A 97268-nucleotide genomic window follows, 5' to 3' on the forward strand; every position below is an offset into this window, starting at 1 on the left:
TCGCGCGCGTTGCGGACCCGTGCCGCGGTGTCCCGGGCCGTGCCGCTTGCCACTCCGTGCCGGTGCCGCTTGCCGCTCTGCACCGGTGCCGCTTGCCGCTCTGCGCTCGCGTCGCGTGCCGCTCTGTGCTCGTGTCGCGTGCCGCTCTGTGCCCATAGTGCCTGCTGGACGGCGCGGCCGTAACGGCGGTGGGCCCCGACCCCCGTCGCTATAACTTGCATCTGAGATGCTAATTTAGGCTCCGAAACCGACAAGGGGGGCGCAACCCGCCCTTACCCGCCTCCCTTCTCTCCTTCCCCCCTGACATCTTCGGAGCCGAGGAGCCCACCTTGCTGACAGAGCAGTCCGCCGCGACCGTCCGCGCCACCCTTCCCGTGGTCGGAGCCGCCATCGGCGAGATCACCGAGCGCTTCTACGACCGGCTCTTCACGGCACATCCGGAGCTGCTCAAGGATCTCTTCAACCGGGGCAACCAGGCCGCGGGGACGCAGCGGCAGGCGCTCGCGGGCTCCATCGCCGCCTTCGCGACGTACCTGGTGGAGCACCCCGACGAGCGGCCCGACGTGATGCTCAACCGCATCGCGCACAAGCACGCGTCGCTCGGCGTGGCCCCCGAGCAGTACGAGACCGTGCGCCTGCACCTCTTCGCCGCCATCGCCGAGATCCTCGGCGACGCGGTCACCGCCGAGGTCGCCGCCGCCTGGGACGAGGTCTACTGGCTCATGGCCAACGCCCTCATCGCCATCGAGGCCCGACTCTACGCCGAGCACGGCGCCACCGCGGCCGGCGGCACCTGGCGGGACTGGGAGGTCGTCGAACGCGTCGAGGAGACGCCGGACGTCGCCACCTTCCGCCTCCGCCCCGCCGACGGCGGGCCCGCGCCCGCCTTCCGCGCCGGGCAGTACGTGTCCGTGCAGGTCGAACTGGGTGACGGGGCGCGGCAGATACGGCAGTACAGCCTGTCGGGGGCGGCGTCGGGCAGGGACGGGGAGGACGGCGAGGACGGGGACGTGCGGCAGTTCAGTGTGAAGCGGGTTTCGGGTGGCGGTGCGGACGTCGGTGCGGGTGCTGCCGGGGTGTCCGCAGCGCCGGACGGGGAGGTCTCCCATCATCTGCACGCGCGCGTGAGGGAGGGTTCCGTGCTGCGGGTCTCCGCGCCTTACGGGGATCTCGTCCTCGACGGTCTCGACGCCGACGCGCCGCTCCTGCTCGCCTCCGCCGGCATCGGCGTCACGCCGATGATCGCCATGCTGGAGCAGCTCGCCGCCGCCGGGCACCGCGGCCCCGTCACCGCCCTGCACGCCGACCGCTCCCCCGCCGAGCACGCCCTGCGCGACGACCACGAGGCGTACACCGCGAAGCTTGCGGCGGGTGCCTCGTACTTCTTCTACGAGCGGCCCGACGCCGGGCACCCCGCTGAACTCACCGGGTTCGCCGACCTGGCCGCGCTGCCGAAGATCCCGGCGGGCACGCGCGCGTACCTGTGCGGGCCGCTGCCCTTCATGCGGGCGGTGCGTACGCAGCTCATCGAGCGGGGCGTCGCCGCCGCCGACATCCACTACGAGGTCTTCGGGCCGGATCTGTGGCTGGCGGGGGTCTGATGGGGGTGTGATGGGGGGTGTGATGGGGGTCTCGGAGTCGGGTGCCTCGGGTGGGGTGAGCCGTCAGGGACGTGAGGGCTCGGGGCGCGTGGTCAGGTCGAGGAGCAGCGGGCCCGTCGGTGAGGCCACGATGTCGGCCACCGTCAGCGGGTCCAGGGAGGCGTAGAAGGCCTCCTGGGCGGCGCGGAGGGCGCCGCGGAGGCGGCAGGCGCCGGCCAGGGGGCAGGGCGTCGAGCCCTCGCACTCCACCACGTCGCCGTCCCCCTCGAAGGACCTCACCAACGCGCCGACCGACGCGGTACGGCCCGCCTCCGTGAGCGAGAGCCCGCCGCCCCTGCCGCGGCGGGCCTCCAGCAGGCCCATCTTCTGCAGCTCGGCGACGACCTTCGCGGCGTGCGTGTACGGGACCGCCACGTCCGCGGCCACCTCGCGCGTCGTGGGCGCCGTACCGCCCGCCACGGCCAGGCGCATGAGCGTGCGCAGCGCCAGGTCGGTGGATCGCATGAGCCGCATGGCTTGAGCGTAGATAATCGGCATCCCTGGCTCAAATTTGCGGGTGGGTGAGGGTGAGGGGCGAGGTGGGGGCCGGGGTGGAGCCGGGGTGGACCCTGGTGGGGCTGGGGTGGACCCGGGTTGGGCTGGGGTGGACCCGGGTTGGGCTGGGGTGGACCCGGGTTGGGCTGGGGTGGGGCCGGGGTGGGCCCGGGTGGGGCTGGGGTGGGGCCGGCGGGCTCCGGCGGCGGGTGTGGCCGATGTTTCGTGGAGGGCCTGTTGTCCGTTCCCTCGTCGCTCTACGATCAGCGGACTCGCACGCCCGTTCCCGACCGGTTCCCGGGCTCCCGGCTCCCCGGGCTCTCGGACTCCCGCATACCCGAAGGACGACGCCATGGGCTCCGCCGACAAGTCGCGCAACGCTTCCCGCAAGGCCCGGATAGAGGAGATGCGCCAAGCCGAGCGCGCCCGGGAACGGCGGAACCGGGCCCTGACCATCACGGTCAGCGCGATCGTCGTCGCCGCGCTCGGCGTCGGCGGCTTCGTCCTCTTCTCCCAGGCCTCCGAGGACTCGTCGGACGCGAAGGCAGGATCGAAGGACTGGCCCGCGTTCAAGGTGAACGAGGACGGCGAGAAGGTCTGGGGCAAGCTCGGCCGCACGCACGTCGCCGAGAAGGTCGACTACCCCATGAGCCCGCCGGTCGGCGGTGACCACAACCAGGTGTGGATGAACTGCAACGGCGACGTCTACGACCACGAGCTCTCCGAGGTGAACGCCGTGCACTCCCTGGAGCACGGTGCCGTCTGGGTCACGTACAACGACAAGGCCGATCCGGCCGACCTGAAGAAGCTGAAGGCCAAGGTCAAGGCGACGCCGTACTCCCTCATGAGCCCCGTCAAGGATCAGAAGGACCCCGTCATGCTGACCGCGTGGGCGCACCAGCGGGCCGTGACCGGGGCCGATGACCCGAAGGTCGGGGAGTTCTTCTCGAAGTACGTGCAGGGCAAGCAGACGCCTGAGCCCGGGGCCGCGTGTACTAACGGGCTGGCCAAGTGAGGGATGCGGGGTCGGGCGCGAGGTCGGGGTCGGACGCGGGCGCGGGGGCGGGTTCGGGCGCGGGGTCGGGTTCGGGTGCTGGTGCGTTTCGGCGGTGCCGGGTCGCCTGGGCCGTCGGTGCGGTCCTGGCGGTTGTCGCCGCCTGCGGGGTGACGGTGGCCGTGGCCTCCGCGTCCTCCTCCGGTGGCGGTGCGGGTACGCCTGCCTCCTCGTCGGCCGACGCCGGCTTCGCGCGGGACATGGCCGTGCATCATCAGCAGGCCGTGGAGATGTCGTACATCGTGCGGGACCGCACCTCCGACGAGGAGATACGGCGCCTCGCCTACGACATCGCCCAGACCCAGGCCAACCAGCGCGGCATGCTGCTGGGCTGGCTGGACCTGTGGGATCTGCCGAAGGTGCCGGAGGGGGCGCCGATGGAGTGGATGGGCATGGGGGACGCGCCGCCGGGTGCCGACGGGGCACTGATGCCGGGCATGGCGACGAACAAGGAGCTCGCGCGGCTGGGGCGGCTCAAGGGCAAGGACGCCGAGATCCTGTATCTGCGGCTGATGACGCGGCATCACCGGGGTGGGGTGCACATGGCTTCGGGGTGCGTGCGGCGGTGCGGGGTTTCCGCGGAGCGGCGGCTGGCCAAGGGGATGGTGGAGTCGCAGGAGTCGGAGATCGTGCTGATGGAGAGGTTGTTGCGGGCGCGGGGGGCCGGGGGGTAGGCAGAAGGGAGCGGACGGTCCGAGGAAGACGGTCCGAGCCGTCCGAGCCAGCTGAGCCGTCCGAACCGACCGAGCCGTCCGAACCGACCGAGCCGTCCGTCGTGGGCGCCCTGGGGCGTCCTTTGGGGCGGGGCCGCGCCGGTATGTCCGTCCTCGCTATCACGGTGCGGGCGTCTCGCTGCTTCGGTGCCCCGAGCCGTACCACTGTGCTCCGGGCGGAAATACCGACACGTCCCCTCCCGTCTCGATCGCGTCTGCGGCCCGGCCCCCACCATTCACCCCCTCCCGTCCCGATCACGTCTGCGACCCGGCCCCCACCATTCACCCCCTCCCCTCCCGATCACGTCTGCGACCCAGCCCCCACCATTCACCCCCTCCCGTCCCGACCACGTCTGCGGCCCGGCCCCTACGCCCACCGCTCGACGCGGGGCAAACGGGCGGGTGGGTGGGAAACATCCGCCGCGGAGCGGCGGGGCAGGATAGGCCGCGGGGCGAACGGGTGGGTGGGTGGGAGACACCCGCCGCGGAGCGGCGGTCCAGGGCAAGCCCCCGGGTGAGAGATAGCCGCCGCGGAGCGGCAGGGCGGGGCAGGGCAGGACAGGCCGCGGCGAGCTAAAGGTGTCCGCCCCCGAGAACCGCCTCCGCCACGTCCCCCGGACGATCCCGCATCACCAGGTGCCCGCAGGGCCGAAGCACCCGCAGGGACCCCCCGAGGCCAGAGGCCAGCCCCCGCTGGCGAGCGACCCACCCCCGCTCCGACGGCCCCGCGGCGGCCGCGAGCACCGTCACCGGCAGCCCCGCGCCCAGGGGGACGTCACGCCGGAGGCGGGACAGCTCCGCGGCGGCGTCGCCGTACGTCACGTACTCCATGAGCGAGGCCCGCCACACCCGCCGGCTCCCGTACAGCGAGGCCCACGGAGTGGGCGCCAGGCGTCGCCGCAGCGCGGGCCCGACCGCCCGCGGCACGCCCACCGCCCCCAGCAGCGCCCCGCACACCCCCGCTCCCCCGGTCCTGACCCCCCGGGGCACGATCACCCGCGCCCGCTCCTCCACACTGGAGTCGACCAGGACGAGCCCGGCCGTCCGCCGCGGATACAGCCGCGCGAACGCCTCCGCGTGGAACCCCGCGAGCGAGTGCCCGACGACGGTCGCCCGCGGCGCCCCGCCGAGCACGGCGTCGAGGATCTGCGAGATCCGTGCCGCTTCCGCCCGCAGGGTGGGCGCCACGCGCGCGTGGCCGCTGAGCCCGAGCCCCGGCCGGTCGAAGCGGACGACGGTCCTGTGCGGCGCGAGCAGCGGCACCACCGGGTCCCAGTCGAACCAGCCGAGGCCCAGCCCCGCGCTCAGCACGCACACCGGCCCGCTGCCCGTCACCCGGACGTGGTGCGGTACTCCCCCGATCCGTACGAAGGTCACGTCCGCCGCTCCTTCGAACGCCGCCCGGCCGCCAGTGACCACGCGAGGACCGCGACCCACACGGCAATGACCAGCACCTGGAGCCGCTGCCCCGCCCCGAGCCCCCACGTCCCCCGCCCGGCGGAGAACGCGGCGGCCGATGCCAGCGTCCACACGGTGGCCACCGCCTGGACGGCGAGCAGGGCGGGACCCACCGACGCAAGGACCGGCGGGCGCCCGGCGCTCCGCCGCGCGGCGAGCGTCCAGGCCACCATGGCGAGCAGCGCCCCCGCGATCGCGAGGCCGCTGCTGACCGCGTGGGCGGCGTGTGTCCAGGGCACGTCACCCGCGGCCTCCCGCGCCGCGCACCCCGCGGACGCGGTCGGCGCACAGCTCAGCGGCAGCCGCGAGTCGGCGGCGGTGGCTGCCCCGAAGAGAGCGAGCCCGGCCCAGCCCACCGAAGCCCACCCCCGCGCCGCTCGCCGGAGGAGCGCCGTCACCGCGCCCGCGAGGAGAAGCAGCCCCGCGAGGAGGTCTGCCGTGCGGAAGAACGTCCCGTACGGCTCCCCCTCGGCGGCGAGTTCACTCACGTACGAATGAAGGGGTGGGAGCCCGGTGGGCAGGACCGCCTCGGCCGTCCAGCTGCTGTAGAGGAGCGCGCCGAGCAGCAGGAGGACGGGCACGGTGCGCGCCGTGGCGGCGCGGTGCTCCTGCTGAGGGCGCATGGCCACCGTCGTGGAGGGGGAGCTCGGAAGGCCCATGCTAGGCGCCCGCTGTCCGCACCGGCCGGCCCGCGCCGACGGGCACGGTCGCCGGGGCGGCGCGTATCAGCGGGGGTGCGGCGGTGGCGTGCCGGGCCGTTCCGTCCGTGGTCGTCATGCGTTCATGATCGGCGCCACGGCGGGCGCGCGCACGTCGCGACGTACCTGGCGGGGTACGTACGCGGACGTTGCGGCCGACGCGCGGGTCGCGCCAAGCGGCCGGCGCCTGCGGGTGGGAAACCCATACTGTGGGAAACCCGTACCGGGGGCCCGAAAGCCGCGGCCATGACACGCGCGGGAGCCGCCGGGCACGCCCGGCCCGGTATCGCGTCGCATTGACGATTACACTGGGCGCGTGCCTCAACTACGCCTCGCCCTGAATCAGATCGACTCGACCGTCGGCGATCTCGCCGGGAACGCCGAGGCGATCGTCCGCTGGACCCGGCACTCCGCCGAGCAGGGAGCGCACCTCGTGGCGTTCCCCGAGATGGCGCTGACCGGGTATCCCGTCGAGGACCTCGCGCTGCGGTCGTCCTTCGTCCACGCCTCGCGCAGAGCGCTGCACGCGCTCGCCGCGCGGCTGCGGGACGAGGGCTTCGGTGAGCTGCCGGTCGTCGTCGGGTATCTCGACCGCACCGAGGAGGCCAAGCCCCGCTACGGCCAGCCCGCGGGCGCGCCGCGCAACGCCGCGGCCGTGCTGCACCGCGGCGAGGTCGTGCTGACGTTCTCCAAGCACCACCTGCCCAACTACGGCGTCTTCGACGAGTTCCGCTACTTCGTGCCGGGCGAGACCCTGCCGATCGTGCGGGTGCACGGCGTCGACGTCGCCCTCGCCATCTGCGAGGACCTCTGGCAGGACGGCGGCCGCGTCCCCGCGACCCGTACGGCGGGCGCGGGCCTGCTGCTCTCCGTCAATGCCTCGCCGTACGAGCAGAACAAGGACGACCAGCGGCTCGAACTGGTCCGCAAGCGCGCCCAGGAGGCCGGCTGCGTCACCGCGTATCTCGCGATGATCGGCGGGCAGGACGAGCTGGTCTTCGACGGCGACTCGATCGTCGTGGACCGGGACGGCGAGGTCATCGCGCGTGCCCCGCAGTTCGCCGAGGGCTGTGTCGTCCTCGACCTGGAGCTTCCGGCCGCCGCCGCGACGCCGCCGTCCGGTGTCGTGGACGACGGGCTGCGCATCGAGCACGTCACCCTCTCCGAGGAGCCCCTGCCCCGTTACGAGGCCGAGCTGACCGGTGGGTACGCCGAGCGGCTCGACGACGACGAGGAGGTGTACTCGGCGCTGGTGGTGGGCCTGCGGGCGTATGCCGCGAAGAACGGTTTCAGCAGCGTCCTGATCGGCCTCTCCGGCGGCATCGACTCGGCGCTCACGGCCGCCATCGCCTGCGACGCGCTCGGCGCGCGGAACGTGTACGGGGTCGCCATGCCGTCCCGCTACTCCTCCGAGCACTCCATCAGCGACGCGGAGGAGCTGGCGCGCCGCACCGGCTGCAATTTCCGGACCGTCTCCATCGCCCCGATGTTCGACGCCTATATGGGCGCGCTCGGGCTGACCGGTCTCGCCGAGGAGAACCTCCAGTCGCGGCTGCGCGGCACGCTGCTGATGGCGCTCTCCAACCAGGAGGGCCACATCGTGCTCGCGCCGGGCAACAAGTCCGAGCTGGCGGTGGGGTACTCGACGCTGTACGGCGACTCGGTGGGCGCGTACGGGCCCATCAAGGACGTCTACAAGACGGCGATCTTCCGCCTCGCGCGGTGGCGCAACCGCGCCGCCGAGGAGCGCGGGCAGACGCCGCCCATCCCGGAGAACTCCATCAGCAAGCCGCCGAGCGCGGAGCTCCGGCCCGACCAGGTCGACACGGACTCGCTGCCCGACTACCCGGTCCTCGACGGCATCCTTGAGCTGTACGTCGACAAGGACCAGGGCGCCGACGCGATCGTGGCCGCGGGCTACGACCGTGAGCTGGTCACGAAGACGCTGCGGATGGTGGACACCGCCGAGTACAAGCGGCGCCAGTACCCGCCGGGCACGAAGATCTCCGCGAAGGGCTTCGGCAAGGACCGGCGTCTGCCGATCACCAACCGCTGGCGCGAGAGCGCCGAGGGCTGAACCCTCCGACCCCCGCGCACGCATACGCGCATACGCGTACGGCCTGCCCCGCCGGTCACCGGCGGGGCAGGCCGTAGTTGCGTGGGGGGGGCGGTCCCGGTCAGCGGTGGAACGGTTCCGGTCAGCGGTGGGACGGTTCTCGCACGCGGGACGAGCCCGATGCGACCAGGCGTTCGGCGCCGGGCGCGGGGGCCCTGCGGTCCACGAGGTACGCCGCCGCGGCCACCGCCAGGCCGAGGACCGCGAGGATCGCGCCCGTGACCGCGGGCGAGGTCACGCCGAAGCCGGCCGCGAGGGCGAGCCCGCCGATCCAGGCGCCGCCCGCGTTGGCGAGGTTGAACGCCGCCTGGTTGGCGGACGAGGCCAGCGACGGGGCCGCCGACGCCTTCTCCATGACCATGAGCTGGAGCGGCGAGCCCGTCGTGAACGCCGCCATGCCGAGCAGCGCCACCGCGAGGGCCGCGCTCCACCCGGTGCTCATCAGGAGCGGGAAGAGGGCGAGCACGGCGGCCAGCGCGATGAGGCCACCGAAGAGCGTGCCGCGCAGGGAGTGGTCGGCGAGCCGCCCGCCGAGCAGATTGCCCGCGGTGGCGCCCACGCCGAACAGCGCGAGGAGCACGGTGACGCTGGACTCGGCGTAGCCGGCGGCGTCGGTGAGCATCGGCGTGATGTAGCTGTACGCGGCGAAGAGCGCGCCGAAGCCGGCGACGGTCGTGCCGAGGGCCAGCCACACCGGGCCGGCGGCGAGCGCCCGCAGCTCACCGCGGACGCCGACCGCGTCGCCGTGGCCGTGGTCGGCGGGGACGAGCAGGGCGAGCGCGGCGATGGCGGCGAGCCCGATGGCGCTGACCGCGAGGAACGTGGCGCGCCAGCCGAGCTGCTGCCCCATCGCGGTGGCGACGGGCACGCCGACGATGTTGGCGACGGTCAGGCCGAGGAACATCAGGGAGACCGAGCGGGCCTTGCGCTCCGGGCCGACGAGCCCGGTGGCGACGACCGCGCCGACGCCGAAGAAGGCGCCGTGCGGCAGGCCGCTGACGAAGCGGGCGGCGAGGAGCGAGGTGTTGTCGGGGGCGACCGCGGAGAGCGCGTTGCCGACGACGAAGAGCGCCATGAGGCCGATCAGGACGCGGCGGCGCGGCAGCTTCGCGGTGACGGCGGCGAGGAGCGGGGCGCCGATGACGACGCCCAGTGCGTACGCGGACACGAGGTGACCGGCGGTGGGGATGGATATGTGCAGGTCGTCGGCGACGTTGGGCAGCAGGCCCATCATCACGAACTCGGTCGTGCCGATGCCGAAGGCGCCCACGGCGAGGGCGAGCAGGGCCAGGGGCATGAAGAAGTACCTCTCACGGAAGCGGGGGCGGGCCAGGGGCCGGGCGTGACCGGCGCGGGCCGCGGAGAGCGGGGACGGAGGAGCGGACGCGGTCTATAAGTTTACGTACGGAACAAACTCGCGCGCATCCAGTATTCCGTGCCGCCGGAACCGGCCGAGGACGCCCCGGGGCCCGGCCCGGCCCTCGCCCACGGGCCTGCGTGAGGCCGCGCCCTACGACGTGAGGTCGACTCGGGCCGCGATCGGCAGGTGGTCGCTGCCGGTCTCCGGCAGCGTCCAGGAGGAGACCGGCTCCACGCCCTTGACCATGATCTGGTCGATGCGCGCCATCGGGAACGACGCGGGCCAGCTGAAGCCGAAGCCGTCGCCCGCCGCGCCCTGCGTGGAGCGCATCTGGGAGGTGACCGCGTTCAGGGCGCGGTCGTTCATCGTGCCGTTCAGGTCGCCGAGCAGGACGACCTTGCCGAGCCGCTCGTCGGCGATGGCCTCGCCGAGCGCGTCCGCGCTCTCGTCACGCTGGCTGGCGGTGAAGCCCGCGTCGAGCTTCACGCGCACCGAGGGCAGGTGGGCGACGTACACCCCGACCTCGCCCTTGGGCGTGGCGACCGTCGCGCGCATCGCGCGCACCCAGCCCAGCTTGATGTCCACGGGCCTGCTGTCGGTCAGCGGATACTTGCTCCACAGGCCGACCGTGCCCTTCACCGAGTGGTACTTGTACTGCCCCGCGAGGGCCTTCTCGTACGTGGGGACGGCGTCCGGGGTCAGCTCCTCCAGCGCGACCACGTCGGCGCCGGAGGAGGCGACGTCCCGGGCGGTGCCCGTCGGGTCGGGGTTGTCCGCGTTCACGTTGTGCGTGGCCACGGTGAGGTCGCCGCCTGCGCCCGACTTGTCGCTGATCAGGCCGCCGAACGAGTTGAACCAGATGATGGTCGGCAGCAGCAGGGCGATCAGCGCGGTCGCCGACTTGCGGACCACGGCGATCACGAGCAGCACCGGCACGAACACGCCGAGCCAGGGCAGGAACGTCTCGGTCAGGCTGCCGAGGTTCCCCACGTCGTTCGGGATCTGCGCGTGGAACAGCATCACCAGGGCGATGAGGACCGCGGCCCCCGCCGTGACCAGGCCACGCCGCCAGATGCCCGGATCGCCGCGCCAGCCGTCGAGCGCGCGCCGCAGCCGGGAACCCGGGCGCTCCGGCTCCGGGCCGCCGCTGTCCGTCTCCGTCACATACGCCTGCTGCGCCATGCCTAGTCGCCTCACTGACTGCCGTGCACACCGTCACTACCGCCCCGGGAAACCCTAGGCGATGATCGGTGCCGTTCCTGCCGTCCGCGACGGCCCTACTGGCACGAGGACGAGCGGGGCGACGCGCGAGGTTCCTGAACCGTGCGCGGGACGGTCCGCTGTGACGAAACGCGCATACTCGTCGCCGGCCCCGCACTCAGGGCTGGGGGCGCAGCCCTTCCAGGACGGTGTCCACGATGCGCTCGGCGAGATCGTCGTCGAGCGGCGCGTCGGGCCGCATGACCGTGCGCAGCAGCATGGGCCCGACGAGCAGGTCGTTCGCCATCTCCGGGTCCACGTCGGCGCGCAGCTCGCCGTTGGCCGCGCCCCGCCGCAGCACGTCCAGGGTGAGGCGGCGGCGGGGGTCGATGACGGTGGCGTGGTACGCCTCCCAGAGCTTGGGCAGGGCCTTCATCTGCGCGAAGACGTTGTGCAGCAGGGCCGAGGAGCGCATGGTCAGGCCGCGGCGGCGCAGCCCCTCCAGGAGGCGGACGAGGTCGTCCCGCATCGAGACGCCGGGCAGCTCCTGGTCGGGCTCCTCGAAGGCGCGCAGGACGTCCACGAACAGGGCCTCGCGGCCGTCCCAGCGCCGGTAGATGGTGGCCTTGCCGACCCCGGCGGTGCGGGCGATCCGCTCGATGGACAGCTCGGTGAGCGGAACGCCCTCGTCCACGAGCCGCAGGACCGCCTCGATGATCGCCTGCTGCACGGCCTCGCTCCTGGGGCGCCCGGGGCCCCCCTTGGACACCGGGGCCCCCTCCACGGGGTGTGCGTCCTTGGCGATGTGGACCACGTCGTCTCCGTCTCTCCCGGCACCTGCGGCCGGGACGATTCTCTCAGTGTCCGGCGCCCACGGGCTCCGCCTCCTTCGCCCGCGGCTCCGGCTCCTGCGGCACGCGGCCCGGCAGGAAGAGGAAGACGACCACGGCGCCGATCACGGCGACGCCCGCGCCCCACAGCGCCGTCACGTGCATGGCGTGCAGGAAGGAGTCGTTGGCCGCGGCCACCAGGGGCTCGCCCCGGGGCCCGAGCTTCGCCGCGACGCCGAGGGTGGCCTCGATGGACTCGCCCGCGGTGTGCCGGGCGCCCTCGGGCAGCAGCGTCAGCTCGTCCTCGACGCCGTTGCGGTACGCGGTGGAGAGCACCGAGCCGAGGACCGCGATGCCGAGGGCGCCGCCGACCTGCCGGAAGGTGTTGCTGAGCGCGGAGGCGGAGCCCGCCTTCTCGCGCGGCAGGGCCTGCATGATCACGACGCTGGTCGGCGTCATGATGTGCGCCATGCCCGTGCCCATCAGGAAGAAGATGACCTCAAGGACCCAGATCGGCGTATCGGCGTCCAGGATCGTGAAGGACGCGAGGGTCGCCATCACCAGCAGCAGCCCGCCGGTGCAGACCGCGCGGACGCCGAAGCGGTCGACGACGAGCCGCGCGCGGGGCGCGAAGATGAGCTGGGCGACGGCGAGCGGCAGCATCAGCAGACCGGTCTGGAGCGGCGAGTAGCCGCGCACGCTCTGGGTGTAGAAGACCGCGAAGAAGGTCACGCCCATCAGCGCGAAGAAGACGAGCGCGATGGCGCTGATGGCCGCCGAGAACACCTTGTTCTTGAAGTAGGTGACGTCGACGGACGGGTGGTCGCTGCGCTTCTCGTGGAACACGAAGGCGACGAGGACGGCGAGGCCGCCGAGGGCGGTGCCGAGGACCGCGGGGTCGGTGAAGTCGGCGAGCTGGCCGCCCTTGATGATGCCGTACACGAGCAGGACGAGGCCGATGACGGACAGCGCGACGCCCACGAGGTCGATGCGGCCCGGCTTCGGGTCGCGCGAGTCGGGCACGAGCCAGATCATCAGTGCGACGGCGACGACCACGATCGGCACGTTGATCAGGAAGACCGAGCCCCACCAGAAGTGGTCGAGGAGCACGCCGCCGGTGATCGGGCCGATGGCGATGGCGAGGCCGACGCCGCCCGCCCAGATGCCGATGGCCTTCGGCTGCTCCTCGCGTTCGAAGACGTGCATGAGGACGGCGAGCGTCGCCGGCATCACGAAGGCCGCGCCGAGGCCCATCACCGCGCGGAACGCGATGAGCTCCACGGGCGAACCGGACTGCGCGGCGAGCGCGGAGCCGATGCCGAAGACGACGAGCCCGGCGAGCAGGACCTTCTTCCTGCCCAGCCGGTCGCCGAGCAGGCCCGCCGTGAAGAGCAGCCCCGCGAAGACGAGCGTGTAGGAGTTGATCGCCCACTCCAGCTCGCTCTGGGTGGCGCCGAGGCCGGTCGGCTCGGGGGTGGAGATCGTCTTGATGGCGACGTTCAGGATCGAGTTGTCGAGCACCACGATCAGCAGGCTGAGCATGAGCACCCCGAGGATCGCCCAGCGGCGCCGGTGCACGGCTTCGGGGATGCGGGGAGGGGTGGGCAGGGCTGAGGTTGACATGTGCCGAGCGTAGACCTATTTCGATACGAGACCGTCTCGTATTGGAAAGACTTTACCCAGTGGCCTCGGCGGGGCCGCCCTACGGTTCACGGCTGGACGCCGGACGGTTCACGGCTGGGCGCGGGACGGTCGATGGCCGGACGCCGGACGGTTCATGGCTGGACGCGGGAGGGTCGACGGCTGGACGCCGGGTGGATCGCTGCTGAACTGTGCGGTGCCGGTCGCGGGACGCACTAGCCCCGGAGCGGTGCCCGGTGTCACCATGGAAGTGGTCCGGGGACGCCGACAGGGCGCCTCGAGATGACATGAAGGAGCCGTTGCGATGACGCAGCTCTCGGCTGCCCAGATGAGCGCCGACGCCCCGCGGAACCCCGACAGCAGCAAGGCGCTGTACGGCGGCAAGGGGACCCGGCGGATCACTGTGCGCGACATCACCGCCGCCAAGGAGCGCGGCGAGAAGTGGCCCATGCTCACCGCCTACGACGCGATGACCGCGTCCGTCTTCGACGAGGCGGGCATCCCCGTCATGCTCGTCGGCGACTCGGCGGGCAACTGCCACCTCGGGTACGACACGACCGTGCCCGTCACCCTCGACCAGATGACCATGCTGTCGGCGGCCGTCGTACGGGGCACGAGCCGTGCCCTGATCGTCGGCGACCTGCCGTTCGGCTCGTACCAGGAGGGCGCGGTCCAGGCGCTGCGCTCGGCGACCCGGCTCGTGAAGGAGGCGGGCGTCGGCGCGGTGAAGCTGGAGGGCGGCGAACGCTCCCTCCCCCAGACCGAGCTGCTCGTGCAGTCCGGCATCCCCGTCATGTCGCACCTCGGCCTGACCCCGCAGTCCGTGAACACCATGGGCTACCGGGTCCAGGGCCGCGGCGACGAGGCGGCGCACCGCCTGCTGCGGGACGCCAAGGCCGCGCAGGACGCGGGCGCGTTCGCCGTCGTCCTCGAACTCGTCCCCGCGGAGCTGGCCGAGGAGGTCACACGCTCCCTCCAGATCCCGACCGTCGGAATCGGCGCGGGCGCCTCGTGCGACGCGCAGGTCCTGGTCTGGACGGACATGCTGGGCCTCACCGGCGGCAAGATGCCGCGCTTCGTGAAGCAGTACGCGGACCTGCGGGGCGTCATGACGCGGGCGGCGCGGGCGTTCGCGGAGGACGTCGTGGAAGGGGCGTTCCCCGCGGCGGAACACGCGGTCCACTAGAGCTGGCCGGGGGCCTGGCCGGCTCGCCCGACGGCGACGTCAGCCGTGCCGGCGGGCCTGCGGGGTGCGTGGCCCGGCCGGCCCACCCTGGCGTGTGAGTCGGCGCGGCACAGCGCGGCACCATGGCACCCCGTCGACCTCCCCCGCCGGCGGGCTGCCCGGCGGTGGCCTGCCCGGTGGGGGGGGGCTGCCCGGTGGGGGGGCTGCCCGGTGGGGGGGCTGCCCGGCGGTGGCCTGCCGGTGGGGGGCTGCCCGGTGGGGGGCTGCCCGGTGGCGGGCTGACCAGCGGCGAGCTGACCGGCGGTGGGCCGACCGGCGATGGCCTGACCGGCGGCCGTTTCCCGCCCCGCCGCTTCGCGGCGGATTCTCCCCCACCCACCCGCCCGATACCCCCAGCGGGACGGCTCCGTAGGGGCGGCGGGCGCCAAGCCCAGTCGCGAAGCGACGGGACAGGGAACAGCCGCGGGGATTCGGGCGGGCGGGTGGGAGACATCCGGCGCGAAGCGGCGGGGCAGGGAACGGCCGCCGAGGTTCGGGCGGGTGGGCGGGAGACGCCCGGCGCGAAGCGGCGGAGCAGCGGCGAAGCGGCGGCGGCGAAGCGGCGGAGCAGCGGCGAAGCGGCGGCGGCGAAGCGGCGGAGCAGGGACAGCCGCCGGGTGCCCCCGGGGCCCCACCGAACCGCCGCCCCACGGCCAGAAGCGGAGGTCCCTGCCGAGCCAGGGCCCCGCCGAGCCAAGGGCCGCACAAGGCGGACCGCCGACCCTGTCGGTGGGATGTCGGCCGATTGTCGGTGCCGCCTGGCATCTTGTTCGGCATGACGCGAATCGACAAGAACCCCGGCAGCGCAGGGAGCGCGGTCACCGTAAGGGGACTGGTCAAGCACTACGGCGAGACCAAGGCACTCGACGGCGTGGACGTCGACGTACGCGAGGGCACCGTCCTCGGCGTGCTCGGTCCGAACGGCGCCGGCAAGACCACCCTCGTACGCTGCCTGTCCACCCTCGTCAAGCCGGACGCCGGCACGGCCGTCGTGGCCGGCTACGACGTGGTGCGGCAGCCCCGCCAGCTCCGCCGCGCGATCGGCCTCACCGGGCAGTATGCCGCGGTGGACGAGAAGCTCTCGGGCCGCGAGAACCTGTACATGATCGGGCGCCTGCTCGACCTGTCCCGCAAGGAGGCCAGGGCGCGCGCCGACGGCCTCCTGGAGCGGTTCTCCCTGACCGAGGCGGCCAAGCGCCCCGCGAGCACGTACTCCGGCGGTATGCGCCGCCGCCTCGACCTGGCCGCCTCGATGATCGGCAGCCCGGCCGTGCTCTATCTGGACGAGCCGACGACCGGCCTCGACCCCCGCACGCGCAACGAGGTGTGGGCCGAGGTCAAGCGCATGGTCGGCGACGGCGTGACCGTGCTGCTCACCACGCAGTACATGGAGGAGGCCGAGCAGCTGGCCTCCGAGCTGACGGTCATCGACCGCGGCAAGGTCATCGCCAAGGGCGGCATCGAGGAGCTCAAGGCCAAGGTCGGCGGTCGCACGCTGCGTATCCGTCCGGCCGACCCGCTGGAGCTCGGCCCGCTGGCGGACGCCCTCGACGACCTGGGTCTGACCGGTATCGCCACGTCCACGGTGGACTCCGAGACCGGCACGGTCCTGGTGCCGATCCTCAGCGACGAGCAGCTGACCGCGGTGGTCGGCGCGGTCACGGCGCGCGGCATCACGATCGGCTCGATAGGCACCGAACTGCCCAGCCTGGACGAGGTGTTCCTCTCCATCACCGGCCAGAAGGCCAGCTCCCCGCAGGACGCCCGCCCCGAACTGGAGGAGGTTGCCGTATGAGCAGCACCACTCTCACGCCGCCCCTCCACGAGGGAGAGGCCGACGCCCGCATCGGGCTGCGCGACCACGTGCGGCACACCAGCGCCCTGGTCCGCCGCAATCTGCTGTGGATTCGCCAGGACCCGGAGTCGATGTTCGACGCGGTCCTGATGCCGATCGTCTTCACGCTCCTGTTCGTGTATGTCTTCGGCGGCTCCATCGGGCAGGCGCTCGGCGGCGGCCAGGACCAGTACGTGCAGTACGTGGTCCCGGGCATGATGGCGATGATGAGCCTGAACATCGCCATGGCGGTCGGCACGGGGTTCAACCAGGACTTCCAGACCGGCATCATGGACCGCTTCCGCACCCTGCCGATCGGTCAGGGCTCGGTCCTCTTCGCCAAGATCGTGGTCGAGCTGATGCGGATGCTCATCGCGACGACGATCATGATGATCGTCGGTGTCCTGGTCGGTTTCGACATCACGAACTGGGCCGGTCTGCTGGCCGCGGTGGGCCTGTCGGCACTCTTCGGCTCCTCGATCATGTGGATCTTCCTGGTCCTCGGCGTCACCATGAAGAGCGCCCAGTCCGTGCAGGCGATGGGCTTCCTGGTCCTGATGCCGCTCCAGTTCGGCTCGTCGATCTTCGCGCCGACCCAGTCCATGCCGGGCTGGCTCCAGGCCTTCACGGACTACAACCCGCTGTCCTCGCTCGCGGACTCCGCGCGCGGCCTGATGGTCGGCGGCCCCGTGGCGCACGACGTGTGGGTGACGGTCGGCTGGTCGGTGGTGCTCACGCTGGTGATGGCGCCGATCGCGATGCACAAGTTCCGCAGCAAGAGCTGACCCCGGCACACACCCCTATGGCTGCGGCCCGGTGCACAGGGCCACCGCCCCCTCCACCGTCAGTCCGACGCCCTCCGCGTACGCGGCCTCGTACCGCGCGGTGCCCAGCGCCGTGCGGGCGAGGCGTTCGGCGGTGTCGCGGATGTCGCGCTCGGTGGCGTTGGAGGCGTGCCCTGGCGGCAGTTCCCGTGCGGCGGCCCCCAGGAGGCGCGCCGCGTCCTCGGCCCGCGCGCCGTCGTCCAGGCTCGCCATGGCGAGCGCGGCGATCCGCAGGTGGACGGCGGCGCCCTGCGGGGCGACGATCCGGGCCAGTGACTCGCGGCTGCCCGCCAGTGCCTCGCCCGCCATGGCGAGCCCCTGCGCGGGCCGTCCGTCGAGCGTGGCGATCCATGCCTCGATGCCGAGGACGAAGCTGTCGAAGACCGCGTAGCCGATCAGGCCGAACTCGTTGCGGAGCACATCGAGCTGGTCGCGCGCCTCGGCGATCCGGCGGGTCCGCCCGAGGCCGCTGACGAGGTAGAGCCTGGCGGCGGGCACGGCCTCGCCGGTGGGCACCCGGCCGTTCTCCTCCAGGACCTCCCGCAGCATCGCCTCGCCGCGCTCGAAGTCGTCCGACTCCAGGAGGGCCGAGCCGAGGCGGGCCTTGAGGACGGCGACCTGTGCCTGGGCCCCGAGCCGGGCGGAGTACTCGGCCGCGGCCTCGAAGTCCGCGGCCGCCAGGGCGAACTCGCCCCGCTGCTCATGGGACTCCCCGCGCGCCGACAGGGCCTCCGCGATGCCCCACATGTCCCCGAGGTCCTCGAAGACCCGCAGCGCCTCGTCGGCGTCGCGCCGGGCGTCGCCCGCCCAGTCGCCGCGGTTGGCGAGGAGGTTGGCGCGCATCTGGAGGGCGGCGGCCAGCTCCCACCGGTAGCCGAGGGCGCGGCAGGTGGCGACGGTCTCGTCGAGGGTGACGCGCAGCAGTTCCATGTCGCCGCCGAGGAGCACCGCGAAGAACCAGAGGTTGCCCGGTGTGCGGCAGGTCTGCGGCAGGCCGGGGCGGTAGACCGTCCTGATGCCGCGCAGCTTCTCGTCGGCCTCCGGCGTCTTCCAGTCGTCCATGTCCATGTCCATGCAGGACAGCTGGAGCAGATGGGCGCCGCGGCGCGCCTCCTGGAGGACTTCGCGGCGCATCGGGGGCGGTGCGGCCGTGCACGGCTCGTACAGGGGCGGTGCGGAGACGTGGGGGGGCGTGAAGGGGTCGGGGCCGAGGGCGGTGACGTCGCGGGACCAGTTGCGCGTCTCCAGGCGCAGGCCGCGTATCTGCCAGTACCAGGAGAGGGAGAGCACGAGGCAGAGGGCCTCCTGTTCGTCCCGTGCGGCGACGGCGTGCCGCAGGGCGGTGCGGACGTTCTCGTACTCGGTCTCCAGGCGTTCGACGGCGGTGAGCTGGCCGCGCCCGCGCAGTTCCGGGTCGGTGGTCCGCGCCACCTCGCGGTAGTGCGTGAGGTGCGCGCGTTCGGCCCCGGTGCGGTCGCCTGCCTCGTCGAGCCGCTCGCCCGCGTACTCGGCGACGGTCTCCAGGAGGCGGTAGCGCATGCCCTCGCCGGGCAGCGGCGAAGGGGCGGCGACGACGAGGGACTTGTCGACGAGGGAGCCGAGCAGGTCGGCGACGTCGTACGCGCCGTCGGCCGTGGCGCAGACCGCTTCGGCGGCCGGCAGGTCGCAGCCGCCCGCGAAGACGGAGAGGCGGCGCAGTACGGCCCGTTCGGCGTCGTCGAGCAGTTCCCACGACCAGTCGACGACCGCCCGCAGGGTCTGCTGGCGGGGCAGGACGGTGCGGGCGCCGCTGGTGAGGAGCCGGAAGCGGTCGTCGAGGCGGTCGGCGATCTGCCGCAGGGTGAGCAACCGCAGTCGGGCGGCGGCGAGTTCGATGGCGAGCGGGAGGCCGTCGAGGCGCCGGCAGATCTCGGCGGCGGCGTCCGGGTCGCCGTCGACGGTGAACCCGGGTCTGGCGGCGGCGCCGCGCTCGGCGAGGAGGCGCAGCGCGACCGGTTCGGGCAGCGGCTCGACGGGGCGCAGCGATTCGCCGGGGACGCCGAGGGGTTCGCGGCTGGTGGCGAGGATGCGCAGGTCGGGGCAGCGGGCGAGGAGTTCGTCGGCGAGGCGGGCGGCGGCTCCGACGACGTGCTCGCAGTTGTCCAGGATGATCAGCATGCGGCGCCCGGCGCAGTGTTCGACGAGGCGGACGACGGGGTCCTCGCCGTGCCGCTCGGAGAAGACCCGCATCTCCTCGGCGCCGGCGCCGCGCAGTACGGTCTCGCGGGCGCCGAGCGCGGTGAGGACGGCCTCGGGAACGTCGGCGGGGTCCTCGACGGGGGCGAGTTCGGCCAGCCACACGCCGCCGGGCAGGTTCTCCGCGACGGCTTCGGCCGCTTCCTGCGAGAGCCGTGTCTTCCCGGCGCCGCCGGGGCCGAGCAGCGTGACGAGCCGGGCCCGCGTGAGGTCGTCCCGCAGCGCGTCGATGTCGGCCTCGCGCCCGACGAAGGAGGTCAGGCGGGCGCGGAGGTTGCCGGTCCGGCGCGGTGCCCGTGCCGCGGCGGGGCGGCCGGGTGCGCGGTCGGGCGGTTCCGGGGCCCGGAGCAACTCCTGGTGCAGGGCGCGCAGTTCGGGACCCGGATCGGTGCCGAGCCGGTCGGCGAGGAGGCGCCGCACACCGTCGTACGCGGCCAGCGCCTCGGCCGCGCGTCCGGCGTCCCTGAGCGCGCGCAGCCGCAGGGCCTGCAGCGGCTCGTCGAGCGGGTGGGCGTCGCACAGCGCGGCCAGCTCGGGCAGCGCCTGCTCCGCCCGTCCCAGGGCGAGGGCGGCCGCCGCCCGGGTGCGCAGGGCGTCGAGGCGGCGTGCCTGCCGGCGGGTGGCTTCGGCCGTGCGGTCGGGCAGGTCGGCGAGGGGTTCGCCGCCCCACAGGGCGAGTGCGTCGTCCAGGAGCCCGGCCGCCTTCGCCGCGTCCCCGGCGGCCAGTGCGCCCGCGCCCTCGCCCACCAGCCGCTCGAAGCGGAAGACGTCCACGTCGTCGGGGTCCGCGCGGAGCTGGTATCCGCCGTCCACCGAGGCGATGACGCCCGGCCCCAGCGCCTTGCGGAGCCTGCCGACCAGGGCCTGCAGCGCGCCGGGCGCGTCCGCGGGAGGATCGGCGGCCCAGACCTCGTCGACCAGGGCGGGGGCGGGCACCGCGCGGCCCGCGCGCAGGGCGAGCACCGTCAGGAGGGCGCGCACGCGGGGCCCGCCTACCGCGACGGGGGTGCCGTCGGGGCGGATTGCCTGGGTCGAGCCGAGGAGCCGGTAGCGCACGGCCCCATTGTCACCTCCGCGCGCCCCGTCGCCGTCATGCGCCCGTCCGCCGCTCCCTGGCGTCCGGCCTCCCCGGAACTCCGCGCACGGCGCGAGACGTTTTCGGCGTACGACCCGGTACGGTCGGGCTCGCCCGGCCGTCAGACCTCTGGAGCACCGTCCCATGACCACCGCACCTGCCCGCAGCAGTGACCGGCGGATCAGCCCCGTCTTCCTGGGGATCGCCGCCGTCACGGCGGTCTCCGGCTGGGCCGCCTGGACCGGGTTCGCGGACAGTCCCGGGCTCGCCGTCTTCCTCTTCGTGACGGCCGCCTGGATCGTCTCGCTCTGCCTGCACGAGTACGCGCACGCCCGCACGGCCCTGCACAGCGGCGACATCTCGATCGGCGCGAAGGGCTATCTGACGCTCAACCCGCTGAAGTACACGCACGCGCTGCTCAGCATCGTGCTGCCGGTCCTGTTCGTGATCATGGGCGGGATCGGTCTGCCGGGCGGGGCGGTGTTCATCGAGCGCGGTCGCATCAGGGGCCGCTGGCGGCACAGCCTGATCTCGGCGGCGGGCCCGCTGACGAACGTGGCGTTCGCGGTCGTCTGCACGGCTCCGTTCTGGCTGGACGCGCTGGACGGCGTCCCCGACGCGTTCCGCTACGCGCTCGCGTTCCTCGCCCTGCTCCAGGTGACCGCCGCGATCCTGAACTTCCTGCCGGTCCCCGGCCTCGACGGGTACGGCGTGATCGAGCCCTGGCTCTCGCGCGGCATCCGCCGGCAGGTGGAGCCGTTCACGCCGTTCGGGCTCCTCGCGGTCTTCGCGGTCCTGTGGATTCCGTCGGTCAACGCCGTCTTCTTCGACGCGGTCGACGCCGTCCTGCGGGGCCTCGGCGTGGCGGAGTGGGACACGTACTGGGGCCGGGAGCTGTATCAGTTCTGGGAGGGTTCCCAGGAGGTGCCGCCGCGGCCGGCCTTCTAGGAGGTGGCGCCCGCGGCCCGCCGCGCGTCGCGGGTGGCCTTGGCCTTGCGCAGGTAGAACCACGCCATGTTGGACGACAGGCCCGCGAGCAGCACCCAGACGACGCCGAGCCAGCTGCCCCGCGCGAAGGAGATCACGGCCGCGACGACGGCGAGCGCACAGACCACGAGGGCGTAGAGGGCGAGGCGGGGCATGGGGGGCGGCTCCTGTCGGGTGCGGCGCGGGCGCCTGGGCGTATTGCGGACGTACCCGTCCAGTGTCCCCCATGTGCTCCCCGCGCCCGCCCGCGCCCCGCGCCGGGCGGCCCGCCCCGCTCGGCCCCGCGCCCGGCGGCCCGTCCCCCGCGGACCGCCGCGGCCCCCGCCCGCACGACCGCGGTCCGTGGCTAGACGTCCGTGACCCGCAGCCCCGCGTGCGCCTTGTAGCGGCGGTTGACGGAGATCAGGTTGGCGACCAGGGACTCGACCTGGTGGGCGTTGCGCAGCCGCCCGGCGAAGACGCCGCGCATGCCGGGGATGCGGGCGGCGAGCGCCTGCACCACGTCGGTGTCGGCGCGCTTCTCGCCGAGCACCATGACGTCGGTGTCGATCTCCTCGATGTCGGGGTTCTGGAGCAGCACCGCCGACAGGTGGTGGAAGGCGGCCGTGACGCGGGAGTCCGGCAGCAGGGCGGCGGCCTGCTCGGCGGCGCTGCCCTCCTCGGGCTTGAGCGCGTAGGCGCCCTGCTTGTCGAAGCCGAGCGGGTTCACGCAGTCGATGACGAGCTTGCCGCTCAGCTCCTCGCGCAGCGCCCGCAGGGTCTTGCCGTGGCCCTCCCACGGCACGGCGACGATCACGACGTCGCTGCGCCGCGCGCACTCCGCGTTCTCGGCGCCCTCGACGCCGAGGCCGAGTTCGTCGGCGGCCGTCCGGGCGCGGTCCTCGGCCCGGGAGCCGATGATCACCTTCTGTCCGGCGCGGGCGAGCCGGTAGGCGAGGCCGCGCCCCTGGTCGCCGGTGCCGCCGAGGACGCCGACGGTCAGCCCGGAGACGTCGGGCAGCTCCCAGGGGTCCTTGGCCGGGGTCTTCGCGGGAGCGTTCTGCGCACTGTCTGTAGAGGTCATGGGGTGACCTTACTCACCGGTCACGGCCGGTTACGGGGTTACGTGAGTTCCGTGAGCGGAATCCGCCGGAACGTGATCGTCTCGTACGCGCCGAAGTCCCCCGTCTCGTAGAGCAGCCCGACGGTGGCCTCGTCGAGGCGTACGAGGTCGGAGTAGGCGGCGGGCAGCCCGTCGACGGTGTGCGCGGTCTCCCAGGTGGTGCCGGAGTCGGTGCTGCGGCGCACGGTCATCAGGGCCCGGAAGCCGGGGTCTGCGGGTCCGGAGTAGAGGAGGAGGTCGGGGTCGCGGAGCTGCAGGACGCTGCCCTCGACGACGGGTCCGGTGAGGGATGCCTGCGGGCGGAACGGTCTGACGAGGCTCTGGCCGCCGTCCCGCGAGTGGGCGTCGGCGCGGTTGCCGGGGGCCGGGGAGTCGTTGCGGGTGTTGAGGTAGAGGCGGCCGTCGGGGAGTTCGGCGGCGGTGGTCTCGTTGACGTTGATGTAGCCGTTGGTGTTGTCGTCGACGTAGCCGATGCGCCAGGTGGCGCCCGCGTCGTCGCTGAGCAGGCAGTGGCCGCCGTTGTACTTGCCCTCGGTGCCGTTGTCCGTGCCGGCCGGCGGCAGGGAGTGGTTGGCGGGGACGACGACGCGGCCGGGGTGGCCCGAGGCCGCGGTGAGCTGGAGGGCGTGGCCCGGCGTGGTGGCGTACCAGCGCCAGCCCGGCTTCTTCACCTGGCCGGTGATCTCGCGCGGCGCGGACCAGGTGCGGCCCTCGTCGTCGCTGTGCTGCACCCAGACGCGCCGTCCGGCGGCGGCGGAGACCTTGCCGCGGCGGATGGCGTCCTCGGTGGCCGAGGCGGCGTTCCTGACCTGGACGAGCAGCACGCGGCCGGTGTCGAGGACGACGGGGGCGGGGTTGCCCGCGAGGTCGGTGCCGTTCCTGCCGACGGCCTGGAGCGGTCCCCAGGTGCGGCCTCCGTCGGTGGAGCGCCTGAGGACGACGTCGATGTCGCCGAAGTCCTCCTGGGAGCCGACGCGGCCCTCGCAGAAGGCGAGGACGGTGCCGGACGCGGTGGTGACGACGGCGGGGATGCGGAAGCTCGCATAGCCCTCGCGGCCGGCCCGGAAGGGAACAGATGTCTCAACAGTCATCCCCCGGCCTTCCCCACCCCGGGGGAATTCCGGGTGAACTCCGGGTCACGAGTGGCTCGCTCGGGCAGGATGCGACGCCATGGACGCCGTACGGGTCGCGCTGCTGCGCGAAGTGCTCGCGGGGACCGAGTGGCTGGGCGCCACCCGGCGTTTCGCGGGCTCGCTGCGCGCCTGCGTGGTGCCGCACGGCGGCGGTCTGCTCCTCGTGGGCACGGAGACGTACGAGCCGTGGCACCTCGCCGCGCACCTGGTGGACGAGGCGGCCTGGTCCGGTACGCCGGAACTGACCCCCACGCTGGTGCGCCACCGGGTCCTCGCCTCCGACCCGGCGCACCTGTCGACCGGGCTCGGCAGGATCGAGGCGGCACGCCGCGGCGAGACGCTGCTCGTCGTGGCGCCGGACGCGCCGGACGGGGAGCTGCTCACGCGCGTGCACGACGCCCGCCGGGCCGGGGCCACGGTCCTCGCGCTCGGTTCGGACGACCACGACCTGGCCGCCCTCTCCCACGAGATCCTCGCCGTCCCCGAGGGCCCCGACCTGGATCTGGACACGGTGCAGCACCTGGTGAGCGCGGCGGCGGGCGAGAACGCGCTGCCCGAGGCGCGCGGACGCCGCCGCCTGCGGGACCGTCTCTCGCGCCTCGCGGACCAGCTGACGTCACCACCGCCGACGCGGTGGTAGGCCGCCGCCCCGGGGACGGCGCGGGTGCCGTGGCGCGGTCCCGGGCGAAATTCGGTTGCCGGGGGCGCGGGGCGGCGCTGAGCATGGGCTCTCGTGCCTCTCTCCGCGATCCTGCCCGACCTCTCCCCCTGGCGCTCGACCCGTGACTTCCGGCTGCTGTGGGTGCAGGGTCTCGTCACCTACTTCGGCAGCTTCATGGCGATGGTCGCCCTGCCGCTCCAGATCAAGGAGCTGACGGACTCACCGCTCGCGGTGGGTGCCATGGGGGCGGTGGAGCTGGTGCCGCTGATCGTCTTCGGGCTCTACGGAGGTGCGCTCGCCGACGCCGCCGACCGCCGCAAGGTGATCCTCCTGAGCGAGGCGGCGCTCGGCCTGCTGGCCGTGATCCTGCTGGTCAACGCGTTGCTGCCGGAGCCGATGCTCTGGCCGCTGTACGTCGTCGCCGCCGGTGTCGCCGCGCTCTCCGGGCTGCAGCGGCCCGCCCTCGACTCGCTGATGGCGCGGATCGTGCCGCACGACCAGCTGACGGCCGCCGCCGCGCTGAACTCCCTGCGCTGGAACGTGGGCGCCATCGCGGGGCCGTCCCTCGCGGGCCTGGTCGTCGCGTACGCCGGGCACGCGTCCGCGTACGCCGTGACGGTCGTCGGCTTCGCGGTCTCGGTCCTGCTGTGCACCCGGCTCTCGCCCGCGCCCGCCGCGCGTCAGGCGGAGAAGCCGTCGCTGCGCGGCATAGCCGAGGGCGCGCGGTACGCGTGGTCGCGTCCCGTCCTGCTCGGCACGTACGCGGTCGACATGGCGGCGATGTTCTTCGCCTTCCCGAACGCGATCTTCCCGTTCCTCGCGGACGACCTCGACGCGGAGTGGTCGCTCGGGCTCATGTACGCGGCCGGGGCGGTCGGCTCGCTGGCGCTCAGCCTCACCAGCGGGTGGACGTCACGGGTGCGCAGGCACGGGCTGCTCGTCGTGTGCGGCGCGGCCGGATGGGGCCTGGCGATCACGGCGGCCGGCTGGTCCGGCGACGTGTGGGTGGTCCTCGGGTGCCTGGCGCTCGCGGGCGCCGGGGACATGCTGAGCGGCCTCGGCCGCTCCACCATCTGGAACCAGACCATCCCCGACGAGCTGCGGGGGCGCCTGGCCGGCATAGAGGTCCTCTCGTACAGCGTGGGCCCGCAGCTCGGCCAGATGCGGGCGGGCGCGGCGGCGGGCTGGACCGGCACGCGGCCCGCCATCTGGTCGGGCGGCCTGGCCTGCGTGGCCTCGGTGGCCGTGCTGGCGGCGGCCCTGCCGCGTCTCGTCTCCTACGACGCGACGACGGACCCCGACGCGCGGCTCCGCCGGGAGCGGGAGGGGACCCCCGCGGTGCCCGGGGCCCAGCCGTAGCCGGACCTCCGCCGCTCCGGGGCCGCCCCCGCCGCCCGCGGGCGGGCTACTTGCCGGGACCGGCGGAATCGTGCCACCGCGGGTCGCTCTCCCACTCCAAGTTCCGCTCCGCGGCGGTCCGCATCGCCTGTTCCGCGTCCGCCCGGGACGCGTAGGGGCCCATGCGGTCCTTGCCCGGGCAGTCGGGGCCCTCCTCGACCTTCTGGTGCTCCAGGCAGTAGAACCACTCACCGGGCTTGCCCACCGTGCGCCTCTTGAACAGTGCCATGACTCACGTCCTCCTCTTCCCCGCTGCGTCCTCTGCCGCCATGCTGCCCCACCAGGGCTGGCTAGACTCGCTGGCATGTCTGGCCAGTCACTGCTCGTACCCGGGGAGCTCTCCCCCATCCGTTCCGTACCCGGCAACATCAGGCGCCCGGAGTACGTGGGGAAACCCGCCCCCACCCCGTACACGGGGCCGGAGGTGCAGACCCCCGAGACCATTGAGCTGATGCGCACCGCGGGCCGCATCGCCGCCCGTGCCATGGAAGAGGCCGCGAAGCACATCGCGCCCGGCGTCACCACCGACGAGCTGGACCGTGTGGCGCACGAGTACATGTGCGACCACGGTGCCTACCCCTCCACGCTCGGCTACCGCGGCTTCCCGAAGTCGCTGTGCAGCTCGGTCAACGAGGTCATCTGCCACGGCATCCCCGACTCCACCGTCCTGCGCGACGGCGACATCATCAACCTCGACGTCACGGCGTACATCGGCGGCGTGCACGGCGACAACAACGCCACCTACCTCGTCGGCGACGTCGACGAGGAGTCCAGGCTGCTCGTCGAGCGGACCCGCGAGTCCCTGAACCGTGCCGTCAAGGCCGTCAAGCCGGGCCGCCAGATCAACATCATCGGCCGGGTCATCGAGTCGTACGCCAAGCGCTTCGGATACGGCGTGGTGCGCGACTTCACCGGCCACGGCATCAACTCGTCCTTCCACTCCGGCCTGATCGTGCCGCACTACGACAGCCCGCACGCCACGACCACCATCCAGCCCGGCATGACGTTCACGATCGAGCCGATGCTGACGCTCGGCACGTACGAGTACGACATGTGGGAGGACGGCTGGACCGTCGTCACGAAGGACAGGAAGCGGACGGCGCAGTTCGAGCACACGCTGGTCGTGACGGACACCGGGGCGGAGATCCTCACGCTGCCCTGACGCTCCCCGCACGGCCGGGCGTCACGTCAGGCGGACCCGTCCTCCCACCTCGATCAGCCCGTCCGGCCCCGGCGCCGTCAGGAGCTGCGAGCCGCGGCCCTGCGTGATGTTGAGGGCGCGGCCGAGCTCGTGGGTGAGGAGGAGGGCCGCCGCGCCGGTCGCCTCGTCCTCGGTGATGCCGTCGTCACGGCCGGGGAAGGCCCTCGCGCGCACGCGTCCCGCGGCCTCGTCCTGCCAGGCCCAGGCGTAGATCCACTCCCCGGGCGCGGGCACGCCGAGGGCGTCGACCTCCGCCGCGCTCGCGTACCGGCGCAGCGTCCTCGGCGGGGCCCACCGCGCGTCGGCCGAGATCCAGGTGAACTCGCCGTCCTGGCGGGACTCCACCACCCCGGCCGGGGTGACCACTTCCGGCACGTCGAGGAGCCAGGCCGTGCCGACGCAGGGGTGGCCGGCGAAGGGCAGCCGCAGGGTGGGGGTGTAGATGTCGATGACGCCACGCTCGGGGTCGTCGACGAACACCGTCTCGCTGAAGCCGAGCTTCGCCGCGAGCGCCTGGCGGTCCTTCCCTGCGGGCAGCCGGGCGCCGTCGCGCACGACGCCGAGTTCGTTGCCGTGCCGGCCGTCGGGGCCGCAGAAGACACGCAGGACGTCGAGGCCGCCGGACGCGTCGAGTGGTTCGATCATGCGGGCATTGAAGCATCCGGCCGAGCGGGTGCCCGGCGCTGCGCGGTCCGCCTCGGCGAAGCCGCCTGCGGCCGAACGGAGCGCCGTGCCGCGGGAGTCGTGGCCCGCCGCCGGTGCCCGCGCGGGCCCCGGTAGGGTTCGGGCCCGGGAAGGCGAAGGTGAAGGGACCCCATGAGTAAGGTGCGCAGGCCGCACGGCCTCGGTCGTCCGTTCGCGACGGCTGCGGCGGCGACCGCTCTGGCGATGTCGGCGACCGGTTGCGTGACGGTGCACGGCGAGCGGGAGATCGTCCCCGCGGCGACGAAGGCCGAGGCGCGCCGCGCGCTGGAGGACTTCCTCGCCGCGTACAACAAGGCCGACAAGGAGCTGGACCCGGCGCTCGACGCGGGCCGGGTCACCGGTCCGCTGGGCGCCATCAACCAGGCGGGCCTGAAGGCGCGGAGCGTGCAGAGCCCGGACGGCAACGAGAACCACGTGCCGCTCGAACTCACCGACGCGAAGTACGCGATACCGAAGAAGGCGGGCTGGCCCCGCTGGTTCGTCGCCGACACGCGCGCCAACCGTCGCGAGGACATGCGCTGGCTCCTGGTCTTCACCAAGGGCGGCCCGGACCAGCTCTGGGAGGCGTCCTATCTGAACCTCGTGGCGCCCGACGACGTGCCCGGGCTGAAGAAGGACGAGGACGGCTGGGCCGAGCCGGTGACGGCCGGCGAGGCGGCGCTCGCGGTGGCGCCGAGGGACCTCGGCGAGAAGTACACGGCGTTCCTGAAGTCGGGCGGCTCCGTCTTCGAGCCCGGCCCGCACACCACGAAGTGGAAGGCGTTCCGCGACCGCAACACCAAGCGGCTCGGCGTGGGTGTGCAGTACCTCGACTATCCGATGAACGACGGGACGTTCGCGCCGGTGGGCCTGCGCACCGAGGACGGTGGCGCGATGGTCTTCTTCGCCACGCACCACTACGAGAAGCAGACGGCCGCCAAGGGGACCGATCTGAAGCTCGACCCGGACGTGAAGGCCCTCCTGACGGGCGACGCCAAGCAGGCGGTGACCCTGGAGCGCGTCTCGAACCAGGTCGTCGTCGACCCCGCGGAGCCGGGCGGGGACAAGGTGGCCTTCATCGGCCGCATCCAGGGCCTCACCGGGGCCAAGGGCGAGTAGTCCCGGCGGACCACCGGGGCGGGGTCAGCCCCGCAGCGGCCAGGCCGCGGAGTCCTGCTGCGGCTCGCCCGCGACCCGGGCGCACTCGTCGGTGAGCGTCTCCAGGAGCGTCAGCGGGTCGGGCAGCGGGTGCTCGGGGCCGCGCACCCAGCGCATCCCCAGGCCGCCGGGGAGCGCGGCGGGCGGTACGAGGACGTAGGAGCCGCGGCAGTGCCAGCGCAGCCCCGGGTGCTCGTCCATCGTCTCGGGGTGGCAGTCCAGCTCGCAGGGCCACCACTCGTCCTCGTCCTCGGGGGTGCCGCGGGTGGCGGTGCAGAAGAGCATGCGGCCGTCGTCGGACTCGGCGACGGGGCCGACGTCGATGCCGGCGGCGAGCAGCCGCCGCAGGGCCTCGCGGCCGGCGTCGAGGGGCACGTCGAGGACGTCGTGGACCATGCCGGTCGCGGTGATGAAGTTGGCCTGCGGCTGGTGGCGGGCCCAGCGCTCGATCTGGGCGGGGTCGGTCGTGGACTGCGTCTGCCAGGCGAAGGAGACGGGGTGCCTGGCGGGTGTGGGGCAGCCGATGCGGTCGCACGAACATCGGTACCCCGAGGGATACGCGGCGGGGGCGAGGGGGAAGCCGGCCGCCGCGGCGGCGAGCAGCAGGTCCTCGCGGACCCGGTCATCCCCCGCCGTGTCCTTGGGACGCCGGCGCAACCACTGGGAAAACCTGCCCTGCCCGCCGGACCGGCTGCCGAACTCCGCGCCCATCTAGCCCCTCACCTCGCCGTTGTGCCGAAAGCATGACCCATGGTCCCACCATCCTGCGCTCCACGGGGCCGGAGTTCACAACCGGGGTGACAGGGACGACAACAACGACGGGTGTCATTTCGCCGCATTACGGACGAGAAGCGGCAATGCCGTACAGCGCGTACTCGACGATCTTGTCCACGTACTCGTGGGTGAGGGGGCCCGAGCGCATCATCCAGCGCTGGGCCAGCGGGCTCGCCCACAGCTCCAGGGCGATGCGGGGGTCGACGTCGGGCAGGACGTGCCCGGCCTCCTGGGCCCTGCGGACGCGCCTGACGAAGAGCTGGAGCTGCGGTTCGAGGAGCTTCTCCACGAACTCGGCGCCCACCTCGGGGTTGAGGAGCCCCTCGGCCGCGAGCGCGCGGTAGGGCGCGTCGTACCTGGGGTCGTTGAACTCGTCGACGGTGGCGCGCATCACCTGCTTGAGGTCCGCCTCCAGGTCGCCGGAGTCGGTGATCTCGGTCTGGACCACCTCGTGACCCGCCTTCTCGCTGGCCTCGGCACTGGCCTGGTCGGCGAGGTCGAGGAAGGCGTCGAGCAGGACGGCGCCCTTCGAGGGCCACCAGCGGTAGATGGTCTGCTTGCCGACGCCCGCGCGGGCCGCGATGGCCTCGATCGTCAGCTTGGCGTATCCGGTCTCGTGGACGAGGGCGAGGGCGGCGTCGTAGATGGCGCGGCGCGATCGTTCGCTGCGGCGCGTGGAGTCGGGAGCGGTCTTCTGGGCCATGCCATCGAATGTAGCAGCGCCGAACCGAGACGTACCGTCTTCACGGTACGCGGCGTCTCGGGACGGGTGGTCCGCAACCACCCGTTCGGTGCACAGCGCGGAGACATCTCACACCCCACTATGGGCAGCAACTGCCCCACGGCGGGCGGCTCCTGCCTCACCATGGGCAGAGCCGACCCCACCCGGGGCGGCACCTGACCCTGCGGTCGTGAGGAGCCTTCCTTGTCCCGTAGTCCTCGCTCTCCTCGGCGCGCCACACCCCGGCGCTATCTGATGTGCTCACCGGCACACTTCAAGGTCACGTACTCCATCAACCCCTGGATGGACCCCGCCAAGCCCGTCGACGTACCGCTGGCCGTCGCCCAGTGGGAGGACCTGCGCGACCGATACCGCGCGCTCGGCCACACCGTCGAGGAGCTGACCCCCCGGCGCGAGCTGCCGGACATGGTCTACGCGGCGAACGGCGCGACCGTCGTCGACGGCCGGGTCCTCGGCGCCCGCTTCGCCCACCGTGAGCGCGAGGGGGAGGCCGCGGCCCACCTGGAGTGGTTCCGCGCGCACGGCTTCGCCGAGGTGCACGAGCCCGTCCACATCAACGAGGGCGAGGGCGACTTCGCCGTCACCTCCTCCTACGTCCTGGCCGGGCGCGGCTTCCGGGCCAGCCCCCTCTCGCACGGCGAGGCGCAGGAGTTCTTCGGCCGCCCGGTCATCGGCCTCGACCTGATCGACCCCCGCTACTACCACCTGGACACCGCGCTCGCCGTCCTGGACGACGCGGCGGACGAGGTCATGTACTACCCGGCCGCCTTCTCGCCGGGCAGCCGGGCGGTCCTGCGGCGGCTCTTCCCCGACGCGCTGATCGCCGAGGAGCCGGACGCCGAGGCCCTGGGGCTCAACGCCGTCTCCGACGGCCGCCACGTGCTGCTCCCCCAGGCCGCCGTGGGGCTTCTCGAACCGCTGCGGGCCCGCGGCTTCGAGCCCATCGGGATGGACCTGAGCGAACTGCTCAAGGGCGGCGGCAGCGTGAAGTGCTGCACACAGGAGCTGCGGGTCTAGCCCCGCCCGGGGCGGGAAGTTCACAGATTCGTCCCGGCTCCCCGCCCCGCGCTCGCCCCACGCGCCACACGTGATACCAATACGGGCGCACGGCCACACGGAACCATGCGTGCGGCCGTGTCACCACAATTGGACAAGCGGGCCCGGGACGCTCCGGGCCCAGGGGGAAGAGGTATCAGCGCAGTGAACCGTATGCGCACGTCCGCAGCGATACTGGCGACCGCGGGGGCCCTGACCGCCGCACAACTCGGGGTGGCGGGGGCCGCGTCCGCGTCGGAGAAGCCGACCGCGCGGACCGGGTCGGCGGCTCCGAGCGCCGCACCGCGGAGCTCGGGCTGCCCGATCGACATCGTCTACACCTCCCGCTTCCAGATCGACAGGAACGGGTGGGTGACCAACGGGGGCCTGTACTTCGGGCTGAAGAGCAAGAGCACCAAGAGCTTCAAGAAGGTCAGCTTCACCGTCAGCAACGTCAAGAACATCCGCTTCGGCAAGGCGACGCCGACCGGCGGCAAGGTCACCCGCAGGACGTCGCAGACCGTCAAGGTCTACGACAAGAGCCTCGCGCCCAAGGCCAAGCTCGGCGTCAAGGTGCGCACGCACCTGCTGAACACCCGCAACTACCGGGTGAAGTTCACCGTGCGCGGCGACGGCTGGAGCTGCGCCGTCAACCAGGGCACATGGGGCGCCGGCTCCTAGCGGCCCGGCGTCACCCGGCGGGCCGGGGCGGCCACGCGTCGCCCCAGTCCGTGTCGCGCGCCGCGCGGTAGAGGGGGCCGTGGCGCTTGGTCACGGTCTCCTTGCGCAACTGCTCCTCGGCCGCACACAGGTCGAGGAGCACCTGGCCCTTGCGGATCTGGGGCCGCCGCACCACCCGTGCCGCCGGGGGCACGGGGTCGAAGCGGGTCGCCGCCACGTAGCCGAACTTCTCGTCCTCGTACGCGAGTGAGCCGCCCTTGACCTGGCGGTGCAGCGACGACCTGCTGACCCGCGCCGAGAAGTGGCACCAGTCGGTGCCGGGCCCTATGGGGCAGGCCGCGCTGTGCGGGCAGGGCGCGGCGACGCGGAACCCGGCGGCGATCAGCCGGTCCCTGGCCTCGATGATCCGGGCGTAGCCGTCCGGGGTGCCGGGCTCCACGATGACGACGGCCTGCGTGGCCGCCTCGGCGGCGGCGTCGACGACGGAGCGCCGGCCGGCCTCCGTCAGCTCCTTCAGCACGTACGACACCGTGACGAGGTCGGCGTCCTCGACGGCGAGCGAGCCCCCGATCCGCGCGCGCTCCCACCGCACGGACGCCAGCTGCTCGACGCCTCCGGCGAGTTCACGTCCCAGGGCGAGCGCGGGCTCGGCCCAGTCGAGCACGGTGACGGGCCGCTCGCCCCGCCAGGTCTCGGCGACCGCCCAGGTGGCGGCGCCGGTGCCACCGCCGATGTCCACGTGGCTGCCGGGCGCCCACCCCTCGGGCGCGGCCCCCGCGAGCGCGTCGAGCGCGGAGCACACGGCCTCGAAGGTCGCGGGCATCCGGTACGCGGCGTAGGCGGCGACGTCGGCGCGGTCCCGCAGGATGGGCGCGTCGGTGGGCGTCTGCCCCCGGTAGCTGGCGATGAGCCGGTCGACGGCCCGCGCGGCCTGCGTGGGCGGCAGCCCGTCGAGCAGCCCGGCAAGGGCGGCACGCAGGGCATCGGCAGGACTGACGGAGGTCGGCGGCACGTTCACCCCAAAATTCTACGGGCCCCGGAAAACCGGACCAGCACCGCAGCCTCCCCCAAGGGCGCCGGGCGCGCGAAAACCGGACCAGCACCGCAGCCTCCCCAGGGGCGCGGGGAACTGCGCGAGCAACCACGAACCCCCCGCACCCGCCGGCGAACGGCCCCAGGCAGACGCACCGGCGAAAACAGCCCAAGGCCCACGGCCTACCGAGCGGCGGCGGCCCGAGCCAGCCGCGTGGCCGCCCGAGCCCGGGGCCCACTGTCAAAGCCCCCGCGCCGCGGATGCACCGCATTGCTCAGGAGCACGAGAAACGTGTCGGTGGCCGGATCGAGGACGAGGGACGTCCCGGTGAACCCGGTGTGCCCCGCGGCGCCCCGCCCGGCCAGCTCCCCCATGAACCACGGCTGGTCGATCCCGAACCCGAGCCCGGCCCCCATCAGCATCAGCTCGACGAAGTCGGGCCCGAGGACGCGGGCCCTGCCATACGCTCCCCCGCAGAGGATCGTCCGGCAGAAGACCGCCAGGTCACGCCCGGTGGAGAAGAGTCCGGCGTGCCCTGCGACACCCCCCAGCGCCCAGGCGTTCTCGTCGTGGACGACGCCCCGCAGCATCCCCCGGTCGGCCTTGGCCCACGGTCTGCGCTGGTCCTCCGTGGCGGCGGCGTCCGGGCACGGCCCGAAGCCGGTGTCGGCCATGCCGAGCGGCCGGGTGATGCCCTCGCGCACGAGGTCGGCGAGCGACCGGCGGGTCAGGCGCTCCAGGACGTGCTGGAGCAGGAGCATGTTCAGGTCGGAGTAGACGTACTCGCCGGGCTCGCCGGCCGGCGCCTCCGCCCGCAGGGCCGCGAGCCGCGCGGCGTCGTCGGGACAGTCGTACAGCGGCAGCTCGGGCCGGAACCCGGAGGTGTGGGTGAGGAGCTGGCGCACGGTGACGCCGTGCTCGGCGGCGCCGCGGAACTCGGGGATGTACGCGCCCACGCGCGCGTCGATGCCGAGGGTGCCGCGCTCCAGCTGCTGCACGGCGGCGACGGTCGTGAAGAGCTTGGTGAGCGAGGCCAGGTCGAAGGGCGTGTCCACCCGCATGGGGACACGCCACTCGCGGGGCAGCTCGACGCCCCGGCCGGTCTCCGGGTCGTACGAGGCGTAGCGCACCGCCCAGCCCGCCGCCGCCTCGGCGGCGATGACGGGGCCGCGGCCCACGACGACCACGGCGCCCGCGCACCATGGGCTCGGCCCGCGCGTCAGCTCGCGCACCTCGGCGACCAGGCGGCCGATCTCGTCCGGGTCGAGGCCCGCGCGCTCGGGGGTGCCGGCGCGCAGGGTCCGTGGTGAGCTCAGTGGTCCGCCTCCTCCGTGGGCGTGTGCTGCCAGGGGCGGCACAGTCCCACGAAGCAGGCGATGGCCGCCAGCGCGCAGACCAGTTGGACGACGGCCATGGGGACGGCGGTGTCCTCCCCCGCGATGCCGACGAGCGGTGAGGCGACGGCGCCGACGAGGAAGGAGGAGGTGCCGAGGAGCGCGGACGCGGACCCGGCGGCGTGCGGGGTGCGGATGAGGGCGAGCGACTGGGTGTTGGGCATGGCGAGGCCCATCGCCGACATCAGGACGAAGAGCCCGGCGGCGACGGGGAACAGGCCGACCTCGCCGAAGACGCCGGTCGTCATGAGGAGCAGGGCGGCGGCGGCGACGGCGATGGCGGTGAGGCCGAGGGCGAGCACCTTGTTGAGGCTGACCCGGCCGACGAGGACCTTGCCGTTGAGCTGGCCGACGGCGATGAGGCCGACGGAGTTGACGCCGAAGAGGAGGCTGAAGGTCTGCGGCGAGGCGCCGTAGATCTCCTGGATGACGAAGGGCGAGGCCGAGATGTAGGCGAAGAGGGCGGCGAACGCGAAGCCGCCCGCGACCATGTAGCCGGTGAAGACGCGGTCGGCCAGGAGCGAGCGCATGGTGCGCAGCGCCTCGACGGTGCCGCCGCTGTGCCGCTTGCCGGGGGCGAGCGTCTCGGGCAGGACCCGCCACACCAGCAGGGTCAGGGCGATGCCGACGCCGGTGAGGACGACGAAGATGCCGCGCCAGTCGGTGAAGCGCAGGACCTGGCCGCCGATGAGGGGTGCGACGACCGGGGCCACGCCGGAGATCAGCATCAGGGTGGAGAAGAAGCGGGCCATCTCCACGCCGTCGTACAGGTCGCGGACGATCGCGCGGGCGATGACGATCCCGGCGGCCCCGGCGAGGCCCTGGAGCAGGCGGAAGGCGATGAGCAGTTCCGCGGTGGGCGCGAACGCGCAGATCGCGGTGGCGACGATGTAGACGAGCAGCCCGACGAGGAGCGGTCTGCGGCGCCCCCACTTGTCGCTCATCGGCCCCACCACGAGCTGGCCGAGGGCCATGCCCAGCAGGCAGGCGGTGAGGGTGAGCTGGACGGTCGCGGCCGGGGAGTGCAGGGCGTCGGTGACCTCCGGCAGGGCCGGGAGGTACATGTCCATGGAGAGGGGCGGGACGGCGGTGAGGCCGCCGAGCACCAGGGTGACCAGGGCTCCGGTGCGGCGGAGGGCGGCGGTGCTTTCCGGCTCCGCCGCCTTGGTTATCTCGTGCTCTGCGGTTGTCTGCCCGCGCTCAGGCATCTCGCCCCTCCCGTGTCTCTTCGTTTCCCCTCCATGGTCGCAGCTCCGGGCAGGTGTTCCTCCCCCCTGGCCCGCCCTCTTCCCGGGACCGGGGCGCCGCCCCGGACGCCGGACGGGCGGGAGATCCAGCCCGTCCGGCGTTTGAGGACGAACCCGGCGAAGCCGGTGATCACGCCGGTCGAAGCCCCGGATCACCCGCCTCGGTGACGAAGGACGCCGCCGTCTTCAGGGGCGCCCCCGGCTTCGTGACCGCGTCGACCGTCTTGAAGTCGGCCCGTGCCGCGTCCCGGCCGTAGGCCACCGTCACGTAGCCCCGGCGCCCGTTGTAGAAGCGGAGGTGGGGGTTGGCCTTGGTGTACGTCTCCCAGTTGGCCGGCTTGTCGGCGCCGTCCTTGCCGCTGGCGATGGACGTGGCGACGATCTCCGTGCCGAGGGTCTTGGACGAGGGGTCGTCGAAGTCGGCCTTGATGTCGAAGGCGTAGCCGACGTGCACGTCACCCGTGAGGACCATGAGGTTGTCGAGGCGTGCGGCCCTGGCGCCCGCGAGGACCCGCTGCCGGGAGGCGCGGTAGCCGTCCCAGGCGTCCATGGAGAGCTTCGGCTCGGCGGTGAGGTCCAGCCGGCGCTGGGAGAAGGTGACCTGCTGGGGGACGACGTTCCACAGGGCGCGGGAGCGGCGCCAGCCGTCGAGGAGCCAGCGCTCCTGCGTGGCACCGGTGATGGTGCGCGCCGGGTCGTCCGTCTCGGGGCCCGCGGGGTGCGCCTTGTCGCCGTACGCCTGGTCGGAGCGGTACTGCCGGGTGTCGAGGATGTCGAACTGCGCGAGGCGGCCCCAGACGAGACGGCGGTAGAGCTGGGCGTCGGGGCCCTTGGGGAGCTGGGGGCGGCGCAGCGGCAGGTTCTCCCAGTACGCGCGGTAGGCGGCGGCGCGGCGGAGCAGGAACTCCGCGGCCGGGTCGCCGTTCTCGGAGATGTCGTCGGCGTAGTTGTTCTCGGTCTCGTGGTCGTCCCAGGTGACGACGAAGGGGTGCGCGGCGTGCGCGGCCCGCAGGTCGGGGTCGGACTTGTAGAGGCCGTACCGCAGGCGGTAGTCCTCCAGGGTCCTGGTCTCCTTGTTGTAGTGGGCGGGCAGGGTGCGGTCGGTGTAGTTGCGGGCGCCGCCGACCGCGTTCACGGCGTACTCGTAGAGGTAGTCGCCGAGGTGGAAGACGACGTCGACGTCGTCCTGCGCCAGGTGCCTGTGGGCGGTGAAGTAGCCGTCGTGGTAGGCCTGGCAGGAGACGGCCGCGAGGGTCAGGGAGCCGGGGCGGCTGCCCGCGGCGGGCGCGGTGCGGGTGCGGCCGGTGCCGCTCACCCACTGGCCGGCGCGGAAGCGGAAGTAGTAGCGGCGGCCCGGGTCCAGGTGGTCGGCCTCGACGTGTACGGAGTGGCCGTACTCGGGGTGCGCGGTGGCGGTGCCGCGTCTGGCGATCCGGCGGAAGCGGGCGTCGTGGGCGAGTTCCCAGCGGACGGAGACGCGCTCCTGGGGCAGGCCGCCGCCCGGCTCGTAGGGGGAGGGGGCCAGGCGGGTCCAGAGCAGGACCGAGGTGGGCTGCGGGTCGCCGGAGGCGACGCCGAGCGTGAAGGGGTCGTCCTTGATGCGGCGGGCGTCCAGCTCGGCGGCGGCCGCGACGCCGGCGCTCGGCAGGTTGGTGGCGAAGGCGAGCGCGGCGGCCGCTCCGGTGACGGTGAGGAAGCGGCGGCGCCCGAGGTGCTGGGCAGCGGCGCGGAGCTCGGGTGCGTGGTGCGTGCCTGCGGGTGTCATTGGACCCTTCCCTGACGATTGGTGTCAGGGGCATGCAAGTGGTGGGGGGCGACGGCTGCCTGTCGCGTACACAACAGCCGGATGGCGGGCGGATGATGTCCGCGTGGACGGCCCTCCCGTACGCTGCGGGGCCATGAACGCATGGCCAACTCCCACGCCGCACCCGTCCCCGGCCGCGCCGCCGGCCGCCGCGAAGACCGCCGTCGTGACCGGCGCCGGTTCCGGCATCGGCCGCTCCGTCGCCCTCGAACTGCTCGCCGCGGGCTGGTCGGTGGCGCTCGCGGGCCGCCGCGCCGAGACCCTGGAGGAGACCGCCGCCCTGGCCTCCGCGCCGGACGGTGCCGCCCTCACCGTACGGACGGACGTGTCGCGGCCGGAGGACGTGACGGCGCTCTTCGCCGCCGTGCGCGAGCGCTTCGGGCGGCTCGACCTGCTCTTCAACAACGCCGGTACGTTCGGGCCCGGCGGCGTCGCGGTCGAGGACCTGTCCTACGAGGCCTGGCGGCACGTCGTCGACACCAACCTCAACGGCGCCTTCCTCTGCGCGCAGGCGGCCTTCCGGCAGATGAAGGAGCAGGAGCCGCGGGGCGGCCGGATCATCAACAACGGCTCCGTCTCCGCGCACGCGCCGCGTCCGGACTCGGTGGCGTACACGGCGACGAAGCACGCGCTGACCGGCCTGACGAAGTCCCTCTCCCTGGACGGGCGCCGCCACCGGATCGCCGTGGGGCAGATCGACATCGGCAACGCCGCGACCGACATGACCGAGCGCATGCAGTCCGGCGTCCTCCAGGCCAACGGCGAACTGGCGAGCGAGCCGGTGATGGACGTGGCCGACGTGGCGCGCACGGTGCGGCACATGGCGGAACTGCCCCTGGAGGCGAACGTCCAGTTCGCGACGGTCCTCGCGACCACCATGCCCTACATCGGCCGGGGTTGAGGGGCCGCCTCGCGGCATGGCGGGGCGGGGTGCTGGGGGCGGCGGGGCGGAGCGCCGGGAACGGCGGGGCGGAGTGCCGGGGACGGTGCAGGGGGCGGCTCGGCGGGAAGGCCGCCCCGACGCCCGGATCTCCACAAGTGGAATGGAACCTACCGCGCCAATCCGGGTCAGCGCGCACCGTATGCTCGGCTTCTCTCCACGAGAACTTCACACTTGGAGCATCTCTTGCGCATACGCACCGCCGCCCCCGCCGTCCTCACCGTCACCGCCCTGTCGGCGGCCCTGCTCGCCGCGTCGCCCGCGTCGGCGGCGGGCCACCAGGGCGGACTGCACCTCGGCTACATCCAGTACGACAGCCCCGGCCGCGACACCCGCTCGAACGCGTCGCTGAACGCCGAGTGGGTCAACATCCACAACAACACCCGGTCCCCGATCCAGCTCAAGGGCTACAAGCTCAAGGACAACACCGGGTACACCTACACCTTCGGCAGCTACAAGATCGGCGCGGGCAAGACCGTCAAGGTCCGCACGGGCAAGGGCACCAACGCCTCCGGCGTGCGCTACTGGGGCCGCGGCAGCTACGTCTGGAACAACACCGGCGACAAGGCCCGCCTCGTCAGGCCCAGCGGCTCGCTCCAGGACTCCTGCTCCTGGTCGCGCACCGGCTCCGGGCACGTCAGCTGCCACTGACCACCGCCGGAGGGAGGGGGCGGGGCGACCGCTGCCGCGACGGGGCCCGCGCTCGGAGCCGCGGGAATGTCCCGCGCCGCGGAACGGTTGCCCCGCGACATGACGACGAATGACTCAGCGGCCTCCCCCTCCCCCGAAGTGCTGCGCTACGCGGCCTTCACCACCGACCCGGCGGGCGGCAACCCCGCCGGGGTCGTCCTCGACGCGGCCGGGCTCGACGACGCGGCGATGCCGGCGATCGCGGCACGGCTCGGCTACAGCGAGACCGCGTTCCTCACGGCCCGGAACCCCGGGGCCCCCGGCACCGCCGAACCGGTCTACGACGTACGCTACTTCGCCCCCAAGGCCGAGGTCCCCTTCTGCGGGCACGCCACCGTGGCCGCCGCGGTGGCGCTCGCCGAGCGGGACGGAACCGGCGCCGGGGGCTACCTCTTCGCGACGCCGGCGGGCGAGGTACCGGTCGCCGTCGACACCGTCGGGGGAGTGCCGCGGGCCACGCTCACCAGCGTCGCGCCGCACGTCGAGGCCGCCGGGGCCGACGACGTGGCCGAGGCGCTCGCCGCGCTCGACTGGTCCGCCGACGAGCTGGACGCCGACCTGCCGCCGCGGATCGCCTTCGCGGGCGCCCGCCACCTCGTCATCGCCGCGGCCACCCGGGACCGGCTCGCCCGGCTCGACTACGACGTCCCGCGCCTGGAGGCGCTGATGCGGCGCCTCGGCCTCACGACCGTGCAGCTGGTCCGGCGCGCGTCGGCGGACGTCTTCCACGTGCGCGACCCGTTCCCGGTGGGCGGCGTCGTCGAGGACCCGGCGACGGGCGCGGCGGCCGCGGCCTTCGGCGCCTACGCGCGCGAACTCGGCCTGGTGCCCGCCACGTCGGTCCTCACCCTCCACCAGGGCGAGGACATGGGCAGGCCCGGCGTCCTCACGGTGACGCTGCGGGAGGGCGACGAGCGGGTGCGGGTCAGCGGGACGGCGGTACGGATTCCGGCGTGACGGTCGTGACGGATCAGGCCCGGCCCGCAATGGTTCAGGCCTGGCCCGTCTCGAAGTGGGTGATCCTGCCCGCGCCGTCCGGGACGAAGCGCCACTTCGTGCGCATCTCGCCCCAGGTGTCGTTGCGGTAGGTGACGAGCAGCACGCGGCCCCCGTCCGACTCCGACATGACGTCCATGTGGCCGCGCGAGGAGAAGATCTCCCGCTCGGTCCACTCGGCGACGTCACGGTCGGAACCGTCGTCGGACATGGTCGCGCCGGGCGCGAGCAGCGCCTCGAAGGCGTGCCTGTCATGGGCGTTGACCGCGGTCACGAAGGCCCGGACCGAGGGGTCGCCGAGCCGGTTCACCAGGATGCTCATGGGCACACGCTCACACCGGGCGGGCCGCCGCGCCACCGGGACGCCGGCGCCCCTCACCCGTACGGCCGCCCGGACCGGGTGCCCGGCGCCGGTCCGTCGGACGGTGGGAGAGGACCGATTCCGTCTACGCCCACCGCTGGGAGCCTGCGATGACCTGTTCGTGCCTGGACCGACGTGACCTCGGACTGCTGCTCCTGCGCGCGGGGACCGGAGGAGTGCTCGCCGCGCACGGCGCCCAGAAGCTGTTCGGCTGGTTCGGCGGCCACGGCCTGGAGGGCACCGGCGCCTTCTTCGAGTCCATCGGCTACGCCCCGGGCAAGCGCAACGCCCTGGTCGCCGGGCTCGCCGAGGCCGGCGGCGGCGCCCTCCTCGCCCTGGGGCTCGCCACCCCGGCGGCGGGCTCCGCGGCGGCCGGCGCCATGGCGGGCGCCGCGGCCGTCCACGCGCCGAGCGGCTTCTTCAGCCAGGGCGGCGGCTACGAGTACCCGGCGTTCCTCGGCCTGGCCTCCGCGGCCCTCGCCGTCACCGGGCCCGGCCGCTACTCCGTCGACCACGCGGTCGGCCACTCCCTCAACCGCGCCTGGATGGTCCCCGCCGCGCTGGCGGGCACCGCGGTCGGGGTGCTCGTGACGCTGGCCGCGCGCAACAAGAACGTCCGCGAGAGCGCCTCGCCCGAGGAGTAGCCCGCGTGGCAGGCTGCGGGCCATGACCGACCGTCCGGACCCGCCGCGGTCCGCCCCGCGCCCGCCCGCGCCCCACCCGGACCCCTGGGAGGTCGTCGACCGCCTGCACGGCTGGCTGGAGTCCCACAACCGACGCGCCCCGCGGGAGGATCTGCTCCTGCGCATGCTGAAGCTCTCCGAGGAGGTGGGCGAGGTCTCCGAGGCGGTCATCGGCGCCATGGGCCAGAATCCGCGCAAGGGTGCGAGCCACACCTGGGACGATGTCCGGGCCGAGCTGTGCGACGTCATCGTCACGGCCATGGTGGCGCTGCGCACCCTGACCCCCGACGCGGAGGCCGAGCTCGCCGCGCATCTGCGCCGCGTCGCCGACCGCTCCGAAATCGGTGTCCCCGAAGGCGGTTGAGCGTCTAGCCTCCCCCGTCATGACCCTTTCCGCCGATCACCCCCCGCGTCTCGCGAACCTCACCTTCCACGGCCCGTTCTCCGAGGCGCGCGCCGGCCGCCTCGTGGACCGGCTCGCGGCGACGGGCCCCCGCACGGTCCTCGACATCGGCTGCGGCTGGGGCGAGTTGCTGCTGCGCGTCCTGCGGGCGGTGCCCGGGGCCACCGGCGTCGGCGTCGACCTCAACGGCGCGGACCTGGCCCGCGGCCGGGCCGCCGCCCGGGAGCGCGGCCTCGCCGACCGGGTGCTCTTCGCCGAGGAGTCCGCGCGGGACACCGGGCGCGGCCCCGCCGACGTCGTGCTCTGCCTGGGCGCGAGCCAGGCGCTCAGCGCCGCCGAGCCGCCCCGGTCGGCCGTGGAGGCGCTGCACGCGCTGCGCCGCCTGGTCCTGCCGGGCGGCCGGGTGGTCCTCGGCGAGGGCTTCTGGCAGCGTCCGCCCACCGCGGACGAACTGGCCGGGATGTGGCCGGACGCGCGGGCCGACGAGTACCTGCCGCTCGACGGCCTGGTGGACGCGGCGGTCGACGCCGGGTTCCGCCCGCTGCGGGTGGAGACGGCGAGCGAGGAGGAGTGGGAGGAGTTCGAGTCCGGCTACCGCCACGACACCGAGGAGTGGCTCGCCGCGCACCCGGACCACCCGGAGGCCGCCGGGACGCGGGCGCGCGTCGACGCCCAGCGTGCCACCTGGCTGCGCGGGTACCGCCGGGTGCTCGGGATCACGTATCTGACCTTGGTCCCGGTCGGCTGAGGCGGGTTAGGGTCGGGCGGTAACAGCGTCTCGGGCGAGGGGGCTGCGCGCGATGGGCGCGAGGGTCACTGCGGTCAGCAGCAACGGAACGTACTCCTTCACCAAGCCGAACCGCGAGAGCGTCACGCTCCTCGCGGGTCTCGGCGTCGAGGGCGACGTCCACGCCGGGGAGAAGGTCAAGCACCGCTTCCGGGTCCGGCGGAACCCCGACCAGCCGAATCTGCGGCAGGTCCACCTCATGCACGAGGAACTCCTCGACGAGCTCGCCGCGGACGGCTACGCCGTGGCCCCCGGCGAGCTGGGCGAGAACATCACCACGCGCGGCCTCGACCTGCTGGGCCTGCCCACGGGCGCGCGGCTGCACCTGGGCGCGGACGCCGTCGTGGAGATCACGGGGCTGCGCAACCCGTGCCGCCAGATCGACGAGTTCCGCGCCGGGCTGATGAAGAAGGTCGTCGGCCGCGACGCGTCCGGCGTGGTCGCCCACAAGGCGGGCGTCATGAGCGTGGTCCTGCGCGGCGGCGTGATCCGCCCCGGGGACGCCGTCGAGGTCGTCCTGCCGGAGGGGCCCCACCGCCCGTTGAAGACCGTCTGAGGCGCGCCCGGACCGCCGGGGGCGCGGGCTCTAGCGGCCGAACCACGTCTCGGCGAGCGCGTCCAGCGTCGGTTCGGGCGGGGCGGGCAGCTCCCTGAGGTACCAGGGCAGGTTGCTGTAGACGTGCAGCAGCGCGTACGCGAGGAGCAGGCGGGGCGGGAACGTCTCGCCGTACGCCCGCAGGAAGCGGGCCAGGAGCCCCGGCTCGCCGCGGGTGACGAAGAGGCCCACGCCCACGAAGTCGTACGCCCTGTCGCCGATCATGGCGGGCTCGAAGTCGATGAGGCCGGTGAGCCGCCGGTCCTCGGGGTCGACCAGCAGGTGCTGGCGCATGAACTCCGTGTGCAGCAGGGCGCGCCGGCCCGGTGCCGACGCTCCGTCGAAGGGGACGGACGCGAGGAATCCGGGTATCTGCTCCAGCCAGTTCTCCGGCAGGCCGTGGGCGCGCTGCTGCTCGACGGTGCTCGCGCGCCGGTGCCCGAGGAAGGTGTCCCAGTCGCCGGGGCCGAGGACGTCGGCCAGGGGCTCGTGGTCGAGGGCGTGCAGCGCGGCGAGCGCCTCGGCCGCTTCGGTGACGACGCGCTCCCGGTCGGCGCGCGGGAGGCGCGGCCAGGCGACGGCCAGGTCCTCGCCGGGCAGCCGGTCCATCAGGACGTAGCGCCAGCCGTTCTCGTACGGGCCTGTGCCGTGGACGCCCGGTGTGGGGACGGGCAGCCTGCCGTGGACGTGGCTCAGGACGCGGCCCTCGGCGATGCCGTCGTCGGCCGCCGCCCCGGGGAAGAGCTTCAGTACGTGCGCGTCGCCGACCGCGTAGACGGGCTGCGACCCCTCCGTGTAGCGCACCAGGGGCGCTCCGGCGAGGCCGAGGCGTGCGCAGAGGTCCTCGGCGGCGGGCCGCACCACCTTCTCGTCGGGCACGACGCGGTTCCACTCTTCGTCCGTGTTCACCTCGGGCAGCATGATCGGCACCGTAATGCCTACCGAAGTCCGCCCGCGACCGACTTTCGGCTGCTGCGGGGCGTCATGCCGGGCTCCTAGCGTGCTCCGGACATGACGTTCGACGGCGTGTCCGCCGTCACGGAGGGAACGGAGCACCACCACGATGCCGAGCGACCGGTTCGAGCAGGCGCACGGCGCCCCGGCGCCGCGGACGACGGTCCTCGGCCATCCGAAGGGCGAGCTGTGGCTGCTGCTCGCCGGGCTGCCCGCGGCCGGGCTCCTCGCCGGGCTCGCCCTGCCGCGGCTGGCCCGCTGGGCCTCGGGCTCCCCGGTGCTGCCCTGGCGGGACGGCGTCGCCTTCGTGGGCAGGCTCGACGCGCCCTGGCAGACCGGGCTCGTGATGGCGGCCGGGCTGGTGGCCGGGCTCGTGCTCGCGTTCACGGCGATCGCCGAGGCGATGCGCCTTGAGCTGACGGACGAGCGGGTGCGGATCGAGCAGCACGACACGGTCCTCGTCCTGGAACGCGCGGACGTCTCGGCCGTGTTCCGCGACGGCGGGCACCTGGTGTTCCTCGGGGCGGACTCGGGCGAGCTGGCGCGCGGCGAGCACGGGGCGCCCGCCGCCGCGCTGGCCGACGCGTTCCGCGCGCACGGCTACCCCTGGCGGGACGCCGACCCGCACGCGGCGCTGTTCCACCGCTGGATACCCGGCACCCCCGGCCTGCCCGCCGAGATCCACGCGCTCCTCAAGGCCCGCAGGACGGCGCTGAAGCGCAGCGCAGGGCGCGACGCCAGGGACCTGGCCGAGGCGGTGCGGGAGGCGGGCTTCGTCGTACGGGACGAGAAGGGCGAGCAGTACTGGCGGCCGTTGGCCGGGGGTGGCGGGCAGTGAGGGCGCGGCGCGTCAGAAGACGAACGGGCCCGGTGCCTGCGGGGACGTGGCGTCGCACGTCACGGTGATGCCGAAGACCACGAGCGTCAGCGAGGTGCCTTCGAGGCTGTCGCCCGCGGCGACGGTTCCGGTGAGCGGTCCCGTGGAGACGGCGCCGCCCGCGGGGATGGCCGGGTTGGAGCCGCCGGTGAACTCGGTGGTGCCCGAGCCGTTCTTGGTGAGGGTGAGCGTGGAGTCGACCGCGCCTGCGCCGATGTCGACCGGGGCGGTGACCGCCGAGGTGGACACCTCGATGGTGGCGCTGGTGCCGTCCTGGGCGGCGGTGAGGGTCGCCGAGCCGGAGCCGTAGGAACCGCAGTCGAACGAGAGGGTGGCGCTCCGCGGTTCGACCGCGGAGGCCGCGGGCGCGAGGGCGAGCGCGCCGACGGCGATCGCCGATCCGATGGCTGTTCCGACGCCGAGTCTGCCGTGTCGCATGGGGGCCTGCCTTCGTGGTGGGGGGGGAGGACGTGTCCGGTCGTACCGACGCGGTTACTGACGCGTCGTCAGACGGCCGGACCGCCGCCCATTGAGGCACACGCCACCAGAGGTGGCAAGGCAGGCCCCCATGATTATTGACATGTCACGACCAATTTTGGCCGCTCGGACACGGGTCAGGCATCACCCTCCAGCGCCTCGGCGACGCCCTCGGCCAGAAGGCCGGTGTACGCGGCCGTCCAGCTCTCCACCGTGGCCCGGTCCCACAGGTCGGTGGAGAACTCCACGTAGCCCGAGAGCACGTCACCGGTGGGGATCAGACCGAAGTTGAACTCCGACCGCGCGCCGGGCACGGTCAGGTCCTCGACCGCCGTCGTCAGACCCGGCAGCTCGATGTCCGTCTCCAGGGAGTTCTGGTACTGGAAGCCGAGCGGCAGCTTGTCGGGCACCTCGGTGCCCAGCGCCTTCCCCAGGTCGGCCGCCATCGCACGCAGCGGCGCCGCGTGGTCGATCGCCTCGACCGCGCTCCGCGCCACCTGGTCGACCAGGGCGCCGAACGAACCGGCCCGGTCACCGCGGACGCGCAGCGTGAAGGACGACACCGTGCAGGCGGCAAGGGCCTCGAACTCCCGCCGCTCGCGGTTGGCGTAGGAGATGCCGAGCAGGACGTCCCGCTCCCCCGACACCTCCCCGACCAGGCGGGCCATGGCCGCCGCCGTCACCGCGAACGGCGTCGTGCGGTGCCGGCGGGCCACGCTCTCCACGCCGGCGCGCACCTCCCGCCCCACCGTGAACAGCACCACGTCACCCGCGCCGCTCAGTTCGGCCGGGCGCGGCCGGTCGAGCGGCAGCGTGCCGGAGAACGGCGCGCCTTCGAGCTGCCGCGCCCAGTAGTCGACCAGGCGGCCCGTGTCGCGCGTACGGCCCTGCTCGCGCTGCCAGCGCGCGTACGCGCCGGGCTGCGGCGGGTCCGCCGCCAGGCCGTCCGGCTCCCCGGTGGCCGCCGCCCGGTACAGCGCGGCGAGCTCGCGGAGCAGGACGGTGACCGACCAGCCGTCGCAGGCCGCGTGGTGCAGCACGAAGACCAGGGCCCAGCGGTCGCTCCCGGTGCGCAGGAGACGGAACACCGGCGCCAGTTCGGCGCGGATGTCGAACGGCGTGGCGGCCGTCCGCGCCGCCAGGCGCTCCGCCTCCGCCTCCGCCGCCGGCCCGGAGCCGAGGCGCGCGAACAGGTCCTCCTCGGGCAGTTCGACCGGCCGGGGGCGCAGCGCCTCCTGCTGCCACTCCCCCGTCGCCGTGTCCTCCACGAGGCGGGTGCGCAGCCCCTCGTGCCGCGCGACCAGCCGGGTCAGGGCCGTGCGCAGGGCCGGTACGTCGAGCTTCCCCGTCAGGGTCAGGCGCATCGCCACGTTGTAGATCTGCGGGCGGGGGTGGGTCAGGTGACGGGTGACGAAGGCGTTCTGCTGGACGGTGGCGGGGGCGCGGCTCTCGGCCGGGGCGTCCGCGGGCACCTGCCCCCCGGCGGCCCCCGGCACGGCGTCGGCCTCCGCCGCCTCCGCCAGGTACGCCGCCATCGCGCGGAACGAGGGCTCCTCGTAGAAGCGGGCGACCGGGTACTCCGTGCCGAACTCCTCGCGCACGCTGTTGGCCAGGCGGATCGCCGTGATGGAGTGGCCGCCGAGTTCGAAGAAGGAGGCGGCGGGGCCGATCTCCCCCGCCGCGACACCGAACTCCTCGGCCCACAGCGCCCGCAGCCGGGCCTCGACGTCCCCGGAGACGGGCAGGGGACCCCCGGCCGCCCGCGCCGGCCGCTCCGTCGTGGTGATGAGCGGCGGTTCGGGGAGCGCTGCCCGGTCCAGCTTCCCGTTGCCGGAGAGCGGGAGCGACGGCAGCAGCGCCCAGGCGCGCGGTACCAGGTGGTCGGGGAGGCGTGCGGCCAGTTCCCGCGTGAGGCGGTCGGCCGTCTCCTGCTCCCCGGCCGTCGCCGTGGCGGGCACGGCGTAGGCGGCGAGCCGGGCATCGCCCCGCCCGTCGCGGCGGGCCAGGACGACCGCTTCGGCGACACCGGGCAGCGCGCTGAGCGCCCGCGTGACCTCTTCGGGCTCGACGCGGTAGCCCCGGATCTTCACCTGGTCGTCGGTCCTGCCGCGGAACACCAGGGCGCCCGTCGCCGTCCAGCACACCAGGTCGCCCGTGCGGTACAGCGTCTCCCCGCCGCCGAGCGGATCGGGGACGAAGCGCTCCGCCGTCAGCTCGGGGCGGCCGAGGTAGCCGGTGGCGACCCCGGGTCCGCCCACGTACAGCTCGCCCGCCTCACCGGCGGGCACCTCGCGCCCGTCGGCGCCGAGCACCCGCAGCGTGACGTTGTCGACGGGACGGCCGATCGGGATCGGGCCCGCCGCCTCGTCGGCGCCGAGCGGCTCCACCGGCTGGGTCGTGCAGAGCACGGTCACCTCGGTGGGCCCGTAGACGTTGACGGTCTCGTACGGTGCGCCCGCGCGCGGCCGGGTGCGCAGCACGTCACCGCCGAGCAGCAGGTGCCGCAGCGGGGGCTGCGCCTCGTCCGGCAGCGCGAGGACCGCCTCGCCGAGTGCCGTGGGCAGGATGGAGAAGGTGACGCGGTGCTCCGCGTACCAGCGGGCGAGGGCCGCGGGGTCCTTGCGGACCGTCTCGTCGGCGACGACGACCGTGGCGCCGGCGGTCAGCGCGGGCCAGATCTCCAGGGCGGCGGCGTCGAAGCTCTGGCTGCACACGGCGGCGGCGCGGTCGTCGGCGGTGAACCCGAAGCGCTCGTGGTGCCACTGGCACAGGTCCACCACGGCCCGGTGCGGCACGGCCACGCCCTTGGGGGTGCCGGTGCTGCCGGAGGTGTAGATCGCGAAGCAGAGTGCGTCGGGGCCGGGCGCCGCCGGGAGCGCGGTGGCGTCCGTGCCCGCCGGCGCGGCCGTGGCCTCGACCACGGCCACACCCTCCGGTGCCTTCGGCGGCTCCGCCGTCCCGCCCACCACGAGGACTCCGGCGCCGCTCTCCGCGAGGACGGTCCCGGCCCTGGCACGCCCCTGGCCGGGGTCCAGCGGCACATAGCCGTGGCCGGACTTGAGCGCCGCGAGCATGGCGACGATCAGCTCGGCGCCGCGCGGCAGCCACAGGGCGACCGGCGCCCCCGCCCGGCCCCGCTCGCGCAGGACGGCCGCCAGGCGCTCGGCCCGCTCGTCGAGGTCGCGGTAGGTCAGCGTGGTGTCACCGCTGATCACGGCCGTGCGGCCGGGGGCCGCCTCGGCCCAGCGCGACGCCAGGGCGTGGACGGTGCTGCGGGTCCGCTGCCGGGTGCGTCCGCGCCGCCACGCGTCGGGGACGGCGGCGCGCACGCCGGTGGCCTCGGCGAGCACGTCCCTGAACGTCCCGAAGAGCGCGTCGATCGTCGCCTCGTCGAACAGGTCGGTGTGGTACTCCAGGTGGCAGCGGATGCCGTCCGGCTGGTCGGTGAAGTACACGCTGAGGTCGGTCAGCGCCTTGTCGGGGCCCGAGTCGAGCGGGGTCGCCCGCACCCCGGGCAGCTCGAAGCGGAACGGGTCGCCGCTCTCGAACTCGGCGAGCGTCTGGAACACGGGGGTCCTGTCCAGCGCCCGCGCGGGGTCCAGCTCCCGGACGACCGCCTCGAAGGGCACGTCGGCGTGGTCGTAGGCGTCCAGGGCGACCGCGCGCACCCGGTCGAGCATCGTGCCGAAGTCCGGGTCGCCCGAGAGGTCGAGGCGCAGGGCCAGGGTGTTCACGAAGAAGCCGACGACGTTCTCGTACTCGGGGGTGCGGTCCGACATCGGGGTGCCGATGACGAGGTCGTCCTGGCCGGTGACGCGGTGCAGGGCGGCGGCGTAACCGGCGAGCAGCGTCATGAACAGGGTGCTGCGCCGCTCACGCCCCAACTTCCGTACCGCGTCGGAGAGGCCGGGGTCGAGCGTACGGAACAGGGCGCGGCCGTTGGACGTCATCCGCGCGGGGCGCGGGCGGTCCGTGGGCAGGGCGAGGACGGGCAGGTCGCCGTCGAGCGCCTTCCTCCAGTACGCCAGGTCGTCGGCCGCCTTCGCGCCGCCGAGCGCGTCGAGCTGGGCGCGGGCGTGGTCGGCGTAGGTGCGCGGCAGGCCGGGCAGTCCGACGGGCGGGGCGCCCGTGGTTTCGGCGAGGTAGAGGGCGGACACGTCCCGTGCGAGCACCGCGGCAGACGCCGCGTCCATGATGATGTGGTGCAGCGAGAAGACGAGCACGTGCCGGTGCTCGCCGAGCCGGACCAGGCGCGTGACGAACAGCGGCCCCTCGGCCAGGTCGAAGCGGCGCTCGCTCTCGGCCTTCAGCGTGGCGGCGACCGCGTCGCTGCCGGGCGCCGTGCCGTCGACGACCGCGAAGTCCACCTCGCCGGGCGCCTGCGCGAACTGCCGCGGCTCGCCGCCGGCCTCGCGGAAGACGGTGCGCAGCTGCTCGTGCCGGGCGGCGAGGGCGGACAGCGCCGCGCGCAGCGCGGGCACGTCGAGGGAGCCTTCCAGCTCGATGGCCTTGACCTCGTTGTACGCGGTGCGCCCCGGCAGCATCCGCTCCAGGAACCACACCCGCTGCTGGCCGGGCGACAGGGGCGCCCCCGGGTCGGTGGCCACGGGGGCGGGCGCCCGCTCGACGGCGGCCTTGGCCGCGGGCGTGGCGGCGGTGGCTGCGGCCGTGGCTGTGGCGGCACCCGTGGTGGTGGCCGTGCACGTACGACGCAGCGCGTCCAGGTGTACGAGGCCCTCGCGCATCGCACCGGGTGCCACGCCGAAGTCGACGAGCGCGACGACCTCGTCGGCGCCCGCCGCGCGCACCTCCTCCACGACCGGGCGCACGCTCTCCGGGCTGCCGATGAGGGCGCGCTGGTCGCAGTAGCGGTCGTAGGCGCGGCGGAAGACGACGTCGAGGTCGTCCTCGGTCATCGCCGAGAGGTCCACCTTCTGGCCGAGGCTGCCCGCGACGTTCCCGAAGAGCGAGAGGGACGCCCGCATGTACCGGGACAGCGGCTCGCGTGCCTCGGCGCGCGCGGTCGCGTGGTCCTCGGCCAGGTAGGTGTGCAGGAGCACGGAGACGTGCCCCGCGTCGGGGTCCAGGCCGTGGGCGGCGCGGGTGCGCCGGTAGAGCGCGATGTTCTCGCCGAGCTGCTCGACGCCCTGGGTCATGAGGTTGGTGACGATGCCCAGGTCGTGGCGGGCGGCCTGTTCGTACGACGCCGGGTTGCCGACGACCGCCGTGTACATCGGCGGGGCGTCCTGGACGGGGCGCGGGAAGAGCCGCAGGTCCGCCTCGCCGGCGCCGGTGGTGCGGCGCAGCGGCTCGCCGCGCCACAACTGCCGTACCTGCGCCACCTGTTCGTACATCAGCTCCTTGTGGGAGCCGAAGCGGTCGGGGAAGAAGGCGAAGTCGTTGGCGTGCCAGCCGCTCGCGCAGCCGATGCCGACGCGGCCCCCGGAGAGGTTGTCGACCATCGACCACTCTTCGGCGACGCGGATCGGGTCGTGCAGCGGGAGCACGACGGAGCCCGCGTTGATGCGGATGCGGTCCGTCTCGCGGGCGAGCGCGGCGGCGAGCACGACGGGGTTGGGGAAGAGGCCGCCGAAGGAGTGGAAGTGCCGCTCGGGAATCCACAGGGAGTGGAAGCCGCTGCGGTCGGCGAAGCGGGCGGTCTCCAGGAGGTGGTCGTACTTGCCGTGCTCCGGGGCGCTCTCGTCCTGGGGGTAGTCGCCGAAGAAGTAGACGCCGAAGTCGAGGGCGCGGGGGCGGGCGGCGGCGGGCTTCTCGGCGGGCGCGGGCGCGGGTGCGGGTGCGGGCGTGGGCGCGGGTGCGGGGGCCCGGCGGACCGTGGCGGCGGTGTTCCAGGCCACGGCCTGCGCCTTGGGCTCGGGGGCGGGCGGCGCCACCGCCTCGCGCGGCCCCGGCACCGTCACGCCGGGCGTCGCCTTCGCCTTCGTACGGAAGAACCCGGCGTCCCGCAGCTCCCGCAGCGAGCCCCGCACGGCGTCGACGATGAACTCGATGTCGCCGTCGGAGTGCTCGGTGGAGAGGAAGAAGTTGCGCCACTCCCACACGTGCACGCCGCGCAGCATGAGGTGGTGGTAGAGCAGCTCCATGTCCGCCCGGTGCTCGAACCGGAACTGCGAGCCGAAGTGGCTCAGGCTCAGCGCGAACTCCTCCGCCTCGAAGAAGGCGTTGAGCGTGGCGGCCAGTTCGTCGGTGCGGGCGTTCAGCCGCTCCTGGAGGCGGGGGCTGTGCTCCTTGAGGTGGGCGAGGACGGCGCGGGCGGCGACCATCGACACCGGATGCTGGATGTACGTGCCGCCGAAGAACGTGGTGTCGGCCTGCGGGTAGCTGTCGTCGCCGTAGTTCCAGTGGCCGCCGTCGACGCCGTCCATGATGTCGGCACGCCCCGCGATGGCCCCGATGGGGAAGCCGCCGCCGAGCAGCTTGCCGTAGGTGGCGAGGTCCGGGGTCACGCCGTACAGCTCCTGGGCGCCGCGCGGCGCGGGCCGGAAGCCGGTCAGCATCTCGTCGAAGAGCAGCACGATGCCGTGGCGCCTGGTCAGTTCGCGCAGGCGGCGCACGAAGCCCGCGGGGCGGAGCGAGGGGTGGCGGCTCTGCACCGGCTCGACGACGACCGCGGCGATGTCGCCCGCCTGCTGCTCGATGAGGGCGAGGCTCTCCTCGCTGCCGTAGGGCAGGACGAGCAGGTCCGCGACGGCGTTCTGCGGGATGCCCGCGGACATCGGGACGGTGGTCAGGCCCTCGCCGCCGGTGCGCGGTGAGCGGCCGAGGACGTTGTCGTTGTGGCCGTGGTAGGCGCCCTCGAAGGTGATGATGCGGCTGCGCCCGGTGGCGGCGCGGGCCAGGCGGATCGCGGCCGAGTTCGCCTCCGTACCGGAGTTGGCGAAGGCGACGCGCTCCATGCCGGTCAGCTCGGCGAGCAGCTCGGCGGCCTCGCCCGTCTCCACGTTGCGGGGGCCGAGCTGGATGCCGCGCGAGAGGTGTTCGCGGACGGCCTCGGCGACGAAGTCGGGCTCGTGGCCGAAGAGCAGCACGCCGAAGCCCATGGTGATGTCGACGTAGCGGTTGCCGTCGATGTCTTCGAGCCAGGAGCCCTTGGCCCGCCGTCCCGCGATCGGGTACAGCATCTCCTTGGTACTGCTGCGGAACCCCACCGCGGCCCTGCTGTCGGCGAGCACCCGGCGGTACTTCTGTGCGATCCGCTTCGAGGTGGGCGTCTTGGCGGTGTAGCGGCGCACCAGGTCGTCCAGGTGCGCCCGCTGCGACTCGGGCGATCCGCCGCGCACCATGCCGGAGCCGCGGGCCACTTCGAGGCGGGGGCCGTGCTGGGCGGTGCGCGGCGCCTCCGGCGCGGCTTCGGGCGTCCCCAGATGGTTCGCGATGCGGCGCGACAGCTCCCGCATGGCGGCGAGGTCCGCGTCGACCGCCGCGGAGACGGGGCTCGGGTGCGTGGTCATCGGCCCACCTGCGCCTGGGCCTGGGCGGTGAGCAGCTGGGAGAGCTGGCCCATGAGCTGGAGCTGCATCTGCGTGAGCTGGTGGATCTGCCGCTGGAGGTCCTCGATCTCCTGGCGGGTGGCGTACGCGGGGGCCGGGGCCTGTCCGGCGGCGGGGGCCGGCGGCGCCACCCGGGCGACCGGCTCCGGCGCGGTCTCAGGGGCCGACGCGGTCTCACGGACCGGCGGCACGGTCTCACGGACCGGCGGCTCGGGACGCGGCTGGGCGGGCAGGGGCGGCGCCGGCAGGGGCGGCGCCGGCGGCTGGGCCGCGAGCGGCTCGGGGCGCTCCGGCGCGGCGCTCACCCCCATCTTCCCCGCGATGATCACGGCGAGCCCCTTCGCCGTCCCCGCCTCCTCGAAGAGCTCCCGCATCGACACCTTGACCCGGTGCTCCTCCTCCAGCTCGCGCAGCACGCCGATCATCTGCAGCGAGTCCGCCCCGAGGTCGAAGAAGGAGGCGTCCTCGGCGATCTCGCTGGTGTCGTAGCTGAGGTGCTTCGCGGTGACCTTGATGATGTGCTGGAGCACACGCTCGACCGATGCTTCGTCCTGTGCCACTTCGGTTACATCCCTCGCAGGTCGTGCGGGCCGAGGAAGGTGGTTCTCCGGCCCTGTCCAGTAGTACTTGTGCTGGAAGCGGTAGCCGGGCAGCGGAATCCTGCGGCCCGTCCCGCCCATGAAGGCCCGCCAGTCGAGCGGCGCCCCCGCCCTGTGGAGGTCCGCCGCCGCGTCCCAGAGGGGTTCGAGGCCGGCGCCGCGCCGCAGCGTCGGACGCACCGCCCGGTCCGGCAGCTCCCGCCGCGCGAGCCCGCTGAGTGTGGTGTGCGGGCCGAGCTCCAGGAGCGTGGCGGTGGACTCGTGCGACGTGCCGAGGTGGTGCAGGGCGTCGGCGAATCTCACCGGGTGACGCGACTGTCGTACGAGGTAGTCGGTGTCGGGGAGCCAGCCGGCGGGGCGGGTGCGCCCGTCCAGGGTGCTGACGAACGGCACGTCGCAAGGGGTGAGCGCGGCCTCCGAGCACAGTTCGGCGAGCCCCGGGAGCACGGGGTCCATCAGTGCGGTGTGGAACGCGTGGTCCACCGGGAGCCGCCGGGCGGCGATGCCGCGCCCGGCCAGGAGTGCGGCCAGGCGGTCCACCGCGGCGGCCGGGCCCGCGAGGACCTGGCCGCGGGCGCCGTTGGCCACGGCGAGTTCGACGCCGGGCACCTCGGCGGCCAGTTCCAGGGCCGCGCTCTCCGTCATCGGCACCGCGACCATCGCCCCCGGCGCGCAGAGGTCGCGCATCAGCCTGCCGCGCCCCGCCGTCAGGCGCAGCCCGTCCTCGACGCTCAGGGCCCCGGCCGCGTGCAGCGCCGCGTACTCGCCCACGCTGTGCCCGGCCACCACGCGCGGCACGATCCCCGCGTCCCGCCACAGCCGGACCAGCGCGCACTGGAGGGCGAAGAGCGCGGGCTGCGCCAGTTCGGTGGGCCAGGACGGCTCGTCCTCCTCCTCGGCCGCGAGGAGTGGGGCGAGGAGGCTTCCGCCACCGGTGAGTGCCGCGTACTGCCGCTCGCAGGCGTCCAGGACCTCGCGTACGGCGGGGAAGCGGTCGTGGAGCGGTCGTGCCGCGCCCCGGTACAGGCTCCCCTGCCCCGTGAAGAGGAACCCGGTGTCGGCCCCGTCCGTGCCGCCGCCGCCCGGCCGGGGGTCCGCGAGCCAGGCGTCGAGGGCGTCCGTGAGCGCGGCGACGGTGTCCCCGCGCAGCGCGAGGCGGTGCCTGCGGTGGGCGCGGCCGAGCGCGAGCGTCGTCACGAGGTCCGCGTGGCGCGTGCCGGGGTGGGCCCGCAGGTGGTCGCGGAGGGCCGTGGCGTTGTCGGTGAGCGCGGCCTCGGTGTGGCCCGCGAGCACCAGGACGCCGGGCGCCTCGGGGGCCCGGGTGGGGCGCGGCGGCGGAGCGGGGGCCTCTTCGAGCACGACGTGGACATTGGTCCCGCCCACCCCGAACGAGCTGACGCCCGCCCTGCGCGGCCCGTCCCCCCGGGGCCACGGGCGCGCCGAGTCCGGGATGTAGAAGGGGCTGGATGCGAGGTCGAGGGCGGGGTTCGGGCGCCGGAAGCCGGCCATCGGCGGGATGACGCCGTGCTGGAGCACGAGCAGCGCCTTGATCATGCCGGCCAGGCCCGAGCAGACGTCGAGGTGCCCGATGTTGGCCTTGACCGCGCCGAGCGCGCAGTAGCCGGTGCGGTCGGTGTCGGCGCGGAACGCGGCGGTGGCGCCCTCGAACTCGATCGGGTCGCCCTTGAACGTGCCCGTCCCGTGCGTCTCCAGGTAGCCGATGCTGCCCGCGTCGACGCCCGCCCGCTCCAGGGCCCGCCGGATCGCGCCCTGCTGCCCGTCGGCGCTGGGCGCGGTGAACGCCCGCTTGTCCGCCCCGTCGTTGTTGGCCCCCCAGCCGCGCAGGACGCCGTGGATGTGGTCGCCGTCCGCGAGCGCCCTGTCGAGCCGCTTGAGCACGACGGCCGCGACGCCCGTACCGCCCACGGTCCCGTCGGCGCCGGCGTCGAAGGGCCGCAGGTAGCCGCTCTTGGAGAGGATGGACCCCTTCACGTACTGGTAGCCGAGCACCTGCGGCACATGGAGTGCGGTGGCGCCCGCGACAGCGATGCCGCACTCGCCGTGGGCGACGGCCTGCGCGGCCTGGTGGACGGCGGTCAGCGAACTGGAGCACGCGGTCTGGACGTTGACGGCGGGCCCGGTGAGGCCCAGCCGGTAGGCGGCGCGGTTGGCGGTGAAGTCGCTGAAGTTCCCGACGGTGACCTGGAGGCCGGCGACCCAGTCGGCGACGCCCTCCGCGAGGACGTTGTTCCGGAGGTAGTGCTGGAGGGAGTAGAGGTGGTAGCCGGTGCTCGCGTAGACGCCGACGTCATGGCCGCCCGCCTCGTCGGCGTTCCCCGCGTACCCGGCGTTCTCCAGGGCGTGGTGGACGCACTCCAGGAACAGCCGGTGCTGGGGGTCGGTGATGCGGGCCTCGTGGGCGCTCATCCCGAAGAAGCTCGCGTCGAACCCGGCGATGTCGTCGAGGACACCGCTCGCCCCCACGAAGTCGTCGGCGGAGTACTGCTCCTCGGTGATCCCGGCCGCGGCCAGCTCGGCCTCGGTGAAGCGGCGGATGCGGTCGGCGCCCTCGCGGATGGTGCGCCAGAACTCCTCCGGGGTGTCTGCCCCGGGCAGCCGGAAGTCCATGCCGATGACGGCCACGGGGGTGCTCGGCGGGGCGGGTGCGGGTGAGGCTGGGCGGGGGACGGTCATCGGGCCTCGGCCTCGCTCTCCACGGACGGCGGGTCCTGTCGTACGGGGGGTTCGGTTCCGGCCGCCGCCTTGGCTCCGGCGGCTTCGGCCGCCGCGTCGGCTCCGGCGGCCCTGGGGGCGGTGTCGTGCCCGGCGGCGCTCCTGCCGCTCCGTGCCTGCCGTACGAGGACGACGAGGAGCCCCGCGCAGAGCACGATGGCGAAGCCGTGCAGCAGCCCGACGACGGTCAGCGGCGAGTACAGGTCGAGGAGCGCGCCACTGACCAGCATCCCCAGCCCGAACCCGGTGTTCTCGACCGACGCGGAGAGGCCGAAGAGCCGCCCGCGCTGCTCGTCGGGCGCGGCCTGGAGCCGGGTGACGTAGGCGATCTCGGTGAGCCCGTCGGCCATGCCCGCGACGAGGGCCGCCGCGACGGCCACGCCGGTCGGCAGGCCCGCGAAGACCACGATGAACGCGGCCGACATGACGCAGGCCCCGATCGCGAAGGCCCGCTCCCCCGGCCCCTGCCGCCCGCCGCGCCCGGCCCAGCGGCCGATGACCTGCTGCATGACGATGTTGCCGATGGCCCAGGTGGCCCAGAACTGGCTGACGAAGGTGGCCGGATGGGACGGGTCGAGGGAGCTGGAGTAGACGGGCAGGGCGACGTTGTGGGAGGACGACCCGAGCCCGTCCGCGGCCCTGACGACGATCATCACGGCGAGCACGGGGGCGGCGCGCAGCAGGAGCATGGCCCCGAGGCGCCGCGGCTCGTTCCCGCTCTCCGCGGCACCCTTGTCGTCGGCGCCCTTCTTCTGCCCCCTCGTACGGATCGGGAGGGAGAGGAGCACACTCGCCGACACGGCGAAGGAGGCGGCGTCGAGGGAGATGGCGGCGACGTAGCCGAGCTGGGCGACGACGACGCCGGCCGAGGCGAACCCGGCGATCATCGCGAGCGAACGCCCGGTGGCGAGCAGCGAGTTGGCGCGGAGCCGCAGCTCAGGACCCACGATCTCGGGGATGGCGCTGCGCAGGGAGACACCGGAGAGGGTCGAGCAGAACCCGGTGACGACGGCGAGGACGTAGAGCAGCCCGGCCCGCCCGGCATCGGGGGCGATCAACAGCGCTACCATGGCGGCGCACTGTGTGAGATCGGCACCGACCATCAACCTCTTGCGGTCGTACGCCGAGACCAGCCGTCCGCTCACAAAGCCGGATACGACGCTGGTCAACAGACGTACGGCCATGAAGATCCCGGCGGCGAGCGCGCTGTCGGTGACCTCGTAGATGAAGACGTTGAGCGCGACCATGTTCAGGTAACTGCCGTACGCCGAAACGCCGTTGCCCACCACGAGCAGGCGAAAGTGCCTCAAGCGTCCCCCCTGTGCAACCGCTGCTCCACTGCCTTACCGGATGTCACGCACAGTGATGTGTGGCTGCGCTGTGCCGCGACGGCCTTCACACTCACGCGCCCCGAAGCGCGCCCACAGTCCCCCGAACTGGTGACTTGACAAGTTCAACTAGACGCTGCGGCCCAGGGTTTACCCCAGAGTTGACCCAGGTCAGGCCCGTGTCCCCGGGGATTCCTTTCTGTTTCCGCAGGACCGTGGTTAGATCAAGTTGCGGTCACGCCTTCGTAGAAGTTGACAGTCCCTCCCGGAGGGAAGATGCCAGTAACCAGCCGCCCCCAGAACGCACCGGCCCTGTCCCACAGGGAGCGCCAGGTGCTGGCCCACATCGCGGCAGGCCTCTCCCACAAGCAGATCGCCCGCCGCCTCGGCATCAGCGTCCACACGGTCGGCACGTACCTGCGCCGCATCCGCACCAAGCGCACCGCCCCGACGGTGGCCCACCTGATCCGCCTCGGCGTGGCGGAGGGAGTGGCGACTTCGGGCGGGCCGAGCTGAGGTATCTGGCGGTGCCCTTGGGAAACCACGCGTACTCCCATGAGGTCAGATGAACAAAGAACTCGACAAATTCATCACGATCTACCTCAACGAGATGCAGGCAGCCGACGTGAGCGGTTACCTGCGTCCGACTCTGCACGGATTCGGCGAGGAGTACATCGCCGCCGTCCGCGAGGGGCTCGCGACGACACTCAGCACACGGAGTCTTTCTCTCACGGACTACGTACGCCTGACGGATATCGAGTTCGACAGCGAAGAGGCTCTGTACAGCTACCTACTCGACATGCAGGAATACCTCTTCGGAGACAGGCCCCGGCAGCCTGCTCCGCCCGCCTGATCACGGTGCCGAGTCCATGAAGCACACCAAGTCACCCGAAGGCATGCTGGACCGCCTACGGGCCGTCGACTGGACGGACTACGACCGCGCGGACGACCATGCCGCGTCGCGTGCCGCCCTGCTGCGCGAGTATCTCCGCCGTGCCGCCCTATGGGCCGAGAGGCTCGACGGCACGGATGAGTGGCCGATCTTCGATATGGCCAGACGGGTGGACGCATCCGTCAGAGCCCGGCGGGACCTGGCTGACCAGCTGGTCGCCTACGCGTCGAAGAACATCCCCACCCCTCGCACACGAGAAGCCTGCCTCATGGCGCTCCACTGGGCTGCCCTCAGTGAGAGGTCTCCCCAAAGCGTGGCGGGCACCCCGGACCCATTCGAGCCCCTGCTCGCGATCTACGAACGTGGTGGCGGTTTCACTGTCGAGAACGGGACGGTCGATTTCCTGCTCATCCGTGTCCGCATTCAGCGCTGGCAGGATCACGTGTCTCACGCGCCCGTGGTCACGCTCGACTCTGCGGCTCTGGACTCTTTGGATAGGTAGACCATACGGTCCATCCATGACTGTGCTGGTCGATCGCCATGAACTGCCGTCAGGGCTTGAAGCCGAACAGTTCGCAGAACAACTGCAGGAGTACTTCTTCGAAGGAGTCGACGAGCTCGACGGGTCCGCCTCCATCATCGACGCGGTCTTCAACACATTGGTGTTGAACCTGCGAGCTCGGTGTGTCGTCGACCCACGGGCCGAAGCGGTGGAGACATGGGAGGCCGCGGTAACGGCGATGCAGCTGGGCTCGGCACTCTTCACCGTGACGGTCGAGGGCGAGGGGACTGTCGAGTGCCGTATCAACCGCAAGGTTCCCCACCTGACGGCGAGCTCCGGCAGCACGAGCCGGTGACGCTAGCCATGAGCGAGGACGGTGCAGATGCAGCTAACGAACTGGGCGCCCGATCGAGGAGCCAGGTCAGACCCCGATGACCCAAGAGAACAGGCCGTGCCATGAAAATTGCGGATCACTTTACTGAACTCTGGGCTCCATCCTTCGGTAGCCCGCGAGGTGACATACAGGACTTCATTCGTCCAGAGGCATACTCCGACCAGCGACGTATAGCCGACTACCTGCGAGCCGGGCACGGGATTCTGGCCACTATGGGAGCGTCAGAGGACAGACTGGGGCCCGGCCAACAGATTCTCGGCGGCGATTCTCTCTACACCGACGGACAGTGGCTGTGGAGAGGTGACCTTCCCTTCTGCATAGAGAGGCACCACGTGGCACTCCCCGAAGAATTCGTTACCCATATTCGTAGCCACGCATATTCGATCCCTCGCGTGGAACATGCACGGCTCCTTGAGGTATCGGACTATGCAAATGAAAGGTGGTGAAGCTCCCAGCCTCGCCGTCGCTTCACATTCCGAGACCGTGTTCAACGGAGCACCCCTACGCAGCGCAGACCTCGCTAGAGCCGATACGGGACCTTGCCGGCCTCCCACGATGAAGCATTCACCCGAAACCTGCGCTGGGAGCCCACGACGAAGGCCGTGGCCGCTTCGAGTGGGACGAGCTGAGCTTTCCTCGGGAGCGTGAGCCCCATGCGTACGACTTGCAGCCTTATTGGCGGGCGTTGAGTCTCCCCCCGGGGGAGACCCGAGACTGACGGCATGAACACATCGCTCACGCCCCGCACGTCCACCGTCCTGCGGTGCCCGGCGGCGACCGCCACGGCTCCGGCCCTCCTCCTCCGCGCCTGGCGCGAGGAAGACGTCACGGCACTCGTCGAGGGCCACCGCGACGACCCCACGGAAGCCCCGCCGGGCGCCCCCTCCATACGGAACGAGCCCGACGCCCTGCGCTGGATCAACCTCCAGCAGCAGGCATGGGCCGTCGGCACGCGCTACGCCTTCGCAGTGCTGGAAACCCACCCCGACGACTCCGAGGGCGCCCTACTGGCTCACGTCGTCCTCAAGGACGCCGCACCCGGCAACCCCTCGGCGGAAGTCGGCTACTGGACAGCACCCCGGGCCCGAGGCCGCGGCATCGCGCCCCGGGCCTTGGAAGCCCTGACGACGTGGACCTTCACCACGTTCGCCCCCACGGGCCTGACCCACCTGAACCTCCTCCACCAGGTCACGAACGACGCCTCGTGCCGAGTGGCCCAGAAGACGGCGTACGCCTACTCCCACACGCTGCCGCCGTACCCGCCGATGTATCCGCGGGCGGGGCACGTGCATGTACGGCACGTAGACCTGCCGGCGACCCGGCCCGCGCTCCGCTTCGCCCCGGGCGACGACGCCGGCCCGGACACGTGATGAGGTTCGGAGCCCATCGATCGGTCGTACCAGTTTCCGGTACCAGCGTCGTACCATTTTCCCGTACCACCACGAGAAGGCGCGGCTCCGGAGCGCATAGTGGTGGCGTCCTGAGCGACCGCCCCGGCGGCGCTCCCAGACCCTGCCCCGCCCGCCGAAGGCATCGTCGCTGTCAGAGTGCCGCGAACCCGATGAACGCGGCCCACGCAGTCGCCCCTACGGTCAGCGCGGCGCGGGACACGTCCTTCGAGTCACGGACGTGAACCCTCCCGGGCCGACCGGCGACCTCGACGCATTCACCACCTTCCTCGCTGCTGTAGCTGCTCCTGCGCCATACCAACTGGTCTATGTGCAACTGATGTGCGTGCGCATTCATGGCTCTCCCAGCAACTTCTGTACGTACGCCGTCGATTCGCGAGGGGTCAGGGCCTGCGCCCGGATGATCCCGTACTTGGCCTCCAGCACACGGACGCGGTCCCGCTCCGTCTGCAGGCGGCTGACATTCTGCACCTCGGCGTACGCGATCCTCCGCCCTTCCTTGGTCTCGATCAAGGTGAAGGGACCAGCCATGCCGGCGTTCTCCTCACGGTCGAGCGGCATCACCTGGATCTCGATGTTTCGCCGAGCCCCCATCAGCAGAACATGCTCAAGCTGACCACGCAGGACGGCTCGACCCCCAATGGGACGCCTCAGCACGGCCTCGTCCATGACGAAGCTGGCGAGCGGCGCATCACGGCTGGACAGGACTTCCTGACGGGCCAGGCGTGCGCCCACTCGCTGTTCGATCAACCCGTCATCCATGGGCGGCCGCATCATCATGAAGACAGCCCGCGCATACTCCTCGGTCTGCAGAAGTCCAGGCACCGCCTGGTTCGCGTACACGTGCAGTTCGACGGCCTCTGCCTCCAAACGCGCCGCATCCCGAAAGAACGCCGGATAATGGGCCCGCGCAACCTCCTCCTTGCTCGCGCCCAACACCCCGCCCGCCCCCAGTACGTCATCCGCCTGGTCGATGAACTTCGGCGGCGGAATACGTCTGCCCTGCTCGAACGACGCGATCGTCGATGCCGAGTAACCACTCAGCGCCCCGAGCCTCGCGCGGTCCATCCCTGCCCGTTCCCGCAACAGCTTCAGCTGCCGCCCGAACACGCACAGCATGCCCGCGCCGACCTGATGTTCCGTCTCCCGCACCTCGTCGTCCACGCCACGACTCCTCCCGTACGACCCCACAGCCACCGGACACCTGACACCTGACACCTGACACCTGACACCTGACACCGCCCGCACAACGCAAGAGCAGGAAACCGGTCACGCCCGACACCACGTACAAGCCCACGGCGCACGGGTACAGCCCGCACTCGTCAGCGCGACGCTCCTGTTCAACGCTACGCACGGTCCGGAACCGTTGACCGCATGAAGTCACCGGTTCCCCCGAACAGGCACCTGCCACGACCCCCCGCGCGCGAACGCGAATTCGCGATGCGCTTCACCTCGACCCCGCGCGGTGCCCGCCTCGCCCGCCGACTCGTCTCGTACCGCCTGGATGACTGGGGCCACCCCTACGGGAGCCCGGTCAACGAGACCTTCACCCTCATCACGGCGGAGCTGACTGCCAACGCCGTACAGCACGGCCACGTCCCCGGCCGCGACTTCCATGTGCGCCTCACCCTGGTCGACAACACGCTCCGCGTCGAAGTCACCGATACCCGCGCCGAGAAGAGGCCCCCATCCACTCCACCGGCACCCGACTCCGCATCGGAGTCCGGCCGCGGCCTGCTCCTCGTCGCCGCCCTCGCGGACAGTTGGGGCATCACCCCTCGCACGGCCGCCCCCGGCAAGACGGTCTGGGCGGAGTTGTCCCACCCGGCCCCGCGCCCCACGCGCGCCCAACGCCCTGTCACCGACGCACCCGCGTAATTGCGCCACTCCCCAATACATCGTTGCGTCTGCAACTCCACATGAGCAAGGATGTTCGATACGCTACGAGGCGTAAGTGACGTGTGCGCGCACCGTGACGACCTGACCGGGTTATGGCGCACGGAAGCTGCCGATCAACGGGGTGGGTGGATGAAGTTCGACATGGGGGACACGACCCTCGCGGTCCTGGGGAAGGACACGGCGGGGTCCAGCGACGATCTCGGCACGCTGATCAATCTGCTGGTGCAGGCGGCCGAGCCTCTGGAGGGCAAGTTCAACGGGGCGGGCAAGGCCACCTTCGACTCGTTCAAGCTGCGCGCGGACGAGATCACCGCCGACCTGAACGGTGCGCTGTCGTCGATCCTGGGCGGTCAGGCCGGCATGGAGGAGGCGTTCGGCACGGGTGACGACGAGCAGGCCGACAACGCCCACCAGAACATGAGCGCCGCCAACTTCGAGGCCGCCCGCTTCTCCGGCTGAGCCGACCGGGCACACACGTATTCCAGCCACAGGGGGCTGTTTCGTCATGGCAAATCAGAACCGCCGCTCCTACGACACCGGCGCCTCGTCCGACGTCCAGGGCGGACTGCACATCATCATCGGCCAGTTGGAGCGCGTACTCGGCGACCGCGACCGCGCCGTCAAGGCCGCGATGGCCGACTACCAGGCCGACGGCGTCTCTGACGAGTACCACGGCAAGGAAGTCCGCTGGAACAAGGCGGCCAACGAGGTGCGCGACATCATCCGCCTCGTGCGCGGCACGCTGGAGAAGAACGACGGCACCGCACAGACCACGCTCGCCAAGGCCAGGGCCGCGGTCGACAACATCGTCTGACCGGCGGCACAGCGCAGTAGGAGCAGAGCACACGGGGACAAGTAGGGGGGAATCGGCATGCCCGCGTGGGACATCTCGCCGTCCGGGGTGGACTCGGTGACGTCGCTGGTGAGGATGGCGATGGACGACGTGGCCAAGGACGTCAAGGCGTACGGGGACCACGTCGAGAACGCGGTCGCCTCGGCAGGAACGATCAGCCCGGCCTACTGCGGGGCCGCGCCCGTCGGCCCGGTCGGCGCGGCGCTGCGCCTGTTCGTGGCGGAGACCGAGAACGACGTACGCTTCCTGGCCAAACGCTCCGTCAAGTCGGTGAACGGAGCGATCGAGGCGACCAACCACTACGTGGCCGGGGACCTGGAGCAGGCCGCGAACGCACAGCAGCAGGCGGCCCAGGCGCCCGACGTGACGGTGTTCCTGCCGTCGGCTCGCCGGGACGGGGGCTTCCCGTGACGGAGAAGATGGTCGACCCGGCGGGCATACCGCAGTTCACCGGCAACTTGGAGCAGCTGGCGAAGGACGCCTCCGGACTGCGCGGCGCCGCGACGGGGATACGCAGCGGCGGAGCCGACGTCCACTCCCGCTTCCAGATGCTCGGGGCGTACTACATCGCTCCGGAGGCCGAAGACCTGTTCTCCACCACCGAACCGGTGATGGACAAGGCAGACACCTTCGCCGCGGATCTGGAGACGGTGGCGGACGCACTGGACACGTTCGCCTCCGAGGTGCGTCCGCTCGCCGAGAAGCTGGTGTCGCTGCGGGAGAACGCCAGGAAGTTCGTGGCCAGTGTCGAGGGCGACGACGACTGGACGGACGACGGGGACAAGACCGACCGCAACAACGAGCTGGTGGCGGACGTGACCGCGACCAGGGCCGCCTTCGAGGCCGCCGAGCGCCGGGCGGCGAGCAAGATCTCGGCGCTCGTCGGCGGCCCGAGGTTCATCGAGGACGACGGCAGCCACAAGGCCACCGAGCAGACGGTGATGTACGGCTACGACGCCGACCTGCTCAAGCAGGCGAAGGACCTGCCGTGGGGCAGCCCGGTGAGCCAGACCAGGCCCGACAACCTCGGCGGGCACCTCACGTCCTTCTTCTACGACGGTTTCGTCAAGAACGGCGCGGTGGCCAGCGTCGAGGGGCTGGGGCGCCTGGTGGGCATCGGCGGCTCGGCGAAGGACGCCTGGCAGGGCCTCTACGACGTCTCGGCGGGCGCGGGTCACTACCTGATGAAGCCCACGGACTGGATGCTGGACCAGACGATGTTCGCGACCGAGGACACCGCGGACATGAAGCGGCAGAAGACCGCCTTCCGTGAGTTCGGCAAGGCCTTCGTGGCCTGGGACCAGTGGGAGGAGCACCCGGCCCAGGCCGCCGGAACGGTCACCTTCAACGCCCTCACGTTCGCCGCGGGCCCCCTGGGCGCGGTCGCCAAGGGCGGCTCCGCCGCCGCCAAGGCGGGCGCAGCCACCGGCAAGGTGGGCCTGGGTACGAAGGCCGCCGGCATCGGCGCGAAGATCGGCACGTACGCGGACCCGTTCTCGGCGGCGCTCGCCGTGGGCGGCAAGGCGGTCGGCAAGGTCCCGACGATCGCCGAACTCACGTCCCGCCTCACGGCAAAGGCCGAAACCACACCGGAAATTCAGGGCGTACACAGCGTCCTCGAAGTCGGGGGCCACAAGGTCCTCGTCAAGGACGGCCAGTTCCTCCCGCTGAACGCCGAGGGCCGACCGATCAGGGACACGGCACGCAGCGAGGCGGCCAGCACCCAGCGGGCGGCTCCCGATCACACGCCGTCCGACCGGAATCTCACGCTTGTCGGCACCGGGGCCAGGGGGCCCGAGCCCGTCGCGCATGTCGGTGGCCATAATCCGTCTCAGGCCACTCATGACGCCCATGGGGGTGGTGGCGGCCCCGATTCCCCACGACACCAGAACAACGGCTATGCAGACGGCGCGTCACGTTCCCGTCCTGATGATGCTTCATTCACTTCTGGAGCGACAAAATCAAACACTGGGGCAAGCGCCGACAGCGCGCCTGAGCAGTCCGCCGCAGGAGGCCCCAACAACGGGGAGCCAACTGCTGCAGAAACTAGGAAAATTCAGGAGGAACACGCCTGGAAAGCCAATAACGATCCTGCGTGGCGCAAAAAGTACTACGACGAAATTGGTCGCAGGCTTCGCTCTCGACGCAAGGTCGATGGCGTCACACTTGCCGAACTGGCCCTGGACGCACAAGGCAAGTTTGTCCTGAAGCATGACCTGCCGGACGGGCCGTCGGAGACCAGATTCGGGGCTAAGCCACTCGATAGAGGCACTGCTCCTGACGGCACTCTTCCTGCTCTCGATGAGGCAGCCAAGCACCGCGAGTTGTCCCGGGAGCTCCTGAACGCCGAGAGATCAGTAAAAAAGGATCCGTCTGCCCTCAACAAAGCTACCCTCGACAAGGCACAGTCCGCCTTCACCGCGGAATTCGGGTCCCTCCACAACAACACCAAGATCGCCGAGAGGCTCGGCACCCTTGCGGCGAGACTCCATGTGATCGCTAAGGTCTTCCCGGACGCCAGAAGGATTATCGACCTTCCGCAGACAGCCAATGGTGCGCACATGTTCGATGACGTGTACGAGTTGGGCAACGACGGCTCTCGCCTCATCGTCGAACACAAGGCTCCTGGTGCAGATCTCGACTGGCGCCTTGGGCGCGCCGACCCGGACCCGAGCAACCCGCACGCCGGCGACGACGGCGCGGCCCAAGGGATGAGGGTCAAGCAAGGGACCGTACCGTACATACGTACAATTCTCGCGGAGATGACGCGCAGGGGTGGCCGGGACGCCGTGATAGCAGGGGACCTGCGACGAGCACTCAAGCAAGGCAAGCTGCAGTACGTCCTGGTACAAGCGAACGCCCCCCTCAACGGCGCCTACGCTGGTGCCGTTATCGAGCACCTGAACATCAAATGAGAGGAGGCAAAGTGGTCACCCTCGTACCCAGGCATGCTTTTCGCACCGACACGGCAGCCCAAGCCATGGAGCCGATCATCAAGAGCGCCAAGGAAGTGCTCGACGATATCGAGACCTCCGAGTTCGACCGATTCGACGCCTTGGACTACTCGCTGGCCGTGGCGAAGTGGCACTGCCTGGCGGACCCCATGGCGGAGGAGATCGCCACCTGGGACGCATGGGTGACGGCCATGCAGGTTGGCTCCGCACTGTTCATCTCCGGCACTGCGGCCGAAGGGCCCGTGCCATGCCGAATCGGAACCAAGGGCGAGGTGAAGCAACTCCCTGCGACAGGCCCGCAGGAGTACCTTCATGCGGGAGCTTGGCTTACCTCCTTCTACCTTGCTGCAATCTGCCGCGAGAATGAACGTCTCGACCGGCTCGCCCGCATTCCCATTTCGTTCCTTCAAGCTTCCGGCGTCGAATTCGACGACTACATTTACGCATGGGTGCAGACTCTGCAGAATGCATGGTTCCGCCGATCGGAAACCTGGGAAACCCTGGCGACTGCGATCAATGGTACTGACCCCAACACCGAACACATCGCCAGCGCTGAACTGATGCTGAAAGTTCTCTACCCGCCGTTGGAAATGTTTCACCGCTACCAGCGGCAAGATGCGGCACAGTTCAATGAGGCGCTGGCGAAGGCTCTCACCTGGCACAAGGAATACTGGAGCGCCGATGAGGCACGCTCTTTGAGTGGTGAAGGACTGGTCGCCTTGGGCCCATTGGCCGTTGCCTGCATGGCGCACGACGCAGGAATTCCCATCGAAGTCGAGTCCGAGTACATTCCTGTCGCTCTGCTTGAGCGTGACAGGGTGGGCGAGATCGACACCTGACCGCGCCGAGCGACTAGGAATTGAAGACCATCAGAAGCGAACACCCATGACAGCCCAGGACTACGACAGTCAGCTACTGGAGTCCGTCTCCGTTCGGCGGCGGCGGCTTCGGGATGCGGTGCTCTTCGGGGCGCAGCGGCAGCGGCGGAGTGTGGATGAGCGGCTCGGGAAAGTGTTTGCCGGGGTCGTGATCGCGGCTGTGCTGTGTGCCGGGTGCGTCGGGTGGTCGTTCATCTCGCATCGGCTCATCGGGAAGGGGCCCTACGGCTCCTCCGTGCCGACGGCTCCGGCGTCCGCGCCGTCCTCCGCGCCGGGCTACTCGCCCTCTATGACCCCTTCCTCTCGATGATAGGTTCGAACGCGTGATATCTGCGGGGCCGCTGAGCCGCACGAGCGGTGGCAGTGCGGGCGGTACGAGTCGTACAGCCTTGAGTCGCGTCACCCTGGTCGGCGAGCTGCGGCGCGTGGATCTCGTTCTTCCCTCCCAGGAGCCGATCGGGCTGCTCCTTCCCGAAGTGCTGCGGCTGCTGGATGATCAGACCGCCGAACGGCCCATGCTGCGGCACCTCGTGACTGCCGACGGTTCCGCGCTCGCGCACGACAGCACCCTGGAGTCCGCCGGCGTACCGGACGGTGCCGTGCTGCGGCTCGTGCGGGCCGAGGACGCGCCCTCCGCGCCCGTCGTGCACGACGTCACCGACGAAGCCGCCGACGACCTCGACATACGGGCCTGGCGGTGGCAACCCCGGGCCCGGCGCGTGGTCGCCGGGCTCGCGACGCTCGTATGGGCGCTCGCTGCCGGGGTGTTGGCACGGCGGGACGTCGAAGCCGCCGCCGTCGGCAACGCCCTGCTCGGCGCCGCCGGCGTGGCGGCTCTCGCCGGAGCCCTGCTCGGGTGGCTGCGGCGGGCCGGGCTTGCCGCCACTCTCATCGTGACCGCCGGGGCCCTGGGCATCCTGGGTACCTGGACGCTCGCCGATGCTCACTCCTGGTCGGGGGCGACCCTCCTGGCAGGGACCGCCGCCGGCCTCGCGGTGGCGCTTCTGCTGCTCGGCTGGTTCTCCCCGCTGGGGCGCGGCGCGTTGATCGGCGCCGGCGCCCTTGTGGGGTGCCTTGTCGCCTGGGAAGCGGCCGTCGCTCTCCAGGGCGGGGCCGGGACCTCGGCCGAGCAGGCCCGTGCGGGCGCGCTCCTCGCTGTCGTCTCCGTGGTCGTCCTCGGTGTGCTGCCTCGGCTCGCCCTGATGGCCTCGGGGCTCTCCGGTCTCGACGACCGGCGGTCGGGTGGCACCTCCGTAAGCCGGTACCGCGTCGGCACCGCTCTCACCGCCACCCATCGGGGCCTCGCCCTCGCCACCGTCGTGCTGTCCGCCTCCGCGAGCGCCGCCGGGGTGCTGGTGCTGCGCGCGCCGACCGTGTGGACGGTGCTGCTCGCGGTCGTCACCGCCGTCGTCCTCGCGCTGCGGGCGCGTGCCTTCCCGCTGGTCGCCGAGGTGGTGGGGCTGCTGGTCGCCGCCGCCGTGATCGTGGTCGCGTTGATGGTGGAGTGGCTCGCGCGGGCCGCCGCCGCGGGGCCGCTCGCCGTGCTGGTCGCCCTCGCGCTCATACCTCTGGTGGTGCTGGCCGTGGAGCCCGCCGAGCACGTGCGGGTGCGGCTGCGTCGTATGGGCGACGTGGTCGAGTCGGTGGGCGTGATCGCGATGCTGCCGCTGGTCATCGGGGCCTTCGGTGTGTACGGGCGACTGCTCGACACCTTCGCGTAGGGGTGAGCGGCGGCATGGCTCAGGGAAGCGACTGGCAGCGGGATCTGCTGCGTGAGTTGGAGGCGGAGGGAACCCCCGCGGGTGGTGCCACCGCGAGCGGTACCCCCGGCAGGGCCATCCCAGGCAGCGCCATCCCAGGCAACGCCCCCGCGAGTAACGCCGCCCCAGGCAACACCCTCCCAGGCAACGCCACCGCGAGTGACAGCTGCCCCGGCAACGCCATCCCAGGCAACGCCCCCGCGAGCAGCCCCCCTGCGGGCGGCGGCACCCCTGCGGGCGGCACCTCCGCGCGCACACCCCCCGCCCCCGAGCCCCGCCCCCCGGGGCCCCGCGCTCCCGACCCCCGAACCCCCGAATCCACCCCCACCGTCGACCCCCGCCTGGCCATCGCCCTCGGCCGCCCCCAGCACGGCGACTCCGCGGTCCGGCGTACCGGGCGCTCCATCCGGAAGCTCGGCGCGTCCGCCGGGCGGGAGACCTCCGAGCGGACGCGGCTCGCCCGCGAGGTGCAGCAGCCCGTCACCACCGGGCGCGTCATCGCGGTGACCAGCATCCGCGGCGGCGTCGGCAAGTCCACCGTCTCCGCGCTGCTCGCCCGTACGTTCAACCACTACCGGCACGATCCGGTCCTCGCCCTGGAGGCCGACGCCGCGCTCGGCACGCTGCCCGTGCGGCTGGGGGCCGAGTCCGTGCGCTGGGCCGCCGCCGATCTCGCCGGGGTGCTCAGCCCGGCCATGCGGCTCACCGACGTCACCGGGTATCTCGTGCCCGTCGCCGACGGCGGCTGGCTGCTGCCCGCCGGGCAGGGGCGCGTCGGCGCGCCCCTCGACGTGCCCACGTACCGCACCGTCACCCTCGCCCTGCGCCGCTACTTCGCCGTGACGGTGGTGGACTGCGAATCGCTGCCCGGCGAGGTGGCCCGTACCGCGATGGACACCGCCCACGCGCGCGTGGTGGTCGCCCCGATGACCGCCGAGGGCGTCAACGGCACCCGCGTCGTACTCGACTGGCTGGCGAGGCTGCCGCACTCGGCGCTGGCCACCACGGTCGTCGCCCTCAGCGCCAACTCCCCGGACACCACGCTCGACCTGAAGACGGCCGCCGCGCACCTGCGGGAGACCGGGGTGACCGTCGTCCCGCTCCCCTACGACCGGCACCTGGCCCAAGGAGGCCCCATCCACACCCGCATGCTCGGCCGGAGCACCCGCGACGCCGCCGTCCACCTGGCCGCCGAGGCGATGCACAGGGCGGTGCGGGTGCGATGACCCGGCGTCTCGTCCACCGCCCGGCCCGCAGCACCCAGCCCCTCGCCGCCGCCCCGGAGCGCACCATCGAACCGCCGCCCAACCTGCCCGAGGGCAAGATGGGCAACGCCGCGACCGCGCTGCTGCCGATGGCCGGCGTCATGGGCTCGGTCGTGATGATGACGGTCATCCGCAACAGCCAGTTCGCCGCGGTCGGCGCGATCGTGCTCGTCTTCGCGCTGCTCGGCGCGGTGGCGCTCTTCCTGTCCCAGCGCGGCAAGGCCCAGCGCACCCGGCGCGTCCAGCGCGAGCGGTATCTGGAGTACGTGGAGGAGCAGCGCGAGGAACTCGGCGGAGTCGAGAAGGAGTTGCGGAGGCGGGCGCGGGTCCTCGACCCGCCCCCCGCGGCCCTGTACGACCTCGTCCGTGACCCGGCGCGCCTGTGGGAGCGGCGCAGGCCCGACGCCGACTTCCTGCGGGTGCGGCTCGGCACCGGCGACGTGCCCGTGCAGGGCATCGCGATCGGGCAGAGTCCGGGCAGCGGTGTGCTGACGCCGCCCGATCCGTTCATGCTGAACGAGGCGCGGGCCCTGCAGCACCGGTTCGCCTCCGCCACCGACTTCCCGCTGGTCGCGCCGCTGGACCGCGCGGGCGACGTCAGCGTCGTCGGCGACCGGGAGGGCGTCCTGCGGGTGGCGCGCGCCCTGCTGATCCAGACCGCGGTGACGCACGCGCCGGACGACGTGGCCATCGCCCTGGGCGTGCCCGAGGACCGGCTCCCCGACTGGGAGTGGGCGAAGTGGCTGCCCCACGTCCTCGACACGCGGCAGGACGACGGGCCGGTCGCGGCCCGGCGGATCGCCCCGGACCTCGACCGGCTCGCCCGGCAGTGCTCCGCGGATCTGCGGCGCCGCGCCTCCTACGCGGCCGAAGTGCGCCGCGGCCTCTCCGACCGCGACGCCCTGCGGATGAACGACCGGCTCCTCGTCGTCAGCGACCGCCACGGCGGCACGGCCGGCGAACTGCCCCGCCCGGACTCCGCCGTCGGCCTGACCGGCATGGGCGTGACCGTGCTGCATCTGCTTGAGCGGCAGGTGCACGAGCCGGACCAGGTGAGCGTCCGCATCACCGTCGACGGCGACCAGGTGAGCGTCGAGGATCTGCGCACCCCGGATGCGCCGCCCAGCCGCGGCACCGCGGACGACGTGAGCGCCGCCGGTGCCGAAGGTCTCGCGCGCATGCTCGCCCCGCTGCGGCTGTCCGCCGAGTCCGCCGCCGACGGCACCCCGATCTCGGGGCCCGTCGACTTCCCCGGGCTGCTGGGCGTCGAGGACCCGGCCGTCCTCGACCTCGCGGCGCTGTGGGCGCCGCGCGGCGAGCGGGACTTCCTGCGCGTCCCCATCGGCCTCGACGACCGGCACCAGCCGGTCCTGCTCGACCTGAAGGAGTCCTCCGAGCTGGGCATGGGTCCGCACGGGCTGTGCGTGGGCGCGACCGGTTCCGGCAAGAGCGAGCTGCTGCGCACCCTCGTCCTCGCCCTGGTGGCCACCCACTCCCCCGAGGATCTGGCGCTGGTCCTGGTCGACTACAAGGGCGGTGCCACCTTCGCCCCGTTCACCGGGCTGCCGCACGTCGCCGGTGTCATCACCAACCTGGAGAACCAGGCCGGACTCGTCGAACGCGTCCACACCAGCCTGGCCGGTGAGGTCAAGCGCCGCCAGCAGGTGCTGAAGGACGCGGGCAACGTCGCCGACATCGGCCACTACGCCGCCCTGCGCGAGGAGCGGCCGGAGCTCGAACCGCTGCCGCACCTCTTCGTCGTCATCGACGAGTTCGGCGAACTCCTCACCGCCAAGCCCGACTTCATCGACCTGTTCCTCTCCATCGGCCGCATCGGCCGCTCCATCGGCGTGCACCTGCTGCTCTCCAGCCAGCGCATCGAGTCGGGCAGGCTCAAGGGCCTGGAGACCTACCTCTCCTACCGGCTCGGCCTGCGCACCTTCTCCGCCGACGAGTCGCGCACCGTCCTGGACACCGTGGACGCCTTCCAGCTGCCACCGCTGCCGGGCTTCGGCTACCTCAAGGTGGACACCTCGACGTACGAACGCTTCAAGGCCGGTTACGTCTCCGGCGCCTACCGCGGCCCCGCCCTGCGCGAGCGGCCGGACGAGGAACCCCTCGCCCGGCCCTACCCCGCCTTCACCACCGGCCACGACCCCGTGACCGGCGTACCGGAAGAACCCCCGGTACGGGAGCGGGACACCGGCCCCACCGTCCTGTCGGCCATGGTCGACCAGCTGTGCGCGGCGGCCCCTCCCGTGCGGCGCATCTGGCTGCCGCCGCTGCCCGACGCCATCGCCCTCGACGCCGCCGCCGGGCCCGTGCAGGCCTCCGCGCAGGGCCTCCACCTGACCCTCGCCGAGGGCCCCATGCGCGTACCCCTGGGTGTGCTCGACGACCCCGCCGCCCAGCGCCAGCAGCCCTGGGTCCTCGACCTGACCGTCGCCGGAGGCCACGCCGCCGTCATCGGCGGCCCGCAGTCCGGCAAGACCACGCTGCTGCGCACCCTCGCGTTGTCCCTCGCCCTGACCCACACGCCGCGCCAGGTCGCCGTGTACGGTCTCGACCTCGTCGGCGGCGGCCTGTCCGCGCTGGCCGGACTGCCGCACGTCGGGGGCATCGCGGGCCGCGCCGACCACGAACGCGCCGCCCGCACCGTCGCAGAGGTGCGGGCCCAGCTCACGGCCCGCGAGGAGCTGTTCCGCGCGTACGGCATCGACTCCGTCGACCAGCTGCGCCGCCTGCGCGCCCAGGGCAAGCCGACCGGTCTCGGCTCGACGGACATCGTGCTGCTCATCGACGGTTTCGGCGCGCTGCGCGACGAGTTCGCCGAGCTCGACGACACCGTCGCCGACCTCCTCAGGCGCGGCAGCGGCTACGGCATCCACGTCGTCGCCGGGATGCTGCGCTGGAACGACGTGCGCATCGCCACCCAGTCGATGTTCGGCACCCGCGTCGAACTGCGCCTGAACGACCCCTCCGACTCCAGCGTCGACCGCAAGCTGTCCGAGACCCTGGCCGCCGGCACCCCGGGCCGGGTCCTGACCGACGCCAGGCTCTTCGCCCACACCGCCCTGCCCCGCATCGACGGCCGCCCCTCCACCGGGGACCTCGGCCCCGCCCTGGAGAGCGCCGCGCGCACGCTGCGGGCCGGCTGGCACGGCGAACCCGCCGCACCCGTACGGGTCCTGCCCACGGCCCTGCCCGCCGCCAGGCTGCCCTCCACCGTCGCCGAACCGTCACGTATCCCGCTCGGCGTCGAGCAGGACACCCTCGCCCCGGCCCTCCTCGACCTGGCCGGGCAGGACCAGCACCTGCTGATCCTCGGCGACAACGAGTGCGGCAAGACCAACCTGCTCAAGCACATCGCCCACCAGCTCATCGCCCGGTACGGCGACGAGGACCTGGTTTTCGGGGTCTTCGACCCGCGCCGCGGCCTGCGCGGCGCGATCCCCGAGCCGTACCGGGGCGGCTACGCCCACAACACCAAGCTCGCCGCCGCCCTGGCCACCGGCATCGCCGGTGAGCTGGAGAAGCGCCTGCCGGAGACCGCCGACCCGGACACGATCACCGAGGGGCCCGCCTTCACCGGCCCGCGCATCGTGATCCTCGTGGACGACTACGACATCCTCACCACCGCGGGCCGGCAACCCCTGGCGGCCTTCCTCCCCTACGTCTCCTCCGCCCAGGACATCGGCCTGCACTTCGTCGTCACCCGGCGCGTCGCGGGCTCCTCCCGCGCCCTGTACGAGCCCTTCCTCAGCACCCTGCGCGAGAGCGGCACCACCGCCCTGCTCATGACCGGTGACCGCACCGAGGGCCAGCTCTTCCCCGGCCTCTACGCCTCCGCCCAACCGCCCGGCCGCGGCACCCTGGTGCGCCGGGGCCGCCGCCACCAGCTCATCCAGACCGCCCTCGCCGACGGGGCCGACGACACCGCGGAGAACCAGCACCCGTGACCAGAGACGTCATCGCCCTCACCCCCGAGATGCCCGACGCCAAGACCGTGCTCGCCGGCCTCTTCGCGGGCGGCCCCGACCTCGGCGTCACGTCCGTGGCGGACGGCGCCGTGGTCCAGCTCCGCGCCCCGAACGGCCGCCCCCTGGTCTCCGTCGAGGCCCCGCTGCTCATCCAGGTCCCCGGCGAGGCACAGCGGCTCCTGGGCCCCGACGCGGCAGAGCCCGAAGGGGCGTACTGGTGGACCGAGGCCCGCGCGTCCACCGCCGTCGAGGAGGGCGAACGTCTGGCGGGCTCGTTCGCCGGGCGCGTCGCCGCCGTGCTCGGCGGCACGGTCTGGCCACCGGAGGCGGCCCACACCGAGGTCGTCCCGCTCACCTCGGAGGCCGCCACCGCCTCGGAGGCCGCCACCGCCTCGGCCGCGGGCACCGCCTCGGCCGCGGGCACCGCCTCGGCCGCGGGCACCGGAGTCGGGGCGACGCCACCGGCCGTCGACGTCCTCACGGACAAGGCCGCGGTCGTCATCCAGGACCGCCGCCCGGTCGTCGCGATGACCAGCTGGCTCGCCGACGCCCTGCGCACCGCCGCGGCGGGCGACCGCGCCCTGCAGATCGTCACCCCGCCCGGCACCCGCCTGACGCTCCCCACCCGCGAGGCACTGCGCGGACACCCCAACCGCTGGGTCGTCCAGGGCCCCGGCCGCGGCTACTACGACGGCCTCTCCGGGGCCCGGCTCCACTGGCGGGACGGGCACTTCACGCCGGTCACGTCCGGAGACGGCGGCGCTCCCCGGATCGCCGACGCGTACAAGCCGGACGAGGCCCGGCCGCCCGCCGAACGCCAACTCGCCCTCTCCCTGCACACCACGCACCCCGCCGACGAGAACCTGCTCCTCGGCCGCGCCCTGGAAGCGGCCTGGCGCGCCCTGACCGGCGCCCCGCCGGCCGGCTGGTCGACCGCCGAACCCATCGGCCTGCCCTGGTCGCCCCGTCAGCTCACCGAGCTGGCCCGCGCCCGCGCCCAGCGGTCCGCCCCCACCTGGCTGACGGCCGTCGGCGCCCCGGACCGCCCGGCCATCGCCACCACCCGCGTCTCCCACACCCCGGCGGGCATCGAGGAGCACATCACCCTCACCCTCGGCTACGCCCCCGACGAGGCCCCGCCCCTGGATGCCCTCGCCCCGCTGGCCGGACTCCTCGCCGCCGAGCACGGCCTGACCTCCCTGCTCACGACCCTCCGCCCCGCCCGCGGGGACCTCACCGTCCCGCCCCACTTCGAGGCCCCGCCCCTCCCCCTCTCCTTCACCCTGGGCCCGGCCGCGGTGACCGGCATCGGCCTCACCCACGCCGAACAGCCGCAGGCCGGCCTCCACCCCACCCGCCTCGGCCCACCGGCCCGGCCCGCGCTGCATTACGCACTGGGCGACGGCACGGACCCCGACGCGTGGAGCAGGCTGGAGCACCTCACCAGGCATCTTTCGTCGGTCTAGTCGTCGAGATCACGTCACCGCTGCGACCGGTACGTGTCCAGCAGGCGCCGGCCCGCTGCCGTGAAGGGGTGCTCCGGTCCCAGTCCGCGTTCCCGCCGCGCGACGACGTCGGCCATCAGCCCGATCGCCTCATCGACATGGCCCAGCGCCGCCCGTGTCCGGGAGAGCAACTGCCGGGCCGCGAGGACGATCGGGTACTCCGGCCCGAAGCGCCGCACATACGCGTCGGCGACGAACCTGATCTCGCTGTCGGCCTCGTCGAACCGGCCCAGGAGGTACAGCGCCCACGCATGGTTGTGCCGGGCGCCCAGGGTCACCGTGTGGTCGGGCCCGAGGAGCCGTGCGCACTCCGCCGGCAGCACGAGCAGCGCACCTTCTTCCTCGGTGACGATCTCGCTCGCGGGCAGCATCTCCAGCAGGCTGGCGCGGGCGCGCAGGGTCAGCGGATGCGCGGGACCCAGCACCGAGCGACGTCCTGCGACGGTGGCGCCGAGCATCGCGACCGACTCCTCCCGTCTGCCGAGGTTCGCAAGGACGAGCTGGAGACCGTAGGAGGTGTCCAGGGTGTCGGGGTCGTCGGCCCCGAACAGCCTCTCCTGTCTGGCGCGGACATCGCGGAGCGACGACTCGGCCTCGACGAACCTGCCCAGCCGGAACAGCGCCCGCCCGGCCCGGGAACGGGCGGCGAGGATCGTACGGTCGTCGGCGCCGAGCAGCCGGCGCGCGAGGTCCGCGGCGGTGCGGGAGGTCTCCCAGGCCGAGAGGTAGTCACCGGTCCGGTGCAGAGCGACGGACAGCCGCGTCGCCACGGCCAGGGCGTCGGCGGCGGCCGACGGCTCGCCGACACCTCGCAGCAGGGCGAGCGCATGCGGCACCAGCAGACGCAGCCGCGGCTCGTGCGGCCCGGCGTCGGGCACGGCGGGCACGGCCGCGTCGAGCAGTCGTACGGCCGCCGTGTCCAGAGCGGGCGTCAGCTCGGCGGGGGTCGCGGCCCGGACGCTGTCGAGCAGAACGCCGTGGCTCTGCACGCAGCGCATGCCGACGATGTCGACCAGCTCGGACAGCGACTGGTCGAGCAGTGCCCTCAGGGCCGTCTCGATTCGGGCCCTGGGCAGGACGTCACCGATGCCCTCATGGTCGAGCAGGGCCAGTGGCAGGGGTTCGGCGGCGAGTCTGGCCAGCAGTCTGAGCAGCGCCGCCGCTTCGGGCAGCCCGCGCGCCTCGAAGGTGTCGAGGGTCAGCTGCCAGGTCAGGCCGACCAGGTGCCGCGGGTCGGCTTCGGACAGTGCGTCGGCCCCGCGGTCGATCAACTCGACCCGTTCGTCCCCGTCGAGGTGCTGTCCGTAGGCATCCATCGTCCACGGGTCGAGCACCTGGTGGGCGAGGAAGCCCCCGGCCAGAGTGAGGGCGAGCGGCAGCCGCCCGAGCCGGTCCGCGATCCGCGCCGCCTGCTCCGCCGTACCGCTGTGCGGGGCGAGGTCGCGCAGGACGAGCGCGGCGTCCTCCCGTGGCAGGACGCCGATGTGCTGGAGCTCGGCCCCCGGCCACCAGCGGGCCGCCGCCCGGCGTGTGGTCACCACGACGATGCCGCGCGGGCTGGTGCGGAGCCAGCTGCCGTCCCGCAGGATCTCCGGCTCGTCGGCGTTGTCGAGGACCAGCAGCCAGGGCTCGGCGGAACGGTCGAGGTACCGCCAGACGAGGTCGGCGGCGGGACGCAGGCCGTTACGGGCAGCCAGCAGTTCACCGTCGCTCGCCCCGCGGTCGGCGGCCACGGCGAGCATGCCGCCACGCAGGCTCGCCCGGTCGGAGGCGTTGACCCACAGAGCTGCCCGGCCCTGGTCACCGGCGACCTCCTGGAAGAGGGTGCACGCGACCGCCGTCTTGCCCGAGCCGCCCATGCCGTACAGCACGTAGACCTCACGCCCGCGCCCCGCCCCGACGCAGGACCGCAGGCGTTCCATCACCTCGCTGCGGTCGCGCAGTATGACGGGAGGCCGACCCACCGCGGGACGGCGCACCGAGTCCGGGCCGCTGCACTCCGACCCGTCGTCACCGTAGTGGTGGTGCTCGTTGATGTGCTGGTCGCCGGAGGCCTGGAAGACCCGGCCATGGTTCGCGGCGTGGCCGTCCATTCCGCCCGTCATCGGTCCGCGATGTGCTGGTCCCGCCCCGCCTGGTAGACGCGGCCGTGGCCGGAAGCGGTGGCGTGCTGGGTCACCTGCCGGGCCGCCGAACCGCCGGGATCGAGTTCGTCCAGCAGCCTGCGCAGTTCGTCGGCGGCGGCGGGCCGGGCGACGACCAGACGCCTCAGTAACCCTTGCCACTGCAGGCGCAGTTCCTCCAGCGTCTCCTGGTCGTGCGCCGCCACGGCGGCCAGCACGTCCGCGCGGCCGGCTTCCAGTTCGGCGGCCACCGTCTCGGCCCGTTCGGGTTGCATGCGCTGCCAGAGCTGCGTGAACCCGTCACGCGTGCGCTGCCAGGCATCCGCTGCCATCAACGTGACCAAGGTGGTTCCCGCACTCTGTGCGAGCGATGTCACTTCCGGGTCCACAGCCGTCCCTCCATTCACCCTATTTTCCGACCGCACAGCAGAAAAAACGTGCCTTCCTAGTGCCGGCTTGATTTTCTTTGCAGCCAATATCATTCCACCACCGAGCGGCACGGGACAAGGAGGGACCAAACCACGCCATTACCCCTGCGGACGGCGCCCGGCACATGGCCAGGCGGGTTCATGGCACGCTACAGTAAACTCCCGACCGATCCAGGGGGAGCCGCATATGGCCAGGCCATGGGAAGCAGATCCGGACGCGACTTTCAAGCAGCGCCTGGGGAAAACACCTCAGGAACTCGGAAATACCACCGGAACTCCCGACTGCCCCGACATCTGGGAACTCACCAATGGGGACATCGCCGTCATCGGGCGGGACCTCACCCAGGCACTGGCAGAGAACCTGCCCGACGGAGTCTCGATCGGCTCGGACGAACGCCTCGTGGTCATTCCCAGGAACATGCTCATCGCGGCGAGGCCGGACATCCCCAGTGTTTGACTCTTTTACCGCCGGCGTCTTCCAGCGCATGGATCGCCCTACGTACCATGCGGATCTCGGCCGGGTTTATACCAGCGGTATCGGCTTCCTGAACAAGCTTGAGCGCGGGCAGCACTTCGCGGAGCGCGGCTTCGCGAGTTGGGAGGCCTTCGCGGCGGGTGACTGGGCCGGAGCGCTGTCCCTGGCCGACGCGGGCCGCGAGGAGTACGCGGAGGAGCTACGCCGGGCCGAGCGCCTCGGAGTCCCGCACCGCCGCCTCCGCGTGGTCGAATTCCCGGTCACGCCGTACGTGCAGTGGGAGTTGTTCGTCCTGCGTGTACGCGTGGACCTGGGCGACGACATCAAGATCCTCGACGCCCAGGAGATCGCAGACATCGAACAGAAACGTCCGGTTCCGGAAGTGGTGGTTCTCGGCGAAGAGGTGATGTACGAGGTCGTGTACGACGACGCAGGGAACGCGGATGGCGCAAACCGTTGCAGTGACCGGTCGCTGATCCGGGAAACCAATGCGGGTTTCAACGCACTCTATGAGCGTGGGGAGAATTTCCGCGCATTCTTCGAGCGGGAGATCGAACCACTTCCCCCGCCTGCGGTCACCGGTATCGGGGCGCCGTGACCACAGGTGTCGACAGAGGCAGTCCGGAAAGGTGTTCCTTCAGTCTTTCCGCCATGGGCAGGCAGGTCGCGAAGGTGAGCCCGCCGGAGACGAGGGCCCCGACGACGGGAATGGCCTTCGATACGCTCTTCGGGGCGAAGGACTGCTTCGCCATCTGAACACCGAGGTAGTCGGCGGCCTTCTTCACCATGGGGCAGATGCCCCCTTTGAGTGCGCGTGAGCACGCCCATGGTCGCGCCATCGACGTCGTCGCCTTCGCCGGATAACAGATCAGGCCAGCTGTGGCCCGGAAGCGGCGGACAGAGGGTACGCCGCCCTGTTGCTCCGCCGGGCGCGGCTCGGTGAGCGGCAGACGAGTCGGGCTGTACGCCGGGTTCTGTGCCGCGGGTCCTCGCGGACGTCGCGGTGACGGCCATCCATCTAGGGCCGGCATTGCTGCCGGCCTCGTGCGGTCTACCCGCGGACTCGGGCGGGCAGCCCTCGAACGTCCGCGCAGAAGCGCCTTTTCCTGGGAAGAGGCGCTTCCTCTTGACCTTGCTCCAGGTGGGGTTTACCTAGCCGCCTGAGTCACCTCAGGCGCTGGTGGTCTCTTACACCACCGTTTCACCCTTACCGGGGGCCGGAGCCCTCGGCGGTCTGTTTTCTGTGGCACTGTCCCGCGGGTCACCCCGGGTGGCCGTTAGCCACCACCTTGCCCTGTGGAGCCCGGACGTTCCTCGGGAAGCGCCCCCGAAGGGGTCTTCACGCGGCCGCCCGCCCGGCTCGTCTGCCGTGCCGACCATGTTACCCGCCGGGTGCGCGGGCTCGGTGCCGCGGCCGTCCCCGGGGCCGCCGTCGCCAGGAACGAGCCGGCCAGGATCAGGGCGAACGCCGCCACCACGGACACGGACAGGGGCTCGTCCAGGAACGTGACGCCCGCCGCGACCGCCACCGCCGGGTTGACGTACGTGAAGACCACCGCCCTCGTGGGGCCCGCCTCGCGGATCAGTTCGAGGAAGACCACGAACGCCAGGGCTGTGCAGATGACTCCCAGGCCCGCCAGGGAGAGCAGGGTGGGCGTGTCCGGGAGCGCGTCCGGCCAGGACACCGCCGCCGCGGGGGCGTAGACGAGCGCCGCCAGGACCAGGCACGGCGTGATCAGTTGCAGCGCCGGGACCTCGCGGAGGTGGCGGGCCGCGATCAGCGGGGCGATGGCGTAGCCGAGCGCGGTGAGCATGACCTCGGTGAGGGACCAGGCGTCGCCGCCGGTGAGGTGCGGGACCGTGAGGACCGCGACGCCCCCGAGGCCCAGGCCCAGCCCGGTGAGGCGGCGGGCGCCCAGGCGTTCCGTGTCGCCGAAGAAGCGGGCCAGGAGCGCGCCGATGATCGGGACGGCGGCGATGAGGAGCCCCGCCGTGGAGCTGGAGATGTGGCGCTCCGCGTCGGTGAGGGTCCACCACGGGCCGAGGATCTCGATGCACGCGAAGGCCAGCATCGGCCGCCAGTGGGTACGGACGACGCGGCCGAGGCCGCCCTGCCGCACCGCGAAGGGGAGCAGGATCGCCGCGCCCAGCGCGCAGCGGGTGAAGACCACCATGGACGGTGACAGGTCACTGCCGACCGCCACCTTGATCATGAGATACGGGATGCCCCACAGGACCCCCATGAGCGAGAAGAGGAACCAGCCGCGTGCCGTCATGCCGGAAGTCTCGGCCGTGGCGGCGCCCCGCGTCTTGAACGCTGTTGCGGTACGCCGCCGGGGTCACCCCCAGCACCCTGCGGAACCAGCGCGTGAGGTGCGCCTGGTCGGCGAAGCCCACCAGGGACGCCGCCTCGGCGGGGCGCAGCCCGGCGTCCAGGTGGGCGCGGGCGCGCGTCACGCGGTACTGGGCGAGCCAGGCGTAGGGCGGCAGCCCCGTCGACGTACGGAAGGCGCGCAGGAGCTGGTAGCGGGAGAGGCCGAGCGGGGCGGCGAGTTCGGCCAGGGAGGGCGGGGCGAGGAGTTCGTCGGCGAGGCGGTCGCGGACGGCGCGGGCGATGTGGTCGGCGCCCGGGACGCGGTCGGCCAGCGGGCGGGCGGTGCCGTGCCTGCGGGCGAGGGCGGTGAGCAGCCAGGGCAGGCGCGACTCGGCCTCCAGGGGGTCCACGCGGCCCCCGGCCCCGCTCAGCTCGGTGTGCGCGGTGCGCAGGGCCGCGGCGAGTTCGGGGTCGTCGACCACCGCCTCGCGGAAGTGCGGCGGCGTGGCGGTGCCCTCGGCGAGGAGGGACGGGAGGGGGTACATGGCGCGGTAGGCGTAGCCGCCCGTGGCCGCCGGTCCGCCCGTGTGCACCTCGCCCGCGGCGAGGACGACGATGGAACCGGGCCCGGCGTCCACGCGTCCGCCCCGGTAGTCGATGACCTCGCAGCCGCCGACGCCCACTCCCACGGTGAACTCCTCGTGGTAGTGCGGCGCGTAGCGGTGCCGGTCGAAGCGGGCGGTCAGCAGGTCGAGGCTGTCGCCGCGGGGGCCGAGGGGGGCTCTGGCCCAGAGGGCCTGCTCGCGCGGGCGCCGCTCGTCGTCCGCCGCCGCCATCCCGTTCACGTACCCGACCCCCGCCGCGCCTCAGCAGCGCGCTCTCCCACGCCCGACGGCCCCGTACCCGACGGCCCCCTACCCCTCGGCCCCAGGCCCCTCGGCCTCGCGTCCGACGGCCCCGCACCCGTCCGTCTCACGCCCGTCGCGCCCACTTCCGTCGCGCCCGCTTCCGTCACCCGCGCGTCGTCCATGTGCCGTCCGCTCCCCCGACCTCGTGCCGTCCGTCCCCGTGGGCGGCCGGAGCCGCTCTCACCGGATCAACGCGCGCGTGCCCTTCTTCCATGCCGCGCCGAGGTCGGCTCCCTCGGGAAACCGGCCGTGGATCTCCAGGATCACCATGCCGTGTGCGAACGCCCAGGCGGCGCGGGCCAGTTCGCCGTCGCCCGCGCAGGCGCGGACCAGCGGGGCCGCGGCCCTGTCCTCCAGGCCGTCGGGCAGGGCGTGGCGGGGCAGCGGGCGCTCGGTGGCGAGGCGGTAGAGGTGGGGGTGGCGCAGGGCGTAGGCGCGGTAGGCGTCCGCGATGGCTTCGAGGGAGCCCGGGGCGTCCGCCTCGGCCGCCTCGCAGACCGCGGCGAACTCGTCGAGCATCTGAGCGATCAGCTGGACCTCCACCGCCTGCTTGTCGGGGAAGTGCTTGTACAGCGAGGGCGCCTTGATGCCGAGCCGGTCCGCAAGCGAGCGCATCGTGAGCTTCTCGGCCCCCGACTCCTCCAGGAGCTCGCGGGCCGCGTGGACGATCTCCCTGGCCCTGGGCGTGAGGTCCCCGCCCCACGTGGGCGGCGCTCCGGAAGCCTGCCGCTGGTCAGCCACGCTGAAAGCCCTCCTTCGTACGCAGTCCATAGCCGAAGGCGCGATCGTACGAGATGTGGGCGAGCCAGCCGCACAGGGCCGCGAGGGCGGGGGCCCACTTCCCGGGGAGCGCCGCGTACAGACTCAGGAGCGTGAGCGGGACCAGGGCGCGGTGGGCCGCGTTGTAGAGGGGGACGGCCCTCGGCGGCAGCTGGCCGCGAGCCATGTGCGGCGCGTCGCGCAGGCCGGCGAGGAAGGTCAGGTCGGGGGCGACGAAGAAGACGGCGGCGAGGAGGCCCGCGGGCCAGCCGTGGTCGACGCCCTCCATGACGCCGAGCGCCGACCAGAACAGCGCGGCGAGGAACCAGGCGGCACGGCGCGCGCCGGCCGACGTCCGTTCCGTGGAGCGGGGCGGAGCCGGGGCGCAGGTACTCATGGGTCCTCCTTGAGGCCAGGGCTGGCTAACGTCGTTAGGTGCGACGACAGTATGGCTAACGCCGTTAGCCGTCAAGGGTGCCGGCTCGGCGGGAGTCATCCCGGCTCGGGAAGCGGCTGGGCGGCAGTCACCCTGGCCGGGGAAGCGGCCGGGCGGAAGTGTCCGGCCGGGGAAACGGCCGGGCGGAAGTGTCCGGCCGGGGAAACGGCCGGGCGGGAGTCATCTCGGCTCGGGAAGCGGCCCCGCAGGCGGTCTCCCTGGCCTAGGAAGCGGCCGGGCGGTCGTCTCGGCCCGGAAGCGGCCGGACGGGAGCCTTCCCGGTCGGCAAGCGGCCGGACGGCAGTCGCCCCCGCCCGGAAAACGGCCGGGCGGGAGTCATCCCGGCTCGGGAAGCGGCCCCGCAGGTGGTCGCCCGCGGCTACGCCGGTTCGAACCGCACCTTCACCGCGCCCGGGTCCGCTTCCGCCTCCGCGAGCCTGACGCGCAGGCGCTCCCCGAGGGGCAGCGTCGCCGTGCCGCCCTCGATGCGGGCCACGACGGCGGGGTCGGTCAACTGGACGGTGCCCACGGCCGGTTCGTTGTCCTTCACGTCCACGACCACGGCGTCGAACATCTCGCCGACCCGGTCCCTGAGCATCAGCGCTTCGACGATGTCCACGCACTCGCGCTCCACGGTGTTGCCGCGCCGGGTGCCCTCCGACATCTCCCCGGGCAGCGCGTCGAGCGCGGCGAGCACCCACTGCGGGACGCCCGCGCCCGCGCACGCGGCGAGGCACAGTTCGGAGGCATAGCGGTCGACGAGGCGGCGCAGCGGGGCCGTGCAGTGGGTGTAGGGGGCGGCGACCGCCGCGTGCACGGCCGGGTCGGGCAGCCGGCCACCGGTGAACGCCGTGTAGCCCGCGCCCCTCAGCAGCGTCGTGCACTCCTGGAGGAAGGCGGCCTGGTGCGGCTGCCGGGGGTCGAGGGAGCGTACGAGTCCGGCGTACGAGACGTGGTGCGGCCAGTCGATGCGCAGCGCCTGCGCGGTGCGGCGCAGGCGGGCGACCGCGCCGTCCGGGGCGGTGGGCAGCGTCCGCAGGATGCCCGTACCCGCGTCCAGCATCAGCTCGGCGGCGGCCATGCCCGTGAGGAGCGAGATCTGCGCGTTCCAGCCGTCGGCGGGCAGGGGCGCGCGGAAGACGGGCTCGTACCGTCCGCCGCGCTCGACGATCTCCTGCTCGGGCACGTTGAGCGAGATGCCGCCGCGCGCCACCTCCAGGGCCTCGCGCAACGTCCCGATGTCCCGCAGGAGCGCGACGGGCTCCTCGGCGGTGCCCGCGTCGACGGCCCGCTGCACGCCCGCGTAGTCCAGCTTGGCCCGGCTGCGTACGAGGGCGCGGCGCACGTCGGCGTGTTCCGTGCGGCCGTCCGCGTCCAGGTCGATGGTCCACAGGACGGCGGGGCACGTCTGGCCGGGCAGCAGGCTGGCAGCGCCCTCGCTCAGGGCCGTGGGGTGCAGCGGGACCCTCTCGTCGGGGAAGTAGAGGGTGGTGACGCGGCGGTGGGCCTCGGCGTCGAGCGGTCCGCCGGGCGTGACGTAGGCGGCGACGTCGGCGATGGCGTACGTCACCCGGTAGCCGCCGCCCTCGCGCCGGGCCAGGTGCATGGCCTGGTCCAGGTCGACGGAGTCGGGCGGATCGACGGTGAACAGAGGGACGTCCGTGGCGTCGTGCTCCGGCAGCCGGGGCGCCTTCGCGGCGCGCTCCGCCTCCGCGAGGACCTCGGCGGGGAAGTCCATCGGCACGTCGAGCTCCGTGCGCAGCTCACGCAGCGCGGCCCGCAACGGAGCCTCCGCTGCGCCGGTCACGTGCAGACTCCGGCGAGGCATGGACCGAGCGTATGGCCGCCGACCGGACTCGGCACCCCGTACCGCCGGGTACGCGGATGTCCGGGCGTCGCGTCCCGCGCCCGCTCGTGCGTGCGGTGCGTCCCGCGCCCGTCCGTGGTCCCGCGCCCGCTCGTGCGGTGCGTCCCGCGCCTGTCCGTGGTCCTGCGCCCGCCCGTGCGGTGCGTCCCGCGCCCGTCCGTAGTCCCGCGCCCGCCCGTGCGGTGCGTCCCGCGCCTGCTCGTGGCCCCCGGCCCGGGGGAGCGGGTTCCGGCCCTAGGGGCGAGAGTCCCCGCCCGAGGGCGAGAGTCCCCGCCCGAGGGGCGAGAGTCCCGGCCCAAGACCGAGGGTCCCGACCCAAGGTCGTGCGTCCCGGCCCAGGGTCGAGGGGCCCGACCCAAAGCCGTGCGTCCCGACCTAAGGCCGAGAGCCCCGACCCAAGGCCGCGGGGCCCCACCCAAGACCGCGCGTGCCGACCCAAGGCCGTGGGCCCCGGCCCAAGGGCGTGCGTCCCGACCCAAGGCCGAGAGCCCCGACCCAAGGCCGAGAGCCCCGACCCAAGGCCGAGCGTCCCGACCCGGAGCCGCCGGTCCCGACCCAATGCCGAGGGACCCGACCCAAGGCCGAGCGTCCCGACCCGGAACCGCCGGTTCAGGCCCGGACCCGCGGCCCCCGTACCCTTTTGCGGGGGCCGCACCCCTCCCCTCGTACCGCTCAAGGAGTCCTATCGTGCTCGTCCTGCTGCCGCCCTCCGAAGGCAAGGCCCCGTCCGGGCGCGGTGCCCCGCTCAAGCCCGAGTCGCTGTCGCTGCCGGGGCTCGGCGAGGCGCGGCGGGCGGTGCTCGACGAGCTGGTCGAGCTGTGCTCCGCCGACGAGGAGAAGGCGCGGACCGTGCTGGGGCTGAGCGAGGGCCTGCGGGGCGAGGTGGCGAAGAACGCCGGGCTGCGGACGGCGGGCGCGCGCCCCGCCGGGGAGATCTACACGGGGGTCCTGTACGACGCCCTGGACCTGGCCTCGCTCGACGCCGCCGCCAAGCGGCGCGCGGGGCGGTCGCTGCTCGTCTTCTCCGGGCTGTGGGGCGCGGTCGGCGTGGGCGACAAGATCCCCTCCTACCGCTGCTCGATGGGCGTGAAGCTGCCGGGCCTCGGGGCGCTCGGCGCGTACTGGCGGGCGCCGATGGCCTCCGTCATGCCGGAGGCGGCGGGCGACGGGCTCGTGCTCGACCTGCGGTCGTCGGCGTACGCGGCGGCGTGGAAGCCGAAGGGCGAGGTGGCGGGGCGGACGGCGACCGTGCGGGTGCTGCACGCGCAGCTGGTCGACGGGGTCGAGAAGCGGTCGGTGGTCTCCCACTTCAACAAGGCGACCAAGGGGCGGATCGTCCGGTCCCTGCTGACCACGGGCGCCCGGCCCGAGGGCCCCGCCGAGCTGGTGGAGGCGCTACGGGACCTGGGGCACGTGGTGGAGGCCGAGGCCCCGACGAAGCCGGGCAGGCCGTGGGCGCTCGACGTGGTGGTGCGGGAGATCCACTAGGGCCCGTCGTTCGGATCTGCCCGACGCCGCGGGCCCTGACGCCCTGACGCCCTGACGCCCTGTCGCCTTGGTCCTCGCCCTAGCCCTGGCACTCGCCCTGGCACTCGGCCCTCGGGCCCTGGCCCTCGCCCTGGCACGCACCCCTCATGCCTGAACGGCGCGGGGCCCCGGCACCGTCGTCGTCGCCCGTAGCCGACTCCCCCGAGCCTTCGGCTCCGCTCGAACGGGGCAGCCGGCCTGATCCGGACGACGGGCCCTGGGACCCAGGCCGGCCCTAGGGGTCCGCCGGGCGCCGGTCGAGTAGAGACGCACCCCCACCCCTCCCCCGCATTGCATCTTGCGCAACGCCCTTTGCGCAGGGTGCGCGGCTCAGGGCAGGATGCCCGCATGACCTCCTCCGCGCCCGCGCCCTCCGTGCTCGATCTCGCCCCCGTCATCCCCGTGGTCGTCGTGGACGAACTCGACGACGCCGTGCCGCTGGCGCGCGCGCTGGTGGCCGGTGGGCTGCCCGCGATCGAGGTGACCCTGCGGACGCCCGTCGCGCTCGACGCGATCAGCGCCATCGCGGCCGATGTGCCGGACGCGGTGGTCGGCGCCGGGACCGTGATCTCCGCGCGCAACGTCACCGAAGCCGTGGACGCGGGGGCCCGCTTCCTCGTCAGCCCCGGCTGGACGGACGCGCTGCTCGACGCGATGCGCGGGTCCGGCGTGCCGTTCCTGCCGGGCGTCTCGACGACCTCCGAGGTCGTGGCGCTGCTCGAACGCGGCGTGACCGAGATGAAGTTCTTCCCGGCGGAGGCCGCCGGCGGCACCGCGTACCTGAAGTCGCTCGGCGCACCGCTGCCGCAGGCCCGCTTCTGCCCGACCGGCGGGATCAACGCGGGCAAGGCGCCGGCGTACCTCGCGCTGCCCAACGTCGGCTGCGTGGGCGGCAGCTGGATGCTCCCCGCCGACGCCGTGGCGGCCAAGGACTGGGCCCGCGTGGAGTCCCTGGCCCGCGAGGCCGCCTCCCTGCGCTGAGAGCCGCTACCGCAGGTGCGACGTGTCGTTCAGGAGGCGCAGTGAGGCGTTGCCGTCGGCGTAGTACGCCACCGCGGAGACCGAGGCCGCCGAGAGCTCCATGCGGAACATGGACTCCGGCGGGGCGCCGAGCGCGAGGCGCACCAGCGTCTTGATCGGCGTGACGTGCGTGACGAGCAGGACCGTGCGGCGCGCGTACGCGGCGGTCAGCCGGTCGCGTGCCGCCGCGACCCGCCGCGCCACCGCGGTGAACGACTCGCCGCCGGGCGGGGCCGCCTCCGGCGAGGTCAGCCAGGCGTTCAGCTCCTCGGGGTGCCGGGCGCGCGCCTCGGCGAACGTCAGCCCCTCGAAGTCCCCGAAGTCGGCCTCGCGCAGGTCCTCTTCCAGGTGGACGTCGAGCCCGAGGCGGGCGGCGACCGTGTGCGCGGTCTCCTGGCAGCGCTTGAGCGGCGAGGAGACGACGGCCTGGATCGTGCCGCGCGCGGCGAACGCGGCGGCGGCCCGCTCGGCCTGCCCGCGCCCCACGTCCGAAAGCGACGGGTCGGAACCCCCGCTGCCGGAGAACCGCTTCTCGGGCGTGAGCGGGGTCTCGCCGTGCCGCAGCAGCACGAAGGTCGCGGGGGCACCGAGGTCCGGCGCGGCCCAGCCGACCTGGGGCGCGGACACGTTGCGCGCGGCCTGGGCGTCGATTCCGGCCACGGCGGGGGCGATGACGGCGGACGCCTCGCCCCGTGTGGCCGTGAGGGCCGCCCGCGCCCTCGCCGCGCCCGCCACCGCGTCTCCCGGCGGACCCGCGGGCGCCGGATCGGCGGCCACCCGTGACGCACGCGCGTCCAGCTCCGCCGTCGACGCCGCGGGCGACCACCGCTCGCCGCGCCTGCCCGCGTCCATCGCCTCGTTCGCGAGCCGGTCCGCGTGCTTGTTCCGCTCGCGCGGAATCCACTCGTACGTCACCCGCTCCGCGGGGAAGACGCGCGCGGCCTCGGCCGCGAGCGGCTTCATGTCGGGGTGCTTGATCTTCCAGCGGCCCGACATCTGCTCGACGACGAGCTTGGAGTCCATGCGTACGTGCACCGAGGCGTCCGGGTCCAGCTCGCGGGCCGCCTTCAGGCCCGCGACGAGCCCCTTGTACTCCGCGACGTTGTTCGTCGCGACGCCGATGTACTCCGCGGCCTCCGCCAGGGTCTCCCCCGAGGCCGCGTCGATGACCACGGAACCGTAGCCCGCGGGCCCCGGGTTGCCCCGGGAGCCGCCGTCGGCCTCGACGATGAACTCACGCATGGACTACGGCCCCTACAGGCCGGACTCGGACGTGCGGACCAGGATGCGGCGGCAGTTCTCGCACCGCACGACCGTGTCCGGGGAGGCCGCCTTCACTTCGTTGACCTCGGTGATGTTCAGTTCGAGGCGGCAGCCCTCGCAGCGCCGCTGGTAGAGCTTGGCCGCGCCGACGCCGCCCTGCTGCTCGCGGAGCTTGTCGTAGAGCTTGAGCAGGTCGGCGGGGACGGAACCGGCGACGACCTCGCGCTCCTTGGTGACCGTGGCGGTCTCCCCGTCCAGCTCCCTGAAGGCGGCGTCGCGGCGGCCCGTGGCGTCGTCGATCTTCGACTGGACCGAGGAGACCCGCTCGGTCAGCTCGGTCACCCGCTCCTGCGCGGACTCGCGGCGCTCCATGACCTCAAGGACGACGTCCTCCAGGTCGCCCTGGCGCTTGGCGAGCGAGGTGATCTCGCGCTGGAGGTTCTCCAGGTCCTTGGGCGAGGTCACGGCGCCGGAGTCCAGGCGCTGCTGGTCGCGGTTGGCGCGCTGGCGGACCTGGTCGACGTCCTGCTCCGCCTTGGTCTGCTCGCGGGCGCAGTCGCTCTCCTCGGTCGTCGCGGCGACGAGCAGGTCGCGCAGCTGCGCGAGGTCCTTGTTCAGCGACTCGATCTCGGCGTGCTCGGGCAGCGACTTCTTCTTGTGCGCGAGCTGTTGCAGGCGTACGTCCAGGGCCTGGACGTCGAGCAGTCGGATCTGGTCGGCGGGCGCGGCGTTCAGTTGGGGGCTCCAGATGTGTCGGTCGTGGCGGACGCCGCGTGGGCGGTCCAGGGGTCGGTGACCGTCTTCGAGACGTGGACGCGCAGTCCCCATCCGTTGCGGTCGGAGATCTCGTCGAGCTGGGCTGCGGCCAGCTCGCACCAGGGCCACTCGGTGGCCCAGTGGGCGGCGTCGAGCAGCGCGAGCGGGGTGCGCTCACGGGCCTCGGACGCCGGGTGGTGGCGCAGGTCGGCGGTGAGGAAGGCGTCCACGCCCGCGGCGCGCACGTCGTCGAAGAGGCTGTCGCCGGAGCCGCCGCTCACCGCGACGGTCCTGATCAGCGCGTCGGGATCGCCCGCGACCCGGATGCCCTGCGCGGTGGCGGGCAGCCGCTTCGCCGCGCGCTCGGCGAGCTCGGCGAGGGTCAGGGGGTGGTCGAGTTCGCAGATCCGGCCGAGGCCGCGGCGCCCGTCCTTGTCGGCGGGGTCGGGCACGAGGGGGCGTACGACGCGGAGGTCGAGGGCGCCCGCCAGCGCGTCGGAGACGCCGGGGTCGGCGCGGTCGGCGTTGGTGTGCGCGACGTGCAGCGCGACGTCGTTCTTGATCAGGTCGTGCACGACGCGGCCCTTGAAGGTGGACGCCGAGACCGTCGTCGTACCGCGCAGGTAGAGAGGGTGGTGGGTGACCAGGAGCTGGGCTCCGATCCTGACCGCCTCGTCGGCGATCTCCTGGACCGGGTCGACGGCGAAGAGGACGCGGGTGACCTCGGCATCGGGGTCTCCGCAGACCGTGCCGACCGCGTCCCAGCTCTCGGCCAGACCGGCGGGCCACAGGGCGTCGAGGGCGGCGATGACTTCAGACAGACGGGGCACGGGGAAAGGCTACCTTCCCCGCAACCTCCGCAGGTCGCCCGTCACGGACCGCTGTCGCACCGCTACTTGGCGCGGACGGCCGGCCATGGTCCGGACGGTCGGACTCGATCCGGACGGCCGGACTCGATCCGGACGGTCACGCACGATCCGGACGGCCGGTTCGATCCGCACGGTCGCACACGAGCCGGATAGCCAGACACGACCAGCAGCCGGACAGGATCCGGACGGCAGACACGATCCGGACAGCCAGACACGATCCGGACGGCGGACACGATCCACACAACCGGGACCGACCACGACGGGAACCGGCGCACGAACAACCGGGACCGACCACGACGGGAACCGGCACACGGCCGGACGGCCCGCGGAGCACAACCACACCCGCACCCTCAGCAGAACCGTTGCCCCTCCATCCTTCCGTGTGAAGCGAACGGCCACTCACGCCACGTCAGCGCGTACGAAAACTAGCTTCGTGGCCGGAGGTGGCGCCGACGATGACAGCGGCAACGATCACGGTGGACGGCGGCTACGCGGCCAGGCTGGCGCGCAGGGGCGAGTCCTGGTTCCCCGAGCGCTGGACCCTCGACTCCCCCGAGCCCTACGCGGTACCGCTGGCCGGCCGCCAGCCCGAGGAGCCGGGCACCGAGGTGCTGCCGATGGGCGACGGCCGCGTCCTCGTCCACCGCCCGGCGGCCGGACGGCACATGTTCGCGCTGCTCTACCCGAGCGGCCCGGCGACCGGCGAGATCCCGCTGGGCGCGGTGGAGTGCGCGGGCGACCTGGTGCTGCTGCCGCCCTCCCCGGACGGCGACCGGGCCTACGCCGTCGCCGTCGGCACCCACACCACGGACGTCTGGCTGGTGGCGGGCGGCAGCTTCGGCCCCGAGCACGTCGCGGAGGTGCCGGGGCGCTGCTCGGGCGGCGTCTGGCTCGACCGCACGGGGCGGCTGCTGGCCCTCGACCGGGAGACGGACGGCCGTGTGAAGACCGTCGCGGTCGACCTGGCGCGCGGTGGCGAGGTGTCACCGCTCCTCCAGATCACCGAGGAGAGCGACGATCGGCTGCTGCTCGCCGACGCGGACAGCGGCCTGCTGCTGATCCGCTCCAACGCCCCCGGCCACGACCGCCTCGGCTGGGGCGTCCTCGGCTCCGCCCTCCCCGTCCGCTTCCCCGAGTCGCTGCGGCTCGCCGACTGCGCCGTCACGCCGTTCGCGATCCAGCCGGGGCAGACGCTGCTGCCCGAGCGGTGCGCGGTGGCGCTGCGTGTCGACGGCGCCGCGGGGACCTGGCTGGGCCTGTGGCGACCCGCGGAGCGCGGCATGCGGCAGCTCCCCGCGCCCCAGGGCTGGCTGGCCGGTTCGGGCTGCTGGACGGGCGAGGGCGTACTGCTCCTCCCCTACTCGACGAGCGCCGTGCCCTGCGGTGTCGCGCGCCTCCCCGTGCCCCTCGGCGAGGCGCCGCCGCGGACATCCCGTGCCGAGCCGTCGGAGCCGCCCCCGGCGCGGCCCGTACCGCTTCAGCAGGCACCCCTGGGCGGTCGGGTCGCGGCCGGTTAGACTCGCCCGGCTGTACGAACGATCTTCATACGGGGTGATGGGTAAGAGATGTCGACCGAGACCGGTACGGAGACCCACTGGGACACCGAGCCGCAGCACGCGGCGGCCACGACCACGACCGGGACCGCGCAGGGCACGACCGCCACTGCCACCTCGGGCGCGGGCAGGCACCGGGGCCCGGTGGCCGAGCACGACGAGGCCACCTCCCCCAGGGGCCGCCACCGCAGGCAGGCGGCGCACCCGGGGGCGTGATCGCAGAGAAGTCCCGCTCATACGCCGCCGGAAGCGGCGTCCGGGCGGGACTTCTCCGCACCCCCCTTCAGCCACGCCTCAGCGTCAGCACCTCCGTCGCCGCGAAGCCCTCGGGGTGCTTGGCGTAGTACGGGGTGAGCAGCGCGTCCAGTTCGGCGTACGTGAGCGTGTCCCCGGCCGCGTCGAATCTGGCCGCCACCTTCGGGCGCTCCATCAGCGCGACCATGCCGCCGTGCACGACGAGCAGTTGCCCGCTCACGTCGGCCGCCGCCGGGGAGGCGAGGTAGCCGACCAGCGGGGCGACGTGCTCGGGGGCGAGCGGGTCCAGTTCGTCCCCGGCCGGCTCCTGGAAGCCCTGGAAGACGTCCTCGGTCATCCGCGTCCGCGCGCGGGGGCAGATGACGTTGGCCGTCACGCCGTACTTGGCGAGCGCCAGGGCGGTCGACGTGGTCAGGCCGACGATGCCGCCCTTGGCCGCCGCGTAGTTGGGCTGGCCGGCCGAGCCCGCGAGGTAGGCCTCCGACGACGTGTTGACGATCCGCCCGTACACCGGGCCGCCCGCGGCCTTGGCGCGCTCGCGCCAGTGGGCGGAGGCGAAGCGGGTGGTGTTGAAGTGGCCCTTGAGGTGGACACGGACGACCGCGTCCCACTCGGACTCCGTCATCGAGAAGATCATCCGGTCGCGCAGGATGCCCGCGTTGTTGACCAGGATGTCGAGCTTGCCGTACGTCTCCACGGCCGTCGCGACGAGCGCGCGGGCCTGCTCGTGGTCCGCCACGTCCCCGGTGTGGGCGGTGGCCCTGCCGCCCGCGTCGCGGATCTCGGCGGCGACCTCCTCGGCGGGCGCCGCCGACGCCTCGCCCGAGCCGTCGCGGCCCGGCTGCCCGAAGTCGTTGACGACGACGCTCGCGCCGAGCCCGGCCAGTTCCAGGGCCTCGGCGCGCCCGAGCCCGCGGCCCGCGCCGGTGACGATGGCGGAGAGGCCCTCAAGCGGCAGTGACATCGAATTCCCTCCGTAACGCATCAGAACGAATCAGAAACGCATCAGAACGCATCAGACAGCGGGTCGGGGGCGCTCGTTCGCTCAGATCTCTATGCAGGTGCGCAGGGCCGTTCCCGTGCACATCTGCTCCAGTGCCTCGTTGATCTCGGTGAGCCGTACACGGTGGGTGATCATGCTCTGGAGGTCGATGCGGCCCGCCCGCCAGAGCGCGATGGCCCGCTCGTACGAACGCAGGACGTCGCCGCCGCCGTACAGGGAGGGCAGGATGCGCTTCTCATCGAAGAACAGCTCGAACATGTTGAGCCGGAGGTGGTCGTCCGCGGCTCCGGCGCCGACGACGCAGAGCGTGCCGCCGCGGCGGGTCGTCTCGTAGGCCGTGCGGGCGGTGGCCGACTTGCCGACGACCTCGAAGACGTAGTCGAAGCCCTCCCCCGCGGTGATCCGCTGCTTGGCGTCGACGAGGTCCTCGGGGGCGACGGCCTCCGTGGCGCCGAACCGCAGCGCCGCCTCCCTGCGCGAGGCCACCGGGTCGACCGCGACGATCTGCGCCGCCCCCTTGACGCGGGCGCCCTGGATCGCGGCGATGCCGACGCCGCCGCAGCCGATGACGGCGACCGACGAGCCGGCGCTCACGTCCGCGGTGTTGATGGCCGCGCCGAGCCCCGTCGTCACGCCGCAGCCGATGAGCGCCGCGACGTCGAGGGGTACGTCGTCCGGGACCGGCACCGCGCACCGGGCGTCGACGACGACCTCCTCGGCGAAGGTGCCGGTGCCCGCGAAGCCGAAGACGTCGCCGCCGGGGCGCCTGAAGTTCGGGGTGCCCGCGTTCATGAAGCCGGCGAGGCAGAGCTGGGTCTGGCCGCGCTTGCAGGCGGGGCACGTGCCGCAGGCCGGGAGCCAGCAGAGCAGGACCCGGTCGCCGGGGGCGTGGCCGGTCACGCCGTCGCCGACGTCGGTGATCTCGCCCGCGCCCTCGTGGCCGGGGACGAAGGGGGCGGGCTGCGGCAGCACGCCGTTCATCGCGGAGACGTCGGAGTGACACAGGCCGGTGGCCCTGATGCGGACCCTCACCTTTCCGGGGCCGAAGCCCACCGCCTCGACGTCGTCGAGGACCTCCAGCTTGGTCTGGCCTGTCTCGTGCAGTACGGCTGCGCGCATGGTGCGGCTCCTCTCGTCGTACGGGAGATCCGGGCCGGCTCCGGGTGCGTCCGGCCACGGCGGGTCCGTGCGTTCCGCTCCTTCCGGCGTGCCCGGCTCCTTCCGGCGTGCTCTGCTGCTTCAGGCGTGTTCGGCTCCTTCCGGCGTGCTCTGCTGCTTCAGGCGTGTTCGGCTGCTTCAGGCGTGCTCTGCTGCTTCAGGCGTGTTCGACGACCGTGTCCGCCAGTACCGGTGCGTCGTCCCGTTCGACCGCCGTGACCTCGGCCCTGACGCGGCCCTCCGTGTGCCACATGCGGATGCGCAGGGTCTCGCCGGGGAAGACCACGCCGGTGAAGCGGGTGCTGTAGGCGCGCACCCGGGACACGTCACCGTCGAGCCGGGTGTCCACTACGGCCTTCAGGGTCATCCCGTAGGTGCACAGGCCGTGCAGGATCGGCCGGTCGAAGCCGGCGAGCGCGGCGAACTCGGGGTCGGCGTGCAGGGGGTTCCAGTCGCCGGAGAGGCGGTACAGGAGCGCCTGGTCCTCCCGGACGGGGCGCCGGACGGTCAGGTCGGGTTCGCCCTCGGGTTCCGGGAGGCGGCCGGACGGGCCGCGGTCGCCGCCGAAGCCGCCTTCGCCGCGTACGTAGATCTGGGCGTCGCTCGTCCACAGCGGGCCGTCGGCGTCGGCGGTCTCGGAGCGCAGGACGAGTACCGCGGCCTTCCCCTTGTCGTACACCGCGGCCACCCTCGACGTGGTCACGGCCGTGCCGCTGACCGGGATCGGGCGGTGCAGCGTGATGCTCTGGCCGCCGTGCAGCACCGCGGCGAGGTCCACCTCGATGCCGGGGGCCGAGAGCCCGCCGACGACGCCCATGCCGGCTCCGGCGACGGTGGCGAAGCTGGGCAGGACGTGCAGCCTGGACTCCAGGGTGTAGCGCAGTTCCTCGGGGGCGGTGGCGGGCACTCCCGCGCCGAGGCCGAGGTGGTAGAGCTGGACGTCCTTGTGGTCCCAGGCGATCTCGGCGGACCGGGGTTCGGCGGCGACGGCCTTGGCGGCGTCAATGGGCATGGGGTGAGAGCTCCTTGGGCCGACGGCGGAGACCTCGGTGCGGCCGTCCGCACCGTCGACCGCACCGAGGTCGCAACTGGGCCGGACAGCCGTTCGGGAACCGGCCGGTTCTAGAACGCGTTCCACTCCGGCGATCCATGTATAGCCGAGCGCCGATTACTTGGGAACCCTCCTGACGTCACGTCAGATCACCTCGGGGTCCGGGCACCGTGGAGCACCGGCTTCGCCGAGTTCGTCCTCAATCGCCGGACGGGCTCTCAGCTGTCGCCGGGCGGTTGCGCTCCCTCGTCCCCGGCATCCACAGCAGCAGGACCACCACGCCCGCCAGGAGGATGCAGCCGCTCGTGCGGAACGCCGTCGCGTAGCCGTCGGTCAGGGCCTGCTTCGACGCCGAGCCGTTCATCTGCGCCGCCGCCACCGTGGAGAGCACCGCGAGGCCGAGTGCGCCGCCCATCGTGCGGGAGGTGTTGATCAGGCCGGAGACCAGGCCCGCGTCGCCCGGCTCCGCGCCCGACGTGGCGAGTGAGGCGAGCGGCGTCGTGGCGAAGCCCGCGCCGAACATCATGACGATGCCGGGCAGCATGATGGAGGTGACGTATCCGCCGTCGACCGTCATCGTCGACTGCCAGCCGAAGCCCGCGGCGGCCACGAGTATGCCGAGCACCGAGACGTTCTTCGGGCCGAGCACCGGCATCACGCGCGGTGCGAGCATCGAGCCGATGACGATGGTCAGGGACGACGGGATGAGGGCGAGGCCCGCCTTCATCGGGGAGTAGTCGAGGACGTTCTGGGCGTACAGCGTCATGAACATCCACATGGCGAACATGCCGCCGCCGCAGACGAACATCGCGGCGTTCGCCGCCGACACCGACCGCACCTTGAACAGCTTCAGCGGCATCAGCGGGACCCGCGTGCGCGCCTCCACCGCGAGGAAGCCGCCGAGGAGCGCGAGTCCGGCCGCCAGCGGCACCAGGGTCGCCGCGGCCGTCCAGCCCTTCTCCTCGGTCTGCACGATGCCGTACGCGAGGGTGGCGAGCCCCGCGGTGACGAGGACAGCGCCCGGCACGTCGAGGCGCCTGGCCTGGCCCGCCTTGCTCTCGGTGAGCCAGGCGATGCCCGCGACGATCACGAGTGCGCCGATCGGTACGTTGATCAGGAGCACCCAGCGCCAGGAGAGCAGGTCGGTGAGGACCCCGCCGACCAGGCCGCCCGCCGCGCCGCCGCCCGCGCCCACGGCCGACCAGACGCCGATGGCCCGCACCCGGGCCGGGCCCTCGGGCACCGCCGAGGTGAGGATCGTCAGGGTCGAGGGCGCCAGGACCGCGGCGCCGAGCCCCTGCACGGCCCGTGCCACCAGGAGCTGCCACTCGGCCTGGGCGAAACCGCCGCCGAGCGAGGCGGCGGTGAAGAGGCCGAGGCCGAGGAGGAACATGCGCTTGCGGCCGAAGAGGTCGCCGGCCCGGCCGCCGAGCAGCATGAAGCCCGCGAAGGCGATGGAGTAGGCGTTGACCACCCATTGCAGTCCGACGGCGCTCATGCCGAGGTCGGCCCGCATCGACGGCAGCGCGGTGTTGACCACGGAGACATCGAGGACGACGAGGAACTGGCCCGCGCAGGCGGCGAGCAGTACCGCCCAGACCGGGGCGGACTTCTTCGGCGGGGCGGCGGAACCGGTGCGGTAAGTGGTGGAGGGCGTCTGGGCCATGACAGCCATCCTCTCAACTGTCCGATGGTCCGTACATCGGGATTTCGCCCCACGGGTCCTGGGCCGTCGGCCCTGGGGCGTGTTGCGAAAGTGGCGTCGTCCGCCCGGAGGGCGGGTCCGGCGGCGTCTGGTGCGTGCGATCGCAAGGCGGAGGGTCGCCCCGATACTGGTGGTATCGGG

Annotated in this window: 84 protein-coding genes, 1 other RNA gene and 2 pseudogenes; 44 read left to right on the forward strand and 43 right to left on the reverse strand. The window is 72.9% G+C overall.

All coding sequences use genetic code 11. From position 1 onward, the window contains the following. The first annotated feature begins 329 nt into the window (after positions 1-329). Complete coding sequence (locus AB0I16_RS18680; protein ID WP_363250502.1) at positions 330-1601, forward strand: globin domain-containing protein; 1272 nt, start codon at positions 330-332, stop codon at positions 1599-1601. A 63-nt stretch (positions 1602-1664) separates the two neighbouring features. On the opposite strand, the gene AB0I16_RS18685 is transcribed toward AB0I16_RS18680, so the two are convergent. Then, positions 1665-2114, reverse strand: coding sequence for an Rrf2 family transcriptional regulator (locus AB0I16_RS18685; RefSeq protein ID WP_363250503.1), 450 nt, complete (start codon positions 2112-2114; stop codon positions 1665-1667). 373 nt (positions 2115-2487) lie between these two features. Between AB0I16_RS18685 and AB0I16_RS18690 the strand changes: the two genes are divergently transcribed. After that, positions 2488-3150, forward strand: coding sequence for a DUF3105 domain-containing protein (locus AB0I16_RS18690; RefSeq protein WP_363250504.1), 663 nt, complete (start codon positions 2488-2490; stop codon positions 3148-3150). A gap of 161 nt (positions 3151-3311) precedes the next feature. Continuing rightward, positions 3312-3863 (forward strand): DUF305 domain-containing protein, encoded by a 552-nt coding sequence (locus tag AB0I16_RS18695; RefSeq protein ID WP_363250505.1) that lies wholly within the window; start codon positions 3312-3314, stop codon positions 3861-3863. 612 nt (positions 3864-4475) lie between these two features. Here AB0I16_RS18695 and AB0I16_RS18700 read toward each other — a convergent pair. Beyond that, positions 4476-5279 carry an alpha/beta hydrolase gene (locus tag AB0I16_RS18700; RefSeq protein ID WP_363250506.1) on the reverse strand — a complete coding sequence of 268 codons (804 nt, stop codon included), beginning with the start codon at positions 5277-5279 and terminating at the stop codon, positions 4476-4478. Next, a complete protein-coding gene (locus AB0I16_RS18705; protein ID WP_363250507.1) occupies positions 5276-5983 on the reverse strand; it encodes a DUF998 domain-containing protein in 708 nt (235 codons plus the stop codon). Before AB0I16_RS18705 ends, AB0I16_RS18700 begins: the two co-directional genes overlap by 4 nt. Before the next feature lie 391 nt (positions 5984-6374). Here AB0I16_RS18705 and AB0I16_RS18710 point away from each other — a divergent pair, with 391 nt between their 5' ends. Beyond that, positions 6375-8135 carry an NAD+ synthase gene (locus tag AB0I16_RS18710; RefSeq protein WP_363250508.1) on the forward strand — a complete coding sequence of 587 codons (1761 nt, stop codon included), beginning with the start codon at positions 6375-6377 and terminating at the stop codon, positions 8133-8135. Positions 8136-8256: 121 nt separating this feature from the next. Here AB0I16_RS18710 and AB0I16_RS18715 read toward each other — a convergent pair whose 3' ends face one another. The 4 genes from AB0I16_RS18715 to AB0I16_RS18730 all read right to left on the reverse strand — a co-directional run bounded on the left by AB0I16_RS18715 (position 8257) and on the right by AB0I16_RS18730 (position 13187). Then, positions 8257-9471 (reverse strand): MFS transporter, encoded by a 1215-nt coding sequence (locus AB0I16_RS18715; protein WP_363250509.1) that lies wholly within the window; start codon positions 9469-9471, stop codon positions 8257-8259. A 213-nt stretch (positions 9472-9684) separates the two neighbouring features. Then, entirely contained in the window at positions 9685-10716 is a 1032-nt protein-coding gene (locus AB0I16_RS18720; RefSeq protein ID WP_363250510.1) for an endonuclease/exonuclease/phosphatase family protein, read from the reverse strand. Between the two features lie 196 nt (positions 10717-10912). Next, a complete protein-coding gene (locus tag AB0I16_RS18725; RefSeq protein WP_363250511.1) occupies positions 10913-11464 on the reverse strand; it encodes a TetR/AcrR family transcriptional regulator in 552 nt (183 codons plus the stop codon). A 127-nt stretch (positions 11465-11591) separates the two neighbouring features. After that, positions 11592-13187: an MFS transporter gene (locus AB0I16_RS18730; protein ID WP_363250512.1), complete on the reverse strand. Its 1596-nt coding sequence runs from the start codon at positions 13185-13187 to the stop codon at positions 11592-11594. A gap of 322 nt (positions 13188-13509) precedes the next feature. Between AB0I16_RS18730 and panB the strand changes: the two genes are divergently transcribed. From panB to AB0I16_RS18745, 3 genes are all read left to right on the forward strand, one after another. After that, positions 13510-14391 carry a 3-methyl-2-oxobutanoate hydroxymethyltransferase gene (panB, locus tag AB0I16_RS18735; protein ID WP_363250513.1) on the forward strand — a complete coding sequence of 294 codons (882 nt, stop codon included), beginning with the start codon at positions 13510-13512 and terminating at the stop codon, positions 14389-14391. Positions 14392-15205: 814 nt separating this feature from the next. Next, positions 15206-16225, forward strand: coding sequence for an ATP-binding cassette domain-containing protein (locus tag AB0I16_RS18740; protein ID WP_363250514.1), 1020 nt, complete (start codon positions 15206-15208; stop codon positions 16223-16225). Continuing rightward, positions 16222-17049 carry an ABC transporter permease gene (locus AB0I16_RS18745; protein ID WP_363250515.1) on the forward strand — a complete coding sequence of 276 codons (828 nt, stop codon included), beginning with the start codon at positions 16222-16224 and terminating at the stop codon, positions 17047-17049. Before AB0I16_RS18740 ends, AB0I16_RS18745 begins: the two co-directional genes overlap by 4 nt. 15 nt (positions 17050-17064) lie before the next feature. On the opposite strand, the gene AB0I16_RS18750 is transcribed toward AB0I16_RS18745, so the two are convergent. After that, positions 17065-20379 (reverse strand): BTAD domain-containing putative transcriptional regulator, encoded by a 3315-nt coding sequence (locus AB0I16_RS18750; RefSeq protein ID WP_363250516.1) that lies wholly within the window; start codon positions 20377-20379, stop codon positions 17065-17067. A gap of 163 nt (positions 20380-20542) precedes the next feature. Between AB0I16_RS18750 and AB0I16_RS18755 the strand changes: the two genes are divergently transcribed. Continuing rightward, positions 20543-21346, forward strand: a complete 804-nt coding sequence (locus tag AB0I16_RS18755; protein ID WP_363250517.1) for a site-2 protease family protein — start codon at positions 20543-20545, stop codon at positions 21344-21346. On the opposite strand, the gene AB0I16_RS18760 is transcribed toward AB0I16_RS18755, so the two are convergent. The 3 genes from AB0I16_RS18760 to AB0I16_RS18770 all read right to left on the reverse strand — a co-directional run bounded on the left by AB0I16_RS18760 (position 21343) and on the right by AB0I16_RS18770 (position 23578). Next, positions 21343-21540 (reverse strand): hypothetical protein, encoded by a 198-nt coding sequence (locus AB0I16_RS18760; RefSeq protein WP_363250518.1) that lies wholly within the window; start codon positions 21538-21540, stop codon positions 21343-21345. The genes AB0I16_RS18755 and AB0I16_RS18760 overlap by 4 nt on opposite strands. A 191-nt stretch (positions 21541-21731) precedes the next feature. After that, a complete protein-coding gene (npdG, locus tag AB0I16_RS18765) occupies positions 21732-22448 on the reverse strand; it encodes an NADPH-dependent F420 reductase (RefSeq protein ID WP_363250520.1) in 717 nt (238 codons plus the stop codon). Positions 22449-22486: 38 nt separating this feature from the next. Then, entirely contained in the window at positions 22487-23578 is a 1092-nt protein-coding gene (locus tag AB0I16_RS18770; protein ID WP_363250521.1) for a sialidase family protein, read from the reverse strand. 79 nt (positions 23579-23657) lie between these two features. On the opposite strand from AB0I16_RS18770, the gene AB0I16_RS18775 reads away from it, so the two are divergent. Continuing rightward, positions 23658-24260 carry a hypothetical protein gene (locus tag AB0I16_RS18775; RefSeq protein ID WP_363250522.1) on the forward strand — a complete coding sequence of 201 codons (603 nt, stop codon included), beginning with the start codon at positions 23658-23660 and terminating at the stop codon, positions 24258-24260. A gap of 93 nt (positions 24261-24353) precedes the next feature. Next, entirely contained in the window at positions 24354-25640 is a 1287-nt protein-coding gene (locus tag AB0I16_RS18780) for an MFS transporter (protein WP_363250523.1), read from the forward strand. Positions 25641-25686: 46 nt separating this feature from the next. On the opposite strand, the gene AB0I16_RS18785 is transcribed toward AB0I16_RS18780, so the two are convergent. Continuing rightward, on the reverse strand, positions 25687-25908 hold the full coding sequence (locus AB0I16_RS18785) for a hypothetical protein (protein ID WP_363250524.1): 222 nt from the start codon (positions 25906-25908) through the stop codon (positions 25687-25689). A 75-nt stretch (positions 25909-25983) separates the two neighbouring features. Between AB0I16_RS18785 and map the strand changes: the two genes are divergently transcribed. Beyond that, a complete protein-coding gene (gene map, locus AB0I16_RS18790; RefSeq protein WP_363250525.1) occupies positions 25984-26841 on the forward strand; it encodes a type I methionyl aminopeptidase in 858 nt (285 codons plus the stop codon). A gap of 21 nt (positions 26842-26862) precedes the next feature. On the opposite strand, the gene AB0I16_RS18795 is transcribed toward map, so the two are convergent. Further along, positions 26863-27525 carry a PhzF family phenazine biosynthesis protein gene (locus tag AB0I16_RS18795; protein ID WP_363250526.1) on the reverse strand — a complete coding sequence of 221 codons (663 nt, stop codon included), beginning with the start codon at positions 27523-27525 and terminating at the stop codon, positions 26863-26865. Between the two features lie 171 nt (positions 27526-27696). On the opposite strand from AB0I16_RS18795, the gene AB0I16_RS18800 reads away from it, so the two are divergent. Next, on the forward strand, positions 27697-28683 hold the full coding sequence (locus AB0I16_RS18800; protein WP_363250527.1) for a hypothetical protein: 987 nt from the start codon (positions 27697-27699) through the stop codon (positions 28681-28683). A 24-nt stretch (positions 28684-28707) separates the two neighbouring features. Here the strand turns inward: AB0I16_RS18800 and AB0I16_RS18805 are convergent, their stop codons facing one another. Both AB0I16_RS18805 and AB0I16_RS18810 read right to left on the reverse strand, forming a co-directional pair. Then, a complete protein-coding gene (locus tag AB0I16_RS18805; RefSeq protein ID WP_363250528.1) occupies positions 28708-29433 on the reverse strand; it encodes a bifunctional DNA primase/polymerase in 726 nt (241 codons plus the stop codon). A 127-nt stretch (positions 29434-29560) separates the two neighbouring features. Beyond that, positions 29561-30199, reverse strand: coding sequence for a TetR/AcrR family transcriptional regulator (locus AB0I16_RS18810; RefSeq protein WP_363250529.1), 639 nt, complete (start codon positions 30197-30199; stop codon positions 29561-29563). A gap of 222 nt (positions 30200-30421) precedes the next feature. On the opposite strand from AB0I16_RS18810, the gene ddaH reads away from it, so the two are divergent. Both ddaH and AB0I16_RS18820 read left to right on the forward strand, forming a co-directional pair. Next, a complete protein-coding gene (gene ddaH, locus AB0I16_RS18815) occupies positions 30422-31255 on the forward strand; it encodes a dimethylargininase (RefSeq protein ID WP_363250530.1) in 834 nt (277 codons plus the stop codon). A 192-nt stretch (positions 31256-31447) separates the two neighbouring features. After that, the gene (locus tag AB0I16_RS18820) at positions 31448-31954 is read left to right on the forward strand and encodes a hypothetical protein (RefSeq protein WP_363250531.1); all 507 of its coding nucleotides are present in this window, start codon (positions 31448-31450) and stop codon (positions 31952-31954) included. A gap of 10 nt (positions 31955-31964) precedes the next feature. Here the strand turns inward: AB0I16_RS18820 and AB0I16_RS18825 are convergent, their stop codons facing one another. The 4 genes from AB0I16_RS18825 to AB0I16_RS18840 form a co-directional block, all read right to left on the reverse strand. Beyond that, the gene (locus tag AB0I16_RS18825) at positions 31965-32972 is read right to left on the reverse strand and encodes a small ribosomal subunit Rsm22 family protein (RefSeq protein ID WP_363250532.1); all 1008 of its coding nucleotides are present in this window, start codon (positions 32970-32972) and stop codon (positions 31965-31967) included. Between the two features lie 197 nt (positions 32973-33169). Further along, positions 33170-34345: a serine hydrolase domain-containing protein gene (locus AB0I16_RS18830; protein ID WP_363250533.1), complete on the reverse strand. Its 1176-nt coding sequence runs from the start codon at positions 34343-34345 to the stop codon at positions 33170-33172. Continuing rightward, a complete protein-coding gene (locus AB0I16_RS18835; protein WP_363250534.1) occupies positions 34300-35589 on the reverse strand; it encodes a multidrug effflux MFS transporter in 1290 nt (429 codons plus the stop codon). The genes AB0I16_RS18830 and AB0I16_RS18835 overlap by 46 nt, the downstream gene beginning before the upstream one ends. Positions 35590-35758: 169 nt before the next feature. Continuing rightward, positions 35759-37393 carry an alkaline phosphatase D family protein gene (locus tag AB0I16_RS18840; RefSeq protein ID WP_363250535.1) on the reverse strand — a complete coding sequence of 545 codons (1635 nt, stop codon included), beginning with the start codon at positions 37391-37393 and terminating at the stop codon, positions 35759-35761. Between the two features lie 133 nt (positions 37394-37526). Here AB0I16_RS18840 and AB0I16_RS18845 point away from each other — a divergent pair, with 133 nt between their 5' ends. The 3 genes from AB0I16_RS18845 (at position 37527) to AB0I16_RS18855 (ending at position 40019) form a co-directional block, all read left to right on the forward strand. Further along, positions 37527-38333, forward strand: a complete 807-nt coding sequence (locus tag AB0I16_RS18845) for an SDR family oxidoreductase (RefSeq protein ID WP_363250536.1) — start codon at positions 37527-37529, stop codon at positions 38331-38333. A 225-nt stretch (positions 38334-38558) separates the two neighbouring features. Next, a complete protein-coding gene (locus AB0I16_RS18850; RefSeq protein WP_363250537.1) occupies positions 38559-39023 on the forward strand; it encodes a lamin tail domain-containing protein in 465 nt (154 codons plus the stop codon). A gap of 99 nt (positions 39024-39122) precedes the next feature. Then, on the forward strand, positions 39123-40019 hold the full coding sequence (locus AB0I16_RS18855) for a PhzF family phenazine biosynthesis isomerase (protein WP_363250538.1): 897 nt from the start codon (positions 39123-39125) through the stop codon (positions 40017-40019). 34 nt (positions 40020-40053) lie between these two features. Here AB0I16_RS18855 and AB0I16_RS18860 read toward each other — a convergent pair whose 3' ends face one another. After that, positions 40054-40380 (reverse strand): nuclear transport factor 2 family protein, encoded by a 327-nt coding sequence (locus AB0I16_RS18860; RefSeq protein WP_363250539.1) that lies wholly within the window; start codon positions 40378-40380, stop codon positions 40054-40056. A gap of 149 nt (positions 40381-40529) precedes the next feature. Between AB0I16_RS18860 and AB0I16_RS18865 the strand changes: the two genes are divergently transcribed. Genes AB0I16_RS18865 through AB0I16_RS18880 form a run of 4 tightly spaced genes read left to right on the forward strand, consistent with a single transcriptional unit; the run spans position 40530 to position 42848 of the window. Further along, a complete protein-coding gene (locus tag AB0I16_RS18865) occupies positions 40530-41063 on the forward strand; it encodes a DoxX family membrane protein (protein WP_363250540.1) in 534 nt (177 codons plus the stop codon). Between the two features lie 22 nt (positions 41064-41085). Beyond that, a complete protein-coding gene (locus AB0I16_RS18870) occupies positions 41086-41466 on the forward strand; it encodes a MazG-like family protein (protein WP_363250541.1) in 381 nt (126 codons plus the stop codon). A gap of 19 nt (positions 41467-41485) precedes the next feature. Continuing rightward, positions 41486-42253, forward strand: coding sequence for a class I SAM-dependent methyltransferase (locus AB0I16_RS18875; protein ID WP_363250542.1), 768 nt, complete (start codon positions 41486-41488; stop codon positions 42251-42253). A 52-nt stretch (positions 42254-42305) separates the two neighbouring features. Further along, complete coding sequence (locus AB0I16_RS18880) at positions 42306-42848, forward strand: MOSC domain-containing protein (RefSeq protein ID WP_363250543.1); 543 nt, start codon at positions 42306-42308, stop codon at positions 42846-42848. A gap of 30 nt (positions 42849-42878) precedes the next feature. On the opposite strand, the gene AB0I16_RS18885 is transcribed toward AB0I16_RS18880, so the two are convergent. Next, positions 42879-43808, reverse strand: a complete 930-nt coding sequence (locus AB0I16_RS18885) for an aminoglycoside 3'-phosphotransferase/choline kinase family protein (RefSeq protein WP_363250544.1) — start codon at positions 43806-43808, stop codon at positions 42879-42881. A gap of 142 nt (positions 43809-43950) precedes the next feature. Here AB0I16_RS18885 and AB0I16_RS18890 point away from each other — a divergent pair, with 142 nt between their 5' ends. After that, a complete protein-coding gene (locus AB0I16_RS18890) occupies positions 43951-44679 on the forward strand; it encodes a hypothetical protein (protein ID WP_363250545.1) in 729 nt (242 codons plus the stop codon). A gap of 12 nt (positions 44680-44691) precedes the next feature. On the opposite strand, the gene AB0I16_RS18895 is transcribed toward AB0I16_RS18890, so the two are convergent. From AB0I16_RS18895 to AB0I16_RS18910, 4 genes are all read right to left on the reverse strand, one after another. Further along, on the reverse strand, positions 44692-45156 hold the full coding sequence (locus tag AB0I16_RS18895) for a hypothetical protein (protein ID WP_363250546.1): 465 nt from the start codon (positions 45154-45156) through the stop codon (positions 44692-44694). A 176-nt stretch (positions 45157-45332) separates the two neighbouring features. Beyond that, entirely contained in the window at positions 45333-52667 is a 7335-nt protein-coding gene (locus AB0I16_RS18900) for a MupA/Atu3671 family FMN-dependent luciferase-like monooxygenase (protein ID WP_363250548.1), read from the reverse strand. Next, entirely contained in the window at positions 52664-55999 is a 3336-nt protein-coding gene (locus AB0I16_RS18905) for a beta-ketoacyl synthase N-terminal-like domain-containing protein (protein WP_363250549.1), read from the reverse strand. The genes AB0I16_RS18900 and AB0I16_RS18905 overlap by 4 nt, the downstream gene beginning before the upstream one ends. After that, complete coding sequence (locus AB0I16_RS18910; protein ID WP_363250550.1) at positions 55996-57348, reverse strand: MFS transporter; 1353 nt, start codon at positions 57346-57348, stop codon at positions 55996-55998. The genes AB0I16_RS18905 and AB0I16_RS18910 overlap by 4 nt, the downstream gene beginning before the upstream one ends. 294 nt (positions 57349-57642) lie before the next feature. Between AB0I16_RS18910 and AB0I16_RS18915 the strand changes: the two genes are divergently transcribed. The 5 genes from AB0I16_RS18915 to AB0I16_RS18935 all read left to right on the forward strand — a co-directional run bounded on the left by AB0I16_RS18915 (position 57643) and on the right by AB0I16_RS18935 (position 60524). Beyond that, the gene (locus tag AB0I16_RS18915) at positions 57643-57882 is read left to right on the forward strand and encodes a helix-turn-helix transcriptional regulator (RefSeq protein ID WP_363250551.1); all 240 of its coding nucleotides are present in this window, start codon (positions 57643-57645) and stop codon (positions 57880-57882) included. A gap of 49 nt (positions 57883-57931) precedes the next feature. Continuing rightward, positions 57932-58219: a hypothetical protein gene (locus tag AB0I16_RS18920; RefSeq protein WP_363250552.1), complete on the forward strand. Its 288-nt coding sequence runs from the start codon at positions 57932-57934 to the stop codon at positions 58217-58219. Positions 58220-58235: 16 nt separating this feature from the next. Next, on the forward strand, positions 58236-58760 hold the full coding sequence (locus AB0I16_RS18925) for a hypothetical protein (RefSeq protein ID WP_363250553.1): 525 nt from the start codon (positions 58236-58238) through the stop codon (positions 58758-58760). A gap of 16 nt (positions 58761-58776) precedes the next feature. After that, positions 58777-59115, forward strand: a complete 339-nt coding sequence (locus AB0I16_RS18930; protein ID WP_363250554.1) for a hypothetical protein — start codon at positions 58777-58779, stop codon at positions 59113-59115. 761 nt (positions 59116-59876) lie between these two features. Next, positions 59877-60524: a GNAT family N-acetyltransferase gene (locus AB0I16_RS18935; RefSeq protein ID WP_363250555.1), complete on the forward strand. Its 648-nt coding sequence runs from the start codon at positions 59877-59879 to the stop codon at positions 60522-60524. A gap of 172 nt (positions 60525-60696) precedes the next feature. Here AB0I16_RS18935 and AB0I16_RS18940 read toward each other — a convergent pair whose 3' ends face one another. Together AB0I16_RS18940 and AB0I16_RS18945 are read right to left on the reverse strand one after the other, a co-directional pair. Beyond that, a complete protein-coding gene (locus AB0I16_RS18940; protein ID WP_363250556.1) occupies positions 60697-60900 on the reverse strand; it encodes a DUF397 domain-containing protein in 204 nt (67 codons plus the stop codon). Beyond that, positions 60897-61727, reverse strand: a complete 831-nt coding sequence (locus tag AB0I16_RS18945) for a helix-turn-helix transcriptional regulator (protein WP_363250557.1) — start codon at positions 61725-61727, stop codon at positions 60897-60899. Before AB0I16_RS18945 ends, AB0I16_RS18940 begins: the two co-directional genes overlap by 4 nt. A 210-nt stretch (positions 61728-61937) precedes the next feature. Between AB0I16_RS18945 and AB0I16_RS18950 the strand changes: the two genes are divergently transcribed. The 11 genes from AB0I16_RS18950 to AB0I16_RS19000 all read left to right on the forward strand — a co-directional run bounded on the left by AB0I16_RS18950 (position 61938) and on the right by AB0I16_RS19000 (position 75618). Continuing rightward, positions 61938-62441 carry an ATP-binding protein gene (locus tag AB0I16_RS18950; protein WP_363250558.1) on the forward strand — a complete coding sequence of 168 codons (504 nt, stop codon included), beginning with the start codon at positions 61938-61940 and terminating at the stop codon, positions 62439-62441. 150 nt (positions 62442-62591) lie between these two features. Then, positions 62592-62921 (forward strand): hypothetical protein, encoded by a 330-nt coding sequence (locus AB0I16_RS18955; RefSeq protein ID WP_363250559.1) that lies wholly within the window; start codon positions 62592-62594, stop codon positions 62919-62921. 46 nt (positions 62922-62967) lie between these two features. Further along, the gene (locus AB0I16_RS18960) at positions 62968-63276 is read left to right on the forward strand and encodes a pore-forming ESAT-6 family protein (RefSeq protein WP_062777135.1); all 309 of its coding nucleotides are present in this window, start codon (positions 62968-62970) and stop codon (positions 63274-63276) included. A 57-nt stretch (positions 63277-63333) separates the two neighbouring features. Then, the gene (locus AB0I16_RS18965) at positions 63334-63726 is read left to right on the forward strand and encodes a DUF6507 family protein (RefSeq protein WP_363250560.1); all 393 of its coding nucleotides are present in this window, start codon (positions 63334-63336) and stop codon (positions 63724-63726) included. Then, positions 63723-66230 carry a hypothetical protein gene (locus tag AB0I16_RS18970; RefSeq protein ID WP_363250561.1) on the forward strand — a complete coding sequence of 836 codons (2508 nt, stop codon included), beginning with the start codon at positions 63723-63725 and terminating at the stop codon, positions 66228-66230. Before AB0I16_RS18965 ends, AB0I16_RS18970 begins: the two co-directional genes overlap by 4 nt. A gap of 11 nt (positions 66231-66241) precedes the next feature. After that, entirely contained in the window at positions 66242-67108 is an 867-nt protein-coding gene (locus tag AB0I16_RS18975) for an immunity 49 family protein (protein ID WP_363250562.1), read from the forward strand. Between the two features lie 46 nt (positions 67109-67154). Further along, positions 67155-67457 carry a hypothetical protein gene (locus tag AB0I16_RS18980; protein ID WP_363250563.1) on the forward strand — a complete coding sequence of 101 codons (303 nt, stop codon included), beginning with the start codon at positions 67155-67157 and terminating at the stop codon, positions 67455-67457. Positions 67458-67536: 79 nt separating this feature from the next. Then, positions 67537-68868, forward strand: a complete 1332-nt coding sequence (eccD, locus tag AB0I16_RS18985; RefSeq protein ID WP_363250564.1) for a type VII secretion integral membrane protein EccD — start codon at positions 67537-67539, stop codon at positions 68866-68868. A 14-nt stretch (positions 68869-68882) separates the two neighbouring features. After that, a complete protein-coding gene (locus tag AB0I16_RS18990) occupies positions 68883-70133 on the forward strand; it encodes a hypothetical protein (RefSeq protein ID WP_363250565.1) in 1251 nt (416 codons plus the stop codon). After that, positions 70130-74131 (forward strand): type VII secretion protein EccCa, encoded by a 4002-nt coding sequence (gene eccCa / locus AB0I16_RS18995; protein ID WP_363250566.1) that lies wholly within the window; start codon positions 70130-70132, stop codon positions 74129-74131. The genes AB0I16_RS18990 and eccCa overlap by 4 nt, the downstream gene beginning before the upstream one ends. After that, the gene (locus tag AB0I16_RS19000; protein WP_363250567.1) at positions 74128-75618 is read left to right on the forward strand and encodes a DUF6177 family protein; all 1491 of its coding nucleotides are present in this window, start codon (positions 74128-74130) and stop codon (positions 75616-75618) included. The genes eccCa and AB0I16_RS19000 overlap by 4 nt, the downstream gene beginning before the upstream one ends. A gap of 14 nt (positions 75619-75632) precedes the next feature. On the opposite strand, the gene AB0I16_RS19005 is transcribed toward AB0I16_RS19000, so the two are convergent. After that, positions 75633-77762 carry a tetratricopeptide repeat protein gene (locus tag AB0I16_RS19005; protein WP_363250568.1) on the reverse strand — a complete coding sequence of 710 codons (2130 nt, stop codon included), beginning with the start codon at positions 77760-77762 and terminating at the stop codon, positions 75633-75635. Further along, a complete protein-coding gene (locus AB0I16_RS19010; protein ID WP_363250569.1) occupies positions 77759-78169 on the reverse strand; it encodes a hypothetical protein in 411 nt (136 codons plus the stop codon). The genes AB0I16_RS19005 and AB0I16_RS19010 overlap by 4 nt, the downstream gene beginning before the upstream one ends. A gap of 226 nt (positions 78170-78395) precedes the next feature. Here AB0I16_RS19010 and AB0I16_RS19015 point away from each other — a divergent pair, with 226 nt between their 5' ends. Next, positions 78396-78665, forward strand: a complete 270-nt coding sequence (locus AB0I16_RS19015) for a hypothetical protein (protein ID WP_363250570.1) — start codon at positions 78396-78398, stop codon at positions 78663-78665. Next, positions 78658-79281 (forward strand): DUF6879 family protein, encoded by a 624-nt coding sequence (locus AB0I16_RS19020; protein ID WP_363250571.1) that lies wholly within the window; start codon positions 78658-78660, stop codon positions 79279-79281. The genes AB0I16_RS19015 and AB0I16_RS19020 overlap by 8 nt, the downstream gene beginning before the upstream one ends. 10 nt (positions 79282-79291) lie before the next feature. On the opposite strand, the pseudogene AB0I16_RS19025 reads toward AB0I16_RS19020, so the two are convergent. From AB0I16_RS19025 to AB0I16_RS19055, 7 genes and pseudogenes are all read right to left on the reverse strand, one after another. Next, positions 79292-79565, reverse strand: a pseudogene (locus tag AB0I16_RS19025) (hypothetical protein); the annotation flags it as partial. 65 nt (positions 79566-79630) lie between these two features. Continuing rightward, positions 79631-80046, reverse strand: an RNA gene (gene rnpB, locus AB0I16_RS19030) — RNase P RNA component class A. Between the two features lie 130 nt (positions 80047-80176). Then, positions 80177-80959: pseudogene (locus tag AB0I16_RS19035) on the reverse strand (DMT family transporter); the annotation flags it as partial. Further along, positions 80871-81833 (reverse strand): AraC family transcriptional regulator, encoded by a 963-nt coding sequence (locus AB0I16_RS19040; RefSeq protein WP_363250590.1) that lies wholly within the window; start codon positions 81831-81833, stop codon positions 80871-80873. The pseudogene AB0I16_RS19035 and the gene AB0I16_RS19040, both read right to left, overlap by 89 nt. Before the next feature lie 252 nt (positions 81834-82085). Continuing rightward, entirely contained in the window at positions 82086-82646 is a 561-nt protein-coding gene (locus tag AB0I16_RS19045) for a TetR/AcrR family transcriptional regulator (RefSeq protein ID WP_363250572.1), read from the reverse strand. Then, positions 82639-83061: a DUF4260 family protein gene (locus AB0I16_RS19050; protein WP_363250573.1), complete on the reverse strand. Its 423-nt coding sequence runs from the start codon at positions 83059-83061 to the stop codon at positions 82639-82641. Before AB0I16_RS19050 ends, AB0I16_RS19045 begins: the two co-directional genes overlap by 8 nt. A 418-nt stretch (positions 83062-83479) precedes the next feature. Then, on the reverse strand, positions 83480-84928 hold the full coding sequence (locus AB0I16_RS19055) for an RNB domain-containing ribonuclease (RefSeq protein WP_363250574.1): 1449 nt from the start codon (positions 84926-84928) through the stop codon (positions 83480-83482). Positions 84929-85654: 726 nt separating this feature from the next. Between AB0I16_RS19055 and yaaA the strand changes: the two genes are divergently transcribed. Both yaaA and eda read left to right on the forward strand, forming a co-directional pair. Continuing rightward, the gene (gene yaaA, locus AB0I16_RS19060; protein ID WP_363250575.1) at positions 85655-86455 is read left to right on the forward strand and encodes a peroxide stress protein YaaA; all 801 of its coding nucleotides are present in this window, start codon (positions 85655-85657) and stop codon (positions 86453-86455) included. 387 nt (positions 86456-86842) lie between these two features. Continuing rightward, positions 86843-87475, forward strand: a complete 633-nt coding sequence (gene eda / locus AB0I16_RS19065; protein ID WP_363250577.1) for a bifunctional 4-hydroxy-2-oxoglutarate aldolase/2-dehydro-3-deoxy-phosphogluconate aldolase — start codon at positions 86843-86845, stop codon at positions 87473-87475. Positions 87476-87481: 6 nt separating this feature from the next. Here eda and AB0I16_RS19070 read toward each other — a convergent pair whose 3' ends face one another. Genes AB0I16_RS19070 through AB0I16_RS19080 form a run of 3 tightly spaced genes read right to left on the reverse strand, consistent with a single transcriptional unit; the run spans position 87482 to position 90363 of the window. Continuing rightward, positions 87482-88756 carry a bifunctional RNase H/acid phosphatase gene (locus tag AB0I16_RS19070; RefSeq protein ID WP_363250578.1) on the reverse strand — a complete coding sequence of 425 codons (1275 nt, stop codon included), beginning with the start codon at positions 88754-88756 and terminating at the stop codon, positions 87482-87484. Between the two features lie 12 nt (positions 88757-88768). Then, positions 88769-89512: a C4-type zinc ribbon domain-containing protein gene (locus AB0I16_RS19075; RefSeq protein WP_363250591.1), complete on the reverse strand. Its 744-nt coding sequence runs from the start codon at positions 89510-89512 to the stop codon at positions 88769-88771. After that, entirely contained in the window at positions 89509-90363 is an 855-nt protein-coding gene (locus AB0I16_RS19080; protein ID WP_363250579.1) for a Nif3-like dinuclear metal center hexameric protein, read from the reverse strand. The genes AB0I16_RS19075 and AB0I16_RS19080 overlap by 4 nt, the downstream gene beginning before the upstream one ends. A 494-nt stretch (positions 90364-90857) precedes the next feature. Between AB0I16_RS19080 and AB0I16_RS19085 the strand changes: the two genes are divergently transcribed. Both AB0I16_RS19085 and AB0I16_RS19090 read left to right on the forward strand, forming a co-directional pair. Then, positions 90858-91919, forward strand: coding sequence for a hypothetical protein (locus tag AB0I16_RS19085; protein WP_363250580.1), 1062 nt, complete (start codon positions 90858-90860; stop codon positions 91917-91919). 48 nt (positions 91920-91967) lie between these two features. Next, positions 91968-92171 (forward strand): hypothetical protein, encoded by a 204-nt coding sequence (locus AB0I16_RS19090; RefSeq protein WP_363250581.1) that lies wholly within the window; start codon positions 91968-91970, stop codon positions 92169-92171. 67 nt (positions 92172-92238) lie between these two features. On the opposite strand, the gene AB0I16_RS19095 is transcribed toward AB0I16_RS19090, so the two are convergent. The 4 genes from AB0I16_RS19095 to AB0I16_RS19110 all read right to left on the reverse strand — a co-directional run bounded on the left by AB0I16_RS19095 (position 92239) and on the right by AB0I16_RS19110 (position 97088). Beyond that, positions 92239-93174, reverse strand: coding sequence for a 3-oxoacyl-ACP reductase (locus AB0I16_RS19095; RefSeq protein ID WP_363250582.1), 936 nt, complete (start codon positions 93172-93174; stop codon positions 92239-92241). Positions 93175-93255: 81 nt separating this feature from the next. Beyond that, positions 93256-94332, reverse strand: a complete 1077-nt coding sequence (locus AB0I16_RS19100; RefSeq protein ID WP_363250583.1) for a Zn-dependent alcohol dehydrogenase — start codon at positions 94330-94332, stop codon at positions 93256-93258. Positions 94333-94528: 196 nt separating this feature from the next. Next, positions 94529-95383, reverse strand: coding sequence for a MaoC/PaaZ C-terminal domain-containing protein (locus AB0I16_RS19105; protein ID WP_363250584.1), 855 nt, complete (start codon positions 95381-95383; stop codon positions 94529-94531). Positions 95384-95621: 238 nt separating this feature from the next. Next, positions 95622-97088: an MFS transporter gene (locus AB0I16_RS19110; protein WP_363250585.1), complete on the reverse strand. Its 1467-nt coding sequence runs from the start codon at positions 97086-97088 to the stop codon at positions 95622-95624. Positions 97089-97268: the final 180 nt, after the last annotated feature.

This window comes from Streptomyces sp. NPDC050703, from assembly GCF_040654435.1.
Classification (GTDB): domain Bacteria; phylum Actinomycetota; class Actinomycetes; order Streptomycetales; family Streptomycetaceae; genus Streptomyces.

Excerpts from the sequence above, each read along its gene's own strand:
- AB0I16_RS18685 (WP_363250503.1), bottom strand. The coding sequence starts at position 2,114 with ATGCGGCTCATGCGATCCACCGACCTGGCGCTGCGCACGCTCATGCGC.
- AB0I16_RS18690 (WP_363250504.1), top strand. The coding sequence starts at position 2,488 with ATGGGCTCCGCCGACAAGTCGCGCAACGCTTCCCGCAAGGCCCGGATA.
- AB0I16_RS18705 (WP_363250507.1), bottom strand. The coding sequence starts at position 5,983 with ATGCGCCCTCAGCAGGAGCACCGCGCCGCCACGGCGCGCACCGTGCCC.
- AB0I16_RS18715 (WP_363250509.1), bottom strand. The coding sequence starts at position 9,471 with ATGCCCCTGGCCCTGCTCGCCCTCGCCGTGGGCGCCTTCGGCATCGGC.
- AB0I16_RS18720 (WP_363250510.1), bottom strand. The coding sequence starts at position 10,716 with ATGGCGCAGCAGGCGTATGTGACGGAGACGGACAGCGGCGGCCCGGAG.
- AB0I16_RS18730 (WP_363250512.1), bottom strand. The coding sequence starts at position 13,187 with ATGTCAACCTCAGCCCTGCCCACCCCTCCCCGCATCCCCGAAGCCGTG.
- panB (WP_363250513.1), top strand. The coding sequence starts at position 13,510 with ATGACGCAGCTCTCGGCTGCCCAGATGAGCGCCGACGCCCCGCGGAAC.
- AB0I16_RS18740 (WP_363250514.1), top strand. The coding sequence starts at position 15,206 with ATGACGCGAATCGACAAGAACCCCGGCAGCGCAGGGAGCGCGGTCACC.
- AB0I16_RS18745 (WP_363250515.1), top strand. The coding sequence starts at position 16,222 with ATGAGCAGCACCACTCTCACGCCGCCCCTCCACGAGGGAGAGGCCGAC.
- AB0I16_RS18755 (WP_363250517.1), top strand. The coding sequence starts at position 20,543 with ATGACCACCGCACCTGCCCGCAGCAGTGACCGGCGGATCAGCCCCGTC.
- AB0I16_RS18760 (WP_363250518.1), bottom strand. The coding sequence starts at position 21,540 with ATGCCCCGCCTCGCCCTCTACGCCCTCGTGGTCTGTGCGCTCGCCGTC.
- npdG (WP_363250520.1), bottom strand. The coding sequence starts at position 22,448 with ATGACCTCTACAGACAGTGCGCAGAACGCTCCCGCGAAGACCCCGGCC.
- AB0I16_RS18770 (WP_363250521.1), bottom strand. The coding sequence starts at position 23,578 with ATGACTGTTGAGACATCTGTTCCCTTCCGGGCCGGCCGCGAGGGCTAT.
- AB0I16_RS18775 (WP_363250522.1), top strand. The coding sequence starts at position 23,658 with ATGGACGCCGTACGGGTCGCGCTGCTGCGCGAAGTGCTCGCGGGGACC.
- AB0I16_RS18785 (WP_363250524.1), bottom strand. The coding sequence starts at position 25,908 with ATGGCACTGTTCAAGAGGCGCACGGTGGGCAAGCCCGGTGAGTGGTTC.
- map (WP_363250525.1), top strand. The coding sequence starts at position 25,984 with ATGTCTGGCCAGTCACTGCTCGTACCCGGGGAGCTCTCCCCCATCCGT.
- AB0I16_RS18795 (WP_363250526.1), bottom strand. The coding sequence starts at position 27,525 with ATGATCGAACCACTCGACGCGTCCGGCGGCCTCGACGTCCTGCGTGTC.
- AB0I16_RS18800 (WP_363250527.1), top strand. The coding sequence starts at position 27,697 with ATGAGTAAGGTGCGCAGGCCGCACGGCCTCGGTCGTCCGTTCGCGACG.
- AB0I16_RS18805 (WP_363250528.1), bottom strand. The coding sequence starts at position 29,433 with ATGGGCGCGGAGTTCGGCAGCCGGTCCGGCGGGCAGGGCAGGTTTTCC.
- AB0I16_RS18810 (WP_363250529.1), bottom strand. The coding sequence starts at position 30,199 with ATGGCCCAGAAGACCGCTCCCGACTCCACGCGCCGCAGCGAACGATCG.
- AB0I16_RS18820 (WP_363250531.1), top strand. The coding sequence starts at position 31,448 with ATGCGCACGTCCGCAGCGATACTGGCGACCGCGGGGGCCCTGACCGCC.
- AB0I16_RS18835 (WP_363250534.1), bottom strand. The coding sequence starts at position 35,589 with ATGCCTGAGCGCGGGCAGACAACCGCAGAGCACGAGATAACCAAGGCG.
- AB0I16_RS18840 (WP_363250535.1), bottom strand. The coding sequence starts at position 37,393 with ATGACACCCGCAGGCACGCACCACGCACCCGAGCTCCGCGCCGCTGCC.
- AB0I16_RS18845 (WP_363250536.1), top strand. The coding sequence starts at position 37,527 with ATGAACGCATGGCCAACTCCCACGCCGCACCCGTCCCCGGCCGCGCCG.
- AB0I16_RS18855 (WP_363250538.1), top strand. The coding sequence starts at position 39,123 with ATGACGACGAATGACTCAGCGGCCTCCCCCTCCCCCGAAGTGCTGCGC.
- AB0I16_RS18860 (WP_363250539.1), bottom strand. The coding sequence starts at position 40,380 with ATGAGCATCCTGGTGAACCGGCTCGGCGACCCCTCGGTCCGGGCCTTC.
- AB0I16_RS18865 (WP_363250540.1), top strand. The coding sequence starts at position 40,530 with ATGACCTGTTCGTGCCTGGACCGACGTGACCTCGGACTGCTGCTCCTG.
- AB0I16_RS18870 (WP_363250541.1), top strand. The coding sequence starts at position 41,086 with ATGACCGACCGTCCGGACCCGCCGCGGTCCGCCCCGCGCCCGCCCGCG.
- AB0I16_RS18875 (WP_363250542.1), top strand. The coding sequence starts at position 41,486 with ATGACCCTTTCCGCCGATCACCCCCCGCGTCTCGCGAACCTCACCTTC.
- AB0I16_RS18880 (WP_363250543.1), top strand. The coding sequence starts at position 42,306 with ATGGGCGCGAGGGTCACTGCGGTCAGCAGCAACGGAACGTACTCCTTC.
- AB0I16_RS18885 (WP_363250544.1), bottom strand. The coding sequence starts at position 43,808 with ATGCTGCCCGAGGTGAACACGGACGAAGAGTGGAACCGCGTCGTGCCC.
- AB0I16_RS18890 (WP_363250545.1), top strand. The coding sequence starts at position 43,951 with ATGCCGAGCGACCGGTTCGAGCAGGCGCACGGCGCCCCGGCGCCGCGG.
- AB0I16_RS18895 (WP_363250546.1), bottom strand. The coding sequence starts at position 45,156 with ATGCGACACGGCAGACTCGGCGTCGGAACAGCCATCGGATCGGCGATC.
- AB0I16_RS18900 (WP_363250548.1), bottom strand. The coding sequence starts at position 52,667 with ATGACCACGCACCCGAGCCCCGTCTCCGCGGCGGTCGACGCGGACCTC.
- AB0I16_RS18905 (WP_363250549.1), bottom strand. The coding sequence starts at position 55,999 with ATGACCGTCCCCCGCCCAGCCTCACCCGCACCCGCCCCGCCGAGCACC.
- AB0I16_RS18915 (WP_363250551.1), top strand. The coding sequence starts at position 57,643 with ATGCCAGTAACCAGCCGCCCCCAGAACGCACCGGCCCTGTCCCACAGG.
- AB0I16_RS18920 (WP_363250552.1), top strand. The coding sequence starts at position 57,932 with ATGAACAAAGAACTCGACAAATTCATCACGATCTACCTCAACGAGATG.
- AB0I16_RS18925 (WP_363250553.1), top strand. The coding sequence starts at position 58,236 with ATGAAGCACACCAAGTCACCCGAAGGCATGCTGGACCGCCTACGGGCC.
- AB0I16_RS18930 (WP_363250554.1), top strand. The coding sequence starts at position 58,777 with ATGACTGTGCTGGTCGATCGCCATGAACTGCCGTCAGGGCTTGAAGCC.
- AB0I16_RS18935 (WP_363250555.1), top strand. The coding sequence starts at position 59,877 with ATGAACACATCGCTCACGCCCCGCACGTCCACCGTCCTGCGGTGCCCG.
- AB0I16_RS18940 (WP_363250556.1), bottom strand. The coding sequence starts at position 60,900 with ATGAATGCGCACGCACATCAGTTGCACATAGACCAGTTGGTATGGCGC.
- AB0I16_RS18950 (WP_363250558.1), top strand. The coding sequence starts at position 61,938 with ATGAAGTCACCGGTTCCCCCGAACAGGCACCTGCCACGACCCCCCGCG.
- AB0I16_RS18955 (WP_363250559.1), top strand. The coding sequence starts at position 62,592 with ATGAAGTTCGACATGGGGGACACGACCCTCGCGGTCCTGGGGAAGGAC.
- AB0I16_RS18960 (WP_062777135.1), top strand. The coding sequence starts at position 62,968 with ATGGCAAATCAGAACCGCCGCTCCTACGACACCGGCGCCTCGTCCGAC.
- AB0I16_RS18965 (WP_363250560.1), top strand. The coding sequence starts at position 63,334 with ATGCCCGCGTGGGACATCTCGCCGTCCGGGGTGGACTCGGTGACGTCG.
- AB0I16_RS18980 (WP_363250563.1), top strand. The coding sequence starts at position 67,155 with ATGACAGCCCAGGACTACGACAGTCAGCTACTGGAGTCCGTCTCCGTT.
- AB0I16_RS18990 (WP_363250565.1), top strand. The coding sequence starts at position 68,883 with ATGGCTCAGGGAAGCGACTGGCAGCGGGATCTGCTGCGTGAGTTGGAG.
- eccCa (WP_363250566.1), top strand. The coding sequence starts at position 70,130 with ATGACCCGGCGTCTCGTCCACCGCCCGGCCCGCAGCACCCAGCCCCTC.
- AB0I16_RS19005 (WP_363250568.1), bottom strand. The coding sequence starts at position 77,762 with ATGACGGGCGGAATGGACGGCCACGCCGCGAACCATGGCCGGGTCTTC.
- AB0I16_RS19015 (WP_363250570.1), top strand. The coding sequence starts at position 78,396 with ATGGCCAGGCCATGGGAAGCAGATCCGGACGCGACTTTCAAGCAGCGC.
- AB0I16_RS19040 (WP_363250590.1), bottom strand. The coding sequence starts at position 81,833 with ATGGCGGCGGCGGACGACGAGCGGCGCCCGCGCGAGCAGGCCCTCTGG.
- AB0I16_RS19050 (WP_363250573.1), bottom strand. The coding sequence starts at position 83,061 with ATGAGTACCTGCGCCCCGGCTCCGCCCCGCTCCACGGAACGGACGTCG.
- AB0I16_RS19055 (WP_363250574.1), bottom strand. The coding sequence starts at position 84,928 with ATGCCTCGCCGGAGTCTGCACGTGACCGGCGCAGCGGAGGCTCCGTTG.
- eda (WP_363250577.1), top strand. The coding sequence starts at position 86,843 with ATGACCTCCTCCGCGCCCGCGCCCTCCGTGCTCGATCTCGCCCCCGTC.
- AB0I16_RS19070 (WP_363250578.1), bottom strand. The coding sequence starts at position 88,756 with ATGCGTGAGTTCATCGTCGAGGCCGACGGCGGCTCCCGGGGCAACCCG.
- AB0I16_RS19085 (WP_363250580.1), top strand. The coding sequence starts at position 90,858 with ATGACAGCGGCAACGATCACGGTGGACGGCGGCTACGCGGCCAGGCTG.
- AB0I16_RS19090 (WP_363250581.1), top strand. The coding sequence starts at position 91,968 with ATGTCGACCGAGACCGGTACGGAGACCCACTGGGACACCGAGCCGCAG.
- AB0I16_RS19095 (WP_363250582.1), bottom strand. The coding sequence starts at position 93,174 with ATGTCACTGCCGCTTGAGGGCCTCTCCGCCATCGTCACCGGCGCGGGC.
- AB0I16_RS19100 (WP_363250583.1), bottom strand. The coding sequence starts at position 94,332 with ATGCGCGCAGCCGTACTGCACGAGACAGGCCAGACCAAGCTGGAGGTC.
- AB0I16_RS19105 (WP_363250584.1), bottom strand. The coding sequence starts at position 95,383 with ATGCCCATTGACGCCGCCAAGGCCGTCGCCGCCGAACCCCGGTCCGCC.
- AB0I16_RS19110 (WP_363250585.1), bottom strand. The coding sequence starts at position 97,088 with ATGGCCCAGACGCCCTCCACCACTTACCGCACCGGTTCCGCCGCCCCG.